The 115,343-nt window shown below is 30.3% G+C and carries 109 protein-coding genes (1 of these 109 running past the window's edge); 23 read left to right on the top strand and 86 right to left on the bottom strand.

Features of this window, described 5'->3' with window-relative positions:
- Together G6N05_RS00540 and G6N05_RS00535 are read left to right on the top strand one after the other, a co-directional pair.
- Nucleotides 1-631, top strand: the 3' portion of a protein-coding gene (locus G6N05_RS00540) for an ABC transporter permease (protein ID WP_166124615.1). The gene continues 611 nt to the left of window position 1, outside the view; 631 of the gene's 1,242 nt are visible here — the last part of the coding sequence; its start codon lies beyond the left edge, outside the window; it ends in the stop codon at nucleotides 629-631.
- 64 nt (nucleotides 632-695) lie between these two features.
- On the top strand, nucleotides 696-1,058 hold the full coding sequence (locus G6N05_RS00535) for a hypothetical protein (protein WP_166124614.1): 363 nt from the start codon (nucleotides 696-698) through the stop codon (nucleotides 1,056-1,058).
- Nucleotides 1,059-1,111: 53 nt separating this feature from the next.
- On the opposite strand, the gene prmC is transcribed toward G6N05_RS00535, so the two are convergent.
- Both prmC and G6N05_RS00525 read right to left on the bottom strand, forming a co-directional pair.
- The gene (gene prmC / locus G6N05_RS00530) at nucleotides 1,112-2,008 is read right to left on the bottom strand and encodes a peptide chain release factor N(5)-glutamine methyltransferase (protein WP_166124613.1); all 897 of its coding nucleotides are present in this window, start codon (nucleotides 2,006-2,008) and stop codon (nucleotides 1,112-1,114) included.
- A gap of 72 nt (nucleotides 2,009-2,080) precedes the next feature.
- Nucleotides 2,081-2,593, bottom strand: coding sequence for a GNAT family N-acetyltransferase (locus G6N05_RS00525; protein WP_166124612.1), 513 nt, complete (start codon nucleotides 2,591-2,593; stop codon nucleotides 2,081-2,083).
- Nucleotides 2,594-2,630: 37 nt separating this feature from the next.
- Between G6N05_RS00525 and ribD the strand changes: the two genes are divergently transcribed.
- From ribD to G6N05_RS00510, 3 genes are read left to right on the top strand one after another with little or no spacing between them, the layout of a single operon-like run.
- Nucleotides 2,631-3,674: a bifunctional diaminohydroxyphosphoribosylaminopyrimidine deaminase/5-amino-6-(5-phosphoribosylamino)uracil reductase RibD gene (gene ribD / locus G6N05_RS00520; RefSeq protein WP_166124611.1), complete on the top strand. Its 1,044-nt coding sequence runs from the start codon at nucleotides 2,631-2,633 to the stop codon at nucleotides 3,672-3,674.
- Nucleotides 3,667-4,269: an HAD family hydrolase gene (locus tag G6N05_RS00515; protein WP_166124610.1), complete on the top strand. Its 603-nt coding sequence runs from the start codon at nucleotides 3,667-3,669 to the stop codon at nucleotides 4,267-4,269. Before ribD ends, G6N05_RS00515 begins: the two co-directional genes overlap by 8 nt.
- Nucleotides 4,270-4,272: 3 nt before the next feature.
- Nucleotides 4,273-4,896, top strand: a complete 624-nt coding sequence (locus G6N05_RS00510; protein WP_166124609.1) for an IMPACT family protein — start codon at nucleotides 4,273-4,275, stop codon at nucleotides 4,894-4,896.
- 5 nt (nucleotides 4,897-4,901) lie between these two features.
- Here G6N05_RS00510 and G6N05_RS00505 read toward each other — a convergent pair whose 3' ends face one another.
- Together G6N05_RS00505 and G6N05_RS00500 are read right to left on the bottom strand one after the other, a co-directional pair.
- Complete coding sequence (locus G6N05_RS00505; RefSeq protein ID WP_166124608.1) at nucleotides 4,902-5,657, bottom strand: methyltransferase domain-containing protein; 756 nt, start codon at nucleotides 5,655-5,657, stop codon at nucleotides 4,902-4,904.
- Between the two features lies 1 nt (nucleotide 5,658).
- Entirely contained in the window at nucleotides 5,659-6,063 is a 405-nt protein-coding gene (locus G6N05_RS00500) for an acyl-CoA thioesterase (protein ID WP_166124607.1), read from the bottom strand.
- Nucleotides 6,064-6,290: 227 nt separating this feature from the next.
- On the opposite strand from G6N05_RS00500, the gene dnaA reads away from it, so the two are divergent.
- Nucleotides 6,291-7,721 carry a chromosomal replication initiator protein DnaA gene (gene dnaA / locus G6N05_RS00495; RefSeq protein ID WP_166124606.1) on the top strand — a complete coding sequence of 477 codons (1,431 nt, stop codon included), beginning with the start codon at nucleotides 6,291-6,293 and terminating at the stop codon, nucleotides 7,719-7,721.
- A gap of 2 nt (nucleotides 7,722-7,723) precedes the next feature.
- Nucleotides 7,724-8,182 carry a low molecular weight protein-tyrosine-phosphatase gene (locus G6N05_RS00490; RefSeq protein ID WP_166124605.1) on the top strand — a complete coding sequence of 153 codons (459 nt, stop codon included), beginning with the start codon at nucleotides 7,724-7,726 and terminating at the stop codon, nucleotides 8,180-8,182.
- A gap of 148 nt (nucleotides 8,183-8,330) precedes the next feature.
- Here G6N05_RS00490 and G6N05_RS00485 read toward each other — a convergent pair whose 3' ends face one another.
- On the bottom strand, nucleotides 8,331-8,900 hold the full coding sequence (locus G6N05_RS00485) for a transposase (RefSeq protein WP_166124604.1): 570 nt from the start codon (nucleotides 8,898-8,900) through the stop codon (nucleotides 8,331-8,333).
- 309 nt (nucleotides 8,901-9,209) lie between these two features.
- On the opposite strand from G6N05_RS00485, the gene G6N05_RS00480 reads away from it, so the two are divergent.
- Nucleotides 9,210-9,947, top strand: coding sequence for an SAM-dependent methyltransferase (locus G6N05_RS00480; RefSeq protein WP_166124603.1), 738 nt, complete (start codon nucleotides 9,210-9,212; stop codon nucleotides 9,945-9,947).
- On the opposite strand, the gene G6N05_RS00475 is transcribed toward G6N05_RS00480, so the two are convergent.
- The 32 genes from G6N05_RS00475 to G6N05_RS00325 all read right to left on the bottom strand — a co-directional run bounded on the left by G6N05_RS00475 (nucleotide 9,944) and on the right by G6N05_RS00325 (nucleotide 44,351).
- On the bottom strand, nucleotides 9,944-10,582 hold the full coding sequence (locus tag G6N05_RS00475; RefSeq protein WP_166124602.1) for a transglycosylase family protein: 639 nt from the start codon (nucleotides 10,580-10,582) through the stop codon (nucleotides 9,944-9,946). The two genes, G6N05_RS00480 and G6N05_RS00475, sit on opposite strands and share 4 nt — an antisense overlap.
- A 290-nt stretch (nucleotides 10,583-10,872) precedes the next feature.
- Nucleotides 10,873-12,255 carry an exopolysaccharide biosynthesis polyprenyl glycosylphosphotransferase gene (locus G6N05_RS00470; RefSeq protein WP_166124601.1) on the bottom strand — a complete coding sequence of 461 codons (1,383 nt, stop codon included), beginning with the start codon at nucleotides 12,253-12,255 and terminating at the stop codon, nucleotides 10,873-10,875.
- Between the two features lie 61 nt (nucleotides 12,256-12,316).
- Entirely contained in the window at nucleotides 12,317-13,327 is a 1,011-nt protein-coding gene (locus G6N05_RS00465) for a glycosyltransferase family 4 protein (protein WP_166124600.1), read from the bottom strand.
- Nucleotides 13,296-14,666: an O-antigen ligase family protein gene (locus G6N05_RS00460; RefSeq protein ID WP_166124599.1), complete on the bottom strand. Its 1,371-nt coding sequence runs from the start codon at nucleotides 14,664-14,666 to the stop codon at nucleotides 13,296-13,298. The genes G6N05_RS00465 and G6N05_RS00460 overlap by 32 nt, the downstream gene beginning before the upstream one ends.
- Nucleotides 14,667-15,725, bottom strand: a complete 1,059-nt coding sequence (locus tag G6N05_RS00455) for a glycosyltransferase (protein ID WP_166124598.1) — start codon at nucleotides 15,723-15,725, stop codon at nucleotides 14,667-14,669.
- Nucleotides 15,722-16,843, bottom strand: a complete 1,122-nt coding sequence (locus tag G6N05_RS00450; protein WP_166124597.1) for a glycosyltransferase — start codon at nucleotides 16,841-16,843, stop codon at nucleotides 15,722-15,724. Before G6N05_RS00450 ends, G6N05_RS00455 begins: the two co-directional genes overlap by 4 nt.
- A 161-nt stretch (nucleotides 16,844-17,004) precedes the next feature.
- Nucleotides 17,005-17,130 carry a hypothetical protein gene (locus tag G6N05_RS15675; RefSeq protein WP_262887778.1) on the bottom strand — a complete coding sequence of 42 codons (126 nt, stop codon included), beginning with the start codon at nucleotides 17,128-17,130 and terminating at the stop codon, nucleotides 17,005-17,007.
- Nucleotides 17,131-17,207: 77 nt separating this feature from the next.
- Nucleotides 17,208-18,200: a glycosyltransferase family 2 protein gene (locus G6N05_RS00445; protein WP_166124596.1), complete on the bottom strand. Its 993-nt coding sequence runs from the start codon at nucleotides 18,198-18,200 to the stop codon at nucleotides 17,208-17,210.
- A 1-nt stretch (nucleotide 18,201) separates the two neighbouring features.
- Entirely contained in the window at nucleotides 18,202-19,743 is a 1,542-nt protein-coding gene (locus G6N05_RS00440; protein WP_166124595.1) for a glycosyltransferase family 2 protein, read from the bottom strand.
- A 101-nt stretch (nucleotides 19,744-19,844) separates the two neighbouring features.
- Complete coding sequence (locus G6N05_RS00435; protein WP_166124594.1) at nucleotides 19,845-20,996, bottom strand: glycosyltransferase family 4 protein; 1,152 nt, start codon at nucleotides 20,994-20,996, stop codon at nucleotides 19,845-19,847.
- Between the two features lie 4 nt (nucleotides 20,997-21,000).
- Nucleotides 21,001-21,555: a serine O-acetyltransferase gene (locus G6N05_RS00430; RefSeq protein ID WP_166124593.1), complete on the bottom strand. Its 555-nt coding sequence runs from the start codon at nucleotides 21,553-21,555 to the stop codon at nucleotides 21,001-21,003.
- Nucleotides 21,548-22,942, bottom strand: coding sequence for a glycosyltransferase family protein (locus G6N05_RS00425; protein ID WP_166124592.1), 1,395 nt, complete (start codon nucleotides 22,940-22,942; stop codon nucleotides 21,548-21,550). The genes G6N05_RS00430 and G6N05_RS00425 overlap by 8 nt, the downstream gene beginning before the upstream one ends.
- The gene (locus G6N05_RS00420) at nucleotides 22,942-23,841 is read right to left on the bottom strand and encodes a hypothetical protein (RefSeq protein WP_166124591.1); all 900 of its coding nucleotides are present in this window, start codon (nucleotides 23,839-23,841) and stop codon (nucleotides 22,942-22,944) included. The genes G6N05_RS00425 and G6N05_RS00420 overlap by 1 nt, the downstream gene beginning before the upstream one ends.
- Nucleotide 23,842: 1 nt before the next feature.
- Complete coding sequence (locus tag G6N05_RS00415) at nucleotides 23,843-24,724, bottom strand: hypothetical protein (RefSeq protein ID WP_166124590.1); 882 nt, start codon at nucleotides 24,722-24,724, stop codon at nucleotides 23,843-23,845.
- The gene (locus tag G6N05_RS00410) at nucleotides 24,725-25,570 is read right to left on the bottom strand and encodes a hypothetical protein (RefSeq protein WP_166124589.1); all 846 of its coding nucleotides are present in this window, start codon (nucleotides 25,568-25,570) and stop codon (nucleotides 24,725-24,727) included.
- 38 nt (nucleotides 25,571-25,608) lie between these two features.
- Entirely contained in the window at nucleotides 25,609-27,042 is a 1,434-nt protein-coding gene (locus G6N05_RS00405; protein WP_166124588.1) for an MBOAT family O-acyltransferase, read from the bottom strand.
- Nucleotides 27,043-27,068: 26 nt separating this feature from the next.
- Nucleotides 27,069-28,778: an asparagine synthase (glutamine-hydrolyzing) gene (gene asnB, locus G6N05_RS00400; protein WP_166124587.1), complete on the bottom strand. Its 1,710-nt coding sequence runs from the start codon at nucleotides 28,776-28,778 to the stop codon at nucleotides 27,069-27,071.
- Nucleotides 28,778-29,479 carry an acylneuraminate cytidylyltransferase family protein gene (locus G6N05_RS00395; RefSeq protein WP_166124586.1) on the bottom strand — a complete coding sequence of 234 codons (702 nt, stop codon included), beginning with the start codon at nucleotides 29,477-29,479 and terminating at the stop codon, nucleotides 28,778-28,780. The genes asnB and G6N05_RS00395 overlap by 1 nt, the downstream gene beginning before the upstream one ends.
- Nucleotides 29,479-30,642 carry a UDP-N-acetylglucosamine 2-epimerase gene (gene neuC / locus G6N05_RS00390; protein WP_166124585.1) on the bottom strand — a complete coding sequence of 388 codons (1,164 nt, stop codon included), beginning with the start codon at nucleotides 30,640-30,642 and terminating at the stop codon, nucleotides 29,479-29,481. The genes G6N05_RS00395 and neuC overlap by 1 nt, the downstream gene beginning before the upstream one ends.
- The gene (locus G6N05_RS00385) at nucleotides 30,635-31,654 is read right to left on the bottom strand and encodes an N-acetylneuraminate synthase family protein (protein WP_166124584.1); all 1,020 of its coding nucleotides are present in this window, start codon (nucleotides 31,652-31,654) and stop codon (nucleotides 30,635-30,637) included. Before G6N05_RS00385 ends, neuC begins: the two co-directional genes overlap by 8 nt.
- Nucleotides 31,647-32,558 carry a glycosyltransferase family 2 protein gene (locus tag G6N05_RS00380; RefSeq protein WP_166124583.1) on the bottom strand — a complete coding sequence of 304 codons (912 nt, stop codon included), beginning with the start codon at nucleotides 32,556-32,558 and terminating at the stop codon, nucleotides 31,647-31,649. Before G6N05_RS00380 ends, G6N05_RS00385 begins: the two co-directional genes overlap by 8 nt.
- Entirely contained in the window at nucleotides 32,551-33,798 is a 1,248-nt protein-coding gene (locus tag G6N05_RS00375) for a glycosyltransferase family 4 protein (RefSeq protein ID WP_166124582.1), read from the bottom strand. Before G6N05_RS00375 ends, G6N05_RS00380 begins: the two co-directional genes overlap by 8 nt.
- Complete coding sequence (gene wecB, locus G6N05_RS00370; RefSeq protein WP_166124581.1) at nucleotides 33,795-34,904, bottom strand: non-hydrolyzing UDP-N-acetylglucosamine 2-epimerase; 1,110 nt, start codon at nucleotides 34,902-34,904, stop codon at nucleotides 33,795-33,797. Before wecB (G6N05_RS00370) ends, G6N05_RS00375 begins: the two co-directional genes overlap by 4 nt.
- Nucleotides 34,905-34,989: 85 nt before the next feature.
- Nucleotides 34,990-35,916 carry a glycosyltransferase family 2 protein gene (locus tag G6N05_RS00365; protein WP_166124580.1) on the bottom strand — a complete coding sequence of 309 codons (927 nt, stop codon included), beginning with the start codon at nucleotides 35,914-35,916 and terminating at the stop codon, nucleotides 34,990-34,992.
- Entirely contained in the window at nucleotides 35,917-36,765 is an 849-nt protein-coding gene (locus G6N05_RS00360) for a glycosyltransferase (protein WP_225875107.1), read from the bottom strand. It abuts the gene before it with no gap.
- A complete protein-coding gene (locus G6N05_RS00355; protein ID WP_166124579.1) occupies nucleotides 36,752-37,870 on the bottom strand; it encodes a glycosyltransferase WbsX family protein in 1,119 nt (372 codons plus the stop codon). The genes G6N05_RS00360 and G6N05_RS00355 overlap by 14 nt, the downstream gene beginning before the upstream one ends.
- Nucleotides 37,857-38,963: a glycosyltransferase WbsX family protein gene (locus G6N05_RS00350; protein WP_166124578.1), complete on the bottom strand. Its 1,107-nt coding sequence runs from the start codon at nucleotides 38,961-38,963 to the stop codon at nucleotides 37,857-37,859. Before G6N05_RS00350 ends, G6N05_RS00355 begins: the two co-directional genes overlap by 14 nt.
- A gap of 23 nt (nucleotides 38,964-38,986) precedes the next feature.
- A complete protein-coding gene (locus G6N05_RS00345; protein ID WP_166124577.1) occupies nucleotides 38,987-39,595 on the bottom strand; it encodes an acyltransferase in 609 nt (202 codons plus the stop codon).
- An 11-nt stretch (nucleotides 39,596-39,606) separates the two neighbouring features.
- The gene (locus G6N05_RS00340; RefSeq protein ID WP_166124576.1) at nucleotides 39,607-40,743 is read right to left on the bottom strand and encodes an acyltransferase family protein; all 1,137 of its coding nucleotides are present in this window, start codon (nucleotides 40,741-40,743) and stop codon (nucleotides 39,607-39,609) included.
- 18 nt (nucleotides 40,744-40,761) lie between these two features.
- Entirely contained in the window at nucleotides 40,762-42,078 is a 1,317-nt protein-coding gene (locus G6N05_RS00335) for a glycosyltransferase (protein ID WP_166124575.1), read from the bottom strand.
- On the bottom strand, nucleotides 42,066-43,316 hold the full coding sequence (locus G6N05_RS00330) for an ABC transporter ATP-binding protein (RefSeq protein WP_166124574.1): 1,251 nt from the start codon (nucleotides 43,314-43,316) through the stop codon (nucleotides 42,066-42,068). Before G6N05_RS00330 ends, G6N05_RS00335 begins: the two co-directional genes overlap by 13 nt.
- Before the next feature lie 177 nt (nucleotides 43,317-43,493).
- Nucleotides 43,494-44,351, bottom strand: coding sequence for an ABC transporter permease (locus G6N05_RS00325; protein ID WP_166124573.1), 858 nt, complete (start codon nucleotides 44,349-44,351; stop codon nucleotides 43,494-43,496).
- 301 nt (nucleotides 44,352-44,652) lie between these two features.
- On the opposite strand from G6N05_RS00325, the gene G6N05_RS00320 reads away from it, so the two are divergent.
- Nucleotides 44,653-45,387 (top strand): tyrosine-protein phosphatase, encoded by a 735-nt coding sequence (locus G6N05_RS00320; RefSeq protein WP_166124572.1) that lies wholly within the window; start codon nucleotides 44,653-44,655, stop codon nucleotides 45,385-45,387.
- A 174-nt stretch (nucleotides 45,388-45,561) separates the two neighbouring features.
- On the opposite strand, the gene G6N05_RS00315 is transcribed toward G6N05_RS00320, so the two are convergent.
- The 26 genes from G6N05_RS00315 to G6N05_RS00190 all read right to left on the bottom strand — a co-directional run bounded on the left by G6N05_RS00315 (nucleotide 45,562) and on the right by G6N05_RS00190 (nucleotide 74,800).
- Nucleotides 45,562-47,928 carry a GumC family protein gene (locus G6N05_RS00315; RefSeq protein WP_166124571.1) on the bottom strand — a complete coding sequence of 789 codons (2,367 nt, stop codon included), beginning with the start codon at nucleotides 47,926-47,928 and terminating at the stop codon, nucleotides 45,562-45,564.
- A gap of 3 nt (nucleotides 47,929-47,931) precedes the next feature.
- Complete coding sequence (locus G6N05_RS00310; protein ID WP_166124570.1) at nucleotides 47,932-48,693, bottom strand: polysaccharide biosynthesis/export family protein; 762 nt, start codon at nucleotides 48,691-48,693, stop codon at nucleotides 47,932-47,934.
- A 53-nt stretch (nucleotides 48,694-48,746) separates the two neighbouring features.
- Nucleotides 48,747-50,690: a polysaccharide biosynthesis protein gene (locus G6N05_RS00305; protein ID WP_317167472.1), complete on the bottom strand. Its 1,944-nt coding sequence runs from the start codon at nucleotides 50,688-50,690 to the stop codon at nucleotides 48,747-48,749.
- 54 nt (nucleotides 50,691-50,744) lie between these two features.
- Nucleotides 50,745-51,872, bottom strand: coding sequence for a DegT/DnrJ/EryC1/StrS family aminotransferase (locus G6N05_RS00300; RefSeq protein ID WP_166124569.1), 1,128 nt, complete (start codon nucleotides 51,870-51,872; stop codon nucleotides 50,745-50,747).
- Nucleotides 51,872-52,516, bottom strand: a complete 645-nt coding sequence (locus tag G6N05_RS00295; protein WP_166124568.1) for an acetyltransferase — start codon at nucleotides 52,514-52,516, stop codon at nucleotides 51,872-51,874. Before G6N05_RS00295 ends, G6N05_RS00300 begins: the two co-directional genes overlap by 1 nt.
- Nucleotides 52,517-52,535: 19 nt before the next feature.
- The gene (locus G6N05_RS00290; RefSeq protein ID WP_166124567.1) at nucleotides 52,536-53,141 is read right to left on the bottom strand and encodes a sugar transferase; all 606 of its coding nucleotides are present in this window, start codon (nucleotides 53,139-53,141) and stop codon (nucleotides 52,536-52,538) included.
- Between the two features lie 57 nt (nucleotides 53,142-53,198).
- Nucleotides 53,199-54,413, bottom strand: a complete 1,215-nt coding sequence (locus G6N05_RS00285; RefSeq protein ID WP_166124566.1) for a glycosyltransferase family 4 protein — start codon at nucleotides 54,411-54,413, stop codon at nucleotides 53,199-53,201.
- A gap of 140 nt (nucleotides 54,414-54,553) precedes the next feature.
- Complete coding sequence (gene wecB, locus G6N05_RS00280; RefSeq protein WP_166124565.1) at nucleotides 54,554-55,690, bottom strand: non-hydrolyzing UDP-N-acetylglucosamine 2-epimerase; 1,137 nt, start codon at nucleotides 55,688-55,690, stop codon at nucleotides 54,554-54,556.
- 318 nt (nucleotides 55,691-56,008) lie between these two features.
- Entirely contained in the window at nucleotides 56,009-56,392 is a 384-nt protein-coding gene (locus G6N05_RS00275) for a GxxExxY protein (RefSeq protein WP_166125408.1), read from the bottom strand.
- A 111-nt stretch (nucleotides 56,393-56,503) separates the two neighbouring features.
- Complete coding sequence (locus G6N05_RS00270) at nucleotides 56,504-57,622, bottom strand: polysaccharide biosynthesis C-terminal domain-containing protein (protein ID WP_166124564.1); 1,119 nt, start codon at nucleotides 57,620-57,622, stop codon at nucleotides 56,504-56,506.
- A complete protein-coding gene (locus tag G6N05_RS00265; protein WP_166124563.1) occupies nucleotides 57,622-58,665 on the bottom strand; it encodes a polysaccharide biosynthesis protein in 1,044 nt (347 codons plus the stop codon). Before G6N05_RS00265 ends, G6N05_RS00270 begins: the two co-directional genes overlap by 1 nt.
- The gene (locus G6N05_RS00260; RefSeq protein WP_166124562.1) at nucleotides 58,655-59,779 is read right to left on the bottom strand and encodes a glycosyltransferase; all 1,125 of its coding nucleotides are present in this window, start codon (nucleotides 59,777-59,779) and stop codon (nucleotides 58,655-58,657) included. Before G6N05_RS00260 ends, G6N05_RS00265 begins: the two co-directional genes overlap by 11 nt.
- Nucleotides 59,776-61,041, bottom strand: coding sequence for an O-antigen polysaccharide polymerase Wzy (gene wzy, locus G6N05_RS00255; protein ID WP_166124561.1), 1,266 nt, complete (start codon nucleotides 61,039-61,041; stop codon nucleotides 59,776-59,778). Before wzy ends, G6N05_RS00260 begins: the two co-directional genes overlap by 4 nt.
- Nucleotides 61,042-62,178, bottom strand: coding sequence for a glycosyltransferase family 4 protein (locus tag G6N05_RS00250; RefSeq protein ID WP_166124559.1), 1,137 nt, complete (start codon nucleotides 62,176-62,178; stop codon nucleotides 61,042-61,044).
- Nucleotides 62,178-63,392: a glycosyltransferase family 4 protein gene (locus G6N05_RS00245; RefSeq protein WP_166124557.1), complete on the bottom strand. Its 1,215-nt coding sequence runs from the start codon at nucleotides 63,390-63,392 to the stop codon at nucleotides 62,178-62,180. The genes G6N05_RS00250 and G6N05_RS00245 overlap by 1 nt, the downstream gene beginning before the upstream one ends.
- Nucleotides 63,382-63,900, bottom strand: a complete 519-nt coding sequence (locus G6N05_RS00240; protein WP_166124555.1) for a DapH/DapD/GlmU-related protein — start codon at nucleotides 63,898-63,900, stop codon at nucleotides 63,382-63,384. The genes G6N05_RS00245 and G6N05_RS00240 overlap by 11 nt, the downstream gene beginning before the upstream one ends.
- Entirely contained in the window at nucleotides 63,901-64,635 is a 735-nt protein-coding gene (locus G6N05_RS00235) for an FkbM family methyltransferase (protein WP_166124553.1), read from the bottom strand.
- Nucleotides 64,619-65,902 carry an O-antigen translocase gene (locus G6N05_RS00230; protein ID WP_166124551.1) on the bottom strand — a complete coding sequence of 428 codons (1,284 nt, stop codon included), beginning with the start codon at nucleotides 65,900-65,902 and terminating at the stop codon, nucleotides 64,619-64,621. The genes G6N05_RS00235 and G6N05_RS00230 overlap by 17 nt, the downstream gene beginning before the upstream one ends.
- A gap of 29 nt (nucleotides 65,903-65,931) precedes the next feature.
- Nucleotides 65,932-67,254 carry a nucleotide sugar dehydrogenase gene (locus G6N05_RS00225; RefSeq protein ID WP_225875106.1) on the bottom strand — a complete coding sequence of 441 codons (1,323 nt, stop codon included), beginning with the start codon at nucleotides 67,252-67,254 and terminating at the stop codon, nucleotides 65,932-65,934.
- Nucleotides 67,242-67,616 (bottom strand): four helix bundle protein, encoded by a 375-nt coding sequence (locus G6N05_RS00220; RefSeq protein WP_166124549.1) that lies wholly within the window; start codon nucleotides 67,614-67,616, stop codon nucleotides 67,242-67,244. The genes G6N05_RS00225 and G6N05_RS00220 overlap by 13 nt, the downstream gene beginning before the upstream one ends.
- Nucleotides 67,617-67,889: 273 nt before the next feature.
- Nucleotides 67,890-69,278: a UDP-glucose 6-dehydrogenase gene (locus tag G6N05_RS00215; protein WP_166124547.1), complete on the bottom strand. Its 1,389-nt coding sequence runs from the start codon at nucleotides 69,276-69,278 to the stop codon at nucleotides 67,890-67,892.
- 1 nt (nucleotide 69,279) lies between these two features.
- On the bottom strand, nucleotides 69,280-70,272 hold the full coding sequence (locus G6N05_RS00210) for an SDR family oxidoreductase (RefSeq protein ID WP_166124545.1): 993 nt from the start codon (nucleotides 70,270-70,272) through the stop codon (nucleotides 69,280-69,282).
- A gap of 5 nt (nucleotides 70,273-70,277) precedes the next feature.
- Nucleotides 70,278-72,755 carry an exopolysaccharide transport family protein gene (locus G6N05_RS00205; RefSeq protein ID WP_166124543.1) on the bottom strand — a complete coding sequence of 826 codons (2,478 nt, stop codon included), beginning with the start codon at nucleotides 72,753-72,755 and terminating at the stop codon, nucleotides 70,278-70,280.
- Between the two features lie 9 nt (nucleotides 72,756-72,764).
- Nucleotides 72,765-73,562, bottom strand: coding sequence for a polysaccharide biosynthesis/export family protein (locus G6N05_RS00200; RefSeq protein ID WP_166124541.1), 798 nt, complete (start codon nucleotides 73,560-73,562; stop codon nucleotides 72,765-72,767).
- Nucleotides 73,563-73,614: 52 nt separating this feature from the next.
- Nucleotides 73,615-74,235, bottom strand: a complete 621-nt coding sequence (recR, locus tag G6N05_RS00195; RefSeq protein WP_166124539.1) for a recombination mediator RecR — start codon at nucleotides 74,233-74,235, stop codon at nucleotides 73,615-73,617.
- A 73-nt stretch (nucleotides 74,236-74,308) separates the two neighbouring features.
- Nucleotides 74,309-74,800, bottom strand: a complete 492-nt coding sequence (locus tag G6N05_RS00190; protein WP_166124537.1) for a hypothetical protein — start codon at nucleotides 74,798-74,800, stop codon at nucleotides 74,309-74,311.
- Nucleotides 74,801-74,881: 81 nt separating this feature from the next.
- Here G6N05_RS00190 and G6N05_RS00185 point away from each other — a divergent pair, with 81 nt between their 5' ends.
- Nucleotides 74,882-76,378 carry a sodium:solute symporter gene (locus G6N05_RS00185; protein WP_166124535.1) on the top strand — a complete coding sequence of 499 codons (1,497 nt, stop codon included), beginning with the start codon at nucleotides 74,882-74,884 and terminating at the stop codon, nucleotides 76,376-76,378.
- A gap of 29 nt (nucleotides 76,379-76,407) precedes the next feature.
- A complete protein-coding gene (locus G6N05_RS00180; protein ID WP_166124533.1) occupies nucleotides 76,408-76,938 on the top strand; it encodes a GNAT family N-acetyltransferase in 531 nt (176 codons plus the stop codon).
- A 2-nt stretch (nucleotides 76,939-76,940) separates the two neighbouring features.
- On the opposite strand, the gene G6N05_RS00175 is transcribed toward G6N05_RS00180, so the two are convergent.
- Complete coding sequence (locus G6N05_RS00175; RefSeq protein ID WP_166124531.1) at nucleotides 76,941-77,297, bottom strand: CoA-binding protein; 357 nt, start codon at nucleotides 77,295-77,297, stop codon at nucleotides 76,941-76,943.
- 110 nt (nucleotides 77,298-77,407) lie between these two features.
- On the opposite strand from G6N05_RS00175, the gene G6N05_RS00170 reads away from it, so the two are divergent.
- Together G6N05_RS00170 and G6N05_RS00165 are read left to right on the top strand one after the other, a co-directional pair.
- Entirely contained in the window at nucleotides 77,408-78,049 is a 642-nt protein-coding gene (locus tag G6N05_RS00170; RefSeq protein WP_166124529.1) for a MarC family NAAT transporter, read from the top strand.
- A gap of 92 nt (nucleotides 78,050-78,141) precedes the next feature.
- Nucleotides 78,142-79,581 (top strand): SDR family oxidoreductase, encoded by a 1,440-nt coding sequence (locus tag G6N05_RS00165; RefSeq protein ID WP_166124527.1) that lies wholly within the window; start codon nucleotides 78,142-78,144, stop codon nucleotides 79,579-79,581.
- A gap of 50 nt (nucleotides 79,582-79,631) precedes the next feature.
- On the opposite strand, the gene ctlX is transcribed toward G6N05_RS00165, so the two are convergent.
- The gene (gene ctlX / locus G6N05_RS00160) at nucleotides 79,632-80,570 is read right to left on the bottom strand and encodes a citrulline utilization hydrolase CtlX (RefSeq protein ID WP_166124525.1); all 939 of its coding nucleotides are present in this window, start codon (nucleotides 80,568-80,570) and stop codon (nucleotides 79,632-79,634) included.
- A gap of 59 nt (nucleotides 80,571-80,629) precedes the next feature.
- Nucleotides 80,630-81,583, bottom strand: coding sequence for an arginase (locus G6N05_RS00155; RefSeq protein WP_166124523.1), 954 nt, complete (start codon nucleotides 81,581-81,583; stop codon nucleotides 80,630-80,632).
- A 183-nt stretch (nucleotides 81,584-81,766) separates the two neighbouring features.
- On the opposite strand from G6N05_RS00155, the gene G6N05_RS00150 reads away from it, so the two are divergent.
- A complete protein-coding gene (locus tag G6N05_RS00150; RefSeq protein ID WP_166124521.1) occupies nucleotides 81,767-82,135 on the top strand; it encodes a hypothetical protein in 369 nt (122 codons plus the stop codon).
- A 50-nt stretch (nucleotides 82,136-82,185) separates the two neighbouring features.
- On the opposite strand, the gene G6N05_RS00145 is transcribed toward G6N05_RS00150, so the two are convergent.
- The 11 genes from G6N05_RS00145 to porU form a co-directional block, all read right to left on the bottom strand.
- Nucleotides 82,186-83,244: a mannose-1-phosphate guanylyltransferase gene (locus G6N05_RS00145; protein WP_166124519.1), complete on the bottom strand. Its 1,059-nt coding sequence runs from the start codon at nucleotides 83,242-83,244 to the stop codon at nucleotides 82,186-82,188.
- Nucleotides 83,237-83,734, bottom strand: coding sequence for a hypothetical protein (locus G6N05_RS00140; RefSeq protein WP_166124517.1), 498 nt, complete (start codon nucleotides 83,732-83,734; stop codon nucleotides 83,237-83,239). The genes G6N05_RS00145 and G6N05_RS00140 overlap by 8 nt, the downstream gene beginning before the upstream one ends.
- A gap of 1 nt (nucleotide 83,735) precedes the next feature.
- On the bottom strand, nucleotides 83,736-84,338 hold the full coding sequence (locus tag G6N05_RS00135) for a SprT-like domain-containing protein (protein WP_166124515.1): 603 nt from the start codon (nucleotides 84,336-84,338) through the stop codon (nucleotides 83,736-83,738).
- Between the two features lie 3 nt (nucleotides 84,339-84,341).
- Complete coding sequence (locus G6N05_RS00130) at nucleotides 84,342-85,175, bottom strand: BRO family protein (RefSeq protein WP_166124513.1); 834 nt, start codon at nucleotides 85,173-85,175, stop codon at nucleotides 84,342-84,344.
- 40 nt (nucleotides 85,176-85,215) lie between these two features.
- Nucleotides 85,216-85,899, bottom strand: coding sequence for an SDR family NAD(P)-dependent oxidoreductase (locus G6N05_RS00125; RefSeq protein WP_166124511.1), 684 nt, complete (start codon nucleotides 85,897-85,899; stop codon nucleotides 85,216-85,218).
- On the bottom strand, nucleotides 85,889-86,881 hold the full coding sequence (locus G6N05_RS00120) for a M28 family metallopeptidase (protein WP_166124509.1): 993 nt from the start codon (nucleotides 86,879-86,881) through the stop codon (nucleotides 85,889-85,891). Before G6N05_RS00120 ends, G6N05_RS00125 begins: the two co-directional genes overlap by 11 nt.
- A gap of 82 nt (nucleotides 86,882-86,963) precedes the next feature.
- Nucleotides 86,964-88,580 (bottom strand): pyruvate dehydrogenase complex dihydrolipoamide acetyltransferase, encoded by a 1,617-nt coding sequence (locus G6N05_RS00115; protein ID WP_166124507.1) that lies wholly within the window; start codon nucleotides 88,578-88,580, stop codon nucleotides 86,964-86,966.
- Nucleotides 88,581-88,582: 2 nt separating this feature from the next.
- Complete coding sequence (gene pdhA / locus G6N05_RS00110; RefSeq protein WP_166124505.1) at nucleotides 88,583-89,584, bottom strand: pyruvate dehydrogenase (acetyl-transferring) E1 component subunit alpha; 1,002 nt, start codon at nucleotides 89,582-89,584, stop codon at nucleotides 88,583-88,585.
- Nucleotides 89,585-89,704: 120 nt separating this feature from the next.
- A complete protein-coding gene (gene cdd, locus G6N05_RS00105) occupies nucleotides 89,705-90,187 on the bottom strand; it encodes a cytidine deaminase (RefSeq protein ID WP_166124503.1) in 483 nt (160 codons plus the stop codon).
- 89 nt (nucleotides 90,188-90,276) lie between these two features.
- Nucleotides 90,277-91,479, bottom strand: coding sequence for a type IX secretion system outer membrane channel protein PorV (porV, locus tag G6N05_RS00100; protein ID WP_166124501.1), 1,203 nt, complete (start codon nucleotides 91,477-91,479; stop codon nucleotides 90,277-90,279).
- Nucleotides 91,480-91,571: 92 nt separating this feature from the next.
- Nucleotides 91,572-95,435 carry a type IX secretion system sortase PorU gene (gene porU, locus G6N05_RS00095; protein WP_166124499.1) on the bottom strand — a complete coding sequence of 1,288 codons (3,864 nt, stop codon included), beginning with the start codon at nucleotides 95,433-95,435 and terminating at the stop codon, nucleotides 91,572-91,574.
- A gap of 190 nt (nucleotides 95,436-95,625) precedes the next feature.
- On the opposite strand from porU, the gene gldJ reads away from it, so the two are divergent.
- Both gldJ and G6N05_RS00085 read left to right on the top strand, forming a co-directional pair.
- Nucleotides 95,626-97,356 (top strand): gliding motility lipoprotein GldJ, encoded by a 1,731-nt coding sequence (gldJ, locus tag G6N05_RS00090; RefSeq protein WP_166124497.1) that lies wholly within the window; start codon nucleotides 95,626-95,628, stop codon nucleotides 97,354-97,356.
- A 64-nt stretch (nucleotides 97,357-97,420) separates the two neighbouring features.
- Nucleotides 97,421-98,704: a UDP-N-acetylmuramoyl-tripeptide--D-alanyl-D-alanine ligase gene (locus tag G6N05_RS00085; protein WP_166124495.1), complete on the top strand. Its 1,284-nt coding sequence runs from the start codon at nucleotides 97,421-97,423 to the stop codon at nucleotides 98,702-98,704.
- A 56-nt stretch (nucleotides 98,705-98,760) separates the two neighbouring features.
- Here the strand turns inward: G6N05_RS00085 and G6N05_RS00080 are convergent, their stop codons facing one another.
- The 3 genes from G6N05_RS00080 to G6N05_RS00070 form a co-directional block, all read right to left on the bottom strand.
- Nucleotides 98,761-101,046 carry a T9SS type A sorting domain-containing protein gene (locus G6N05_RS00080; protein ID WP_166124493.1) on the bottom strand — a complete coding sequence of 762 codons (2,286 nt, stop codon included), beginning with the start codon at nucleotides 101,044-101,046 and terminating at the stop codon, nucleotides 98,761-98,763.
- 13 nt (nucleotides 101,047-101,059) lie between these two features.
- Nucleotides 101,060-101,446, bottom strand: coding sequence for a hypothetical protein (locus G6N05_RS00075; RefSeq protein ID WP_166124491.1), 387 nt, complete (start codon nucleotides 101,444-101,446; stop codon nucleotides 101,060-101,062).
- A 220-nt stretch (nucleotides 101,447-101,666) separates the two neighbouring features.
- Entirely contained in the window at nucleotides 101,667-102,806 is a 1,140-nt protein-coding gene (locus tag G6N05_RS00070; protein WP_166124489.1) for an acyl-CoA dehydrogenase family protein, read from the bottom strand.
- 96 nt (nucleotides 102,807-102,902) lie between these two features.
- Between G6N05_RS00070 and G6N05_RS00065 the strand changes: the two genes are divergently transcribed.
- A complete protein-coding gene (locus G6N05_RS00065) occupies nucleotides 102,903-103,976 on the top strand; it encodes an anhydro-N-acetylmuramic acid kinase (RefSeq protein WP_166124487.1) in 1,074 nt (357 codons plus the stop codon).
- Here the strand turns inward: G6N05_RS00065 and G6N05_RS00060 are convergent.
- Together G6N05_RS00060 and G6N05_RS00055 are read right to left on the bottom strand one after the other, a co-directional pair.
- A complete protein-coding gene (locus tag G6N05_RS00060; RefSeq protein ID WP_166124485.1) occupies nucleotides 103,966-104,802 on the bottom strand; it encodes an alpha/beta hydrolase in 837 nt (278 codons plus the stop codon). The two genes, G6N05_RS00065 and G6N05_RS00060, sit on opposite strands and share 11 nt — an antisense overlap.
- Before the next feature lie 50 nt (nucleotides 104,803-104,852).
- Nucleotides 104,853-105,446 (bottom strand): TetR/AcrR family transcriptional regulator, encoded by a 594-nt coding sequence (locus G6N05_RS00055; protein ID WP_166124483.1) that lies wholly within the window; start codon nucleotides 105,444-105,446, stop codon nucleotides 104,853-104,855.
- 194 nt (nucleotides 105,447-105,640) lie between these two features.
- Here G6N05_RS00055 and G6N05_RS00050 point away from each other — a divergent pair, with 194 nt between their 5' ends.
- From G6N05_RS00050 to pepT, 4 genes are all read left to right on the top strand, one after another.
- On the top strand, nucleotides 105,641-106,867 hold the full coding sequence (locus G6N05_RS00050; RefSeq protein WP_166124481.1) for a Glu/Leu/Phe/Val dehydrogenase dimerization domain-containing protein: 1,227 nt from the start codon (nucleotides 105,641-105,643) through the stop codon (nucleotides 106,865-106,867).
- 114 nt (nucleotides 106,868-106,981) lie between these two features.
- On the top strand, nucleotides 106,982-107,974 hold the full coding sequence (locus G6N05_RS00045) for an energy transducer TonB (RefSeq protein WP_225875105.1): 993 nt from the start codon (nucleotides 106,982-106,984) through the stop codon (nucleotides 107,972-107,974).
- 22 nt (nucleotides 107,975-107,996) lie between these two features.
- On the top strand, nucleotides 107,997-108,332 hold the full coding sequence (locus tag G6N05_RS00040) for a hypothetical protein (protein WP_166124479.1): 336 nt from the start codon (nucleotides 107,997-107,999) through the stop codon (nucleotides 108,330-108,332).
- Between the two features lie 83 nt (nucleotides 108,333-108,415).
- Complete coding sequence (gene pepT / locus G6N05_RS00035; protein ID WP_166124477.1) at nucleotides 108,416-109,663, top strand: peptidase T; 1,248 nt, start codon at nucleotides 108,416-108,418, stop codon at nucleotides 109,661-109,663.
- Between the two features lie 73 nt (nucleotides 109,664-109,736).
- Here the strand turns inward: pepT and yajC are convergent, their stop codons facing one another.
- The 4 genes from yajC to G6N05_RS00015 form a co-directional block, all read right to left on the bottom strand.
- The gene (yajC, locus tag G6N05_RS00030) at nucleotides 109,737-110,009 is read right to left on the bottom strand and encodes a preprotein translocase subunit YajC (RefSeq protein ID WP_166124475.1); all 273 of its coding nucleotides are present in this window, start codon (nucleotides 110,007-110,009) and stop codon (nucleotides 109,737-109,739) included.
- A 4-nt stretch (nucleotides 110,010-110,013) separates the two neighbouring features.
- Entirely contained in the window at nucleotides 110,014-110,457 is a 444-nt protein-coding gene (locus tag G6N05_RS00025) for a DUF1573 domain-containing protein (protein WP_166124473.1), read from the bottom strand.
- Nucleotides 110,458-110,468: 11 nt separating this feature from the next.
- Nucleotides 110,469-111,410, bottom strand: a complete 942-nt coding sequence (gene nusB / locus G6N05_RS00020) for a transcription antitermination factor NusB (protein WP_225875104.1) — start codon at nucleotides 111,408-111,410, stop codon at nucleotides 110,469-110,471.
- A gap of 81 nt (nucleotides 111,411-111,491) precedes the next feature.
- Entirely contained in the window at nucleotides 111,492-112,598 is a 1,107-nt protein-coding gene (locus tag G6N05_RS00015; protein ID WP_166124471.1) for a Glu/Leu/Phe/Val family dehydrogenase, read from the bottom strand.
- A 175-nt stretch (nucleotides 112,599-112,773) separates the two neighbouring features.
- Here G6N05_RS00015 and G6N05_RS00010 point away from each other — a divergent pair, with 175 nt between their 5' ends.
- Both G6N05_RS00010 and G6N05_RS00005 read left to right on the top strand, forming a co-directional pair.
- Nucleotides 112,774-114,537 (top strand): ABC transporter ATP-binding protein, encoded by a 1,764-nt coding sequence (locus G6N05_RS00010; RefSeq protein WP_166124469.1) that lies wholly within the window; start codon nucleotides 112,774-112,776, stop codon nucleotides 114,535-114,537.
- Nucleotides 114,538-114,607: 70 nt separating this feature from the next.
- The gene (locus G6N05_RS00005; protein ID WP_166124467.1) at nucleotides 114,608-114,997 is read left to right on the top strand and encodes a PUR family DNA/RNA-binding protein; all 390 of its coding nucleotides are present in this window, start codon (nucleotides 114,608-114,610) and stop codon (nucleotides 114,995-114,997) included.
- The last annotated feature ends 346 nt before the right edge of the window (nucleotides 114,998-115,343 follow it).

Here is a 115,343-nt window from a genome sequence, read left to right as displayed (position 1 = left end):
ATTTGGAAACAACCAAGATTTACGGGTTATCATTCCAATTCAAATTGCGCGTTCAATTTTTTCGCAACCCAATATCAATTACGATATTGATGTAAAAGTTAGCAACAAACAATTATTAGATGAAGCGGTTGATAATGCTACTTTAGCTATGCGAAGAATAAGAAAATTAAATCCGATAGAAAAAGAAAATTTCGGAATTAGTCGTAGTGACGATTTAATTCAAAGATTAGGAGAAAATATTGCCGTAATTAACATTGCAGCTATTGCTATTGGTGCGATTACCATTTTTGGTTCTACAATTGCTTTGATGAACATTATGCTAGTTTCCGTTTCAGAAAGAACGCGTGAAATTGGTATACGAAAAGCACTTGGTGCAAAAAGAGGTACAATTGCTTGGCAGTTTTTTACCGAAACATTTATCATTAGTCAAATTGGAGGAATTATAGGAATCATTTTAGGTTTATTACTCGGTTCTTTAATTGCATCCTTAGCTAAATTTGATTTCGTAACACCTTGGCTAGCTATTTTTATTGCTTTTGGTACAACTTTCGTTGTAACTATTATTTCTGGACTATATCCAGCAATAAAAGCTTCGAAATTGGATCCTGTTGAGGCGTTACGTTATGAGTAAAAAATTTCAAAATTCAAAATTCGTTGTTACAAGTTCATTATTCATCATTAAAAATCATTAAATCTTGGAAAAATTAAATCAAAACGAAATTTATTCCGTTCTATCGCAAACCCTACCTAAACAAAATGACTTTTTCGAAACAGATTATGCTGAGGAATTACAAGAATTATTAGATTTTGGAATTGACACTAAGAGTACTTTAGAAAATTTAATAGTTAAACATAAAGAAAGTCTTTTAGAAATAGATTCAGAAGAATTGGAAGAATCTGAAATTAACTCCTACAAAGAAGAATTTGGCGAAGAATTTGTAAACGAAAGAATCAAAAATAAATTTTGGTTTTCCTATTCAGCTTTGCTTCGACTAGCTTTAGAATTAGAATTTGATGAAAAATACATCGAATATTCTATCAAACGTGATGGATTATAATTTAAAAATATTTTGAATTAAATTTTACAATCTTTCAATTTCCCCCTTTGGGGTTAGGGGGCTTCACAACAAATCATTCTGTCATTACCCACAAAATCTTTACGCAATTCGATATTCTTGAAACCTAAGTTTTCTAATAATTCAACGGTTTCTTTTCCTAAATATTGATTAATTTCAAAGAATAGTTTTCTTTTTGGAGTTAAACCTGTTAAAGCTAGTTCTGCTATTTTTCTGTAAAACAATAACGCATCTGTATCTTCCACAAACAAAGCCAAATGCGGTTCGTAATCCAACACATTCTTTTTAATTTCTTGTTTTTCTAAATTTCGAACATAAGGTGGATTAGAAACAATGACATCATATTTTTCAACAAGTGAGTCTGTTTCTAAAATATTTTTCAGCATAAAATTCACTTCTACTTCATTATCAAAAGCATTCTTTTTAGCCATTTCTAATGCTTTTTCTGAAACATCGATCGCAGAAACTATCGCATTCGGAATTTCTTTTTTAAGTGAAATCGGAATACAACCAGAACCTGTTCCAATATCTAGAATACTTAAATTGTTAGATTGTTGGATTGTTAGATTTTCAGTTTTTGACTTTTGACTTTTGACTTTTGACTTTTGACTTTCTATAATCCACTCCACTAATTCTTCTGTTTCTGGACGAGGAATTAAAGTGTTTTCATTGACTTCAAAACGATAGCCATAAAACCAAGTTTCACCAGTAATATATTGGATTGGTTTTTCGGTTTTTAATTCCGAAATGATAGTATTCCATTTCACTAAATCCGCTTCAGAAACTTCAAAATCTGGATTTAAGGAAACATCAATTCTTTTTAAATCATGTAAATATTCGGTTAAAATGAAAAAGAAACTTTCTATTTCCGAGTCTTCCTGAATGTTTTGTAATTCAGAGAAAAAATATTTTTTTAAATTTTTAATTTGCATATCATTAAGTTTTTAGACACAGATTATCACCATCTAATCCGTGAAAATTTGTGACAATCTGTGTTAAATCTTTTACAAATCCTTTATCATAAAGACATCACAAGCATTATGTCCGGTTGAACCCATTGGCGCATCAATATAAGTAAAACCTGATTTTATATACAATTTTTGAGCGTCTTTCATAAAAGGCAAAGTTTCAATATAACATTTATCGTAACCTACTTGTTTGGCAAATTCTAAACATTTCTCCATTAATTCTTGAGCAATTCCTTTTCCTCGCGCTTCTTTTGCTAAATACATTTTTTGCAATTCGCATATTTTAAATTTGGAGTCAATTAGATTTCCAATACCACAACCACCTAAAATAATTGACTCATCATTTTGTTGTAGAGACAAGTCGCGACTTATCTCTACAACAAAATAAATTTCATTTTCAGCTTGATAGACTTCAAATAAGGTGTTTAAATGTGGATCGGCATAAGCGGTTCCGACTTTTGGCGCGTCTAATTCTTCAAATATATTTCGGATAACAGAAGCAATTTTCAAGTTATCTTTAGGTTCAATTTTTCGTATTGTGTAGTTCATTTGCAAATATAAAATGTAAAAGTACTAAATTTGTAAGATGGACAAGCATGAAATTTACATGAAACGTTGTTTGCAATTGGCTAAAAATGGTTTGGGAACTACCTATCCGAATCCGTTAGTAGGAAGTGTGATTGTACACAATGGAAAAATAATTGGTGAAGGTTGGCACAAAAAAGCGGGCGAACCTCATGCAGAAGTGAACGCTATAAACGCTGTTAAAAACAAAGATTTACTTTCTGAAAGTACTATTTATGTAAATTTAGAACCCTGTAGTCATTTTGGAAAAACGCCACCATGTGCCAATTTAATTATTGAACATAAAATCCCGAAAGTTGTTATTGGTTGCATCGATAGTTTTTCGGAAGTCGCTGGAAAAGGTATTGAGAAATTAACTAATGCTGGTTGCAAAGTCATTTTGAATGTTTTAGAAAAGGAATGTTTAGAAATCAATAAACGTTTTTTTACTTTTCACAACAAAAAAAGACCTTATATTATCTTAAAATGGGCAGAAACAGCTGATGGATTTATTGCACCTTTAGTCAATGAATCAAAAACTTCAATTGCTATTTCTAATCCATATTCTAGACAATTAGTGCATAAATATCGTACGGAAGAACAAGCTATTTTGGTGGGTACGAATACGGTTTTAAAGGACAATCCTAATTTAGATGCCAGAGATTGGTTTGGAAACCACCCTACTCGAATTATTATAGATAAAACGAATAAAATTCCGGCTGATTATAATGTGAAAAACAAAAAAAATCCTACAATAATTTTTACAGAAGAAGAAAATTATGTAAATTCGGAAAATTGTATTTATGAATTTAGTATATTTGATACCCTTTTAATTTCGAATATTTTAACAAGTTTATATGATAAAAATATTCAATCCGTTATTATAGAAGGTGGTACATTTACTTTACAACAGTTTATTGATAGCAATTTGTGGGATGAAGCAAAAATCTTTATTTCAGAAAATAATAGTATTGAAGGCGTAAAAAAACCTGATTTTAATTTTAAACCAATTCAAGAAGTTAAAATCAAAAATAACCAATTAAAAATATACACAAATTATGATTGAAGCCATTATTTTTGATTTAGGAGATGTGTTTTTAAACTTGAATCATCAAGCAAGTGTTGATGCATTTAAAAAATTGGGATTAAACGAATGGAATGACGATTTAAAAGCTAAAACCATTTTATTTGAGACAGGAAAAATGGACGAGCTTCACTTTATGAAGGCCATTCAGAAATATTTACCCAATCATGAATTATCTGAAATTAGAGACGCTTGGAATGCCATAATTGGAGATTTTCCATTAGAAAGATTAGAGTTTTTAGAAAAACTACAAAACAAGTATGATATCTTTTTATTGAGTAATACCAATCCAACACATATTGACAAATTTGAACATCGTGTTGGATTAACTTTTGCCCGAGAATTTTATGCTCATTTTAATAAAATTTATTTTTCGTACGAAACGAAAGTGAGAAAACCAGAAGAAGCAGTTTTTAATTTAATTATTCAGCAAAACAATTTAAAACCAGCCAAAACACTTTTTGTTGACGACACTTTAGAACATATTGAAGCTGCTAAATCATTAGGCATAAATACATGGCAAATAATAGTTGGACAAGAAGATGTGACCAATTTATTTGATAAAAAAATATTATAAAAATTGCAAGATTCCGAAATTAAAGACACCTACAATACCATTGATTACGCTGTTGAAAACATTTTATTCAAAGAAAAAAACAGCAAATTTATAGGTTACGCTTTTCCAATTACTTCTGAAAATGAAGTTAAAACTCAAATAGAAAATCTAAAAAAAGACCATTTTTCCGCACGCCATTGGTGTTATGCGTATCAAATTGGCACGGAAAATATTAAGTTTAGAGCTAATGACGATGGCGAACCTAGTAATTCTGCCGGAATGCCTATTTACGGACAAATTCAGTCGTTTGACATTACGAATGTATTAATTGTGGTTGTTCGATATTTTGGTGGTGTAAAACTAGGTGTTGGCGGCTTAATTTCGGCATATAAAACTACAGCGCAGCTTACTTTAGAAGAAGCCGATATTGTTGAAAAAACTATTGACAAACATTTTAAAATTACTTTCGATTACAAAAACATGAATAAAGTCATGCGAATTATAAAAGAAAAAAATATTGATATTGTGAATCAGAAAATGGAATTGAATTGCGAAATTGAAATCGCCACTAGAAAAAAAAATGCCAAACAAATATTTGACATTTTTTCTACTTTATTTGAAATTGAGATTAAAGAAGTTGAAGAGTAAACTTATTACTTCTTACAAATACAATAACACGATAACCCGTAAATTCTAATTCCGAATTTTTGCAACAACTGCGTAAAACCAAAATCGAGTTGCAACACTGAAGTAATTATCTTGGATTTAAATGTACTTCCTGTCCAATTATCAATAGATGCTTTTTTATTTTTATTGAAAATACTTTCCAACCATCTTACAAATAATAACGACGTAAAATAATAGCCTTTATCTTGAATTTGGAAATGATGTTGCTTTAAAACTTGTTGCAATTGGTTTAAATTATATCTTCTGTAATGTCCAAGTAATACATCGTGATTAGAAAAAACCGATTGAAATGCTGGAACGGCAAACAAGAAATAATTGTTTTTTTGAGTTAGATGATTTAAAATTACGTCTTCATTTTCTAAATGTTCTAAAACATCCATACATAAAAACAATGTATTTTCTTCAGAAGAAAAATTCGCTAAATAATCCGTTAAGTTTTGCACATACTGAATAGGATTTTCTCCATAATTCGTTTTTAATTGCGAAATGATTTCTGGAGAATAAGCGGTATCAATGGTAAAATATTCTTCGGCAAGATTTTGTTTATAAATTTCATTAATTATAAAAGCATCACCACCGCCAATATCAACAATTCGTTTTACAGGAAACTTAATTTTAGAAGATTTTAATAATTGAAACATTACATCCCTTCGTGAAATTTCCCACGGATGTCTTTTATAATTTTCTTTATCAAATAAGCGATCAAATTCGGTTAAATCCATCTTATAATAATTGATTTATTTTTTCAGTTACATACGAAGGAGGAACCATCGGTCTACCCGATTTCATATCCACAAAAACCAACATCGAATAACCAGTTGTTAACAAGTGATTTTCGGCATTATAAATCTCATAATCAAATTCTATCTTAACAGAAGTCTGACTTTTTAAGATCGTTTTTACGCGTAATAAATCGTCATAACGAGCTGGTTTTTTATAGTTCATTTGCAATGAAACTACGGGAAGCATAACGCCGTTTTCTTCCATCCATTTATAGGAAATTCCTAAATTTCTTAACCACTCTACTCTACCCATTTCAAAGTACTGAGCATAATTACCGTGGTACACCACGCCCATTTGATCTGTTTCTGCATACCTAACTCGTACCGTAAATTCGTATTCTTTCATTATATTATTTTATATTTAAAATCCTAAAAATTTTATGTTAAGAAATCATTAAACAACTCTTAATTCTGTTTACAACAATAATTTTTAATTTACAATAGCAATTCATTTTTTTTTACAGAAAATTGTTCACATATTTGCCTTCCTAATATGAAACACTTATCAACATAAAAATTGATTAGTTTTTATTCTGAATTAGACTACAAAAAACTATAAAAAAATTAAAAACTATGACTAAAGCAGCAAAATCTGTTTGGAATAATTGTCTGTCTTTTATAAAGGACAACATTCAGGAACAAGCCTACAAAACTTGGTTTGAACCGATTGTGGCAATTAGCCTATCAGAAGACAATGCTTTACATATTCAAGTACCTAGTAAATTTTTCTACGAGTGGCTTGAAGAGCACTATGTCATAATTTTAAAAACAGCTTTAACTAAAGAACTTGGAAACCAAGCAAAGCTAGTGTATAAAATTAAAATGGAAAACACTTATGGAAATAAACTTCCATTTACAGAGCAAATTCCTAGTACACACCGTAGTTCTGTTAAAACTCAAGAAATTGATGTACCAGTTGTTAACAAAAATCCGGAATTAAAAAATCCGTTTATTATTCCTGGTATCAGAAATGTAAAAATCGAATCGCAATTAAATGCCAATTATAGCTTTGATAACTTTTTAGAAGGTGATTCTAACAGATTATCTAGAAGTGCTGGTATGGCAGTTGCAAATAAACCAGGCGGAACGTCTTTTAACCCTTTATTAATTTTTGGAGGTGTTGGATTAGGTAAAACGCATTTGGCCCACGCAATTGGTGTAGAAATTAAAGATAAATATCCAGAAAAAACTGTTTTATATATTTCTGCTGAAATTTTCACGCAACAATATATCGAATCAGTAAAGAAAAACACTAGAAATGATTTCATTCACTTCTATCAATTAATTGATGTTTTAATTATTGATGATGTGCAATTTTTATCTGGTAAAGCCGGAACACAAGATGTATTTTTCCACATTTTCAATTACTTACACCAAAACGGAAAGCAAGTTATCTTAACTTCAGATAAAGCGCCTGTTGACATGCAAGATATTGAACAACGTTTATTATCTCGTTTCAAATGGGGATTATCTGCAGAATTACACCAACCAGATTATGAAACAAGAATTTCTATCTTAAGAAATATTTTGTACAGAGATGGTGTAGAAATGCCAGAAGAAATTTTAGAATACGTTGCCAAACATATTAAATCGAATGTTAGAGAATTAGAAGGTGCTATTATTTCATTAATTGCACAATCTTCTTTCAACAAACGTGAAGTAAATTTAGAATTAGCCAAACAAGTGGTAGAAAAGTTTGTAAAAAATATCAAACGCGAAATTTCTATCGACTATATTCAAAAAGTGGTTTCAGATTATTTCCAATTAGACACGGAAACTTTAAAATCTAAAACCAGAAAACGTCATATTGTTCAAGCGCGTCAATTAGCGATGTACTTCTCTAAAAAATTCACTAAAGCCTCTCTAGCTAATATTGGTGCACAAATTGGAGATAGAGATCACGCTACGGTTTTACACGCTGTAAAAACGGTTGATAACTTGGTATCTACAGACAAACAATTTAAAAAGTTTGTAGAAGACATTAACAAAAAGCTAAGTATTTAAACATGTCTGTTAAAGTTTTAATGGTTTGTTTAGGCAATATTTGTCGCTCGCCATTAGCTGAAGGTATTTTACAAGCTAAACTTCCAAATAATTACATTGTTGATAGTGCTGGAACAGCAAATTATCATGTGGGTACAGCTCCAGACAAACGTTCTGTGGTAACTGCTAAGAAATTTGGTGTGGATATAAGTCAACAAAAATGCCGACAAATTAGCACTTCAGATTTTGAAACTTTTGATCATATTTATGTAATGGATACTTCTAATTACAAAAATGTATTGGCAATTGCACCAAATGAAGAAGCTAAACGTAAAGTAAAAGTAATTTTAAACGAATTACATCCCAATAAAAATTTAGAAGTTCCAGATCCTTATTATGGCGACATACAAGGCTTTGAACACGTTTACAAATTGTTAGACGAAGTTTGCGAAGTAATTGCAGAAAAAATTACAAAATCCTAAACCAGTCCCTTTCTTTTTAAGAAAAGGAATTTATTTTGAATCTGTAAAACAACAAAATTTCTTCAAAATAATTTCTACAATTACACAACAAACACTAAAATCATTCTAGCAATGTTGACTGTTAAACAAAAAAGCAAATCACAAACAGTTAGCTTTTTGTATATTCACAATTCTTAATCCTATCTTGAAACCATTTTTGCGGATTCATATCTATATAGTTAGAAATCGAATGATATGCTATATCATTTCTAATTATATGATCGTGAAAAGAGCGATGCCAGCTAAAATCTTCAAAACCTGATTCGCGAATTTGTTTAGAAGTAGTTGTTTTCAAAGCACCCATCAAACTTGATAATGATTTAATTTTTATCAAATTCAAATCCACAAGCGAACTATCAATTGCAAGAATCAAATGAAAATGATTAGGCATGATAACATAATTATGAATTTCCACATAAGGATATTGAATCATTAACCATTCAATTTGATTTTTAACAATTTTACCAAATGGATTTAATTCCATCAAATACAGTACGGACAGGTCGCGACCTGTCCTCAATTCTTCATCAAAATCATTAAAACCATCAATATCATCTACAGGTTTACAAATCACATTCCCAAAACAACATAAATTATCCTTCACACAATTCGTAATAAAATACAATTTATTACTAGAATAATCGAATCCATTCATTCGATTTCTTTTTCGATTTTTCATGGCAAATACTATTTTAATGGCTTTAACAAATCAAAAATAACAAAATATTCCAATTTATCAAATCGTACGGACAGGTCGCGACCTGTCCCATATCAAATTATCCCAAACCTAAAAAAAATAACTCCCCCGTACGGACAGGTCGCGACCTGTCCCATATCAAATTATCCCAAACCTAAAAAAAATAACACCCTCGTACGGACAGGTCGCGACCTGTCCCTATAATATCCATAAAATATCCAAAATCCCCAATCCAAAATAAATCATATAATCTCTTTATTTTTGTATTTTTGCAATTCAAAATCAATTTATATGTCAATTAATTCAAAACTTGGTAAATTATATTTAATTCCTTGTACTTTATCTAATCCAGGTGAAGTTACTGTAAATCCAGAAGATGTTTTACCACAAACCATCAAAAGATGTGTAGAATTGATTGATCATTATATTGTTGAAAACGAAAAAACAGCTCGTAAAGCCATAAAAGCAATTTTACCTGAAAAATCTCAACCCAGTTTACAACTTTCTTTATTAAATAAACATACAGAAGTTAGTGAACATTACGAAATGATTAAGCCGCTATTAAACGGAATTAACGTAGGTTTAATGAGCGAAGCCGGTTGTCCTGGTATAGCAGATCCTGGAGCAGTTATTGTAAAATTAGCACATGAAAAAGGGATTCAAGTAGTACCATTAGTGGGACCAAGTTCAATCTTATTAGCCTTAATGGCGAGTGGAATGAACGGACAAAGTTTTGCATTTACAGGTTATTTACCAATCGATAAAAATGAAAAGAAAAGTGCATTGCGTAACCTTGAAAAATGGTCACAAGAGAAAAATCAGGCACAAATTTTCATGGAAACACCTTATAGAAACAATAAATTTTTAGAAGATATTTTAGGAACGCTTCATCCACAAACTAATTTATGTGTGGCTTGTGATATTACGTTGCCAACAGAATTCATTAAAACAAAAACGGTAAACGACTGGAAAAAACAAAAGGTCGATTTACACAATCGACCTTGTATTTTTGTTATCCAAAAAAATTAAAGTAGTACTTTCGCAAATCTATTAGGATTAATGTTTGAAGTATCGTAACCATTAAATTTTCTAATGTAAGATTTTAAAGAGGTTCCAAAACCATCTTTAAATCCGTTTTTACCATTACTTCTAAGATACGTTTTTACAGAACTTGCTCCAGCTAAATGTGCTGCAGCTAATAAACCTGATTCTGTAATTTTGATTCCGTTTATTACTCTACCTGAGTAATTTCTAATTTCTTTTCTTAATTCCCACTTATTGATGCTTAATAAAGCTTCAATTGCTTCTTCTTGTAAAGCTGGGTTTTTAAGGAAATTTTTAAAGTCGTAAACACCAACATTTCTCAATGTACTTCTTCCGAATTGGTATTTACCCATATAACCGTAAGCATTGACTAAATCATACAATCCTGCAGATTCTCTTACTGCTAATGCTTGTTTGAATCCGGTGAAAGTTTTTCCTGTAAAAGGAATATTGTGACTTAACTTTACCGATTCGTCTTTTGAAGGAACTCGATAATCATAAACTTCTGTGTCTTCAATATGAAACCCGTCTACTGATTCATCTTTAAATGCTTTAAAACCAGAACTAATTATGGCAATAAAAGCAATTGCAACTCCAAAATAAAAAATGTCTTTTCTCATGTAAATTTATTTCTCAATTGGGCAAAAAACAAGTTTTTAACAACGTGTCTGATTGACATAAATCAGACAACACCAATTGAATTAACTGGCGCAAAGATACAACTTTTTTTATTATTTTTCTGAAAATCAACTTGTTAACATTTTTTTAAGAACTTGCAATACGATATAAACAGCTATAATCACATTGAGTCACAAGTGATTAAGTTTAAAAAATTGTTAATAAAATTTTAAGAATTTTGTATGAAAAATAGAAAAATGAGAGCTATAATAGAAAGAAAATGTTTACAATTTTATTGGCCTTTCATGTATAAAATGGTTCCGAAAGTTTTTACGGCAATATTAATATCTAAGAAAATATTTCTATGTTTGATGTAGTATAAATCGTATTCCAATTTCATTAAACTATCTTCCAAAGTTTCCCCATAAGGATAGTTAATTTGAGCCCAACCAGTTAATCCAGGTTTTACAATATGTCTTGTGTGATATAGAGGAATTTCATTTGCAATTTGATCTACAAAAACTTTACGTTCTGGTCTTGGTCCAATAATTGACATTTCGCCTTTTAAAACATTAATAAATTGTGGAAATTCGTCAATTCTAGTTTTACGTAATAATTTTCCGAAAGGTGTAATTCTACTATCATTTAAAGTTGCAAAAACAGCACCATTCTTTTCGGCGTTCACGATCATGGTACGTAATTTAAAAATTTTGAATGGCACTTCTTTTCTACCAATACGTTCTTGATGAAATAAAAGTGGGCCTTTATTCCAAATTAAATTAAAAAAGAAAATAAATGGTATAATAGCTACTAAAACAGTTAATCCAATAATGGAAACTACAATATCTATACATCTAACTAATAATAAATACAGTTGGTTTTGTTTTTTTGAAAAAGGAAAAAATTTATATAACGATTTATCTTTTAAGTGTAGAGGAATTCTACTGGTTAAATCTTCATAAACATCTTCATATTGAGTAATAGGAATACCATTTTCCGAAATTTCAAGCAACTTATTATACACTTCAATAGAGGTTTTTTTAGAATATTTAGCCACAACAATTTCAGAAATAAAGTGAGTGGCTAAAAAACCATTAATTTCTATTAAATTCAATTGAAATTCTGAAAGTAAACTATTTTGATTATTAAAATCAACATCAATAAATTTAACTATTCGAATATGTGGATCATTGATAATAAGCTCTTTGGATAATTTATTAAAATCTTTACTTCGACAAACCAAAACTATAGGTTTATAAAAACGCTTTGAAGCTAATAAATAGATATAAAGCAATCTCCAAATAGTTAATGCTAATAAAACAACAAGAAAAAGCAAAAATAGCTCTATTCTTTTTTTAGGAAAAGATGGAGTTACTATAGGAGTAAAAATAAAAAATAAAGTTGTAAAAAAGGAAGTCAACAACAAACCTTTAGTAATCTTATTAGCAAAACTGACTATTACCAGATTATACATTTCAAAAACGGTACCCAACAAAGTCAAATATAAACCTAAAACCGCAATCCAATAATAGTTTTCACATAATTCTGCAAAATATCTTAAATCTGTGAAAGTATTTATTAAAAACAAAAACATGACAACAAAAAATATATCAAATATGCGCAAAAGAATTTTACGTTCAGATATTTCGAAATGTTTTTTATAAGGTTTTGTCATTACTCAACTTTGAAAACGAAATATACTCAAAAATGCTCAAAAAGCAAACATTTTTTCGGTATTATCTCAATAATTTAGTCCATTGATTTTCAACTACTTCCCAATCCATTTTTGAAATCATGCTTTTAGCATTACTTATAATTTCAATAGTTTGAGATGGAAAATTGATAATATTTTCAATTTGCTCAATCATTTCTGATGTAATATTGTCATTTACTAAATAGCCGTTTCTTTGATGAGAAATCAAAAAAGGTAAACCTCCAACATTTGTGGAAACAACAGGCAAACCTAATGCCATAGCTTCTAAAACACTCACTGGTGTGTTATCAAAATGTGTGGTATTTATAAAAATATCTTGTGTTTTTGCTAAATCAGTCCATTCTGTTTTTGATAATTTACCTGTGAAAGTAACTTTTAAATTCAATTGATTGGCATAATTTTTTGTAATTTCCAAACTACCATCTTTATCTGGACCAACCATTGTTAAAGTTGCTGAAGGATATTTTTTCTGAATTAATTGTAATACATCAACAGCCATTTTTGGATTATAGATTTCAGCAAAAGCACGAACCCAAAGTAAATTAGGAGCAAAACTTTGTCTTTCTTTAAAGGAATAATCTGATAAATTTATTGAATTCGGAATACAAATCACATTAGAAAATCCGAATTTTTCAAAATGAAATTTTAAATATTCAGATGGCGAAACATTTGTAAAAGAATTACTAAATATCATTTTACACAATTTGGGGTTAGAAGCTAATCTATTTGGCAAATCACCACCGTGTAAAATCGGAATGTATTTAATGTGTAATATTCTGGCTAATTGACTACCAAAAAAAGCAAACCAAAACGCAGAGGTGCTATAGGTGTCAATTAAAATATAATCCGAATTTCTATGATTAAGAATTCCGAAAAGCATATCTAAAATTCTTAAAAAACTATTTTTTTTTGAAGAATAAGAAACAACTTCAAAACCAGATTTAGTTAAGTTCTCACCTAAAGTTTCAACTGTAGTTTTATTTATACCATGTTTGGAAAGTTTATTGCCTAGGTACAGAATCTTCTTCTTCATCCTCTTCTTTGTTTGGTATATATACATTTAATAAACACAAAGCGTACAAAACTCCAGGCGCAACAATACGTGTAGCGGCATGATTAATGGTTAATCCCCAAAATATTAAAAATGGAAAAAAATAAACATGATGGTATTGTCTAAATCTAAAGTATTTTAAAATAGGTACAAAAACCAATAACAATAAAATAACAAGCCCCAAAGAGCCGTGTTCTGCTAAAAGCCGCGTAGGTTCACTATGGGCTTGCACACCTGTCAATCCTTCTTCACCTCTCAACATTCCACCAATACCTGGGCCTACACCAAAAACAGGGTTTTCTTCAAAGAACTTCAAATCTGTTTCCATAATATCTTCTCTTCCTGACATTCGAGATTCCTTCATTCTCCCTGCAGCATCCTGATTATTATACCTTTTATCAATTAAACCTCCCGTTTGATAAGAACTATAAAACCAAGCACCAATAGCTAAAACAACTAATAAGGAGAAAACACCTAAAAATTTAGACCGAGCTTGACTATTGAGTAATTTAAAAACCATATAACAAAACACCAAAACCATAGCTAAAGCGGTTAACATTCCACCTCTTGAAAAGGTAATTAATCCTCTGTAAGCAAAAACAAAAACTAAAAACAAGCAGAGATAAGAAAAAATTTTTTCTTTAGAATTAAAAAAAAACTGAATAAAAAAGATAAACATTCCCAGTCCTAATATCACAGACATTTGATTAGGACCAAATCCTCCAGAAGTAGCAAAATTTGATTTAGTACTCTCAAATACTTCTGCACTATTAGATGGTGTAAAAACAATAATTAATGAAAGTATACTAATTAGTGGTCCTGAAGCAACAAACAAACATTCATTCAATTTACTTAGAGAAATGGGCTTATTATAAGCATATAATGATGCCACAACTAAACTAAACGGCCCTAATAAGTTAAACATGATTTTTTTACGAACATCAATTTCAAAAAAGAAAGTGTTTACGGTTAATACAATTCCTGGAATAAAAAGAAGTAGTATCAAAAAATAGGGCCAAGCTTTTAAATTAATCCGAATAAAACCAAAGCTTAAAACACAAAAATAGATAACCGAATATTTCCCTAAATCATATAAAGCTCCATCAGACCGCATCCGAAACAAAACTTCCAAACCTACTACATATAGCATCAAAGTAAGTGCTTGAAAATCTCTATCATTATTTTTAATGAGCCAATAAGTTCCCACACCTAAAAAAACAGCAAAATAAATAAATACAAATGAACCCATAAAATGCACAAGTAAGCCCAATAAAACATGAAAGGCTAGATAAGTAATTTTATTTGTTTTAGAAAAATTCAATTAAATTAGATTTAAGTATTTATTTATTATTGCCTCCTTAGAATAATTTGCCTCAATATCCTTTTGAAACTGAGTTGCAAAATTAGAACAAATTTCAGGATTATGAGCAAGATACATCAAATGGTTTGATAAATTATCCGAATCTAAAGGATCAAATAATATTCCGTTTGAATAATGATTTACTAAATTCTTACAATAACCAACATTAGTAGAAACTACTGTTAATTTTGACTGAGCATATTCTAATAAAGTTACTGGAAAACCTTCATAAGTGGAAGACAAAACGCCAACTGTAGCTTGACTCAAAATAAATTTCACATCTTGACAAGCATTATAAATAAATATTGAATTTTCTAATCCATTCTCTTTAATAATAGCTTTCAAATTATTAGAATAGGCATCATTAAAATCTTTTCCTATTAAATGTAAAGTCCAATTTTTTTTATAAACTTCACTAGAAATAAAGGCAGTAAGCAATGTAACATGATTTTTTGGATTTTTTAAATTGGCCAAACACACAATGCGTTTATTAATTTCACCTTTTAAAATTGTTTTCTCTTGAGTTGGTTTTAAATCTGAAAAATTAGGAATAAAAAAAACTTGATTACAGTTTAAGTTTTTTAATGACCATATTTTCAAGTCTTCATTTACAGTTAAAATTTTAGAAAAAAAGTAAGAGCAAATTTTCAATACATTTTTTTGCTTGTTATCTTCTGCTCTATTTCCATAATGGTCATGCCAAATTAATTTTATCTTCGGGTTAAATAGTTTAACTAAAACAGCAAAAAAGTATGAACTTCCATGGGCATGAACAATTTCAATCTGATTTTTTTTGATATAATCCGACATCAAACCAATAGCTTTAAGATCGAATTTACTTTTTCTTCCTAAAAAAGCATACGTGTCAATGTGATTAATTTCTTGTTTTAAAACACCTTCTTTACGAGTAGCTACAATGCCTGAAAAGGCAACTTTTCCAGTTAAGGCATTCGTGAAATTTACTGCCATGCGTTCAGCACCACCAGCCTCTAAACTATCTATTAATTGTACAATTCTCATGAGACAGCAAGAAGTTTTATAATTTCATTTTCGAAATATTCTGTGGTATAATGTTGCGACCAATTTCTAGCTTCAATACACATATTTAAATACTGCGTTTCATTATGTATCAAATCATAAACCAATTGCGTATCAGCTTCAAGATTCAAACTCAATAATTTACCTCTTTTTTCAGAGTTAATCATATAATTTACACATGAAACATTAGTAGTTAGTGGCAAACTACCCCAAAACATAGCTTCAGCAACAACTTTGGGCCAACCTTCAGATTTAGAAGCCAAAATTAAAAAGTGACTTTCTTTATATGCTTGCTCTATATGTTCTTTGTTTTGATTTCCTTTTAAAAAAATAAAATTTTTCAATCCATTTGATTCGATATGTTTTTCTAATTCATTTCTCAAAACACCGTCACCAAACAAACTTAACTGCACATCTAATCCCAAATTTTTCAATTTATCTACCAATTGAATACCATATAAAGGTTGTTTTCCAATAGATAAAGTTCCAACAAAAACAAAGTTAATTTTCTGTTTTAAACTTCTCGGAAGAATACTTTCTTTTTTAATTTCAGAATAAGTAGCTGTAAAAAAGGATTTTATATTTTTAGAACTTCCTGCCCATTCACCATATACTAGAACTTGCATGTTTTTGGTTAGAGTAGTATTGTTTAAAATCCATTTCTGTATTTTATAACTAAAAGGTTGTTTCGCATTCGGATCCCAATTACCAGCATATTTAGCAGTTTTTGGAGTATTTGGAAATAAAATTTGAACCAAACAACCTAACAATCCCATATTTCCAGGACAACGTAAATGTATGTGATCAGCTCTTTTCATGGCCAAAAAAATAGTCCATACAATAAACGGTAATTTAAAAAGTGTTCGAAGTAAATTTAAAAAACTAGTAGTATTAAAATTTGGAACTTCTTTAAATTTAATATTTTTATGATGATAGTCTAAATGGATGTTATCCAATTTAGACTTTTCAATTGGAGCAACAACAGTAACTTCGTTGACATATTTTAGCCAAATATTCATTTCTCTAACATATGGTGCATACCCATAATACTTGGAATTTTCTTTAATATGCTGCACATGTGTGATGATAACGAAATTCATTCTGAAGTTTTATGGGATAAAAATAACATAATATCTCTTGCTTTCCAATTAAATAATTTTTTATAGGTAATAACTTCATTTAATTCTAAACCTACACACCTATAAAACTAGTTTTCAAAAAATTTTGTAGCTACTCAACTTGAAAATAATACAATATCAAATTAAAAAACTAAAGTATCAAACACACCAAATCCCCCATTCTCCAAATCACCCATTCCCCAAATCTCCCATTCCCCCATTCTCCCAATCACCCATTCCCCCATTCCCCCATTCTCCCAATCACCCATTCTCCAAATCTCCCATTCTCCCAATCACCAAATCACCCATTCCCCAAATCACCCACTCACAACCCAAAACCCAAAACTCACATAGGTTTATTAAAAATAATGGAAAACCATCCAACGGTTCTTCCTAAACTTTCAGTAAAAGCTTCTTTGCGTTTTTTGGTAGTTAGAATATTTGCAATTCTTATGAAAGTAAGTAAAATAGTAATCGTATGCCATTTCACACAATGTATCATTTTAGGGTTTGGGTTTTTGGTACGCCAAACATACCAACCATTTCTAACAACCATTTTTCCGTAACTGAACTGATTTGGACGACCAGCTGCATCATGATGGTGTTCTAATTTTGCATTGGTATTAAAATATAATTGTCCGAGTTTAGAAATTCGTATGGTGAATTCTGCATCTTCATACAAACCATAACCTTCAAAATACGTTGAAAATTTATGAGTATCAAGAACTTCTTTCTTAAACGAAGAAACACCACCCATTAATTGTTCTACTTTATAAATTTTACCAGAAAATGGCAGATAACTAAGACTTCTACCATGAGAAAACAATGGTGAAAAACCAGGTAAAACATCTGAATCTAAACCTAACTTTTTTCTTAAAATAAATCTTTTATCTTCAGTTCTATGAAAGCCATCAAAGGTAAAACAGTTTTTACTTCTCTTATAGTCAATTGCATTTTCTTCCCAATGAACTTCATTGGTAATACAACCTCCAACGCCAAATGCATCAGGAAATAGTTTATAGGCATTTATAATTTCAGAAAAATAGTTTTCATCTAAAAGAGTATCGTCATCTAAAAAACAAATGATTTCTGAAGCCGCATTTACTTTAGAAATACCAAAATTTCTTTGTTTGGTTAATCCTCTATTAGAATCATCTACTAAGAAATAATCTAAATTTTCATAATTTGCAGTTTCAAAATACGCTTTAGTTTCATGATTTAAAGAACCATCAACAATAACAATCTGATTTGGATATAGGGATTGATTAACTATAGAATTCATAAGAGTTTCTATAGCATTTCTTCTATTATAGGTACAAATTATTAAACTAAAATTCATTTTATTCTTGCATTAATTTTTGAGCCCAAAACACACTTCTATTCCATTTTGAAATAGCAGTTTTATGATTTTTTATTGGTTTTTTTAAATTTTTGAAATTATAATTTTTGAAAAAATACATGAATTTGTAGGCAAACAATTGTTCTTCAGAATCGTAAGTTAACTTATAAACCATGACGGTTGGAGATGGCTTAGGTTCAATTAAATCATTGTCCCATTTTCTAGTAACTTTTGTTCTGAAACCACCCATTGGAGCTTTTAAATGTATAATTTCTGGAGCTGGAAAATAGATAATATCATTTCCATTATTTCTAATTTGCATTCCAAAATCGGCATCTTCTCCAAAACCAAATTCATATTTCGAATCAAATTTTAAGTTTTTGATGGCATTTGCATTTACAAAACTGGCACCCGAACCAAAGCTTACCCATTGAAAGCTAGTTTTAAAAGACTTTTTCTCCTGTCGTAACAAGCAAGATAGTGAAAAAACTTGTTGCTTATATTTTTTGGCATTTTCTAGGCATTTTTCTAGAAAATCACTTTTAATTTCAATATCATCATCTGCAAAGAAAACCCAATCTGAAGCAATTTCTTTTAGTGCCAAGTTTCTTGCATTACAAGCGCCTAACTGATAAATTAGTTGGTGTTTAATTTGAAACGGCCAACGCTCATTGACTAAATAATCTAATTCACTAGCAGCATCTTTTATCGGATTTTGCTCAATAATAATAACGTTTTTTGGTAAAATAGATTGTTCAGATAAATTTTTTAAGAAATTATACAGAGGTTCTTTTCTACCAATTGTTGGAATTAATACATCAATATCTTTTGAATACTTTACATCATTAGTTGTTAATAAGTGGAAATCTTTAATCTTAACTTTTTCGGTATTAATTTTAGAATAAAATAAAGATTTAAATAAAGCGAATATTGGAAACTTTCCTTTTTTAAAAACTAAACAAACCAACAATACCAATAACCAAATTTTTTTATAATGTTCGCTAACAAACTTAAATAATTTCGTGAAATTTATTTTATGATTAAAGGTAAAATCTTTATTACTATCTCTTAAAAGATTTGGATCTGAATAACAAAAAACACCAAGTGGCATGGCTATTTTTGCAACTGAATTTAAGAAATAATCAAAATCTTTAACGGGTTTAATGGTGTTTTTAACAGCAGAAAAAACATCCGAATGAGCAATACCAATACCGCTACTCATTTGCCATGTGGCAAATTTTACTTCTTTAGAAAAATTTATAAATATAGATTGTTCTACAAAACCTATATTTTTAGAAATGTAATTCTCATCTGAATTGGAGTAGGAAATAATTTCACTATTCGAGTTACAAATGGTACCTATTTGCTCATAATTTATAAATGAAACTAATTCTGTGTGACACCATAAAATGAATTCGGAAGGATATAATTCAGCAAGTTTATAAATGGTTTCTGAAATATTCAAGTCTTTAAAAACAACTAAAGATTCTTTGTCTTTAGAAATATTTAATACCGTATTATAATTATGAAAAACTTGAATCATTTATTTTAACCGCTTGAATTGAATATCCAAATATAACATTATCTGTATAAATACAGTTGTATAATTTCTATTTTATTTAGTCGAAAAAGTTAGTGTATTTCTTACTTCTCAATTACTTTTTTGTAGAAATTAAGATTCTGATTAGCAATGAGATTGATCTCAAAATGCGATGTAATTCTCAATTTAGCATTGTGTTCCATTTTTTCTCTTAAAGAAGGTTCTGCTAATAATTGCAAAATTCTATCCGCATATTCTTGATGATTGGATGGGTGCGCTACAAATCCAGAAACGCCATTTTCTACTATTTCATTTCCCCAACCAATATTGGAAGCTACGATAGCTTTTTCCATGGCCATCGCTTCTAACCAAGAAACAGGCAATGCTTCAGCATAAGTTGGAAAAACACAAACTGTCGCTTTTTCAATTTGTTTTTTGACTTCAGAATAGGCAACTGGACCAAAATAAGTGACTTTTTTTAAAGCACTTGGTGTAAATAATTCCTGCATCATTTGCCAAGTAGAAGATTTTCCAGAAATAATATCAGAAGCATCTTTACCAACTAAAACCAATTGTGCATTTGGATTTTTTTGATGAATGATATTGAAAACGTGAGGCAATTCTAACAAACCTTTTTTGCGAATTAAGGTTCCAAAATATAAAATCACATTAATGTTTTTCGTTGTAATGTCATCATTTTTTTGAAATAAACTCATATCAATTCCATTATGAATGATTGTGAATTTATTATTTTGTTTAAAAATTTCATTCGTCATTTTAGCGGTATACGCACTCACTGAAACATGACCATCAGCATTTTGCAACGCACGTTTTTCGTGAAATTTATTAATCCATTTTACTGGACGCTTATCTAAATGACAAAAATAAGTATCACTACCATTTAACTTAATAACAAGCGGGCATTTTTTTGGTTTAATAAATGACGTAATTCCTGTCCAATCGGTAGCTTCTATAATTTCAATTTTATTATTATCGTATAGAGAATTGATTATTTTTTCAAGTTTTTTTCTAGTCAAATACCACGAAAGTCCTTTAATTTTTATGTTTTCTATTTGATGAACTTCAACAGCTTTATCAAAAAAAACGGCATCTTGTTTTTGTTCATATACCAATATAACAACTTCGTGACCCAAAGCAGTAAGTGCATGAGCCAAATTTTTTATACTCGTACCTAAACCTCCAGAATTACCTGTTTTATCGTGTGGATATTCTGGTGTAAGAAAGCCAATTTTCATAAGTTTAATATCTGTTGTGAATATAATTTTCAGATAAGTCTTTATCAATAACTGTAATAGCTGAACTAACTACAGTTGTATGTGAAGATATAGATTTTGTAACCACTGAATTAGCTCCAATAGTAACATTATTTCCAATTTCTATATTTCCAAAAACACCGGCATTTGGACCAATAAAAACATTATCTCTAATAATTGGTGTGCCGACGTTTCCAGAATTTGAAATCCCTAAAGTTACACCTTGAGAAATATTACAATTGTTTCCAATAATTACATCACCGTGAACAACGATTCCTCCAAAATGTCCAATATAAAATCCCGTACCAATAGAAGTTCTATAAGAAATATCCATTCCGTATTTAAATTTCAAACGACGAAGCCACAGAAAATAAAAGTAAAATAATAGTTTATTTCTTTTTCTGTATTTCTGACACAATCTAAAAATCGTCATGAATTTTAATCCTGGATTTGGAAAAAACAAAAAAACAGAAAGCATTTTAGAAAAAGTGACTTTATCTATTCCGTGTCTTTTAAAATCTGATACAATTAATTTATTCATTGTTGAGAATGGTGTTAATTTCTTTCCAAATTCTATACGATGCTTTATTTGCTGGTTGCATATTTATTTTTTCAAACCATTTCTTAGCACCTTCAATTGAAGAATTTGTTTCTAGAGCAAGTTCAATTCTTTCTTCAATTTCGGATTTTTCATTTATCCAAATTACGTCATTTTTAGAAAACATTGATCTAAAATGAACAAATTTATAGATTTTATCTACAGACCAATCTTCTTGTTTTTTATTTGGAACATCATAATTGATATACAAACAAGGTTTTTCAAATACAGTATAATCAAAAACCATAGATGAACCTAAATTTATAACCATTTCTGAATATCTAATTGTATTTACTAAAATAGTGTTATCTTCTTTTAATGGTAAAACAGTATTCCATTCCTCTCCCATCTTGGCCCATTTAGGATCAATAGGAACAACTATATCTTTAAATTTTTCTAAAATCTCATTGTATCTATTCAAAAAATCAACAGGACTTCTTCTAAAAATAATTCCGATATTATTTCCTTTTGCATTCAAATTAGCAACAGCTTGTGTTACATCTTCTAAATATCTTTCATCATCTGGACAAGTGGTGATATCATCACCCGAATAACAAATATATTTTTTATTTGTATCTAAACCATTTTCTGCAAAAAAAGCATCACGAGATACATAATTTTCCTCGTCAAAATGAAATTCAAATTGTGGTGTACCCGTTATTTTTACTTGTTCCTCTTTTATATTCGGATAATATTTTAGTAATTCATTTTTCATAAAATCACTCCAAACAAAATAAAAATCTGTTTCCACAACCATTGTCGCTTTTGGCAAATTATCCCAAGAAAAAATAAAAGTCGCCGTTGGAATGTTTAATTCTTTGGCTGCTAACAAAGGCGCCAAGGCACTTAAATGTCTTTGATTGGTGCAAAATACAAATTCTGGTTTATGTAAAATCAATTGTTCTTTACACGTTTTAAAATAAGCTGTAGTTAGTTCCAGTTTGTTTAAATAATTTCTTAAAAAAGAGATTCCTTTTCTATTCGTACAAAGTTGAATTAAAACAGAAACTAGAAAATTTTTAACCTTGTTTTTTATGCCATTCGTATTTGGTTTGAATCTGTAAGAATCATAAACGGTGTCATTTTCATCTTTTTTACTTAATAATAAAGTAGATTGAATTATAGCATTCTTTAAAACATCTGATGCTAAATGTACTTTCGCGTTTGTTATTTTAACTTCAGAAAAATCAAAATCTGTTAAATTAAATGGCGTATTATTCCAAAATGTAACATCAAATTTTTCTTCTCCAATTTTATGAAAATTTGAAAAAGCAAAATTTCGGAGTCCAATGCCATCAGGTAATAAGATAAAAATCTTTTTATTATTCATTAAAATTTTTGATTTACTTTTTTAAGATTAAAAAATTGCATAAGTATTACGTTTGTATATATTTTCGCACCCTCATCATTCAAATGACCACAAGAAGCAAAATAGTTATCATCAGTAATTACGTTTTCAAAATTATGAATTTCTGGATAGAGTTGTTGTACTTTATCAAAATAATTCAAACCTTTTGTATTGGCACACATTGGTGTCATTACTACCGTTAATTTGATATTGTTCTGTTTACAAATTTGTTTAATCTCTTCATAAAACTTATTTCGAATCACTTTTAAAGAAGAAATATCATTTTTCATATTTCCTTTTTTCTTAGATATTAAAGGATAATATCCTTTGTTATGTAATGCATTTGTTGGCTTTTTTGCAGCTACATCATATAATTCTCTAAAGCCTATTTTATTGTCAAACTTAATATACCTGTAAAAGGGTAAGTAGTACATTTGATAAAAATCAGATTCATTTTTATAATGTTCTTTTATAATTTCATTTTGATGAATATAAGGCATAAAACGGGCGGTTGTACCTTCGTCCCTTTTCTCGTTACAAATACTTAAATCAGCTTCTAAAACTAAATTTTTGATTTCATATTTATTTGCAATCATTAATTTCAGCAACAAAGAAGTTTCAAACAAATGCGCACCACTTATACCATAATTGAAAGCTTTATAACCTTTGTCTTCAAATATTTTAGTCACAAAATGATTGTTTGCACGAGATGTCCCCATAAAAACAACATCATACTTTTTATTTGTGGTATGAATCACATTTTCTACTTTATTTCTTTCAGATGAGTTAGAAACAACTATAGTATAAATCACATCTAACAACAAAGAAGCCGCAAAAAGTATAACAAGAAATAGTATAGTTTGTTTAAAAAAACGTTTCATTTTATAATTTTTTGGAATTTTTTAAAGAAGCGAGTATTTGGTTGGTGAAAATGGTAGCACCAGTAACATTCATGTGTCCACAAGATGAGAAATACTTATCATCTGTAACTACATCTTCAAAATTATGAATTTCAGGATACATTTTTTTCAATTCTTTAAAGTAATTTCTATTTAAAGTGCTTTTACACATTGGAGTTGTAATTACAATTAAATTGATTTTATGCATTAGACACAAATCCTTTATTTTTTTATAATTTTTATTTGCCTTTGGTTTGTATTTAGACAAATCATATGTCATGTTTTTACCTACATTGGTTAAGGGATAAAAACCTCCATTTTGTAGACTATTTGATTTTCTTTTAAGTATTGAAAAAAAAACTTCTCTAACTCCAATTTTAGTTTCATAAGCAACATATCTGTAAAATGGAATATAATAAAGTGGATTGAAATTTTCAGATGTGTGATAGTAATTTGATATTATTGAATTTCTAAAATAAGGCATAAATAAAGCTCTAGTTCCATCTGAATAACTTTCTGAATTAACATTCAAATCAACTTCTAACAATACATTTTTGATGCTCCATTTCTTTTCAAGCATTAGTTGTAAAAGCAAAGCAGATTCTTCCAAGCTGGAGCCACTCATTCCATAATTAAAGGCTTTGATACGATCTTTGGTAAATTCACTTGTAACGAGATGATTATTGGCTCTTGAAGAACCTAAAATTACAACATCAAAATTACCAGTATTCCCGTTAATGATAGCTTGTACTTTGTTTCTCTCTTTAGAAGTTGCATATACTTTTGTATATATAAAATCTAACAAACTCGCGCTTAAAATAAGCAGAAGTACTATTTTTAGAATATGTTTTACAAATTTTTGCATTTATAATTTTAGTTTTTCAATCAAAATAGTTGTAAAAGCAATAGCTCCTTGATGATTTAAATGGTTATTGTTTTCAAAATATTTGTTATCTACCAATTCATTTGAAAAATTTTTAAGACCAGGTATTTTAGTTTCCAATTTTTGAACAAAACTAAAATCATTGTTTAATATTCTGAATGGCGCAGTAAAAAAAATGATTTCTTTTTTATTTTTTAAACTATAATTTACCATCGAATCATAATACTTATTTTTTTGTAGTATCGTTTCTGGTAAAGTATAATTTCCTCCTGAAAAATGCCCGTACAAAGGCGAATATCCTTTATTTTCAAGAATTGGAGTTTTCTTTCTTATAAGATTTGAAAAAATTTCTCTTATTCCAATTTTTTGAGAAGTGATACTATATCTATAAAAAGGAAGATATTTATTTCTCCAAAAATTAATATTATCATTAAACTGACAATGATTAGAAATCAGTTCATTTTCATGAATAAAAGGTAAAATTTCGTAACTCAGAACATTTGAAAAACCATTTTCAATATTAAAAATATAATCAACTTGAATAAATGCTTTTTTATACTTAATCTTATACTCGTCTAAAAGTTGAAGAATCAAATAAATATCTGACATTTTTGACGCTTGAAAACCTAAATTCATTGCGTTTTTTCCTGTTTTATTTTTAATTACTTCAGGAGATATTCCATTTTCTACTCGAGAGGAACCTAAAAAAACATAATCAATCGATTCATTTCCTAACGCTCTTATGTTTTGAAATTTAGTTCTAGGCAAAGCTTTTTCAAAAACATTGGTATAAAAATAATCTAACACATAAGCGCTTATGGCAAGCATAAGTACTATTTTTAGAATGTAGTAAAAGAATATTTTCATTAGAATTGAAAGTAAATAAATTCTTTATAATCAGAAAAAACACCTAAAGCCAAAATAGCCATGATACAAAACAATAGTTTTACATTTTCGTATTTACCAGAAATCGGTTCCGTTTTGTATTTATGAAACCATTCAAAAACAACAAAAACACCAATTAATACTAATAATTCTGGAGCATATCGTTCATTTCCTAAATATTGAATATTAAAATTTAAGTTGGTAAACATTTTTTTGATATACAATAAAGCATCTGAAATAGATTTCGCTCTAAAAAATATCCAAGCAAATGTGGTGATTGAAAACGTAAATAAAATATTTAAAATCGTTTGTAAACCGGTAACATTCCATTTAAAATTAATGTCTTCCATATTGCTTCTGTTTTTATCTAACAACAACAAGGGTAAAAAATAAATAGCATTAATTAATCCCCAAGCAATAAAAGTCCAATTGGCGCCATGCCAAAATCCGCTGACTAAAAAGATGATAAAAGTGTTACGCACTTGCATCCATTTCCCACCTTTGCTTCCACCTAATGGAATGTATAAATAATCTCTAAACCAAGACGATAACGAAATGTGCCAACGACGCCAAAATTCAGCAATATCTCTTGAGAAATAAGGGAAATTGAAGTTTTTTAATAAATCGATTCCAAATAATTTGGAAGTTCCTAATGCAATATCAGAATACCCTGAAAAATCACCATAAATTTGAAAAGCAAAATAAATCGCTCCTAAAATTAAGGACAAGGTATTCATATCTTCTTGATGGTTGAACACTTCATTAGCATACATGGCACAAGAATCAGCAATCACCACTTTTTTAACTAATCCCCAAATGATTTGATGGATTCCTTCTTTTGCTTTTTGAAAATTGAATTCTCTTTTTACCTTAACTTGAGGTAATAAATGCGTGGCACGTTCAATTGGACCAGCAACTAACAAAGGGAAATAACTTACGAAAAGGGAATAATCGATAAAATTAGTTTCGGCTTTAATTCTTTTGTAATAAATATCAATTACGTAGGATAAACCGTGGAAAGTATAGAAAGATATACCAACTGGTAAAATTACTTTTATTAATAATGGGTTGACTTGAAAACCAAAACCGTTAATTAATTCTGTAAAAGAAGTAGCAAAGAAATTATAATATTTAAAAATTCCTAAAAACCCAAGATTAATAATTATACTTAACCAAAACCAAAATTTTCTTTTAGAATCGGTTTCGTTTTTTTCTATCATTATACCAGTGAAATAATCTAAAAATGTGGAGAACACTAATAAAAAAAGAAATTTCCAATCCCAACAAGCATAAAAATAATAACTAGCAATAATTAGCAAACTATTTTGCCACGATTTATTTTTATTAAAAACAAACCAATATAGTATAAAGACAATTGGCAAAAAAGCCGCGAAGTGTAAGGAGTTAAAAAACATAAATGATAAAAAATATTTGTATTGAATTACCTCAAATAAGAGAGGTTAATCCATTGCCAAAGATAGAAACTATTTTCTTGATTTCCTTTTTTATATTCCTCCCAAATTTTCTGAACTTGGTTTTTATTTACAAAATCAAAATTAGAAAACTCAGAAATCCTCTCCTGAACATAAGTTTCTAGTTCATTTGCCATCCATTCTCTTTGTGGGGTTTGCAAAGCTCTTTTGGGAGCCAGAGCAATTTTATTTCCGAGAAGTTGTTGGCTAATTTGACGCAACATCCATTTCGTATTTCCGTTATCAAATTTTACACTATCGGGTTGAGCAAAAGCCAATTCGACTAATCTATAATCTAAAAAGGGCTCACGAAGTTCAGTACCATGCTGCATACTAATTCTATCATTAAACCTTAAAGCTCTCGGAATCTTGGTATAAAAAATATCTCTGTATTGTAAATTTTGTAATTTAGATGAAAAAGGTGTTGGAAAAACTTCTTTACTCGCTAATAAATTAAAATCAGCATCTAAAACTTCTGGTTTTACTGGGCTAGATTTAGTTCCTTGAATTAGAGAGTTGGAATTATTATGATAATAATCATAGCCTGCCCAAGCTTCATCCATTCCTTGTCCGTCTAATAAAACTTTAATTCCTTTTTCTCTTGCGCTTTTAAACAACTGACTATATGCTAATGTTGGAAAACCACCAAAAGGTTCATCTTGATAATAACATGATTCTTCTATTAATTGAGGAATTTTATTTACCTCTAATAAAACTTTATTTAAGTGATAGGGTTTATCTTTTAGTAAATCGTTTACCCATGGCAATTCATCGTAATTAGTATCATTACAATAAAAAGTAAAAGCTTCAATTTTTTGTTTCGATGGTAAGTTTTTATGAATCAACGCAATTAATGTTGAAGAATCTAAACCGCCGCTTACATTCATTCCTAAAGGAACATCAGCGCGAAAACGCAATTGAATAGCATCATCTAATAAAGCAGAATATTCTTCTTTTAATGTATTGGCATTCATTTGAGGAATAGTATGTATCCTATCTTCAAAATTGTACCATTTTTTGGGCTGAAAATCATATTTATTTACAGGTGAAAGTTCTGCAAAATGGCCTGGAGAAAGTTGATAAATGTTTTTCCAAAAGGTTTCATCTGGTAATCCATAAGTTCCATTTACAAGATAACCTGACCAAACTTTATCATTTTTTAGTTTAGGAACCTCAGCAGCAAATAGTGTTTTAATTTCGCTGGCAAAAACAAACTGTTCCTCATTTTTATAAAAGTAAAAGGGTTTTACCCCAAATCTATCACGAGCAATGAATAATTTTTGTTCTATTTTATCCCAAATGGCGATAGAAAACATTCCGTTTAGTTTATCTAAAAATGAATTTCCCCAATGAATATAAGCTGAAAGTAAAACTTCCGTATCAGATTGTGTCTTAAAAACAAAATGATTTTGAAGTGCTGCCTTTATTTCAATATAATTATAAATTTCACCATTAAAAACCACAACATATCTACCACAATGGCTGTGCATAGGTTGGTTGGCCTCTTCAGATAAATCAATAATACTTAAACGATTATGTCCTAAACTACAAGTAGCATCATGCCAATCTTGTTGAGCGTCTGGTCCACGATGCGCTTGTGCTTGAAGCATTTTATGCAACGTGTTTTTTCTTTCATCAAGAGATTTTGAAAGTGAAATAATTCCTACAATTCCGCACATTATAATTTATCTTTAAGAAAATGTAACTTTTTTTCGGCGATTTCCCAATCTTTTAAAGTATCAATATTGACATAAAAATCGGGATTACTTTCTATGAAACTTAATTTTTCTCCATAAAAACTACCTTTTTTAATAATTTCTGTTTTTGTAATGTAAACAGAACCATCTCTAAAATAACTTTTTGGTAAATCTTGTCTGCGGGAAATAATTGTTTTTTCGCCAGTTGAAATTTGTAAAAATCCGGAACTATTTGGTTCAAAAATCCAATGTGGATTATATTCGTGAGGAACAGGCAAAACACTAACTAACGCATCAGCATCTTCAGCTATAAATTTTTGAATAGCTGCATCTATAAAACCTTTTTCTCTAAATGGCGAAGTCGGTTGAAGTAGACAAACAGCATCATAAAATTCGCCTTTACTTTCCATAAATTCTAAGGCATGTTGCACTACAGAAATACTAGTTGCTGTGTCGTTTGCTAATTCATATGGTCTAACAAAAGGCACTTCTATTTGTTCTTTTTTGGCAACTTCAATAATTTCAGCATCGTCGGAAGAAAGAATCGATTTGTGTAACAATTTGGATTGATTAGCAGCATGGGCAGTATAGGACAAAAGAGAAATGTCTCCTAGTAATTTTATATTTTTACCAGGAACACCTTTGGAACCGCCACGCGCTGTAATGAGGCCTAAAATCTTCATTAATACATTATTGTTTTATGAAATTGTAAGGGAAGTGTTTCTAATAAATTAGCAATTTGTTTTCCAGCATCTCCTCCACCGTAAACATCAGAAACAAACTTAGATTCATTTTGAACTCGTTCTGCTATGGCATTTTTTATATTTTCAACTTCGTATATGGTGTCTACTACATTTTCTCCTCTATCTCTTCTATTTTGACGAGAACCGATATTTACTACAGGAACACCTAAATAAGCACATTCTCTTATTCCAACACTAGAATTTCCAATTAAACAATCGGCATGATTTAATAAATGTAAAAAATCTTTACCTTCCATATTTTTAAAGAAATGGACATTTGGTAATTGATGTGTTTCTCGGTAAGCTCTTATTCCTGTTGAAGTTCCGTCTGCTCCAGCATCTACATTTGGCCAAAACCATAAAGTTGGCTTATCTAATTCGTAAACTGCTTGTAAAGTTGCTTCTATATGTTTTCTTGAATCTTGATATTCGTTGGTTACTGGATGTTGCATCACCACTAAATAGCCATTATCTAAATTAGGCTTCGCACCCACACCACCATATTTTTCATATGGATCAAAGGGTAATGATTTACTATTTTCTTTAACTTGTTTCGCTAAATCAATAGATGGACAACCTGTATTAAATACAAATTCTGGATTTTCTCCTAATTTGATGACTCTTTCTTTAGCATTTTCTGAAGCTACAAAATGATAATCTGCTAATTTTGTAATAGAATGACGTACTTTTTCATCAATATTTCCTGTTACTTCACCTCCTTGAATATGCGCTAGTGGAATATTCATATAGGAAGCTGCAATGGCCGTTGCCATAGTTTCAAATCTGTCTGCTACGGTTACTACAACATCAGGACTCAAATTATCAAAAACAGTAGACAATTCAAGAATTCCAATTCCTGTTGTTTTGGCAGCAGCTGTTAAATTTTCACCTTCTAAAACATTAAAAACTTTCGCAGAAATATGAAATCCATCTTTTTCAATATAATTGATGGCAGAACCATATCTGTCTAATAATGCCGAAGCCGCAATAATTAATTGCAATTCTAAATTTGGATGATTTTTTATCGCTTCTAAAACCGTTTTGACTCTACTATATGATGGTCTGGCTGTAATTACAACGGCAATTTTTCTTTTACTAGTCATTTGTTAAGTCATTTTCATTAATGAAATCCCATTGTTTCATATCTTCTTTTAACTTCATTCCTATAATATCTTGAAATTTCAAAGCATCAATTCCGTAACCTTTTGGCTTTTTCGCCTCTAAATCTTCAAAAGTGATACTATGTCCTTTTGGTAAATTTTTATTTATGGCTAACGATTTTTCGAAAATAGATTTTAATTCGGAAAATTGTTCGTTATTATTTTTATTAATTGGGTTTTGAATAGCTTTATAAGTAGCATTTACATCTTCAACCAATTGTGAAACTTCATTTATAGTTAATGAAGATTTTGTATCTGGACCAAACATTCTTTTGTCAAAGACCACATGAAATTCTAAAATTTCAGCACCTAAGGCAACAGCCGCAATATTTGTAGCAATTTTGGCAGAATGATCTGAAAAACCAACTTTAACTTGGTATCTTTCTTTTAATTCCTTTATCACATTAAACCCAAATTGCTCCGGTTGAGTTGGGTACGATGTGGTGCATTGTAATATGGAAAAATCAACATTTCTATCTTTTAGAAAAGAAACCGTTTTATCTAATTCTGAAAAACTACTCATACCAGAAGAAATGATAACAGGTTTCTTCGTCTTTGCAATTTTTTCTAGTAACAATAAGTTATTTACTTCTCCAGAACCAATTTTATAACATTTTACACCAATTTCTTCCAGCCAATCTACTGCAAGATTACTAAATGGTGAACAAATGAAATCTAAACCTACTTCATCACAATGTGTTTTAATTGCTGCCCATTGTTCCAACGTAAATTCCATACGTTTCCAATAATCATAGCGTGTTTTGTCTTCATAAGAAAACTTCACACGAAAAGGTTCGTATGAACTACTTTCGGCTTCAGCAAGATGCAATTGAAATTTAATAGCATTAACACCAGTACCCGCTACAGCATCGATATAAGAATGTAAGATTCCTAAACTTCCTTCGTGTGCTTGTCCTATTTCAGTAATTAAATAGGGTAATTTTATATTATTCATTTTCTGGTTTCCAATAAATTTTAGCCTCAGGCAAGTTAGTAAATTCTTTAAACTCTTGAATAGTTAGTCTGTTACTATTTTTTATAAAATTTGGAATGTTTTTCACAACATCAAAAAGTGCTTGTACAATTGCTAAAGTTGCTTTAAAATCTCCTTTAAAAGTCTTGTTTTTTATTTGAGTAAAAAGCGTATAAGCCATACTTTTAGGAATAACTTTTAATGGATAAAACAAAAAGTATAAATACCAACCTGATCGAAGTGATTTTCTTGCTCTAGATTGATACTCTTTTCCTTTTTTCCTTGCTTTAACATCTACTCTGTGTTGGATAAAAATTTCTGGATGATAGGTAATTTCCAAACCCGCTTTAAAAACTTGAAAAGAGGCAAAATTTTCTTCACCATAAAATTCAAACCATTCGGGATAACTTGGAATTTTGTTCCAAGATTCTAAATTCCAAATATGTCCGCAACCCACAAAACCATTAACCCTACTGATTTGTTCTTTAGTTGCTGTGTAGTTTTCAGGCAAAGTTTTTCCCCAAAAAATTCTTGCAGCAATTAAGGCACATTTTGGATTTGAAATAAAATGCTTTTCTGCAATTTCAAAAACATCATTTGAAAGTAAGGTGGCATCATCATCTAAACTTAAAACATACTTTGATGTAGTTTCATTTAGCATATAGTTTCTACAATAAATATAACCTTTAGAAGTTTTATTTCTTAAAAATTTCACTTTAGGAAATTGTTCTAAAACCATTTTATCCGTTCCGTCTGTAGAGCCATCATCGTACACAACACATTCCACAGCATCATTTGAAAGAATTTCAGTTAAACTATTTAATGTAATTACTAAGTCTTCCACTCTGTTTTTTGTAGAAATATGTATGGCGAATTTTTTATTCATGTATAATTTTATCAATAATTTTTTTAAGATGATTTACTCCAAGATAATCTAAAAGTTCTGGTTTATTAAGTAACATTTCATTTGGATTGGCTTTCCATTCGAAATATAATTTTTCAATTAATTTTGAAATAAGAGTTACATTATCAATTTCAGACCAATAGTCATAATCGCTTCCTAAAAGTCTTCTTGTTTCGCTATTTTCCGGACCTAGAACTAACATTTTTTTATTTGCTGCTACGCAGTGTGGAAATTTCCCTGGCAAAAAGGGACTGATATCCGATTTTGCTTCTAATATGATATTAATGGATACAGAATATTGAAGTTGGTAAACTGTATTGAAAGGTAGACTTTTATTTATCGAGATTAAATTGCCTTCCTTATTTTTGTGTTTCTCAAATACATCTGAATGATTTTCTGAAATACTACCAATCAAAATTAATTGAGTAGTGTTTTTAGCTTCTGGATTAGCTTCTAAAAATTTAAAAAATCCTTCAATTAAACCAACTGGATTTCTTTCTCCAAATAATGAACCTGCATGTAATAATGAAAATTTATTTGGATCAAAAAAATCAGGTAACTGTACCTTTTTATTCTCAATTTCAACTAATTGATGTGGAATTACAACTCCAGTTTTTAGAAAATTAGGGGCAAATTTCCCCATCCATTCTTTTAACAAAAGACTTGGAAATCCTGAATATGCCGCTTTATTAGCAAAATCAAATAGAAGTTGTTCTTTATACTTATAACTTGGAACTAAAAAATCGTATGGTTTTGGATAAAAATGAAAAGGAAACGGATCATGTACGTATGCCAACCATTTACTGTGCCATTTTTTAATATTCAATAATGCTTTATGAGGTCTGAAACTTGCAGCTTTACTTAAAGTTATGACTAAATCTGGGTTAAAGGCATCTTTTTTTAAGGCTTTTGTAAAATCATGAACATCACTTAAGAAAGCAGGTGAAAAACCTATTTTTCTTTCTATAAAAGGTGTCGTAACTATATTAAATTTTTTAGTTAAAAATCGTAAAAAGCCACCAAAAACATAAACCAAATTTAATTTATCTACATTTATTTTCACACATTCTGCACCTTCAATTAAAATGGTTTTTCTAGAATGATGATACACTTTAACACTATAACCTGCTTTTACCAAATTTATGATAAGCGCTACATTGCATTTAGAGCCACTGCTATCTTCTTGATTTATGGAATCAACAACTACTAAAATATTTTTCATTGATTTAGATGCTTTAATGTTTCTGCAATTTTTTCACAGGTTAAACCATCTCCGTAAGGATTATTTTTATTTGAAAAACCTTTAAAATGATCTAATAAATCAGTTGCTTTTTCAACAATTTTTTGTTTATCTGTTCCAACTAAAAAAGAGAAACCATCAGCTACACCTTCTTGTCTTTCGGTTTCATTTCTGGTTACCAATACAGGTTTTCCTAAAGTGGGTGCTTCTTCTTGAATACCTCCAGAATCGGAAATAATTAGAAAACTATTTTGCATCAACCATATAAAAAAAGGGTAATCAGCTGGAGGCAATAAAAATATATTTTCTCGTTGCGACAATTTATTGTTTACGGGTTCTAAAACATTTGGATTTAAATGTACTGGATACACAATTTGAACATCCTCTCTATAACTTAACTCAAGAAGCGCATCGCATAAATTTTCAAAACCTGCTCCAAAATTCTCTCTACGATGACCTGTTACTAATACTAATTTTTTAGACGCGTCAATTTTATTAGAGAATGCTTCAACTTCCTTGTTAGTATACTTATTGCTAATTTTATTTTTCGCCCATAAAAGTGCGTCAATAACGGTGTTTCCAACATTGAAAACAGAAGTATTTGCTACTTTTTCTTCTAACAAATTATTTAAAGATTCTGTTGTTGGCGCAAAATGATAATCGGCTAATCTTCCAGTAATTTGACGGTTCATTTCTTCTGGAAATGGAGATTTTTTATTGTAAGTTCTTAAACCTGCTTCAATATGAGCAATTTTAATTTTCAAATGAAAAGCCGCTAATGCTACTATTGAAGAAGTTGTTGTGTCGCCATGAACACAAATTAAATCTGGCTTAGCCTCTAAAAAAACAGTGTTAATTCCTGATAAAATGCGTGCACTCAGTTCGTTTAATGTTTGACTTTTTTCCATTAAATCCAAGTCATAATCAGGTGTAATTTCAAAGAAATCTAAAACCTGATCTAACATTTCTCTATGTTGAGCTGTCACACAAACTTTAACATCAAAAAAAGCATCTTTCTTTAATTGATGATAAAGCGGCGCCATTTTTATAGCTTCAGGACGAGTTCCGAAACAAAGTAATATTTTCATTTGTTTGATTTGTTTGTTTTTTTAATTGTCAAATGGAACATCCAATATAAATAAACTATTTATTTCAAATCGCAAGCGGGATGTTTCATGAAACTAACTTTTTCTTAATGCGGTAAAGATATAATCTTAAAGGTAAAAAAACATAAAATAATTTCCATTTAATTCGATTTACAAAAGATAACTTGGCAGTATTTAATATGGATTCAAATAAATCAAATTCTTTATAATCTAGTGATATTTGAATAAAATAGTGCAATAAACTATTTGTAAGTAATCCTTTTTCTTTTAAATTCTGAATGACTAATAAAATAGCTTCTTTATTTGAAGCCTTACGAATAGGATTATTGTTGTAAAATTCTCCAGTATTAGAATTGGGATGTTTTCTTCCAAAAAACAAACATTTTTCAATGGAAATTCCTTGAACTCCTGAAGAAAGTATTCTTGAATATAATTCCCATTCTTCAGCATACATTAAATGTTCCACAAACCTGTTTTTATCAAAACATTCTCTTTTCCACATTACTGCACAAGAGTTAAACGGAAGCTTATGTTTTAATAAAGCTGCAACATCTTTTGTTCCAATTGTAAATGAGTTATATTCTTTTGAATAGTCAAATTTATAATCAAAATCTCCTGTAAAAACAGTCCTATCATAACGACAAAATGCATACTTATTTTTCAATAGTTCATTTGTACACAATTCTAAATTTTGAGGATGCACTATATCATCATCATCAAAAAAAATAACATAATCGCCTTTAGCTAAATCCAATCCGTAATTTCGACATCCTGGCAAACCTTTTTGATAAGAATCATTACGTTTTACAAACTGAAAACGAGTATCTTTTTCAATTATTGGAGTAATAACTTCTTGAGTATTATCAGTTCCGCCATCGTCAATTATGATACATTCCCAATCTTCAAACGTTTGATTTTGTATAGAAACTAAGGTTTCTTTAATATAATGTGCTCTATTATAAGTAGCCATTATGATTGTTACTATTGGTTTCATTTATCTGAAAAGTGATTTTATAAAACGAAATGGTTTTAAAATTTTTTGTCCCAATTGATAATCAATTGTTTTAAGAATTTTGGATTTATTTTTTTCTTGACCTTTTGATACTTCTAATAATTTTTCAGTAAAATTTTCGAAATCTGTAATATAAATATCCTTATGTTTTATATAAATATATTTTTGTAAATCGTACTTAATTATATTTGCCTTACTAGTTGTTGAATCATTTCTTTTTCTGTAACTATACAAAACTTCTGGAATGACATAACACTTTCCTCCATTTTTCAAAAGTCGAATAAAAAATTCCCAGTCTTCAAATCCTTTTCTCATACTTTCATCATAACCACCACAATTTTGCCATTCCTCTTTTTTAAATAACGAGGTTCCTAAAGCATCATTGTAATACATGAAATTTGAGATTGTTCCGCCTTTAGGTTTATAAATTTCTATAGAACCATTTGTATGCAGTAAATTTGCTTCACAAGTAACCAATTTGACATCCTTATTTTCTAAAAAAACTGGAATTGCTTTTTCACAAAATGTGGGTTCAAAAAAATCATCACTATCTAAAACTAAAATATAATTTCCTTTAGCTTCTTTAATTCCAACATTTCTTGCTGTACTTTGACCTTTATTTTCTTGAGTAATTAGTTTTGTGATTTTGTGCTCTAACTTTTTAAGAACATCTTTAGTTTCTGTATTCGAACCATCATCAACCACAATAACTTCTATGTTATTATAGGTTTGATTTAATGCAGAATTTACAGCTTGCTCAATGTATTTTGCATCGTTATAGCAAGGAATAATTATGGAAACCATTTTTTCTTCAAAATTAGATACACTCATCTTTCACCTCTTTTACCGCATTTAACCACTTATGTCCGAATTTTAAATCGGGTTCTAAATGATTTCCTTCCGCCCATTCGTTCCATGATTTAATTATCACAAATTTAGGCGTATTTACTTGCTTTTTTAATTCTGAAACCGTTTTATTTAAATGAGTTTTCCACAATTCTGGAGTTGCATTTTTAAAAATCATTGATTTTTTACCACTTCTTGCCGAATTATCCCAATTTGGAAAAACACAAGCAATATATTTATCATGATTGAACTGAACATTTAATTTTTCAATGGCAATTTTATAATCTAAAACAAAAGGAAATCTGTTAACCAACGTCCATTTTAATTTTTGAAATATTTTTCTTTCTATTTTTCCAAGTAAAGTTCCTGAACGGTAAACAAAAGATTGCTCGTAACGCATGGTATTAAAAACGTCTACTCCCACTTGTCCAAATAGTTCTGGCTTTGAAATGACAACTTGAGAATTTCCATGAGTAGCAACAAAATAAATCCCGTCAAAACCATTTGAAATAGCTAGTTCATTAAATAATTTCAGAAAACTATCTAAATCTGGAATATCGTCCAATTTATAGATATGAAACATGGGCATATTATTTACTTTAATATACCTTTTGTCTTTAAAAAAAGGCAATAAATAATTGAAATATTTTCTATAATCTGCTTCGCCTAAATATTTTTGTTCGATTAATACATCAGGATTATCTAAACCATGCCAAATACCTTTCCAAGTTTCGTTTGCCCAGCAAAAGCAAAAAGGAATTTCTACTTTTGGGTTTTGCAACATTTGTTCGGCGGGTTTTTCTAACAAGAATTTATCATCGCCAAACCAATACTGATAATATACAAATCCGTCAATACCATAATCTAAAGCTAATTTTGATTGTGCTTCTTGAGTTTCTGGTACACGCAAATCGTAAAAACCTAAATCTGATGGTAAAATAGGCTGATAATGATTTTTAAATAAAGGTTTGGCTTTTGTAACATTTGTCCATTCTGTAAACCCTTTTCCCCACCATTCGTCATTTTCAGGAATCGGATGAAATTGTGGCAAATAATAAGCTAAAAATTCTATTTTATTATCTGCTTTCATTTTCCAATAAAACTTTTTTTGTCATCTCTAAATACTGTGTACCCCATTTTTGACAAGGTTCCAAATGATTTCCTTCAGCCCATTCATTCCATGCATTAATAAATAAAAATTTCTCTTTATTTTCTGACCATGGATAATTTGTCTTTATGTGTGATAACCATTCTCCATAATGTTTTGGAGATTCATTTGTAAAAATAAATGCGTTTGTTTTTCTTCTTGAACTATTATCCCACATGGGTACTAAACAAGGGGAAATATTTGATTTAAATTGATTTTGCTTTTGCAACTTAACAAATGTTTGATAATCAAAATGCCTGTCTTTAATATCTGTTTTTATCTTCTCTTTTATAAATAAACGCTTCAATTTTGTAATAATTCTATTAAAAATACTTTTTGGTTCAGATATGGGTGAAGGAAAATTAGGTTGAAATTCAACTGCAAAATCAAATCCTAAACTTTCAGGCTCTACACGTAATCCCCAACTTTGCATATATCCCAAATGAATTTCGCCAACACCCTTTTCTCTTGCAATTTTACGCCAAGTTTCAATTGTTTTTTTAATATCAGGAAACAAGGTTGGTCTGTAAACTAAAAAAATAGGTTTACCATCTTGTTTTATATAACGTTCATCTTTAAAAAACGTTTCGCATAAATAAGACATATGATTCGCATCATCTGCATCAGAATAATCTTGTTTTAAAAGCACCTCTTTTTCTAAACCATCCCAAGCTCGTGTCCAGTTTTCATTTGCCCAACACAACATAAATGGAAAATCTTCTTTGGTATTTTTTAATTTTCTTTCAAGCGGCTCATATAAAATTTTTTTACCATTAAACCAGTAATGATAATAGCAAAATCCGTAAATTCCATGCTCTTTGGCTAAATTCTCCTGTGCTAACCTTGCCTCTTCTAATCTAAGATCGTAAAATCCTAAATCGGCAGGTAAATGTGGCTGATAATGACCTTCAAATCTTGGCATAGCTTTGGTTACATTAGTCCATTCGGTAAATCCTTTCCCCCACCAAGTGTCATTTTCTGGAATGGGGTGAAATTGTGGTAAATGAATGGCTATAGGTTTTATTTTTTCCATCATATATTTAAAAAGACATTCTTAGTTTACTTTTTTTCTTTTATTACTCGAGCTGGGATACCAGCTACAATTGAATTTGCAGGAACATCTTTAGTTACAACTGCATTTGACGCGATAATACTATTCTCACCTATGGTAACATTTGCCAAAATACATACTCCTTCACCTATCCAAACATTTTTTTGAATAATTACAGGACCTTTACTTGTTAATTTTCTTTCGACTGGTGGAATATTTGACAACAATGCATCAAAACCTCCATGATCATGATCAGAAATAAAAATCCTACTTCCAAACAAACAGTTATCATTAATAACTATTTTATCAATACAACCTATATGTATATCTGTATTAAAAACAACATTATTTCCAATAATAATTTCGGGATTAAAATTTTGATTTTGGTAATTATCCCAAGCTTCTATTCTAAATCTATCCAAAGCAAAAAAATTATCCCCAAATGAAATATACTGAGGATTTTTAATACTATAATCTTTTCCTATAACAAAACTTTTACCTGAACTCTTAAAAGATTTTAATAGTACATCAAGCTGTTGTTGCTCTTTCTTCCTTTGCAAATCTTGAATTTGCAAAAAGAGATAATTTATAATTTTATTTTTGAGTTTTTTAATCATTATTATTACTGTTATTTTGCTTCATCACCGCTAATAATCTTGGTGAAGATATTCTTCTTTTTAATAAAATAACTTTCAAAATATTTATATGAAATACTTGAAATAATTATTGTGGTAGCTACAGCTGCAAACATTTGAATAAATATATTTGAAATATTATAGTTATATAAAATTTTTAACGTTAACACAATTGCAATTGGATGAAACATATATATACCATAGGATATTTTACCTAAATAATGAAACACCTTATTTTCTAAATTTACGATTGTATTTTCATTTGCAGCTAAATTTATAATTATTATACCAAATAATACGGCATAAAACTCAAAATTCACAAATGGAACCTCTATTCCTTTCAGAATAAATACTGCTAAAATTAAAAAGATTATTACTTGAAAATACTTAGAAAAAAGTAATTTTAATATTTTGTTTTTTTCAAACAAAAAAACAGCAAATAAACCGCCAATTGCCATACAATCAATACTAAAACTATTAAAAATCTCTCTTGTTTTTTCTAAAGCATCATTCCAAAAAATATAATTCTCTAAAAGATTAAAAAGGAATATTTTAATTATTAAATAGCCAACAATTATTGAAATTAATAATTGTTTTTTGTTTTTGACATTTTTGATTAAAATGGGCCAAATCAGATAAAACTGCTCTTCAACTCCAACTGACCAGCTTTGACTAGCGTATGGAACAGGAGGGAAAATTATTAAAGCAATATTGGGCAAAAACAAAGTGAAAAATAATAATTTAAGCGAAAGATCATTCCAGACCATTCCAGACCACTCGCCTAAATTGAAAAAAGAAATTTTTGATAAAACAAAAAAGCTTAACAAAATAATCAAATAATATAAAGGCCATATTCTTAAAATACGTCGCATATAAAATGATTTTATAGAAATTGTTTTAGTAAGTTTTTCTTCAACTAATAAAAGATAAGTGATTAAAAAACCACTTAAAACAAAAAATAAAACTACACCTAAAGGGCCAATTTGTTGAACTGTAGGGTTTTCCCAATGGTTGTTAAAACCAAATATTTTCTTAATCTGTTCTAAATGGTGAATGATTACAACAAATGCAGCTATAAACCGGATTCCATTTAGATTTGGAAAATATATTTTATTTGAATTTTCAATCATTATTTTTTTTCCTAAATTCTAATTTAGCATGTCTCTTCTCAAAATTGTTCCTACAGCTTCTAACGAAGAAAACTGTTCCACTTGTTTTACAGCATTTTCAGAGTATTCTTTGTATGCTTCAGGAGTTAATTCTAATATTGATTTAATTCCATTTGCTAAATCGGCACTGTCTTTCAATATGGCTTTATATCCATTGAATTCAGTAATTACCATATTATTCACAACTCCCATATCAAACCCAACAACTGGTGTTCCACAAGCCAATGCTTCAGAAACCATCATTGGACCTGAATCTTCAATTGAAGAATTTACAAACAAATCTGAAGCTTGGTATAATAAAGATAGTAATCTATAATCATTTATATATTCTATATATTCTTTTTCAAAAGGTATTTCATCAAATTGCAGGTTATTTAAACGAGAAACTAATAAAACTTTTATTTTTGATTTTTGCTCTTGATTTAAAGATTGATGTAAGATATGAAGTGATTCTATTAAATATTCAAAGCCTTTTCTTTTATTATTTGAGTTCTGACAACCCATTAGTATATAAAAAGTTGAATCTGATAAACCAAATATTTGCTTTGCAAAACTTCTACTTTTATTATTAAATAGTTTCACATCAATCAAACTATTAATATTAAGTATTACATTCTGATTTTTATATATTTTAGATTCTTTTGCTTGATTTAAAGTCCAACCAGAACCGGAAATGATTTTAAATTTTCCTATCTCCGCATTTTTAAGTTTAGTTTCAAAATTTATTTTGGGTAAATCTTTTCCAAATTCACTTAAAATAGCTGGACATTTATTGGAACATCCTTCAATATAACCTTTACAATCCCAAGCAAAATGGCAACCTCCAGTAAAATGATTCATATCAACTGTAATATTATAAACTTGAGATTTAGTTAATTGTTGTAAATTAAGTAAATCTGTAGAATTCATAAAACTATCAATCATTCCAGAATAAATAAAATCTGGAGTAAAACCAATTAAATCAACAATTCTTTCCGCTGAAACATTTACAGAAGTTTCATCAACACTAATAAAATCATAATTTAAATCGAATTTTATCTTAGGTGTAGACTCTTGTTTTTTTAACTTTTGTTTTATTTTTAATATTAAAAGTTCAAGAATGCTTTTTCTTTTAAAGGGTTTTGGAATATCAGAATAAGCAATAATAAAATCATCAGGTTTTGTTTTATTTTTAACCAACATTTTGACTTGGAAACCATCAGAAACAAAATATTTTGCCAATCTGTAAATGGCTTCATAGGCACCGTTGACATCTCCTGATGAAAGTAATAGTATTTTTTTCTTTACTTGCTCCATTGAATTGGCATTTTGAAGATTCCGTTTTCACTATCACCGTACTTAAACTCGTCCTGAGCAATATTGACAATACTTAAATTGGTTTTTTCTGCAGGAAAATCTAAAACTTTTACTTTTGGAATATCTAAAGCTAAACCTATTTTGTAGAAATTTGCTATCAAAGTATCACCTGGTAATTGAACAACCCATTCCGTAGTTCCAGTAAAGTCTAAATCTTTTCTGTTGACAAAAACTACATTTTCAAATTTATCTAAAATAGAAAAATTTAATCTTGCGCCTTTATTTAACAATGTGTTTTTTAAAGTAATATGAATACAAATTTCTTGATCAGAAAAATATTCTAAAACTTCTTTTCCTTCTTTATCTTTTAATGCAACTTTTAAAATTTGTGCTTCTTTACTTTCATCTAATTCATAACTAATTCCTGATTGTTTTTCATTAGAAGAATAGTTTAAAAGGTAGGAATCTAAAGTACTATCAATATTTCCATCATGAATTAATTGACCATGATGTAATAAAAGCCCTTTGTTACATAATTTTTTTACTGCGTCTAAATTATGACTCACAAACAAAACCGTTCTTCCTTCACCTTTACTCACATCGTTCATTTTACCTATACATTTCTTCTGGAAATCGGCATCACCAACGGCTAAAACTTCATCAACAATTAAAATTTCAGATTCTAAGTGAGCTGCTACTGCAAAAGCTAATCGCACATACATACCTGAAGAATAACGTTTTACAGGCGTATCAATATAGCGTTCAACTCCTGAAAAAGCAATAATTTCGTCTAATTTTCTAGCAATTTCATGTTTACGCATTCCTAAAATAGCACCGTTTAAAAAAATATTTTCTCTACCCGTTAATTCTGGATGAAAGCCTGTACCCACTTCTAGCAAGGAAGCAATTCGTCCTTTTGTAAATATTTTACCAGTTGTAGGTTGTGTAACTTGACTTAAGATTTTTAATAAAGTGGATTTCCCTGCTCCATTTCTTCCAATAATTCCAACAGAATCACCTTGGTTGATTTCAAAATTTATATCTTGTAATGACCAAACATAATCACTTTCACCTTTACTACTTCTGTCATTAGCTTCTCCAATTTTTAAAAACGGATCTTCCGCTCCACGCATTTTATACCACCATCTTTTCATATCGTCTTTAACGGTACCTGTTCCCACAAGTCCCAAACGATACTGCTTAGATATATTTCCCGCTTTTATAACTACTTTACTCATTACTTATTCAAAATTCAACATTCGTTAATCAAAATTCAACATTTGATGCTTTTTTTAAACATATAGACACAAAAGTTCTATAATCCCCCATCTCCTCGTCATCCATTCTCCTCGTCATCCATTCTCCTTGTCAACCATTCTCCTCGTCTCCCAGCTTCCTACTTCTAACTCCTCACTCTACACAGTGTCCATAAACGTCTTCTGTGTTTTATTAAAAACTAAAATCCCAAAAAACAATATCACTATTGAAAATAAAGAAGGATATAGAAGTGAATATACATCAAATTTGCCTATCCCCATGTACGCATAACGCATATATTCAAACAAACCTACAAGAGGATTCCAATCCAAAACCCATCTGAAATTTTCAGGAACGGAGGAACTTGGATAAATAACGGGTGTGGCGTACATGAATAATTGTATTCCAAATCCAATTAATTGATTTAAATCTTTATATTTTGTAGTCATAGACGACAATATTAGTCCAATTCCCATAGAAATAAGTGCCATTAATAAAATTACAAATGGCGTTAATAAGATCCAGTTATTTGGTAAAATTTCTTTATTTAAAGTATAATATCCGACGAAACAAATAAACAGCAAAAACTGTACGCCAAACTTCATTAAATTAGAAATAACTATGGTTAAAGGCATAATTAATCTTGGAAAATAAACTTTTCCAAAAATTCCAGCATTGGCATTAAACACTCCAGAAACAGAAGTCAAACAATTGGCAAAGTAATTCCATAAAGTAATACCCGCCATATAAAAAATTATTTTTGGCGCACCATCAGTTGACAATTGGGCAACATTACCAAAAATTACCGTAAAAGTTATAGTCGTTAATAATGGCTGAATAAAAAACCATAAAGGTCCTAAAATAGTTTGCTTATAAACCGTAACAAAATCTCTTTTTACAAACAAAACCAATAAATCTCTATAATGCCATAATTCCTTAAAGTTAACATCAAAAAGAGAATGTTGAGATTCGATTACAGTATCCCATTCGGAAGTATTTGTATGCTTTTTTTTCATTTATTTTTATTTATTTTATCAAAATGCATCATGATTTTTAAAAATCATTTTGCAAAGTAAAAGTGTAGTAATATAAGTCATTTTTTGCAAATAATCAAACACGTAAACCAATCACCAAAATTAGACTATTTTAAAGAAGTTCCAAATAAAAAAATTAAAAGAAATAGCATCAAAAAAGCAAGATAAATAACAACTTCATAATTCGTAAATCAAAATTTTCAAATCCAAATTCTCAAATCCAAATTCTCAAATCCCATAACGAAAATCAAAAAACAAAAACTATCTTTGTAAAAAAATATTTATGTTTTCCTTTTTAAAATCGAAGCCTACATTATCAGCTTTAATTCCAAATAATTATGTGGATATACATTCTCATGTTTTACCAGGAATTGATGATGGTGCCAAAAACCTTAAAGACAGTCAGTTTTTAATGGAATCGATGATTGGTTTTGGGTTTAAAAAATGTATTACTTCGCCACATACAATGGCAAATGTGTACAACAACACGATTGAAACCATAAATAGCGCTAAAGAAAGAGTTGAAAATGAATTACCTGAATTAGCAAAAAAATTAGATTTAAGAGCGGCTTCAGAATATTTTATAGATGAAAATTTTATAGAAAATTTTAAATCAAATCCCTTACTGACAATTAAAGACAATTATGTTTTGGTAGAAATGTCTTTTTTAAACCCACCAATTCAACTTCACGAATACTTATTTGAATTACAACTAGCAGGCTACCAACCTGTTTTAGCGCATCCGGAAAGATATAGCTTTTATCATAATAATTTCAAAGATTTTGAAAAACTAAAAAAAACAGGCTTAAAATTTCAAATGAATTTGTTATCAAGTGTAGGTTATTACGGTCCTGATGCAACCAAAGCTTCAGACAACCTATTAAAAGCTGGCTTTATTGATTTTGTAGGTTCAGATATTCACCACAAACAACACATAGATTCTTTCGCAAGGAAAGTTGCTATTAAAGAAACAAAAGCATTTGAAACTGCGATAGAAAACAATCAGTTTTTCTTGTAAGTACGGTAAAATAGAATCACCCATTAGTATATCCCGAAGAAATCTAAATCAGAATAAATCAAGAATAAAATTAAACAACTAAAAATCTTATACGAATACGCTATGTTTAATGTATAGATAAAGCATAGATAGTGTATGAAAAGTACCTTGTTAATATGCTTGAAACAGTAGTTATTATTTAGTAAACAACTTCTTCCACCAAGGTTTGACTTCAACCTCAACACCATATCCATACCCGTAGCCATAACCATATCCATATCCTTTTTGAGAATCGGTATCATTAATAAGAATAGACATGTTTGGTAATTTCGATTCGTTGTATAATTGTTGTGGTAATTTCAGCATACGCTTGTCAAGGTAATTCGCTCGAGTTACATATACAAAAGCATCCGCCAAGTGGCCAATTATAAGTGTATCCGTAACTAAACTAACAGGAGCGGTATCTACAATAATATAATCGAATTTAGTTCTAAGTTCTTCAAACAACTTCCCTACTTTCTTATCCATTAATAATTCCGCAGGATTTGGAGGAATAATTCCAGCAGGAAGCACATAAAAATTAGAATAATTATCAATCTTTACAATTAATTCATCAATAGAATTATATTTATTTGACGATAAATAATTGGTAAATCCAACATTTGGAACTTGTAAGTAATTATCAATTTTAGGGTTTCTAATATCCAATCCAACCAACAAAACTCTCTTATCAGACAACGCAATTGTAGAAGCTAAATTTACAGAAACAAAGGTTTTTCCTTCTTTTGGAAAAGTCGACGTTACAAAAATTGTTTTCGCAATTCCATCTGGCACATCTTTTAATAAAAACTCTAAATTAGTTCTAATGATACGAATGGCTTCAGCCGTATTGGTTCTACTATTTAATTGAATAATTTCATTCGGATTATCTGCTTTTGGCACATCACCAATGAAAGGAATCGTAGTATTTCGTTCAATATCTAATCTTGATTTGACTTTATTATCGAAGAAATTAATTAAGTAAATAATACCGAATGGAATTAGTCCACCTAAAACCAATGCAATTAAATAAATCACCGTTCTATTTGGAGAAACTGGACTATTTGATGAATTCGCATCGTCAATAACTTTAGCATTTGGTTCGGTAACTGCTAATGAAATGGCTGTTTCTTCTCTTTTTTCTAACAAATATAAATACAAAGCTTCTTTAACTTGTTGTTGTCTGGCAATAATTCTAAATTCTTTTTCTTGCGTTGGAATTTGTGAAATTCTACCTTCAACAATAGCATTTTGTCGCGCTAAATCGTTCTTTTTAATTTGTAACGATGTTTTCAATTGTTGTAAACTAGCACTAACCGTATAACGAAGCGATTCTATTTTTTTATCAACTGCCAAAACAACTGCATTTTTTTCACCAGCTGTTTTTAGCAATCTGTTTCTTTCTAAAACTAAATTATTGTATTGATTGATAACTTCAGAAGCATCTACATCAGCTGTTAGAATATTAGCCGGAATCAAGTTTTCCACTTTGTTCGCTTTTAAATAATCAATCATCGTATTGACTACTTTCAATTGCGTTTCCGTTTCAATTTCACGCTTTTCAAATTCGCTAGCATTTTCTAAAAACAGTCCAGCTTCAGAAGTAATATCTGTTACTCTGTTTGTTTTCTTAAAACTTTCTGCGTCTTTTTCTACACCTTCTAATTCACCATAAATTAAACGCAAACGTTGTTCAATAAATTTAGAAGTGTTTTCAGCAATGAAGTTTTTATCTTCTATAGCATCTTGATTATAGTTTTTCACTAAAGCATTTAAGAAATCTTTGGCTCTAAAGTGAATTGGATCTACGAAATTCAACTCAATCACACTCGTGTTTTTACTTAATGTCATGACTTTAAGTCGACCTCTGTAATTATCCGCTAAACCTTCAATTGGCAAAACTTCTACACGAATAGAAAAATCTTTTAATGCATCTTTTGTATTTACTTTATCTTTAACAACAGTGAAATTCCCAGTTAAATATTTTATTGATTCTCCGTATTTAAATGTTCCGAAAAGTTTCGAACCAATAAAAACTTCAAATGAATTTGAGGTTTGAGAAACAATTCTAAACTGATGAAATTCGTTATAAAAATTAGAATTCTGGTTGTAGAATAAAATTTTAATTGGACAATTATTATAAATTTCTCCGTCTTTTATTCTTCCTTCATTGATGTAAATAATATTGAAACCAAGTTCGTTAAGCGTCTTCTTAATTAACTTTCTGGATTTTATAACTTCAATTTCATTATCCACATTACTTTTCGCTCCTTTCAGCATTCCTAAATCGGAAAAAGCAGAAAGTTCAGATGCTAAACCGCCTTTTCTATCATCTTTTACTAAAATAGTAGAAGTGGCATTGTACATTGGAACCGCGTATCTTAAATATACAAATGCCAAAAATAAAGATACAATTACGCCAAATACAAACCATTTCCAGTGGATTAAATATTTTTCTAATTGTTCTCTAATGTTGATGTTTTGATCTAAATCTTCATCAAAATTTTGACTATATTTTTGCATATTTTATTTTAAGGTTAATGCCAAGATGGTAACAACTAATGAAAGTGCCGAAATACCAATTGTTAAGTTGGGACCAACTGCAGAAGAATTCAATTTTGTTTTATTTGGCTCAACGTAAATTACATCATTTTGAGATAAATAATAATTTTTTGAGTTGATAAAATCGGTCTTGGTAATGTCAATTTTTTCGTAAGTTTTCACTCCGTTTTTTTCTCTAATTAATAGTATGCTATTTCTTTTTCCGTATATAGTTAAATCGCCAGCTAAAGCCAAAGCTTCTACTAAAGTAACTCTTTCTCCAGAAATAGAAAACACACCCGGTTTAGCTACTTCTCCTAAAACTGAAACTTTAAAGTTTAACAATCTCACATTTACAATTGGATCTGAAATGTGTCCATTTTTTAAAAGAGCTTTTATTTTATTTGTAGTTTCAATACGTGTTAAGCCACCAACTTTAATCGTTCCCAACATTGGAAATTCTATGTTTCCATCTTGATCAACGATGTAGGCTTGATTTCTTTCTTGCGCGATTATATTTTCTGAATTACCTTGATAAGCAACCGTTTTTAAATTATATGGTGAAGCTGCTTCCGCATTTTCAGAAGAAACAATTATTAATAATTGATCATCAGGTTGTAAAGTTGTTTCAAATTTCACATTCGAATCTAAGTTACCTGTACTATTTAAATACACCATTTTAGAAGGTGATGTACATGAAACTAATGTTATGAAAACTACTAAGAGACAGTATAATTGCTTATTCATTAGGTACTTTTTTTACAAAGATAATTTTTTTACTGATAAATGTTATTTTTCGACTAATTATCGAACTTTTCAAATTTAGAATTTAAACTAACGAACTCAGGTACAATCTGTTTCATTTTAATTACCAATGCATCTGAATTATTTTCTTTTGACAAATCAATCAATTCTAGAATATCTTCATTTAGAGAAATATAATTTTCCGAACTATCTTTTGCAATCATAATTTTTTGATGATACGTTGGTAAAGTTGTTGAAGCGTCTGTCAATAATTCTTCATATAATTTCTCTCCAGGTCTTAAGCCTACAACTTTAATTTTAATTTCCACTTCAGGAATAAAACCTGCAAGTTTTATCATTTTATGGGCTAAGTCTATAATTTTTACGGGGTCACCCATATCAAAAATAAAGATTTCACTTCCATTCCCCATTGTTCCTGCTTCCAATACCAATTGGCAAGCTTCTGGAATGGTCATAAAATATCTTATTATATCCGGATGCGTAATTGTAATTGGACCGCCTGCATTAATTTGCTTAGTAAACAAGGGTACAACCGAGCCATTAGAACCTAAAACATTTCCAAAACGAGTGGTAATAAATTTGGTAGATGATTCGCCCATTTGATCTAAATAAATAGACAAGGACTGCACGTATTTTTCCGCAATACGTTTACTTGCTCCCATAATATTACTAGGATTAACGGCTTTATCTGTAGAAATTAATACGAAACGTTCTACTTTATATTTTACCGCTAAATCTGCTAAATTTTTTGTACCTAATACATTTGTAAAAATGGCTTGATTTGGATTTTTTTCCATTAACGGCACATGTTTGTATGCTGCTGCATGAAATACAAATTCTGGGTTGTATTCTTGAAAAACAACATCTAACTGCTCTTTATTTCGCACATCTGCAATTACTGGAATTATTTCTAAATATACTTGATTTAACTCTAGTGACAACTGATGTAAAGGCGTTTCAGCTTGATCTAATAAAATTATTTTTGAAGGAGAAAAATAAATAATTTGCCTTACTATTTCACTTCCAATAGAACCTGCAGCACCAGTAATTAGCACTACTTTATTAGAAACTTTATTAGAAATATTTATGGTATCTAAAACAATTTCATCCCTATTCAATAAATCTTGAATTTCAAAAGATTTAATTTTTTTAGAAATATTTTTTTGTGAATTCCAATCTGCAATTACAGGAACAGTTAATAACTTAATATTGTTTTCTAAACATTCATCAACCAAAACTAATTGCTCACTTTTAGAAAAGACGTTATTTGAGATAATAAGCACTTTTGCATTTAAATCGGAAAGAATTGTTTTAATATTTTTATTGTGGTAATAAATTGGCAATCCTAAAATCTGTTTGGTAACATTTTTTTTAGAATTATCAGCAAAACCAACCAATTTATATCTTTTTGGGTATTCTGCATTTATGGCATTAGCTAACGAAATGGCATTCGAATCTGTACCATAAATAACAATATTCTCCAAATTATTCTGATTTCCAGCATCAAGATAAACTTGATACACCACTTTTACCACAATTCTAAAAAACAATAAAAAGATGAAGGAAAACAAAAATGTAAGCAACAAAGCGGGCATTAAAAATATTTTAGCGCCTGCTTTATAAAAATGAATATAATTTAAAGCTGATAATGCTAAAAACGAACTAAATGTTGATTTAAATAAGTTGTATCCATCATTTAAAGTAGAATGTCTTATAATTCCTGCATAGGTTTTAAACACAAAAAAGAAAAAAGACTGTGTGGCTAAAATGATTATCGTTCTACTTGTTAAATCAAGTGTATAGTAATATTTGAACGTTAATAGAGAAATTAAAAAATACGTTACAACATTAGCGAAAATGACAATAAAAATATCAATAGAAAAAATAATCCATCTTGGTAAATAACCAAAATGCAGCATCTTATCTTTTAAGAATACTTCTGAAAATATAGATTTATTAGATGTTTTATTGTTTTTCACTGTTAAAATTTGGGTTACAAATGTAATAAAAACCAATCAAACATTGTGATTTTATTAAGTAAAGAAATCATCAATTACATTTGAAATTCTTGCTCTGTCTGAATCGGTTAAATTAGAACCTGAAGGCAAACACAAACCCTTTTCAAATAAGCTTTCTGAAACTTTTTCACCATAATAAGGTGCATTCTCAAAAACGGGTTGTAAATGCATGGGTTTCCATAACGGTCTTGTTTCGATATTCTCGGCTTCGAAAGCTAATCTTAAAGCTTCTCTTTGCTCGAAAGATTTTAATAAAATGGCAGATAACCAATGATTCGAATAAAAATCAGAATTAGGTTCAGTTAATATTACTACATCATTAATCTTGGAAAAAATCTCGCTATAAAATTGATGATTCGCTCTTCTAAGATTAACATGTTTATCTAAAATTTCCATTTGTCCACGACCAATTCCAGCACAAATATTACTCATTCGGTAATTATAACCAATTTCTGAATGTTGGTAATGTGGTGCATTGTCTCTGGCTTGAGTAGATAAAAAAACCGCTTTGTCTTTTAATTCTTTCGTATGTGTTACCATTGCTCCACCACCAGAAGTGGTAATAATTTTATTTCCATTGAAAGACAAGACTGATATATCTCCAAAAGTACCACATTTTTGATTTTTGTACGAACTTCCTAAAGCTTCTGCGCTATCTTCTAAAATTGGAATTTCGTATTGATTGGCAATGGCTCTTATTTCATCCATTTTCGCTGGCATTCCGTATAAATGAACTGGTATAATAGCTTTTGGTTTTTTACCTTTTGAAATCCTATCTTTTATAGCTTCTTCTAAAGCAATTGGGCACATATTCCAAGTATCCATTTCGCTATCAATAAAAACGGGAGTCGCTCCTAAATAGGCAATTGGATTGGCTGAAGCCGAAAAAGTCATCGATTGACAAATCACTTCATCTCCAGGTTTTACATCTAACAAAATTAAACCTAAATGCAAAGCGGCAGTTCCAGAACTTAAAGCACCAACAAAAACATTTTGATTTAAATATTTTTCTAAATCAATTTCAAAATTATTCACATTCGGACCTAAAGGCGCAACCCAATTGGTATCAAACGCTTCATTAACATATTTTTGTTCGGTTCCACCCATATGTGGCGACGATAACCATATTTTTTCTTGTTGCATTACGAATGAAATTTTATAGGTTTAGCAGGAATTCCCACAGCTGTACAATTTTCTGGAAGAGATTTTGAAACCACTGCTCCTGCTCCAATTGTAGTGTTTTTTCCAACCGAAACTTGATTGATTATTTTCGCTCCAGTTCCAACATAAACGGCTTCTTCTAAAACAACTTCACCTGAAACATTTACTCCTGGCATTAACGAAACGAAATCTTCTAAAACAGTATCATGACCAATTGTACAAGCTAAATTTAGCGTTACATAATCTTTAATTGAAATGTTACACGTAATTATATTTCCTGCGCAAATGACAGTTCCTTTTCCAATTGAAACTTCGTCATTACCAATTAATACTGAAGGATGGATTAAGGTTTCAAAACTGATATTTTGATTTTCGACTAAACCCACAACATTCTTTTTATAAACTGGATTACCCAATGCTAATGCCACAGAAATCTCTTCAGAAACAGTATTCAAATCTGAAACTTTTCCTAAAACAGGAAAACCATTTATTAAAATCCCTTCTTCTTTTCCATCATCGTAATACCCGATGAAAGTATATTTTGGTGAAACAACATTGATTTGATCGATAAGCATTTTCACTTCTCTACCAAAACCGCCTGCTCCTATTATTGCAATTTTTTTCATATTTGGGGGGTTAATATGGTTAATATTGTCCTTGAAATGGTTCTATTGTGGCAGCGTCTTCTGCTGAAATCCCTTCGCTGATTAGTACTTTTTTAACCGTCAAGAAAAGGATTTTCAAATCTAACCAAAAAGAAACATTATTGACATAAAAAACGTCTAATTCAAATTTTTTATCCCAAGAAATAGCATTTCTTCCATTTACTTGAGCCCAGCCTGTAATTCCAGGTTTTACGTTATGCCTTTGGTTTTGAAACTCGTTATACAAATGTACGTAATCTGTTAGCAAAGGTCGTGGACCAATAATACTCATATCGCCTTTAATAACATTTATTAGTTGCGGAATCTCATCTAAAGATGTTTTTCGTACAAAACTTCCAACAGTAGTTAATCTTTCCGAATCGTGTAATAATTTTCCTGAAGCATCTTTTTTATCATTCATAGTTTTGAATTTGATAATTGAGAATACTTGGCATTTTTTTCCAGGACGACGTTGAATAAAAAACGGTTTTCCTTGATTCGCAAAAAACAACAAAACAGTAACCAATAGAAACACCGGCAATAAGATGATGAATCCTATTACGGCAAGTATAAAATCTAAAATTGGTTTTACTGTTTTTGAATACATATTACTTTTTACTTGGCTCTTTTAACTTTTTACTTTTTACTTGGCTCTTTTTACTTTTTACTTGGCTCTTTTTACTTGGCTCTTAACAACTTCATAACTATGTTTTGGCGTCACATGATTTACAAAATAGTGATACCCATTTTCTCCCATTTGTTTACAAAGTTGCGGATTTGAACGCAATAAATCAATTTTTTCTTTGATTAGATTCGGTTCGTTTGATGGAGCCCAAACCCCGGCTTTCACTTCATCTTGAATGATTGTTCCGTAATCTGTATTTACATCAATTGCTGCTAAAACAGGAATTTTTGCATTGAAATAACTTAACGATTTAGATGGAATATTCGGAATGGTGAAATTTTCGTGGAGAGAAATTAAACCACAATCGGCCACCGAAATAATATTTTGATAATCATCACGTGGTAATGAATTCTTAATTACAACGTTTTGAATGTTCTTCTCATTAATTAATTTTTCGATTTTCGCTTTCTCCGTTCCTTGTCCGACTATGAAAAATAACACTTTATCTTCTGGTTGAAACAATTCGGCTACAGCCAAAATATTTTCTAACTTTTGAGGCAAACCAATATTTCCACCGAAAATTATAACGAAGTTATCATCAAAATTATATTTTTTTCTTAAAGCAACTTTATCATCAGAAAACTGTGGAATTTCTTTTTGCCAATTCGGTAATAAATGTAATTTTTCGGTTTTTACTGTCGGATTATGTTTAATTACATAATCGATATTTCCTTGTGACATACAACCAATTTCATCAGCCACTTCGTATAATAAATGTTCTTTTTTTCGGAAGAAATTGTATAGCATTCCGCCTTTCTTCATCATACCTAAATCGACAGCATTTTGAGGAAAAATATCTCTTAAAATTAAATACAGTTTCGATTGATATTTCTTTTTTAACCAACTTGCTACATCAATCAAACTAATTGGTGGTGTTGGCATTATGATTAAATCTAAAGAATCCGACTTAAAATATTTTTTGATGGCTTTTTTATATTGATACGGCAAAAGCACATTTGCTATTCCTTTTTGAATTGGGTTTACGTTTAATAACGGAAGTGTTTTTACTCGGATAACATGAATTCCTTCTTCCTCATTTAAACCGACTTCATTTTCATTTACTGTTGGTGCCACCACAAAAACTTCATGACCTTGATCACGAAATTCTTCCATTAAATCGGTATATAAATTACTCGAATTTGGAATTTTCGGATAAGCCAGAGCTAAGAAAAGAATTTTACTGTTTGGTTTCACGAAATGTTTTTTATTTCACGCAGATTGAAAGGATTTATGGATTCTTTACTTTGTGCGTAATTTTGAATTTGAATTAATTTTACTCTAAAATGAAGAATTTATAATGATTTTACTTCATACTCAAAGCTGAACACTGCTAACTATTTTTTACTCCAAACCACTCGATTCACATAATCGGTATAACTCAAGATAATTCGAACCATTTTTACAGAAACATTTGGCATAGAATAATCGGCTACTGGGCGGAAATTTCTTTCTGCACCTGTTTTTTGCGTTTGTAATTGTACTAAACCTTGCATGATTCTTTCTGGCGAAAGTCCGACCATCATTACTGATGCTTCTTCCATAGCTTCTGGTCGTTCGTGTGCTTGACGAATATTTAAGGCTGGAAAATTCAATATTGAAGATTCTTCCGAAATCGTTCCGCTGTCTGATAAAACAGCAAAAGCATTCATTTGTAAGGCGTTGTAATCGTTGAAACCCATTGGTTTTAAAAACTGAACTTCTTCACGAACTTTTACATTTTCACTTTCAATTTTATTTCGAGTTCGAGGATGTGTACTTACAATAATAGGAAATTTATAGTGTGCTGCAATTTGATTCAAACTTTCAATTAAACCATTAAAATTATCAGGATTATTGATGTTTTCCTCACGATGTGAAGACACCAAAAAATATTTCCCTTTTTCTAATTTTAGAGTAGACAGAATTTCTGATGCTTGAATATTTGGTAAATAATGATTCAGAACTTCAAACATTGGCGAACCCGTTTTGATAATTCTATCCGCAGGTAAGCCTTCACGAAGTAAATATTCGCGGGCAATATCGCTATAAGTCAAATTTACATCGGAAATATGATCTACAATTTTACGATTCGTTTCTTCAGGAACTCTTTGATCAAAACAACGGTTTCCAGCTTCCATATGGAAAATAGGAATTTGACGTTTTTTAGCAGGAATCGCACACAAACAACTGTTCGTATCACCTAAAACTAAAAACGCATCTGGTTGAATTTCTTCTAAAAGCGGATCAATCTTAATTAGAATTTGTCCAACAGTTTCTGTTGCGGTTTTTCCAGCAGCATTTAAGAAATAATCGGGTTTACGAATACCTAAATCGTCAAAAAATATTTGATTTAATTCGTAATCGTAATTTTGACCTGTATGAACAAGTATATGTTCAATAGCTTCAGAATCATCTAATGCTGACATCACACGTGACAAACGAATAATTTCTGGACGAGTTCCTACTACAGTTATAAGTTTTAGTTTTTTCATTTTTATTATATTTCACGCAGATTAAAAGGATTTATGGATTCTTTACATTGTGCGTAATATTGTTTTTATTTTTATTTCACGCAGATTGAAAGGATTTATGGATTCTTCACTTTGTGCGTAATATTGTTTTTATTTTTATTTCACGCAGATTGAAAGGATTTATGGATTCTTCACTTTGTGCGGAATATTATTTTTATTTCACGCCGATTGAAAGGATTTATGAATTCTTTACTTTGTGAGTAATATTGTTTTTATTTTTATTTCACGCCGATTGAAAGGATTCATGGATTCTTTACTTTATCCGTAATTTATATTTTATTATTCAAAAAAATTATTTACTATTCTTTTGGTGTTCAAATTTATATTATCAGTATTGAAATTCACTAATATACCAATAGGAATTTCTGATAATTTTAAATAGGTTACAACTTGTTTATAATGAACTTTTGATATTTCCTCAACAGACTTAAGTTCAATTAACACGCTGTCTTCAACTAAAATATCAATTCTAAAAGCGACATCCAAAAGAACATCATCATAGTGAACCGCTAACTCAACTTGATTTTTAACTTTTAATCCAGCTTTACTTAATTCATAAAGCAACGCTGCTTCATAAACAGATTCAAATAATCCTGGTCCTAAATTATTATAAACATTAAAAATGCAACCTCTAATTTTATATGTGATATCGTTTTCTTCCATATTTTTCATTTTACACGTGGCTTATATAAATTTTGTCTTTACTAAATCTTAAAAATTACGCACAATAAAAAAAATCCTTTTTATCCTTTCAATCCGCGTGAAAATTAAATTTTAAACTTCTTCAAAATACGTATCTGCATCATTTGGATTGAAGAATTCGTTTATCCAAAAATTGGTATACAAAATATCATCACCAATATTTTTAATGTTATGTGTGTACCAAATTGGCATATCCACATAAGCAGGTTCGTCTCCATTTAATTCAAAATTTAAAACTTCATCCGTTCCAATTTTTCTCAATTGAATTAAAGCTTTTCCTTTGATCACTGCAAAACGTTCAATTTTTCTGGTGTGATAATGATTCCCTCTAGTTATTCCTGGTTTAGTTGTGGAAAAAGAAACTTGTCCGCCAACTTCTAATCGAATAATTTCAACAAAACTTCCTCTATCATCTGTATGTTGCATCAATTTTACTGGATAATGAGTGGCAATATCCATATAACATCTAAAAGTGTTGAATAAATTTAATTCGAAAACTGATGGTAAAGTCGGAATGCTTCCTTTATCTTGATATTCTGATTTATACTGTTGCAATATTGCTAAAATTTCAGAAACTTTCTTTTCAGAAGTATGTTGAATTTCTAGTTTTGATTGATGATTTTTTGTTCTAATTTGTGCGATAATTTCTTGAACCAATTCGCCAACGTAAATCAATTTTAAATCGCCATCCACATCAATTTTTGGTGTTTCATTATGAGAAACTTGATGACAAAATGTGGCGACAACCGAATTATAAAAAGGTTTTCCGAAAGGTCCGAAAACGTTTGGAATAATTAAACCTGTGAAAATTCCATGATTTTTCTCAGCCCAATTCGCAATTAATTCTCTACCTTCTTTTTTTGATTTTCCGTATAAATTATCACGTTCTTCCTGACTTGAAGAGGAAAGTAAAACATGCGGTTTTGAGTTTGTTCGTTCTAAAGCATTAACTAATTTCTGAACTAAATTTACATTAGTTTCATAAATTACATCTTGACTTTCATGACGATTCATAGCTGCTAAATGCACAATGACATCGCACTGAGAAACAAAATGATCTAATTCCTTATCATTCTCAAAAAAGTCACGTTTAAATTCTACACGTAAAAACTCATCAGGAAATAAACCTAATGTATAGTATAAATGTTTGCCAACGAAACCGTCTTGACCTGTAATACCAACTTTAATCATTATAAATCAAAATATTTATTGATTTCTTCTCCGTAGATATCTTTTCTGATTAAAGGCAATTTCAACAATAACTGTTTCATTTCCTCAACGTCCAAAATATCTGTATTATGAGAATGATATTCATCTAATTCGGTTAGTTTTATATCACCTTCTGAAAAATATTGTTCGTAATTTAAATCTCTGTTATCTGCTGGAATTCTGAAATAATTACCACAATCTTCCGCTTTCACCATATCTTCCCGATTGACTAAAGTTTCGAATAATTTTTCACCATGACGTGTACCAATAATTTTTATTTCTGTGTTAGAATTGTATAGTGAATTTAAAGCTTTTGCTAAAACTTCAATGGTACAAGCTGGAGATTTTTGCACGAATAAATCGCCTTGATTACCGTTTTCAAAAGCATACAGAACCAAATCTACCGCGTCTTCTAACGTCATCATAAAACGCGTCATATTTGGGTCGGTAATAGTAATTGGTTTACTAGCTTTAATTTGATCTATAAATAAAGGAATTACCGAACCACGAGAAGCCATTACATTTCCGTAACGAGTTCCACAAAAAATAGTTTTGCTATCGTCTAAGTTACGAGATTTGGCTACCATCACTTTTTCCATCATCGCTTTAGACATTCCCATCGCGTTGATTGGATAAGCGGCTTTATCAGTACTTAAAACTACTACTTTTTTGACTTCATATTTTTCAGCAATAGTTAGCACATTATCCGTTCCGATAATATTCGTTTTCACTGCTTCCATTGGAAAAAATTCACAAGAAGGCACTTGTTTTAATGCAGCTGCGTGAAAAATATAATCGACACCTTTTATGGCAGCATCAATACTATGCACATCACGAACATCACCAAGGTAAAATTTGACTTTATTGTTGTTGACTTTCTTTCGTAAATCATCTTGCTTTTTTTCATCACGACTTAAAATTCGGATTTCTTTAAAATGGTCGGTATGTAAAAACTGACTTAAAACAGCATTCCCAAAAGAACCTGTTCCGCCAGTGATTAATAATATTTTGTCTTTAATTTGCATCTTTTGATGTGATTATTTGTAAATATTTTTGAGCTCTAACTTTCGCCGTATCAAAGGTTTTAAGTTGTTCTAAGCCATTTTCAATAAGTTGTTTTTGTAAAGATTTATTCGAAGCTAAATCTACAATTTTATTAGCAATATCTTCCGCATCTGTCGCGTCAAAACAAGAAGCAGCGTTTCCGCAAATTCCTGTTGCAAACGACAAATCTGATGTTAATATTGGTTTTTGCATGAACATAGCTTCACAATACGATGCTGAAAAACATTCTAACAATGTGGGTAAAAATAAGAAATCGCATTGAGAATATAAGTTTGGACATTGTTTAATTGTCACTTTTCCTAAAAATTCTATATTATCATTTAAAGTATCTGATTCCAAAATTCCGAATTCGTTTTTATCAATGGTTAGAAAAAACTTGAATTGGAACTCAGGAAAATTCTCTTTTAAAACTGGAATTACTTTTTTAATTATTGCTAAGTTTTTATGTGGATAATTGGCAGATATAGTCAGTAATTTAATGGTTTCTTCCGATTCATTAATCACTATTTTTTTATCCCAAAGCGATTCGTTTTCAAAAATTTGATTGTAATAATTAGTAACCGTGAACACTTTTTGCGTTACTTTTTCTTGTAGAATTTTAGTTACATCAGCACTTTCTGTAATTAAACCTTCATTATTATTTCTAAAATCAAACATATGGAAAAACTCCATTGCTTTTAATTTTAACTTTTGAAAAAATGAAATCTGATTAAAATACGGAGAATCTTTATAAATATAATCTGGTTTAGCAAAACCGCAAATATGTTTGGCTTTTGGTTGCCAGTATGTGGGTCCGAAAATCGAAAAAACTACTTCTGGATTGTATTTATCTTCAATATCTGACAGAAATTTATCGTTACCATTTAAGGCTTTTAACGCAGATGGTTGTATCGAATAATGAAAAAATTTAAAGTTATCTGGAAATTCAGATTGGTTGATTTGATATTTTAAAAAATCGGATAAAACCACAATAAATTGGTGTTCCACATTATTTTTAATTTCATATAAAAACGAATGTGCGACTTGCAAACCTCCACCAACTTTTAAATTGGAACAATTAATTAGGATTGTCATTTTACTGGAATTGGTTTTTTAATAAAATATAAAATCATGATAGGCAGGTAATTTAAAAATGGAAATAAAATTAAAGAAATCATTCCATCTCTCCAAACTTGAAAAAGAACCATATTAAAAAGCAATAATAATAAGAAACCTTTGTGTTTAGCAGGTAAATTAGAATACGAATTATATAAAAAGGAATAAAAACGGCCAACCAATAACGAAATTAAAAATACGCCAATATATCTGAAATTGGCATAGGCTTCTCCACTTATTAATGAAATTTGTCCCATTTCACCAAAATCTCTACCAGTAATTGAAATGTCATGTTGCCATTGATTTAAAATGGGTTTTTCTGGCCATAAACTTCTAGGTACAAAAAAGAAAAAAATAGGTTCATAGGTTTTTCCATAAAATATTTTATCTTTTATATCAATGGCGCCAATCATTCCAGCACTTTGTTCAATAAATGACATATCACCAGATTCTCCTTCTGTAAATTCATCAAAAGAATCTTGTATCACTTCAGAAAAATTAATCTTTCCTGTTTCTTGATAAGCTTTTCCAACTTCTTTTAATGGAAAACTAAATAAGATAAAAACAAAACCTAAAATGTAATATTTAAAAGGCGGCATTTTTAGATTTATCGTTTTCAAATAATACATCAACACGAACAAAAGTGCTAAAATTACTCGAAATCTGTTTTCTCCTTGTAAAGAATAAAAGACAATTAATAGTCCAAAATAAATCAGATAATATTTTTTGAATCCTTTTTCGTATAACAAAACTATAGCTGAAATAATACCTAATCCAGTCATCATATTAGAAAATGTGGAATAATCTGCAGCTTCAACATCTCTATCAGCAATGGAACGATACGTTGCAATTCCTATTAAACCTACAATAAAAATGGCAATTAAATAATAATTAATTCGTTTGGGTTTGGCGTCTTTTATGTTGCTATATTTTTTTAATAATTGGTTTCCGTTCTTTTTAAACTTACTCACAAATAAATTGAAACCGATAAAGAAAGCCACTAATGAAATGTCTGCAATAAAAATGGCTTTATCAATTTCTTCTAAAGTTATATAAGTAGCATACCATTTATTTGAAATGATTTTTGTTCCAAAAAAGAAGATTTGAATTCCTTTAAATGTGACGAAGAAAACATGAATAAACAAATAGATTAAGCACGAATTTAGCATATTCAATTGCTTCTCTTTAACTAAATAGATTGAAAGAAGAAGTACAATAAATAGGTCTAAATAGATACTCATTTATATTTTTTGAAGTTGTTGAATGAAGTTAAATGCAACGTTTTCTATATCAAAATTTGTTTTTACATTTTCATACGAAAATATACCATTTTTTTGTTCCACAAAATTTTTGATACTATGAAACGCTTTTTCAAATGTATCAAAATTTATTCCATTCATAATCACGCCATTATTTCCAATTACAATTTCGTTGCAATTTCCTGCAAATTTGGTTGTTAAGATGGGTAATTTCGCAAAACTTGCTTCAATTAAAGTTAATGGATTTGGATCATTTTTGGTTAAAAGCAGAAAAACATCTGACGCAAATAATAATTCTCTGACCATTTCTTTAGATTGATTTCCTAGAAAATGAATAGTAGAATCTGATTGAGTTTTCTGAATTAATTCGTTTTTAAGAGCACCTTCGCCAACTAAAACCAAATGATAGTTTTCCTTATTTGAAAGTTTCTTCCAAAATTCCACAATTTCATTTATACCTTTTCTGTCTTCAATTTGAGCTACTTGAATGATTATTTTTGAATCAAATGGAATATTAAATTTTGATTTTATAGTATTTGAATGGACTTCATTCCAAGTATCAGGTTTTGTAAAAAAATCACCATCAACTGTGTTAGGTAAAATTACAATGGGTTTCTTGTTTAATCCTAATAATTCGAAAAGATAGCTTTTACTTCTTTCGTTGGGCACGGCGAAACCATCAAATTTATTTTGAATGAATTTTCTAATCATTGGAATAATTCCGCTTTTATGTAACATACTTCCATCATGTCCTTCGCTCCAAAATAGTTTCTTATACTTTTTATTGAAAAAAGAATTGAAAAGTAAACTAAATACAACCGTTGGCATATTCCAAGAACCTGCGTATAAAATATAATCTGGTTGAAATGCTGCAGTTTTTTTTATAACAGAAGGATTAAAATGTAAATGCAAACCTTTGATGTTTTTATGAAAACCATTTAGAATTTCATAATCGAATTGTTGTTCTTGTAAATTAATTTTCCAATGTCTATCTGGTTCACTTTTCGCACAATACAAAACCTTTAAATTGCCGCCAATTTTTCGCAACTGCGCTTGTAAAACATTAAAAAATGCAATACGATACGGTGTTGGAATATTTGTGACAATTAGTATTTTCATTAAGAAAGAGATTGAATATGCGTTACAAAATCGTTTCTGAATTTCTCCCAAGAATATACTTTCGCTTTTTCATAAGAGGCTTTTCCCATGGTTTGTGCGAAAGAAAAATCAGATTGCAATTTTTCTAAACTTTCTTTTATAGCTTGAATATCTCTAATTGGTGTTACAAAACCGTCAACTTCATTTTCAATAATATCAATTGCTGCAGTGTTTTCAGTAGCGATTACAGGAATTCCAGTTGCCATGGCTTCTAAAATCACTTGTCCGAAACCTTCTAAAATGGATGGTAAAACAAAACAATGCGCTTTATGTAATTCATCTTGAAGTTTTTCGTGTGGCACATCAATTACAACATGAATTGGGAAATTATAATTCTGAATTAGTGTTTCATCATAAATTCCTCTGGTAACAATGGTCAATTCCACGTTAATCATTTCGGCTAACGCATCTAACAAATAGGTAATTCCTTTTCGTTGATTTAAACTTCCGATAAAAATTACTTTAAAATTTTCTGATTGTTTTCTTTCCGAAAAAGTAAATTTACTAGTATCCACTCCGTATGGAATGACTTTAATTTTATCTTCAGAAATTCCTTTAAAAGTCAATGATTTTTTAGTTAATGAACTCGCACAAAGAAAATGAGTTGCCAATTTTACTTCTCTAGATAATACTTCTAATTCTAAATTTGACAAGGAAAATTCGTATTCTTGATTCAACGTTTTTGTTGCTTTTGGATTCAATTGCATTTCTTCAAGAAACAATTCTTTTACAAAATCGGCCTGTGGATGAAATTGAAATAAAATTTTTGGTTCCACCGAATTATTCAAAAAAGCGTGGTAAGCACAAGTGTTTACTGCAATAATTGGCACATTATTTTTTTGACTTAATGCTTTAGCTTTTTCGCCTAATACATACCCTTTTTTTAAATCGAATTTAATGTTTTTTGTAAAAGAAAATAAGATTTGATAAAACATTGCTCGTTTAGAAATTATCACCTTATTTGATGGCAAACCTGTTTTATATCTTTTATGTAAACTTGAAGTCAATCCGAAAAAATTAGCAAACGATAAAAACCATTTTTTATCTAATGGAAAATAAGCTTCCGTGACTAATGCAAATAATAAATCAGATTCTGCCAATGCTAACGCAACCTGATAATCATCACGTTTACCGGCATGAACTACTATATATTTTTTATTGGAATTATTCTGCATCTAGGTATCTTTTACCAATTTCTTTTGCTGGAACACCACCTACAATTACATGTTCATTTACATCTTTATTTACAACAGCACCAGCAGCAATTACAGCATGATCTTTTATTTCGACATGGCATAATACTATAGCATTTGCACCTATCCATACATGGTCTCCAATTATAGCTTTTTTTTGTTCTATTTTATCATAAAAATGTGGATGTGTAGAGATTTTATTTAAAGGATGTTCGTCTAAGCCAATTTTTACATCTGGAGCTAGGGAACAATATTCACCAATAATAGCATTATTTATATTCACGTTATAACCATAAGTAAAAACTCCAATTTTAGCATTTTCAGTAATGATTGAGTGCCCAGAAAAAACACAACCTTTAGCTATTTTTGCTTTTCTTGAAACATTACAAGAAAATGTTATTCTAACACCTTTCGCATTCCAAAATAAATAAGAAAGTACTCTTTCAAAAAAAAGCAATAAATCGGACACTATGGATTTTATTAATTTCATTTATTTTCTTTTAGCAACAATGTTTGAACCATATTGCTCTAAAATTTGATATCCTAAAAATTCAATTCTTGCTTTTAAAGCTTCAACTGAAATCAATTTATTTTCAATTATAATAGGATGCAATTCAATAATCAATAATGGAATAGCATTAAAAACAGCATTATCTTCACTTAGTACAAAATATTCGGCACCTTCAATATCAGAAACTAAAACAAATTCTGAAAAATTATATTTTTTAATCAATAAAGATAACGAAGTCATTTGATTAGATTCCGAAGTTGTTTTTGAAATTTTCCCCATGGTATTATCTTCACCAGGAATGAATTCGTAACCTGAAGCACCAATAATTTCATTAAAACAATTCGCATTTGTTATGTTATTAATTTTGAAATTATTTTCAATGATAGGAATAAATCGCTTATCCGCTTCAAAAGAATACAAAGTAGCTTTAGGATTGGCTTTGGCTAAAGTGGAAGAAACGACACCAATACTTGCACTTAATTCTACTATTGTTCCATCGTAATCTTTTAAATATTTAGAAATAAAACGTACTTCAGCACTTTCGTAGGTTTTAAAATATAAAGATGCCGCGATTCTTTTTCTAATTACAGGATTTGAAATATCAATTCTTAAATTATGAAAAGGAATTTTATTTGAGAATAAAATAGAAATTAGTTTTCCAGAAAAATCGTTAACTAGAATTTTAGCAACTAATAATTTAATTTTTAGAATCATCAATTATCGTTTTGTATGTTAAAAACAAAGTTAGACAATAAAGAATTGAATATATAGGATATGCTAAAATAATCATTTTTAATTCTGGGAAATTTGTAATAAAATAGTAGTTTGAAACAACGTAAATAAGAGTGAAAATGATTTCAAAAAATATCATAATCTTAGTTTTAGCTCGACTCAATAAAACCATCGACAATAACATTTTTGCGATTAAAAAAACATCGCCAAAAACTTGAAAAACTAGTATTTCATTTATTGGTAAAAACTTATTTGATAACACTAAAGGAATTATAAAACTCTTTAATAGTAATAAAAGTAAACCTGCAATAATTGTAACAGAACCAAAAACTTTAAGAGCAAAATTTAATTCACTTTTAACTTCTTGTGAATTTGTAACGCTACTAATTTTCGGAAAAAAATAAACGCCAATAGCGCTCGAAATTAGTAGTAAATACATACTTGAGATTCTGTTGGTTCCTTCCCAAATTCCGGCAGAATCAATTCCTAATTTATCAATAATTAGGTTTCTTACTAGGATTTGTGCAAAAGGAAAACAGAAGGCACTCACAATAACATATAAAGAAAAGTGAGATAGTTTTTTTACGATGGTTTTATCAACATGAAAAGCTATAGTTTCTCTCCATTGTACAGATTTGCTATAAAACAAACTTACAAAAAAGATGATTGTTTGCGTTAAAACATAAGCCAAAAGTGCGCCATCAATCCTATAGAAATAGACCAAAAAAACGGTTAGTAAAACACTAATTATACTAGCAAAAATATTTATAATTACATATTTTTTAAAATACTGCAATCCTGAAATTACGGATAAAATAAAATTATTAATTGCAATAAAAGGCGTTCCAATGGCGATAAAATAAAGCAACCATTTGTATTTTAAATCGTTAAAAACGAAAAGAGTCAATTGATTTTGGAAAAGAAAAAATCCAATTAAAACCACAACTGAAAACAGTAAATTGATGGTAAAAGAAGTATCAATTACTTTTTTAAGTTGTGGTTTATCGTCTTTGAATTCACCGGTTAGTTTTACAATTCCTGTTCCTGTTGCTGCAGTAGAAACTTGTATTAAAATTGTAATAAAATTAGTTAACTGACCTAGCATGGCTACACCGGCTGGACCAGTAAAAACAGCCAAAACTTTTGCAGAAATAAAGGTTGCTACAATTTTTATAAAGGTAGAAATTGAAGTAAATGAAGAAACTTTTATCAACTGTGAATTGAGCAGGAATTTAATTTTTGCTTTCAATAGATTTGGGATGTATTAAAATTAAAAATCTATAATCTTCCGTCAACTTCAGCTGTAAGGAAACCTTTTACATCATAAACAACATTATTACTTTTTGTTAATGAACTGATATCAAGATCGTTAAAAACGTCATGAGAAACGCCTAAAATTACGGCATCAAATTGAGATACTGGTAACGTTTTAGTTGTAACAATTCCGTATTCATGAAGTACTTCTTCAGGTTTTGCCCAAGGATCGTAAATGGTGATATTTATTCCGTATTCTTTTAAAGCGTGAACGATATCTACAATTTTTGTGTTTCGTACATCTGGACAATTTTCTTTGAAAGTAACTCCTAAAAGCAATAATTCTGCTTTATGCAAAACGATTTCTTTTTTAATCATTAGTTTCACAACTTCAGACGCAACATATTCGCCCATACTATCATTCATACGACGACCCGCTAAAATAATTTCTGGATGATAACCCGCTTCCATTGCTTTTTGAGCCAAATAATAAGGATCAACACCAATACAATGTCCGCCTACTAAACCAGGTTTAAAAGGAAGGAAATTCCATTTTGTACCAGCAGCTTCTAACACATCTTGTGTATTAATATCTAGAATATTGAATATTTTTGCTAATTCATTTACGAATGCAATATTAATATCACGTTGTGAATTTTCTATAACTTTTGCTGCTTCCGCAACTTTAATTGTTGGAGCTAAATGCGTTCCGGCAGTAATTACACTATTGTATAAAGCATCAACTTTTTTTCCAATTTCTGGAGTGGAACCTGCGGTAACTTTTAGAATTTTATCTACAGTATGTTCTTTATCTCCTGGATTGATTCTTTCTGGAGAATAACCTGCAAAAAAATCAACATTAAATTTAAATCCTGATAATTTTTCTAAAACGGGTACACATTCTTCTTCTGTTACACCTGGATAAACAGTTGATTCGTAAATCACAATATCTCCTTTTTTTAAGACTTTCGCAACAGTTTCACTCGCTTTATAAAGTGGAGTTAAATCGGGTTTATTGTGTTTATCAACTGGAGTTGGAACCGTCACGATATAATAATTACAATCGGCTATGTCTTCTAATTTATTTGAACAATGTAAATAATTAGTCGTCAATTGTGAATTATGCTTTTTTAAAACCGATTTCAATAAATCTTCTTCAACTTCTAACGTTAAATCGATTCCGTTGTTTAATTCGGAAATTCTTTGTTCATTAATATCAAAACCAATTACAGGATACTTCGTGGCAAATAATCTTGCTAACGGAAGTCCAACATATCCTAAACCAAGTATGGCAAGGCGAATTGGTGATTGGGTGATTTGATGATTTGGCGACATTAAATACTCCATTTTTCGGGTTCAACAATCATTTTTACTAACATTCCTAATACCATATCGTATTGTTTATAAATCTCATTATAGAATTCATTATCTACATATTCACATTCTAATGCAAAATCTAACCAAACTTGAGTTTCGGCAGCTTCTGCTTCACAATCAGATAATTTAGACACAAAATTCTTTGGATATCTTCTTTTTCTAAATGCTTCTGCTAAATTAGCGCAAACGGAGCGAGAACTTCTTCGAACTTGATCTGTCAATGAATATTTTTCTTCAACAGGAAAACTTTTCGAAACTTTATAAATTTTCATACTTAACTCAAAAGCCAATTGAAAAACTCTTAAATCTTTATGCGTACTAATTTTTGCCATTCTTTTATCAATTTTTCAATCTCAAAATCTCTTTTTCAAAGTCTCCTCTTCCCAAAGTCTCCACTTCTCAAAATCTCCCTTTCTCAAAATCTCCACTTCTCAAACTCTCCACTTCTCAAACTCTCCCCTTCTCAAACTCTCCCCTTCTCAAAGTCTCCCCTTCTCAAAGTCTCCCCTTCACAAAGTCTCCCCTTCACAAAATCTCCCTTTCTCAAAATCTCCCCTTCTCAAACTCTCCTCTTCTCAAAGTCTCCCCTTCTCAAAGTCTCAAATCTAACTCCCAATTGCTTGGTAAATAAATCCAATTTTTTCTAATTCAGCTTTGTTCAATAAGTTTCTACCATCAAAAACGAATGCTGGTTTTAACATATTGTCATATATTTTTTGCCAATCGTAAGTTTTAAACTCATCCCATTCTGTTAAAACGGCAATAGCATGTGCATTTTCACAAGCTTTGTAGCCATTATCTTCAATAGAAATATATTTTTTATTCTCAGCATCAGAGCGAGTTTCTAAATAATTTAAATCGAAATGAATTTGATCTGCTTCTACTTTCGGATCGAAAACAGCAATATTTGCTTGCTCGCTAATTAAATCATTGGCAACATAAATCGCGGCTGATTCACGAGTATCATTAGTGTCTTTTTTGAAAGCCCAACCTAAGAAAGCAATTTTTTTACCTGAAACGGTATTATATAAAGTACTTATAATATTTTTTGAGAAACGACGTTTTTGGTGGTCGTTCATAATAATTACTTGTTCCCAATAGTCGGCCACTTCGTTTAATCCGTAAGATTTTGCGATGTATACTAAATTTAAAATATCTTTTTGGAAACAAGAACCTCCAAAACCAACAGATGATTTTAAGAATTTTGAACCAATTCTACTATCTAAACCAATTGCTTTTGCCACTTCATTTACATCAGCACCTGTTTTTTCGCACAATTCGCTCATCGCATTGATTGAAGAAACACGCTGAGCTAAGAAAGCGTTTGCCGTTAATTTTGATAATTCTGAAGACCAAACATTAGTGGTTAAAATATTATCTCTGTTTACCCAATTGGCATACACCTCAACTAATTTATTGATGGCTACTTGTCCTTCTGGAGTAGTGTCGCCACCAATAAGCACTCTATCTGGAGCAAATAAATCTTCAATTGCTGTTCCTTCTGCTAAGAATTCTGGGTTAGATAAGATTTGAAAATTTACACCGTTTCCTGTATGATCTAAAATATCTTTAATTGCTTGAGCTGTTCTAACTGGTAAAGTAGATTTTTCAATAACAATCTTATCTGTTTTAGCTACACGAGCAATTTGTCTGGCACATAATTCGATATATTTCAAATCAGCAGCCATACCTTTTCCAACACCATATGTTTTTGTTGGTGTATTTACAGAAATGAAAATCGCATCAGCTTCGTCAATTGCTTTATCTACTTCAGTTGAAAAGAATAAATTTCTTCCTCTCGCTTCACCAACAACTGCGTCTAAACCTGGTTCATAAATAGGTAATAAACTTAAATCTTCATTATTCCAAGCGTTTATTCTATCTTGATTTAAATCGACAACTGTAACTTTAATATGTGGACATTTTTGAGCAATTACTGCCATTGTAGGTCCACCTACATATCCTGCGCCTATGCAACAAATATTTTTAATCATTTTATTCTTTTTTTAAATTTTTCCAATACCAATCAATTGATTCTTTCAATCCATCTTTAATAGAATATTTCGGATTATAGCCTAATAATTCTTTCGCTTTATCAATACTTGCTAAAGAATGAGGAATGTCTCCTCCTCTATTTGGGCCGTAAATACAAGAAACATTTTCAATCTCAGAATCGTATGGTAGTAGAAATTCTTTTATATATTTTATTAATTCGTTTAAAGTTGTTCTTTCTCCAAAAGCGGTATTATAAACTTGGTTTATCGCTTCTGAATTTTGAGCCTGCAAAGCTAATTCATTCATTTGAATTACATTGTCTATATAGGTAAAATCTCTAGAATAATTCCCATCACCATTAATTATTGGACTTTCGTGATTTATAAATAATGAAATAAATTTCGGGATTACAGCCGCATAAGCTCCATTTGGCGTTTGATGACGTCCGAAAACATTAAAATATCTTAATCCGATAGTTTCTATTCCGTATGTTTTACTAAAAACATCGGCGTATAATTCGTTTACATATTTAGTGATTGCATATGGCGACAAAGGCTTCCCAATAACATCTTCCACTTTAGGTAATGCTTCAGAATCACCATAAGTTGACGAACTTGCGGCATAAACAAAACGTTTTATATTCGCTTCTTTGGATGCTTGTAACATATTTAAAAAACCCGAAACATTGACTTCATTTGAAGTAATTGGATCATTAATAGAACGAGGCACACTTCCTAAAGCCGCTTGATGCAAAACATAATCTGCTTTTTCAACTGCTTTTTTACAAGTTTCAAAATCTCTAATATCACCTTCAATTAAAGTAAAATTTGGATTATTTAAAAACCCATCAATATTATGCTTAAATCCTGTTGAAAAATTATCCAAACAAACAATTTGGTTATTATTTTTCAAAAAGTACTCGCACAAGTTAGAGCCTATAAATCCGGCTCCACCAGTAATAACTATTTTTTTATTTTGAATTGAATTTTGCATTTAGATTATGAATTTTTCTTTTTAGAGAAATTAAGCATATCTAAAAATTTTTCTTTTCTTGTTTTTGGCTTTTTTTCTTCTTCATAATACGCTCCATAACCATAACCGTATGCTCCATAACCATACCCGTAACCATACCCGTAACCATATTTGGCTTTATTTTGGAAACCATTGAAAATAATACTCACATTTTTCAACTCACCACGTACGTGTTTTTCATTAACTACTGAAAGCATTCCGCGTTTTGTATAAGCTTGTCTGACCACATATAAAGTAGCATCAGCAAAATGAGATAATTCTAATGCGTCTGAAACCAGACCAACTGGAGGTGTATCTAAAATAATGTAATCATATTTTGTTTTTAAATCGTCGATTAATTCTCCCATGGCATCACTCATTAATAATTCTGAAGGATTTGGAGGAATTGGTCCAGAGGTAATAATATCTAAATTTGGAATGTGCGATTTATATACGATTTCATCGACTGTTTTTTGCCCAACTAAATAATTTACTACTCCTAAATTATTATCTACTTTGAAATCTCCAAAGATTTTAGGTTTTCTTAAATCTAAACCTACAATTACCGTTTTCTTTTCGCTTAACGCAAAAACAGTTGCTAAATTTATAGAACAAAATGATTTACCTTCTCCAGAAATTGACGAAGTTAGCATTAAGATTTTAGTTCCTTCAACATTATGTTTCTTGGACAAAAACTGTAGTGAGGATCGAATTGCCCTAAAAGATTCTGCTAATGGTGATTTTGGTTTTTCGAATACTGATAAGTTATTTTCGGTATTTTTCTTACCAATAACTCCGATAATAGGAATTTTTGTTAATTGTAAAATTTCTTGAGTTGTATTGATATTTGTGTCAGATAACGCAATAATTAAAACATATAAAAACGGCAAAAAGAAACCAACAATTATGGCTAAAACATAATTTATAGAACGTTTTGGACCTCTGAAACCACCACCAACATCTTTTGCAGAATCGATAAATTCGATATCAGAAACACTTGCTGCTTTTACAATATCAGCTTCACTTCTTTTTTCTAAAAATGTACTATAAATTTTTTCCTTTAAATCGTACTTTCTAGAAATATTAATATAATCTTGCTCTTTTTCAGGTAATTGACTTATTGACCCTTCTGCTTTGTTTATTTTTCCGTTGATAATTCTTAAGTCAACAGATAAAGCATTTTTTGAACTTTCAATATTATTTAAAAGTACTTTTTTTATCGATTCCATTTGAGAATCTAATTCTTTATATAAATTTTGATTCTTAACCGTAAATGTTTTTTCTGCTCTTTCAATAGACAACTGAATTAATCTTGAAACATTTGAAATTACATTAGGATCTTCAATTCCAGCAACTGCAGGTGCTGGTAATTTAGAATAATCTGTATTTTTTTCTAAATAGCTTTTAAGAAAATTATAAAAGGCTAATTTTCGTTTAACATTATCTTGCTCCAAATCTAAACTTGAAATTTCATCTGAAAGTTTAACGCCACCGCCTTCTAATTCATAGACATTTGTGCTTTTTCTAAAATTCTTTAAATCGGATTCTGTATTTTTAAGCTGTCCTTCAATTACATTTAGAGTACTATCAATAAATCGGATTGTGTTTACTGCAAAAAGGTTTTTACTTTGTAATTCGTTTTCTCTTAATATATCGACTGTAGAATTTAAATACTCCACTAAACGCGCTTTATTAGAACCTTGCATATCCAATATAATAACAGAAAGTGCTTTCACATCTGTATTTACACCTATTCCTCTATAAGCGCCTACAGCTCCATTAAAATCAATAAATTGAATAAAAATATCTTCATTAAGATTTAGAGGTTTTGAAGAATCTAAAGTAATTTGCCCATTAAAAAAAGGAAGATTAATTTCTTGGTTAAATTTAAATTTACTTAAAAATTTTTTGCCAGGTGTTTTTACAACGCTTGTTGAATAATCACTATAATGGTACAACATGACTTCTTTAGCTTCACCAAAATCAACTTCAAATTCAAACTCTGTATTTGAAACTGGTTTAATTCTAATATGCGTATTGGCTAATTGACCTCTTTGTTTATTTATTACTGCCTTAAATGGAATGGATCCATAAGCATCTGAATAAAAATAATCTCCTTTTCTTAAGTAATTAATATAATATTGTAATTTATCAACAACTTTTTCATTGTGCGTTCTAGAGCGTAAGGTTGTGATTACTGTCTGTACCTTATCTGAAGTTCCACCCCAATTGAAAGTTAAACTAGTATTATTAGAAAACATAGGATTACTATCATCTTTTACAACAATTGAAGCATCCATTCCGAAAATACTTTCTTTTCTAATATTTACATGATATGCCCAATACATTGCAATTGACATAGAAAGCAAAAATATTTTCCAATGTCCAAGCAATTTTACTAAAAATGCTTTTACATCAAAACTTGCTCCTTCACTTATTAATTTTATATCTTTAGTATCGAACATAGTATGCTTTTATAAACTTTTTACTAATAAGTAAGTTGTTGTTATTATTCCAAACAAAGAAATTACGGTTGTTAAGGTTTGTAAACCATTTAACCCTAATCCTGTGCTTTTTTGTTTTAATGGCTTCACGTAAATATAATCGTTCGGCTTTAAATAAAAATATGGTGAATTTATCACTTTAGCATCTGTTAAATCTAATGTTTCAGACTGATAACCAGTAGGAATTTTTCTCATTACTACAACATCTTTCTTATTTCCAGTAATTGGGATATCTCCAGAATTTGCAATAGCTTCTAAAATATTTAATTTATCCTGATATACTGTTTTAGTACCAGTACTTCCAATTTCCCCATTAATTGTGTATCTAATTCCTGCTAATTTTACATTAACAAAAAGATTTGAAGCAGGAGTAAAATATTCTTCTAATAACTTTTTTTCTAACAACTTACCAACTTCATCTACTGTTTGACCTTGTACATTAACCAAACCAATTACAGGAATTCTAATATTTCCAAAACCATCAATTTGATATCCGTCAAAGTATAATTGATCTTGATTAACTATTCCTGATGTATTATTTCCAGTTTTACTAAAAACCTCAACATCTTTATTATTATTCGATTTTATTTCTACAGAAAGAATATCGTCAACCTGAAGTCGATAAGGCTTGTAAGCATCTGCATTAATCTCAATATCAGCCACTCTATCTTTATTTTTCTCTAAATAAAGCGTGTCTTTAAAAGGTACACAAGAGGTTAATAATAGTGAAATGGTAATTATATTTAATATTCGTTTAAAAAACTTCATAGCATTATTTTAGATTTTACAAATATACTTTTTCCTTGTTAATTTAAAAGAATTACATTGATTTAATTGAGGATTCGAAAGGAATTCTGTGTAATAAGCTCCTTCCTAGTGTCACTTCATCTGCATATTCCAATTCATCACCTACGGAAATACCTCTAGCAATAGCGGAAACACTAATATTAAACTCTTTTATTTGCTTAAATATGTAAAAATTTGTGGTATCACCTTCCATTGTAGAACTTAATGCAAAAATAATTTCAGAAACCTTTTGTGCCTTCACTTTTTCTACTAATGTGTTTATATTTAATTGACTTGGAGAAACACCTTCAATTGGCGAAATTTTCCCACCTAAAACGTGATAAATTCCTTTATACATTCTAGTGTTTTCAATCGCCATAACGTCTCTAACATCTTCCACCACACAAACAATTGAATGATCACGAGTGGCATTATTACAAATTTCGCAAATAGCATTATCTGAAATATTATGACAACTTTGACAATAAATTATTTCGTTTCGCATTTTAGTTAATGCTTCCGTTAGCAATAGAGTTTGCTCACTTGGTTGTTTTAATAAATGCAAAACTAAACGCATAGCAGTTCGTTTACCAATTCCTGGTAACATTGCCACTTCATTAACCGCGTTTTCTAATAATTTTGATGAGAATTCCATTTTGCAAATATATTAAAAAGTAAAAACCTATTCACATTTCTGCAAATAGGTTTATTACTAATTCTATTTCGTTTTATTCGTTAACTTTAGCAGAAATAATGGCTCTTTTAGCTTCTTTACCAAATTTTTCTTTTACTGATGGTTCGTACATTGATGTTACAACAATACATTTGTTTTCATCTGAATGCTTTACTAATACTTCCATAAAAATTTCTTTATCATTTTCTACAGTAATATTACCCGAATAAAAAAAAACTTTTTTACCCGCATTATCAAATTCTCCTGTTTTTAAATTTTTAATACCTTCTGAAGGATCTTTTTTCATTTCAGCAATTAGTTCTGAATACTTTTTTGGGACAATCATACCAATTAAAGCCGCTTTTGGTTCATTTGAAAAATAGGCATTTCCTTCGTTTTCAGGATAAATAGATTTATTGAAATCCATATCAATTACAACTTCTGGAGCAATTTCTTCACTACCTTCTCCATCTTGAGCAACAGTAGTAAGCGACACCATAAATAATGCTAAAAAGTAAAACAACTTCTTTGTAAGTATATTTTTCATCCTTAAATAAATTAATTTTTTCAAATGTAAACAAATATGCTTTGAATTTGCATTATTCTGCTATTTTTGTAAAAAAAACTTATGCAGCCAATTACTATACTTTTATTTTTCTTATCGTACTTTATTGTTTTGTTCGGAATTTCGTATTTCATGAATAAAAAATCTGGAAGCAGTAACGATACTTTTTTTAAAGCGAATAGTAAATCACCTTGGTATTTGGTAGCATTTGGAATGATTGGAACCGCGCTTTCAGGTGTAACTTTTATTTCCGTACCTGGCGCAGTTGAAGCCAATCAATTTGCTTATTTTCAATTTATTCTAGGAAATGCAATTGGTTTTGTAATTGTCGCAACCGTATTATTGCCTTTATATTACAGACTAAACTTGACTTCAATTTACACCTATATTGAACAACGATTAGGTTATTTTAGTTATAAAACCGCTTCTTTTATTTTCTTATTGAGTAGAACAATTGGTTCAGCTTTCCGTTTATATTTGGTGGTTTTAGTTTTGCAACACTTTGTTTTCGATAAGTTTGGAATTCCTTTTTCTGCAACGGTTTTAATTAGCTTAGGATTAATTTTTGCTTACACTTATAAAGGTGGATTAAAAACCATTATTATCACCGATACTTTACAAACCGTATTTTTAGTTAGTTCGGTTTTCTTCACGATTTATTTTGTTTGTGATAGTTTAGATTTTGGTTTAAGTGAAGCGATTACACAAATTGACAACTCAAAATATTCTAAAATTTTCTTTTTTGAAGATTTCATTGGTTCGGGACAACATTTTGTAAAACAAATTTTAGGTGGGATTTTCGTAACTATTGCTATGGTTGGTTTAGACCAAGATTTGATGCAGAAAAATTTGAGCTGTAAAAACATCAAAGAAGCGCAGAAAAACATGTTTACTTTTACAGGAATTTTTGTGGTAATCAATTTATTTTTCTTGAGTGTTGGTGCCCTTTTATATTTATATGCAGCAAAAAACAACATTCCAGTTCCTATGTTAGATGGAGCTGTTAGAACCGATTTATTATTTCCTGAAATTGCTTTCAATCATTTTGCTTTAGTTCCAGCGGTTGTTTTTTTATTAGGATTAACAGCGGCAACTTTCGCAACAACTGATTCGGCTTTAACTGCTTTAACGACATCTTTTTGTATTGATTTCTTAGGAATGGAGAAAAAGGAAGAAACGAAAAACACGGTTAAAACAAGACATTTAGTTCACATTGGTTTTTCTTTGGCCATATTCGTCGTGATTCTGATATTTAATTCGTTAACCAATCAATCAGTTGTAAAACTGATTTTCAAAGTTGCGTCGTATACTTACGGACCTTTATTAGGATTATTTGCTTTTGGAATTTTGGTTAAACATCGTTCCGTAAAAGATAAATTGGTTCCTTTTATTTGTCTGCTATCACCAGCAATTACCTATTTAATTAGTATGAATTCTGGAATTGATGCAGAAGCTCCAAAACTAATTCCATACGCTTTTGCGGAAGAATTAATTATCGTAAACGGATTGATAACTTTTATAGGATTGTTTTTAATCAGTAAAAAAGAACAAACAATTTAAATTTTTTATCTAAATAAACTTCTCACAAGTTGAAAGTACAAATATTACAAATTGATAAACTTCAAACTGAAAGACTAATTCTTATCCCGTTTACAACACAAATTTGCAAAAATCTGATTCATAACAATTTTACGGATTTGCAAACTATCGGTTTAAAAAAAGGAAAAAGCTGGCCTGATGAGGATGTTTTAGAAACGTTACCAAAAATACTTACTAATTTATCTTTAGTTGAAGCACCAACAGGTTTTGAATCGTGGATGATTATCAAAAAGGACACCTTAGAAATAATTGGAGACCTTGGATTTAAAGGGTTTAATTACGAAAAAGAAAATATTGATATTGGTTATGGCGTTATAAAAGAAGAAAGAGGAAATGGCTATGCAGAAGAAGCCACAAAAACACTTATAAAATGGGCTTTTACCCAAGATATCGTTAAAGAAATAACGGCTCGCTGCTTGATTGACAATACAAGTTCTATCAAACTACTAAAAAAACTAAATTTCGAGATAACTAAAAATGACAATGAAATGATGCATTGGTCATTACAAAAAGATCAATAAATTTAATACTGATTCGTAGCTAACAAAACCAACGTACAAGCGACTTCAAAATCAATGTTATTTTTCTTTAAAATTTCGTAAAATTCTGGATTTTCAGTTCCTGGATTGAAAACGACACGTCTTGGTTTTAACGAAATAATATAATCATAATATTCCTGTTGGTTTTTCGGATTAAGATATAAGGTAACCGTATCAATTCCGCTAAAAGGAACTTTTGTCGTTTCAATTTTCACATCTAAAGCCATACCTTCTTTTGTTCCAATAGCTACAACTTGATGACTTTTATCAATTAAACTATGAATCGCTTTATAAGCATATCTTTCTTTGTTGGTGGTTGCGCCTAATACTAAAGTTTTCATATTGCAAGATTTTATTTTTATCTAAATTACTAAATGTTTTTTAATTTACATTTAAATAATTCTATTTTAAATTCTATCTTTGGTTAACAAGATATATTTGCAAAAAAACTATGGACATTTTTATTTATTTATTTGTTGCTTTATTTTCCGTTTTAAATCCAATTGGAACTGTTCCAATATTTGTAGGATTAACGCAAGGCTACACTTCTTCTGAACGCTCAAAAACTTCACTTGTTACTTCTATCAATGTCTTTATTATTTTAATAATATCTTTTTTTGTGGGTCAATACGTTTTATCCTTTTTCGGAATAACGATTACTGCGTTACGAATTGCGGGTGGAATTATCATTGCGAGTTCAGGTTTCTCCTTATTAAATGGAAATTTCAGCAAGAATAAAGGGATCAATAAAAAAGTACAAAAAGAAGCTGAAGCCCGTCAACATATTGCCTTAACACCTTTAGCTATGCCAATGTTAGCTGGTCCGGGTTCCATATCGCTATTAATTGCTTATTATCAAGAGTTAAGCGAATCAGGCGATGCAATTACATCAACGGAAATCTTATTTTCTTGTTTAGCTATTTTAGCAGTCGCAGCATTAATTTATATCGTTTTAAGAAGTGCACACTATTTAGCTAAGATTTTAGGTTCATCAGGAATCGTGGCAATTTCAAGAATCATTGGTTTCTTAACAATTGCAATTGGTATTCAATACATTATTAGTGCTACTTTAAGTATAATTAGAGGAATTTAATCGCACAATTTCAACACAACCTTTTTCAATTTTAACTTTTGTTTTACCCTAATAAAGTTTAAAATATCGTATCTTCATAGAAATAATTCTATATGAAGATTTTACTAACTGGTGCCAATGGTTATGTTTCTAGACGATTATTACCTGAACTTTTACTTTTAGGTCATGATGTAGTATGCGCGGTTAGAGACAAAAACCGATTAGGAATTGACGACGAAATGTTGCAAAAAATTTCCATTTGGGAAGTTGATTTCACAAAACCTTATGAAGAAACAGCTATCTTAAACGGTGTAGATATCGCCTATTATATGATTCACTCTATGTCGACATCAATCGGAGACTTCGATGAATTAGAAAAAACTTCAGCTAAAAATTTCAATAAATATTTAGATAATTCCACTATCAAACAAGTGATTTATTTGAGCGGAATTGTGAATAATAATTCCCTTTCAAAACATTTACAATCTCGTTTAAATGTAGAACAAATTTTATTTTCTGGAAGGTATAATTTAACGGTTTTACGAGCTGGAATTATTGTAGGTTCTGGAAGTTCTTCTTTTGAAATTATTAGAGATTTATGTGAGAAATTACCAATTATGATCGCACCAAAATGGGTTTTAACTCGAACACATCCTATTGCGATTAGAGATGTTTTAAAATATTTAATAGGCGTTATTGAAAACCCGAAAACGTATAATAAATCTTTTGATGTTGCCGGACCAAACATTCTGACCTACAAACAATTGATGGAACAATATGCAGAAGTTAGAAACTTGAATTTAAAAGTTTATAATTTTCCATTAATGACTCCGAGATTGTCCTCATATTGGTTATTTTTTGTGACCTCAACTTCTTATTATTTAGCGGTGAATTTAATCAACAGTTTGAAAGTAGAAGTGATTGCAAAAGATTCAGAAATAAAAAAAATCATTCCGTTTGAAGGGACAACCTACAAAGAAGCGATACGATTAGCGTTTGATAAAATTGAACAAAATTCTGTAATTTCGAGTTGGAAAGACAGTTTAACTAGCAGTCGATTGAATCAACCTCTTTCTAATTATATACAAATTCCAAAATATGGTTGCTTTAAAGATAAAAAGAGAATCAAAATTACCAATACAGAACAAACTTTAGAAAACATTTGGTCTATTGGAGGCCATCGAGGTTGGTATTATGCGACTTGGATTTGGAACATTAGAGGAATTTTAGATAAAGCTTTTGGCGGAATTGGTATTCGTAGAGGAAGAACACATCCAACTCAATTAGACAATGGTGATGCTTTAGATTTTTGGCGTGTATTATTAGCTGATAAAGAAAATAAACGTTTGTTATTATTTGCAGAAATGAAAGTTCCAGGCGAAGCTTGGCTAGAATTTAGAATTGACAAAACCAACACCTTACATCAAACGGCAACTTTCAGACCACATGGTATTTGGGGCAGATTATATTGGTATGCGATGTTACCTTTTCATTATTTTATTTTCGATGGGATGATAAAAAACATAAACAAGTTTAAAACCACATCTAAATAAAAAATCCCGATTTCTTACTTGAAATCGGGGTTTTCTTATCTATTAATTGGTTATTCTACTTTCGGTAAGAAAACTTCAGCCATCATACAACGAGCGCTTCCGCCTCCACAAGCTTCAATAGTATCTAAATTGACGTGTAAAATTTCGCAGTGTTTTTCAATTTTATCAATTTGAGTTTTTGTTAAACTTTTAAAAGCAGCATCACTCATGATTAAGTAACGTTTATCTTCCTTACCTCGAACTTGTAACATGTTTCCAGCGAAGTTGTTTACTTGTTCTTCCGTGATTAAAATAATTTCTTTTCCGTCTGCTTTTAGGTTTTCCAAAACCATTTTGCGTTCTTTTTTATCGTCAATACTATCTGCGCAAATTATAGCAAAAGTTTCTGCAACACTCATCATTACATTAGTATGATATATCGCTTTTCTTTCACCATTTACAGTTTGGAATGCTTCGAAAATAATTGGCGACATGTCAAAATCTTCACAAAACTCAATGAATAATTCTTCATCAGCTCTTGGAGAAAGTGCGCAATAGGCTTTATTGAATTCTCTATCTAAAATTAAACTTCCAGTCCCTTCTAAATACACATTATCTTCTTCTGCAGAAGTATAATCCATAATTTCAGTGATTTCAAAACCTTTATCTTCCAAAACATCTAAGATATCTTCACGACGTTCTAATCTTCTGTTTTCGGCAAACATTGGATATAAAGCAACATCACCAGTCTCGTGAAATGAAATCCAATTGTTTGGAAAAATACTATCTGGAGTATCTGGTTCTTTTTTATCCTGAATCACAACTACGTTTACACCAACGCTTTTTAGTTTTTCAACATAAGCATCAAATTCTTGAATCGCTTTAAAGTTTACTGTTTCTGGATTCCCATGTTCTAAAACTTTTTGGTAATAGTTGTTCACAGCTGTTTGTTCGTTCATGCGAAATGACACAGGACGAATCATTAATACGGTGTTGGTAGTTTGTCTCATTTTTTTATTTGTTAAGAATCAGAAAATTCATATTTAAAAGCGTATTTTTTTAATTAAAATTAATCATTTAAAGTATTAATTACAGACTCGACTAAATTCATCGTTACTTCTGCCATTTTATTGACTTTCTCATCTAAACAAGGATTAACCTCAACAAATTCGATACAAACTGTCTTTTCATTTTTGGCTAATAACGTTAAGATTTCATTGGCTTCTTCAGGACGTAAACCGTTTTTAACTGGAGTTCCTGTTCCATGAGAAGTCAAATCTGGATCCATTGAATCTACATCAAAAGAAACATAGATGCTATCACAATCGGCTAATTTCGTTTCAATTTCGTTCATTATAGTAGACACTCCTTTTGCTCGAACTTCAGCAACAGGATAATTTTTCATTTGGAGACGCTCCATTATTTTATTTTCCTGATCTTCGGTATCTCTAACAGCAATATATACAACATCTTCCGCTAATGCTTTAGGAGCAATTCCACCTACCTGCTTTAATTTTTCCCAATATTGAATTGTATCTTCAGATAATTCATTCAATTTACAAGGCAAATTATCTTCATTAAGAACAGTAGCTAAAGGCATTCCGTGAATATTTCCAGAAGGAGTAGTATAAGGTGTGTGAATATCAGCATGCGCATCAATCCAAACAATTCCGATTCTTTTAGTTGGGAAAGCAGATTTAATTCCTGCTAAAGTTCCACCTGCTGAACCGTGATCGGCAGCTAAAACCAGTGGGAATTTATGATTTAAAAGTAAGGTTGACACTTTGTCATTTAACGAATTATAAACATCCAATAATCCGTCAATTCGTTTTGCGAATTTGTATTCTGTCGGACGGTCTAATAAGTAATTTACCTCTTTAATTTCTTCTATTGGATACTTAACAAAAAATGATTTTTGATTTTTCCTAGCGGCTGTAAAAATGGCATCTGGCCCAAGAGAAGCTCCCCGTGTTCCGGCTGTGATTTCAGACCGATTTATTAAAAGTACAATATCTTTGCTCATAAATTTATAATGTTGCTTATTTTACAAATATAGAAAATTGAAAACGATTGAGAAAGTTTGAAAGTTGCTTTTACATTAATTATTCAATTGTTAGCAAATTATTAATTTTTATTACCTAAAAATTTTATGTTGCATATTGATTACTAATATTTTATCTTTGAGAAAACTAAAAATTAATTTACTATGGGATTATCAAATTTTTTTAGCTCTTTGTTTGGAAAAGCTAAACAAACTGCAGAAAGTGCAAGTGAAAATATTTCTGAATTTGCAGATTCTGCAATGGATAAGGCTACAGAAGTTGTGGCTGATGTAAAAGAAAAAGTAGAAGAAGTTGCTGAAACAGCTTCTGCAAAATTAGAAGAAATGGGTGTGCCAGAACAAGTTTCGCAATTGGTAGATTCTGCAAAAGATAAAATTACTGAAGTAACAAATTGGGCGGAAGAAAAAGCTGAAGTTGCTAAAGAAAAAATTGCTGAAGTTGTGGAAACAGTAGAGGCTAAAGTAGAAGACTTAAAAGGAAACAAAGAAGAAACTCCTACTGAAGAAGCATAAAAAATACAAAAATAAATTAAAAAGGCTCCGAAATTTCGGAGCCTTTTTATTTATAGATTTAGTTTACCTACAATTTTCTTAATGTCTTGTTCTTTAGATTTCGGATAAATAAAAAGTACATTTTCCTTATCTACAATAATATAATCTCTCAAACCATCAATAACTACTAGTTTTTTACCTTCTGTTCTGATGATGTTATGAGTGGCGTTTTCTAAATAAACAGTAGCATTAACAATGGCATTATTTGCTTCGTCTTTGTCTAATTTATCGTATAATGAACCCCAAGTTCCTAAATCATTCCAATCAAAAGTAGCTGATAAAACAAACACATTTTGTGCTTTTTCCAAAATCGCATAATCAATTGAAATATTTTCTGCTAACGGATAATTTTCAGTAATAAAAGTTTTTTCATCAGTTGTATTGTAGGCATCATATCCTTTTAAGAAATGTTCGTACATTTCTGGTTGAAACTTTTCAAAAGCTGTAACTATTGATTTCACACTCCAAATAAAAATCCCTGCATTCCATAAGAAATTTCTACTCTGAATGAATTTTTGAGCGGTTTTATAATCTGGTTTTTCTCTAAACTGAACTACTTTTTTAATCAATCGAGAATCTAATTTATCGTATTCAATATAACCATAACCCGTGTTTGGAAAAGTAGGCAAAATACCTAAAGTCATTAACGTATCTTGGGTTTCACAATAATTAAATGATTGTTTTAAATTGGCAGCAAATTGCATTTCATCTTCAATCCAATGGTCACTTGGCGCCACTAAAATTAAAGCATCTGGGTTTAGTTTTTTTATTTTTAATGAAGCGTACAAAATACATGGTGCTGTATTTCGCATGGCTGGTTCCAAAATAACTTGTTCTTGTGTGACAGAAGGAAGTTGTTCTAAAACAATATCGTTATAACTTTCGTTAGTAAGAATTAAAATATTTTCTTTTGGAATAATTTGAGATAAACGACTAAATGTTTTCTGAATTAGCGTTTCACCCGTTCCTAACATATCATGAAATTGTTTCGGATATTCAGCTGTACTTACTGGCCAAAACCTAGAACCTACTCCACCTGCCATTAATATGGCGTAATAATTTTTATTCATCTATTCTATCTTTGTCTTCTTCTATTAATTCTTCATCTCTTAATTTATAAAAAGAGCCTTTTATTGTTTTATATTTTCCTGTGATATCAATTATTTTATCATCAGATAAATTTCTAATCTTAATCCCAGTTTCAAAACTATTGTCTTCGGAATGGTAATTTTTATATATTGTATAACTGAAATTATTAATTTGAAAAAAAATAGATTCTAATTCCATTCCAGCATTTTGTTTTCCGCCACCTCTTAAATAATGTCCGTAAGTAAATTTACTCCAACTTTCTATATTTTTCTCAGGATATTCTAATTCAATTTTTTCTTTTGTTCCAAAACGATATACAATATATTCGTTTTCTTTATCTTTAGCTAAAACTAATTTTTTACCGTTTTTAGTATTAAATGAAAAAATTAATTCTTCATTTTCTAAAATATAATTTTGAGCATTACTTAAAAGGCTATTGAAAATAAATACTATTAAAAGATATTTTTTCATTTTAATTTGAAATCACTTCTACTTCTGCATTGGGTTGAAACAAGAACATTCTACCTGAACTTACTTCTAAACATTCGTATCGTTTGACACGTAATGCAATCTTTTTAAATACTTTCCCGTTTTTAATTCGGAACGTACTCCCGTATGGAATTTCAAAGATATAATTATTCTCTGTATTTCTCTCATCAAATTGTTTTAAAGCTAAGGACAAAGTCGCATCCGTATCAGAACTCGCTTTTGGATTTCTGAAATGCCTTGCCATTAAAGGTAAAATTTGATGTGGAAAAATTTCTGGACGAATAAAAGGAATCATTAAATGCTGAAATGTAATTTTCCATTCCGTACCGTGTGGTAAAATATTTCTACCATATTTTTCAAAAGCTACCAAATGTGCGATTTCATGAATTAACGTCATTAAAAATCGGTATTTATTCAAATTAGCATTTACCGTAATTTGATGAAAACCATCAGGATATCTACGATAATCGCCATGACGTGTATTTCGTTCATTGACAATTTTCAAGTGCACCTGATTTTGTTTAATCAGTTCGAAAACTGGTTCCACAGCGTGTTCTGGTAAATATTTTTGTAATACGTCTGACATTAATTATTTATTGTTATTCTTTAATCCTAATATTGATTTGGCATTACTTTCCGTTATCACTTTTTTTCCAGTTTTTGCTTCTAATTCTTTTCTAGCAACATTAGCTACATTTCCACCTTGTTCAGCTACTATTTTATTTTCTTCAAAAGTCTCTGGATTTACTGCTTGCGAAATATCTTTTGCTGATGCTTCTGCCAACATATTTAAAATCAACTCGGTATTTGTCATGTTGTCCCGAAGATTCTCCTTCTTTAAACCTTTTAAAATTTTATATTCTTTTGTCGTTTTATCTGACCAAGCTTTTGAAATTATATCGGTTAAAATGGCAAATTGTTGCCCTTCTTTTACACCTCTGTTTTTCCATTCATCCGTTAATTCTTTTCGGATTTCAATACTTTTTAAGCGTTGATTTATCCAGCTTTCAGAATAACCTAATTGCAAATATTGCTCCAAAGCCCTATCAATTGTAAGTTCTGGATCTTGCATTTCATCTAATCTCTCTGCTGCGATTTGTGCTAACCAAAGTTTAAATGGTTCTGCTTTTGGCGACGGAACAGATTGTATTAAACGAAATAATTGTTCCACATGAGCAACATCCGTTTTGTAAAATTTACCATCTGAGGATTGCATTTTCAGTTGTCCGATATTTTCGGACAACTGACTTCCTTCTTTTTCTAATTTCTTTTTTAAGTCGCCCCAATATTTCCTTGGACGGTCACTTCCCGTTAGAATTTCTATTACATCAATAATAGAAATAAACCATTTTTCTTGTTCAGCATCCCAAACAGTTCTTACTTTTTTGTCTTCAAATAATTGAATGGCGTTTAATTTAGTCATAGGTGTATAGTTTAATTTGAATTACAATTTACAAAAAACCTTAAGGCGTTGTAGAACTCACCTGCAACACTTTTCCGTTATAATATTTGTTTCCAGTTAAGGCGAAATTATAAATATAATCGGCCATTTCTTTTGCTGAAAGTGGTGCTTCATAACCAGGAAAAGCTTCTTGCAACATTTCTGTATTTACGGATCCAAGTGCTAAAACATTGAACGCAATTCCGTTTTCTTTATATTCTTCTGCTAGTAATTCCGACAATGTAATTACTGCTCCTTTGCTTGAACTGTAGGCTGAAAGTCCTGCGAATTTCATACTTCCTTGGATGCCGCCCATAGAACTTATGGTTACAACATGACTTCCTTTCTCCATAAACGGAATACAGATTTTGGTTAATTCGGCAACAGCAAAAACATTTACTTTATAGATATTTTGAAATTCTTGTGTGGTAATTTCAGTAAAATTTTTATGCAATAAACTTCCTGCATTATGGATTAACACGTCTACTTTTTTCAAAGTTTTCGAAATGAATTCATTCACTTGTTGCAACTGATTTTCGTCTGAAATATCAATTGGCAAACAGGTAATATTTTCGTGTTCGATTAAAATTTGTGGTGTTTTACGAGAAATTGCTAAAACGTTGTAACCTGCATTTGCGAACTGCAAGGCCATTTCATAGCCAATTCCACGAGAAGTTCCTGTAATGATTATATTTTTATTTTGCATTTAATTTGATTTCTTTAGTTGGTGCATTCATCATTTTTTCTAAAACTGGAATTGTTTTATTTACGACAGTAGTAATATGTGCTGTATTCATCAATTCGAATTCGTCATCTGGTTGGTGATAAAAGTCGAAATTTTCAAAATCGAAAGTGGAAACCGTTTGAGCTGGCACATTAAATTCGTCATAAAAAGGAAAATTATCTGACGCTCTAAATAACATATATTTCGTTTCAGCTGGTATATAACCCACTAATTTATCTCCAGAATATTCGTTCATTTTGGCAGCCATATTACTTTTTCCAAAACCGGTAATATACATTAGCATATCTCTATTTTGCATAGGAACGCCAACCATTTCGTAATTGAACATGAAATATAAATTCATATTTTGTTGTTTCAATTTTGCTGCTAAATGTTTAGAACCTAGTAATCCTTTTTCTTCAGCAGAAAAGAACACAAACAACAAACTTCTTTTGTTAGATTTTGCTTTCGCGAAGTATTTCGCAACTTCTGAAACTGATGTAGTTCCTGCAGCGTTATCGTTGGCTCCATTAGCAATATCGTCTCCATTTACGGCAGAAATTTTACCAATATGATCATAATGTGCACCAATAATTACAAATTCGTTTTTTAAAACTGGATCCGTTCCTTCAATATAGCCTACAATATTATATGATGTTTTTTCAAAATTCGAAAGTGTATCACGATAGGTTTTGAAATAGGGTTTGATACCGTTTTCTTTTAACAGATTTTCAAGGTAAATGGATGCTTTTTCGATGCCTTTACTTCCAGAATCTCTTCCTTCCAATTCATCTGAAGTTAAATATTTTAATGTTTTAGAAACATTAGCTTCTTGAGCAAAAGCAATTACTTCTTTAGACTTATTTTCTTGCACTTCTGAAATCACATCAGGAGTTGGAATCATTTTAGCGGGTCCGCAAGATGCAATTAGTAATCCAAAAGCAATTAGTGAAATTTTGTTCATATTTTTAAATTTTAGTAAAAATAAAAAAATCCCGTCAAGTATTTACAAGACGGGATTTTTATTTATGTATTTTATGAAAATTTTATGCTAACATTGTAACTGGATTTTCAATAAATTGTTTTAATGTTTGTAAAAATTGAGCTCCAGTTGCGCCATCAATTGTTCTGTGATCGCAAGCTAAAGAAAGCATCATCGTATTTCCTACGACAATTTGTCCGTCTTTCACTACTGGTTTTTCAACAATTGCTCCAACAGATAAAATTGCAGAGTTAGGTTGATTTATGATTGAATTAAATTCTGTAATTCCAAACATACCTAAGTTAGAAATCGTAAACGTACTACCTTCCATTTCTGTAGGTAATAATTTTTTAGATTTCGCTCTACCTGCTAAATCACGAACTCCAGCACCAATTTGAGACAAACTCATTTGGTCTGTAAAGTTTAAAACAGGAACTACTAATCCGTCTTCCACAGCTACAGCTACACCAATATTCACGTGATGATTGATAAGAATTGACTCTTCTCTCCATTGTGAATTAATTTTTGGATGCTTTTTTAATGCCATTGCCGATGCTTTAATCACCATATCATTAAATGAAACTTTTGTATCTGGAACTGTATTAATTACAACTCTAGATTTCATTGCTTCATCCATAGCCACCTCAATTACTAAATTGTAATGTGGTGCTGTAAATAATGATTCTGCTAATCGTTTCGCTATAATTTTTCGCATTTGCGAATTCTTAATTTCTTCTGTAAATTTTTCTCCGTTTGGAACAAATACTTTTGCTGCAGCTGGAGTTTCTTTTGCTTCAACAACTGTTTGAGCCGGAGCGCTAGCTGTTGATGGAGTAAAGTTTTCTACATCTGATTTTGTAATTCTTCCGTTTTCACCAGAACCTTTCACTTGAGATAAGTTGATTCCTTTATCAGAAGCTATTTTTTTAGCTAATGGCGAGGCGAAAATTCTATCATTTGAGTTAGAAGCTGGAAGTTGGGTGTTTGAAGTTGTTTCAGTTTGCGTAGATGATTTAACTTCTTCAGCTTTTGGAGCTTCAGCGTTTCCACCAACTGAATAATTTGTAGCAATTGCAGAAACATCAGTACCTGCTGGACCTAAGATTGCTAAAATGGTATCAACTGGAGCTGTTCCTCCTTCTTCAACACCAATATATAATAAAGTACCTGCATTGAAAGATTCGAATTCCATTGTAGCTTTATCCGTTTCGATTTCTGCTAAAATATCTCCTTCTTTTACAGTATCACCTACTTTTTTCAACCAAGTTGCAACTGTTCCTGTTGTCATTGTATCAGACAAACGAGGCATAGTTACTACTTTTACACCTGCTGGAATTTCAGCTTTAGTAGTTGTTGCAGCTGGAGCTTCAGCTTTCACTTCTGTAACTGGAGCAGCTTCTTCTTTTGGAGCGCCGCCAGATAATAATGCAGAAATATCTTCTCCTGCTTTACCAACAATTGCTAATAAAGAATCAACTGGTGCCGATTCTCCTTCTTGAATTCCGATGTGTAATAAAACCCCATCATAGAAAGATTCAAATTCCATTGTAGCTTTATCTGTTTCGATTTCAGCTAAAATTTCACCTGTTTTAATTGTATCACCCACTTTTTTCAACCAAGTTGCTACCACTCCTTCAGTCATGGTATCACTTAAACGGGGCATTGTAATTACTGTTGCCATAATTATAGTCTGTGAGGAATAAATGGATAATTTTCTTGATCGTAAACTACATCATATAATTGTTGTGCTTCTGGGAAAGGAGATTCTTCAGCGAATTTTTCACATTCAGCTACTAAATCATTTACTCTTTGATCCATAGCTTCGATTTCCGCTTCAGTAGCGTAATTGTTTTCTTTGATGATATCTAAAACTTGAGTAATTGGATCGATTTTTTTGTATTCTTCCACCTCATCTTTAGTTCTATAATGCTGTGCATCTGACATAGAGTGACCTCTATATCTGTATGTTTTCATTTCTAAGAAAGTTGGTCCGTCTCCACGACGTGCTCTTTCCATTGCTTCATGCATAGCTTCAGCAACTTTTACTGGATTCATTCCGTCAACTGGTCCAGAAGGCATTTCATACCCTAAACCTAATTTCCAAATATCTGTATGATTGGCAGTTCTTTCAACAGAAGTTCCCATCGCATATCCATTGTTTTCACAAATAAACACTACTGGTAATTTCCATAACATTGCCATATTGAAAGCTTCGTGTAAGGAACCTTGACGTGCAGCACCATCTCCAAAATAAGTTAAAGTAACTCCACCAGTTTCAAAATATTTATCAGCGAAAGCCATACCAGCACCAACAGGAATTTGCGCTCCAACGATACCATGACCTCCATAAAAACCGTGTTCTTTAGCAAAAATATGCATAGATCCACCCATACCTTTTGAAGTACCAGTAACCTTACCTAACAATTCTGCCATTACTGCTTTTGGATCCACACCCATACCAATTGGTTGTACGTGATTTCTGTAAGCTGTAATCATTTTATCTTTTCCGCCTAACTCCATAGCATGTAATGCACCTGCTAAAACAGCTTCTTGTCCATTATATAAATGAAGAAATCCTCTTACTTTTTGTTGTATATATAACGCAGCTAATTTGTCTTCAAACTTTCTCCAAAACTGCATTTCTTCATACCATTTTAGATATACTTCTTTTGTAATTGGTTTCATATGTGTTTTTTTATTTTTTTTCGAACCACAAAAATACTACAACGTATTTTATTCTAAAAATTAATTGCGGTTTAAATTTAGAATTTAATCAATTTAATGTAAATTTTGCGAACGAATTTGTTATAGATTACTTTTATCGAACATGAAAGGTAATAAATTTTTCAAAGAATCTGATTTATACACTTCACCTTTTGCTCCCATAAAATATATTTCGATTGGTAAGTCTTGTTTAATTTCGTACTCAGCAATTGATTGTCGACAAGAACCACATGGAGGAATTGGATTTTCTGAATCTCTATCTGAAGGTGTTGCAGTAATAAAAAGTTTCACAATTTTATTATTTGGATAATTTGCACCTGCATAGAAAATTACAACTCTTTCAGCACAAAGTCCGGAAGGATAAGCTGCATTTTCTTGATTAGAACCCTGTAAAACCATTCCATTATCCAAAACTATTGCAGCTCCTACTTGAAATTTAGAATAAGGAGCATAAGCTTTCTTTCTAATTTCAATAGCTTGATTCATATATTCTTTTTCTGATTGCGATAATTCATCGAAAGATTCGAAAACTGATAATTTAGTTTCTATTTGGATTTCCTTCATACTTTTGCTCTATATTATTAAATTTTTTAGGAAAAAAAATCCAAATTCAAAAAAAATTGAATTTGGATTAAAGTTTATTTTTATATCTATTAATTATCTTCGTATTCGTCACCGAAGTTAAATGTTAGAGAAAAACGTAATGTATTTTCTAATGGGTTTCTCACTTTCGAAGCAGAGAACAAATATGAAACATCAATTTTTACGATGTTATATTTGAAACCAGCACCTAAAGTCATATACTTTCTCGCACCTTTTTCTACACTTTCATTAAAGTAACCTCCTCTAAAAGCAAATGAATCTTGATACCAATATTCTGCTCCTAAAGCCCAAGTAAACTCTTTCATTTCTTCAGAAAAACCATCTGGTGCATCTCCAAATGATTGAAAAATTCCGCTTGTCCAACTAATTTGTCTATAGTTTTGATTATTAATTGCATTTTGCTCATCTTGAGTAACATCATCTGGATCTGTAAAATCACCATCATTATTACTATCAATTGCTGCATCTGGAATTTGTGGTGTTGGCACTAATAATTTAGTAACTTCTCCAATAAGACTCACTTTGTTATAATCATCGAAAATAAAATCGAAACTACCACCCAATCTCATATTTGCAGGAAGAAAATTTTCATTTAACTGATCATTATCGTAAGAAATTTTCGGACCTAAATTTTGAAAATTGAAACCTGCTCTCCATCTTCCGTTGAAGCTATCATAGGCTTCTTCTTCAGATTGATATAAACCTGAAATATCAACAGCAAATGTAGAAGCTGGTTTAGCATCAGAAGTTTGATTAGCAATTTTTAGATTAGAACGAATGTAACGTCCTGCCACACCCATTGCGAATTCTGGGCTAAGTTTTAATGAATACGAAACATCTAAAGCAAATTCATTTGGACTTGTAATTACAGGAACTTCATCTGGACTACCAGTTTCTCTTAACTCAATATCTCCGAAACCGAAGTAACGTAAACTTCCTGCGAAAGCACTACGCTCATTAAATCTATTAAAATAAGTAATTTGACCTAATGAAATGTCGTTAGCAATACTTGTTAAATAAGGCGTATAACTCATTGAAAACCCTTGTTTTTGCTTAGAAAAAGCATATTTTGAAGGATTGTATTGTTGTGAATAAGCATCCGCTGAAGTAGCAACTCCCATATCTGCCATACCCGCGGAACGTGCATCGGCAGCAATTAGTAAAAATGGAACTCCAGTTGTAATTACTCTGTCTTGCGCATTTGAAAGCTGAGCAATTAAAACAATTGATAAAAATTTAAATAGATTCTTCATCTGTTGGTTTTGGTTATTAATAGTTATTTCAGATGTAATTTTGCTTCAATATTTTTTAATTTTTATAGTAAGCCGACAAATATACATTTTTTTTATAGGATAACAAGTTTTTCTATTTTTTCTGATGTTTTACCTGTTACGGATGATTTAACAGTTAATCTATAAACATAAACACCTTTTCCAATTCTATCTCCAAAATCATCTTTCCCATCCCATTTTACATCTCTAGAATTAAACCCTTCATTTACAATTGTTTGATTAATAGTTTTTACCAATTTACCAGTAATTGTCAATATTTGCACTTGCACATCTAAAGATTCAAATGGTCTATTATGATTGAACCAAAACTCCGTATAACTTACAAATGGATTTGGATAATTTAACACGTGTTCCAGTTCCAATTCGCCATCTCCAATTACAATAAACTGAATTTCAGCGGTTATTAAATTATTGTAAACATCCCAAGCTTTAAACAAAATCGTATGCAAACCTGGAGCTAAATCTCTATAAGGATAAGTGACTTTTCCTTTTTTATAATTATCCGTTTCTGTTTCGTAATAATCATTTAAAATATAAGGATTATTTTCGTTTCCGTCTAAAATTGCCACAATATCGTGACCAATACCACTAGCTGTATTTATACCATTTTCATCCTCCAAAAAGGCTAAGAAAATTGGTGATTTGTTTGTAATTCCTCCATTTACAAAATTAGTATCATTCATATACAATTTTAGTTTTGGTGGTGTGGTATCTGATGGAGCAGCTATATTAACTCCACCTACTTTAATCTGACTATTATATCCGGTTTGATCTTGTAAAATTGGATTACTGCTTTTCGCATAAAAACTTACTCTTGCATTACCAACAGGGATTTGAATATCTTGTGGCACGATGAAACTAAATTCGAATTTACCGTTAACAACTGAAGCATTTCCTCTGTAAATCACTTCACCTAAAGTGGCAAAATTTAATTTTGGTTGATTATATGGCGGTAACGAAGCGTTATCATTATCTAAAGTTAATCTGTTCAAATTTTTATCATAAACTTGAACGGCTAAATCACCATTATAATTTCCTATCAACGCATTGTTTTCATCCAAAACTTCACCTGTTAAAATGGCTAATGACAAAGCTTGTAAAGAAAGTGTTGTAGTGTTAATATCTTGACCATTTACTTTAGTAAGAACAACCTTTGGTCTTGGAATGGCTAATTTTAAAGCTGGATCACCAATATAAAACACCACTCTTTTATTAGAACCTCCAACATCCAATTTAGAACGACGTAAGCTTTCTGCAATGGATAAATAAGAATTATTTTCCATAGTAAACAAATTAGCATAAATTTCTTCGTTTAATTGAATTCCTAACGACTGTCCAATTTGTCTTGTTGTTGCTAAAAGCGCAATTGCACCACCAGCCTTATTCCAATACATATATTCACCACCTGTTGGACGATTTGGATCGTCAAAACGCGTAAACTCGCATGTTATAGTAATAAACAAAGGGTATTTATATCTATTATTAAGTACTTGAGCATCTGCTTTTTCAAAAATACGTTCCACCGCAAAACTTTCTTCATTACCGTGACCGTAATAATTTAAAACTAAAGCTCCCAGCTCAATTGCATCTATAAACGCTTTCTTAGCTAAAGGATATCTTGGTCCACCCGCGCTTACTTGCTGCGAGTAAGCGTCTGTGAAAATTTTATTGGTATTAAAGAATGGATTAGCAATTGTAACTTGATCTGCTAAATTATTTAAATCTCTTTGCAAGAACCAATCTCCAGATAAAAACGGATTAGGATCATCTGCATAATACACTAAATTATTACGCCATCTTTTATATGATTTTTCATCATGATATTCTTTAACTTTGTTTACCATTTCCGCAGCTTGAACATTAGAAGAAACCAACATTCTACCAACCGCAAGATCCATATGATCTATTGAAGAATTCATATCACCTTCATTATTGTCCATTAGTGTAAAAAAATCATCGGACATAAATGATGAAAACAAAGAGAAATTACTACTATTATTAGAACTCAAAGATTGCGAAACATAAAATCCGTGAAAAATAGGCACTATGTTATTATTATTAGTAATTCTATTTTTAAAATCATAAGAAGCGTCACCAAATAAATTTAAATATTTCACTCTATTTAAAGTACTTGACGCATTATCATAAACATATTTTACAAAATTCCGAATAGCAGCAACATCTTGTTTTCCGCCACCAAATTCTTTATAAATAGAGGAAAGTGTTACAACTTTCACATTCATATTTGAATTATTTCGGTGAAAATTAGCCAAACTTTCCGCTTGAGCAACTAAAGTTGATGGAGTAACAATTAAATAATCTATATCCTGAAAAACACCCTGATTATTATTAAAAATTGTCCCTTTTAAATTCTGATTTGCAACATTTGTATCAGCATCTTTTAATGGAGAATACGTGTCTGAATAATCAACAACTACAAATTTTTTCTCTTGTCCTAAAGGTAATTTGAAAGAAATACTTGTTTGTGTGTTATCTAATTTGGTTGCATTATACATATCTGTTACATCCCAAACCGATTTGATATTTGTTGCATTAGTAATTGTAAATTGACCAACACCAACATTCGTTTTTATTAATTCATTCGAAAACAAAAACTGTTTACCATACCCTTTTAATTCAGCATTATATTTTAAAATGATATAATCCAAATATCCTTTAGATGAAGGCACACCATTGTTGTTATACTCTAAATTAATGTTTACTGAATTACTTGTTGGTGTAAAAGTTGTATTTAATATATTCTCAAAACCTAAAGCAGAACCAGAAGCCGCATTAATAGGTACGTTTCCAATTTCAATATTATTGGCTTTCACTTTAAAAGAAGTTGTAACAAATGAAACTGCCGCAAAATCTGCTGAAAAATCAACTGCAGAACCAGTAACATAATTAGGCAGAGTGAAATTAAAACTTTGATTTTCTACAACATTAAAACTTTCACCAAACCATCTTCTTCCAATTTTACCAGCATTTACCAAATCAACTTCATGAAATTGATAACCATCGTAATTTGACATCAATAAAGTTGCTGCAACAGCAGGCTCCGTATAAGGTTGCATTCTTTTTCCTGAAGAACTCGACGACGTTACATAATAATACGATTTATCTGTAAATTGATTTACATGAGTTAAACTTTCTTCATTCCAAGTATCTACACCTTCGGCATAAAATAAAATATAATCACCATCATTAAAAACACCATCATCTTCACCAATAAATTGAACAGCATTTTCTTCCAAATCAATTGGATATGGAATACTATTTAACAAAGGTAACATCCTACCTCCGTTTCCGTAAATCTTAATATTCCTTGGATCTACGCCGACATTTACCCCTAAACTTTGTAAAAAACCTTTACTAATTTTATAAACACCTGATTTTTCAACATAAAATCTATGCCAATTACCATTCGCTAATACAGAATTCTGAATAGCATTTACAGTATTTATTGATTTATTTGAATTTGAAATTGTATATTCTAGTGTAAAAGACTTAACCCTTTTAAAGCTTGAGCCTTCCTTGACAATAGGATTAAAACTAAAAGATAAATAAGGTTTATCTCTTGCAAAAGATGAAAATGTTTTAAAATCTAATTTTGAATTAATTTTAGATGGATTCAAAACACCTAATAAAGAGACATCAATAGTTTCATAAACTACATTAGTAAGCGATGCGCCACCTTCAGAAACTAATCCTTCAACATGAATACTATTAGAGTATTTAATAGTTTTCTTAGACTCATCAAACTCAAAATTCTCCGCTTCAAATTGCGGTAAATTATATTTTATTTCACCTATTACAAATGTGGAATTATTTGTCCAAACAAGTGAAAAATCCTTCGAATTTTGAGCAAAGCTCATAAACGAAGCAAACAACAGTATAAATAAATTCTTTTTCATTATCATAGTAACGCAAAATAAAATAAAATATTGTTAATATTAAAAATTTATATAAATTTATACAATATTTAACACGTTTATCCGTTAGTATTACATCAAGTTTATATAATGTTTAATTTTTTTTATTTTTTTGTTGCATATTAATGGTTTATTACTATCTTGCGGCACTTAAATTATTACCTACAAAAGTATGAAAGTTACTAAAATTATGACTTTAAAATTGTTATTAGCATTGTCTTTAACAATAGGTTTTACCAGCTGTAGCAAAAAAGGAAGCACTAAAGGTGGTTCTAGCGCAACTGGATGGCAAATCAACGACAAAAAAGGTGGTTTCCAGTATAACACAAAATTCAAAAAGCAAGAAACTCCTCCTGGAATGACTTCTATTGAAGGTGGTACGTTTACAATGGGAAAAGTTGAAGACGACGTTATGCACGATTGGAACAACAGTCCAACTAAGCAACACGTTCAATCTTTCTTTATGGACGAAACTGAGGTTACAAACATGATGTATGCAGAATATTTATTCTGGGTAAAATCTGTTTATCCTCCGACAGAAGATAATTACAAGCATATTTACAACGGAACTATTCCAGATACTTTAGTATGGAGAAATCGTTTAGGTTATAACGAAACGATGACTAACAACTATTTAAGACACCCAGCTTATGCTAACTATCCAGTAGTTGGAGTTAACTGGATTCAGGCAACTGAATTTTGTGAATGGAGAACAAACCGTGTTAACGAAAATATTCTTGAAAAAGAAGGTTACCTTAAAAAAGGTAATAAAATTAGTTCTGACGTAACAGCTGAATCTAATTTCGATACAGAATCTTACATTAACTCACCATCAAAAACTTTTGCTGGTAATGAAGAAATTGTATTAAAAAAACCAATGGGAGCTAAAAGTAGCGGAAGAAGACCTGCTAAAGATGGTGCTGCTGCTGAAGGTTCATCAGAAGCTAAAAACGTATACGCTCAAAGAAGTTCTGGTTTAATCTTACCAGAATACAGATTACCAACTGAAGCAGAATGGGAATATGCTGCGTTAGCTTTAGTAGGAAACAGAGAATACAATATTTACAAAGGTCAAAAGAAATACCCATGGAAAGGTCAATATACTCGTTCAGGTAAAAGACAATTAAGAGGAGATCAATTGGCTAACTTTAAACAAGGTAAAGGAGATTACGGTGGAATCGCAGGATGGTCTGATGACGGTGCTGATATTACAAACTACGTAAAAGCTTACCCTCCAAACGATTTCGGTTTATACGATATGGGTGGAAATGTAGCTGAATGGGTACAAGACGTTTACAGACCTATTATTGATGATGAAGGAAATGACTTCAACTACTTTAGAGGTAACGTATATACAAAAAACAAAATTGGTGAAGACGGAACTGTAGAAATGGTTACTGTTGACAACATTAAATATGACACTTTACCTAACGGAAAAGTAATGGCTAGAAACTTCCCAGGATCTATTGCTCAAGTTCCAGTTGATGATAATGAAACATATTTAAGACAAAACTTCTCTACTTCTGATAACAAAAATTACAGAGATGGTGATAGACAATCTACAAGATACTTTGACTTTGGTTCTTCTGAAGAAGAAAAAGATAAAGCAGATGATCCAAACAAAAGAATGTACAAATCTCCATTACATAAAATTTCTGTAGATAGTGCTGGAAACCAAGTTAAGCAATTTGACAAGGCTGACAACAGAACTACTTTAGTTGATGATAATGTAAGAGTATACAAAGGTGGATCATGGAGAGATAGAGCTTACTGGTTAGATCCAGCTTCAAGAAGATATTTCCCACAAGATATGGCAACTGACTACATTGGATTTAGATGTGCAATGTCTAAAGTTGGACCAAAATCTAACAAGAAAACTCCAAGAGGAAACGTAAAAGGATAATAATTCTTCAAAATTTTTTAAAAAAGCCCTTTAATTTTAAAGGGCTTTTTTTTATTTTAGCAGTATGGAAATAAAAGAAATCTACAATAACTTTTTGCAAACCACTGGTATTGCAACTGACAACAGAAAAATCAACACAGACAACTTATTTGTTGCCCTTAAAGGCGACAACTTTAACGGAAATAAGTTTGCTTTAAGTGCTTTAGAAAATGGCGCTAAATTTGCAATTATTGATGAATCAGAATACAAAATAGATGATAGATTTATTCTGGTAAAAGATTCATTAACTGCCTTGCAACAATTAGCAAACTACCATAGAAATCAATTAAAAATTATTATAATTGGTTTAACTGGAAGTAACGGAAAAACAACAACCAAAGAATTAATCAACGCTGTTTTATCTCAAAAACTTAACACCAAAGCTACAATTGGAAACTTAAACAACCATATTGGAGTTCCTTTAACGCTACTTTCTTTTGACTCTTCTACAGAAATAGGTATTGTAGAAATGGGCGCCAATCATCAAAAAGAAATTGAAATGCTTTGCGGAATTTGCCAACCTGATTTCGGTTACATTACTAATTTCGGAAAAGCACATTTAGAAGGATTCGGTGGAACTGAAGGTGTTATAAAAGGGAAAAGTGAATTGTACGAATATTTATCTTCGCACCACAAAACAGTTTTTGTAAATTCAGATGATGCCATTCAAAATAAAAAAACAACAAACATCAACAGAATTACTTTTGGTATAAACAATACTGCTAATTTTGTTAACATTACAAAAATAGAAACCAATCCGATGTTGAAAATTGAATTTGAAGACACGACAATTCAATCGCACTTAATTGGATTATATAATGCCAATAATATTAATGCAGCCATCACAATTGGAAAACATTTTGGCATAACAAATGATAAGATTAAATTTGGTTTAGAAAATTATATTCCTAATAACAATCGATCTCAATTATTAGAAAAGGATACGAACAAAATAATTTTGGATGCTTATAATGCGAATCCTAGCAGCATGAACGCAGCTTTAACTAACTTCTTTCAGTTAGAAGAAAAATACAAAGTAGCTATTTTAGGAGATATGTTTGAATTAGGAATTGAAAGTTCAGACGAACACAAAAAACTGATTGAATTTTGTTTCAATCAAGAGGATATCAACTTCCATTTTATTGGAAAGGATTTTTTCGCACATAAAAATTCAAATACAAATATGAATTTTTATGAAACTTTTGAAACTTTCCAATCTGCATTTCCAAATCAAAAAATAGAAAATAGTTTCTTACTTATAAAGGGCTCACGTGGCATGAGTTTAGAAAGAACTTTAGATTTATTATAAAAAAAGAGCAACCGGTATTCGGTTGCTCTTTTTTATAATATTGAAAATCAATAAAATTATTTTACTATGATTTTCTTGATTGTATTGTTTTTAAACTTCAACAAGTATATTCCTTTAGCATAACCTGAAAAATCTAATAATGTTATCGGCTCTTTAATTGATATTTCTTTTATCTGTTTACCCGTAGTATCAAATAATACTGCTTTTGAATCTATAAGTTCTGATTGTGTTACGTTAACTGTAATAATATCCGTACTTGGATTTGGATAAACACTAATTGTTCCAATACTATTTACATATTCATCTGCTGAAAGAAAAACATTATACAAATCACTTTCCCAAACACCTCTTCCATAAAAAGAAACTCTAATTACACTATTACTTGTCCCATCAAAATAACCAAACAAATCAGTAATCCTTGCAATAACCGGCAATCCTGTAGAAAAACTTGCCCAATCAGTCATTGTGTTATTTCTGTAATACACACCAAATGGAGTTGTTAAATAAAAACTTTCATCTGATTTATATGGATCATGAATTAAATTGAGAATATTACTACTTGAGAGCGTTCCTGAAATATCTGACCAGTTAATAGCCTTATTAATAGAACGATACACTCTATTCCCACAGGTTAAATAAACAATATTAGTATTGTTTTTATTAACAACTATTGTACTGTAAACATCTGTTTCAGAAGGTGCCGTAGAAACTTGCGCAAAAGCACTTCCATTTGAAGTATAATGAACTTGACCATTATCAAGAACAACATATATTTCATTTAAATTTGTTGGAGAGACTGCAACACTTTTTATTGTTCCTGTAAATATTTTTACAGTAGTCCAAGTAGGAGAAGCGGTAAGAAGATTAATGGTTTTTTTAAGTTCAACTCCTTGACTTACTAATCCAAAACTAGTATTCTGATCTGTAAAAACATAATTATCATTATTACTAGGAGATGTGATTCCATATGAAGACTCAGGATCATTTAGAACAAGATCTTTTTTTGTTGCATCTTCGTGGTAATATGCAATATTTGGATTAGAGTAATCAAATGTCACTTTAGATCCCCAATCTCCTCCACGATTACAAAACCATGCATTGTTATTTAAATAAATTTCCCCATTATCTTGTGTACCTACAGTAACAATATTTCGAGATAATTTACTATGCCCCATATGATAAATTTCAGTTGCACTTAAACCGTTAGAACTCTGTACCCAATTATTTCCTCCATCTGTACTTGAAAAAATACCTCCATCATTAATATTATATAACTTAGTATTATCGTAAGGAGAACTTATTATTTGATGCATATCTGTATGACAATTCTCATACCAGTTAGTCAGTTTCGACCATGTAACTCCTGCATCCGTACTTTTCCAAACTACATGACCTACTGCATATACTATATTTGCATTAATTCTATCTGCAAAAATATCCCAGTTATAGTTACCTTGTCCGTTTTCAGTTGGTTCATAACCATTTAGGTTGGGTTGGTTATTTCCTTTTCTTAATGTAAAAGTTACTCCTGAGTCTGTAGATTGATATATAATTCCTCCTTTTGATGTTGTCGCAGAATCATTATTACTTCCCACAAAACCAACATATACAACAGAACTATTAGAAGCCGAAGTAGTGATTCTTCCTCCATTTCCAGGAACAGGATTTACAGATGCAATTTGCGACCATGTTTCTCCATCATTAGTACTTCTCCAAAATTGGTTATCGTTAACAGCATAAATTATTGTTGTTGAACCTGGTTTATATTCCATATCTTTAAAGGCACCTCCACTTTTTTTAACAGTCCAAGTAGCACCAGCATCAGTGCTTTTCCATATTCCATCAGTTGTTGCAGCTAATATGGTATTATTATTATTTGGGGAAACAAGAATTTCAAGCGCCATACGATTACTAATTCCTGAATTTGAAATAGACCATGTCACCCCTCCATTACTACTTTTATAAACACCATATTCATCAGAATAATAATTAGCATCTCCTGTAGATAAATAAAGTATATTATCATTAGTAGGATCTACACAAATTGCAGAACAACTTCCTTGTGGAATCTGAAAATCTGTAGATGTCTTAATCCAACTTGAACCAGCATCACTACTTATCCATAAACCACCAGAAGCACTAACTGCATATATTTTTTGATTGTCTGTGGGATGAAATTTTATTTGACTAACTCTACCAATTCCGTTTATTTGTCCAGAGATGTCTGTTGGAAATAAAACTGGTCCTTTAATTGTCCAGTTTCCACTTGTATTTTGAGCAAACGCAAATTTTGTAAAAAAAATTATTGATAATAGAAGTACTTTTCTTAGATGTAGTAACATTTTTTTTTAATTTTTAATTTCTAGCTTTTTTTTCTTTTTCCCAAATTTCTAATTTCTCATCTTGAGTTAAAAGTGTTCCATCGCTTTTTACATAAGCTAAGTTTTTTTTCTGCCATAAAAGAAATTTCTTATATTCAAAACTGTAAAGTATCGCTTCTTTTTCTTTATTTTCCCTTATTTTAGAGTTCTTTGCAGCAAAAATCTCTCCTTCTCCAACAGGTTTTTCTTTATTTTTCCAATATTCATTAAAAGTAGATACGGCTTCGAAATAATTCACATTTGGATCGTTCATCATTTTTATCCACTCTGGAGTGTCATCTTTAGCGTCTTGAGCTTTTACATTTTGCAAGAAACCAAAGAAAAGTATAAGAATTTTAAAAAGAATATTTTTTGTTTTCATTATATATACAATTAAATTTATAAAACTACTAATTAACAACAAACTAGCTGTCGAACAAATATATAATTTATTTTAATTATTTGTGATGGATTAAACAATTTTTCTGCAATTTTGAATACTAGAATACTAAACAAAAAAACAACATAAGTAGTAAAAAAAATGAGACACAAAAAAGCCCGACTTAAAAATCGGGCCTTTATATATTTATAATTGAAATAAATTATTTTACTAATCCTCTTGAAATAACAATTCTTTGAATTTCAGATGTTCCTTCATAAATTTGAGTAATTTTAGAATCACGCATCATTCTTTCCACATGGTATTCACTTACATAACCGTTTCCACCATGAATTTGAACCGCTTCATTAGCTACTTCTAAAGCAATTTCAGAAGCATATAATTTAGCCATTGCACCAGAATGTGCAATATCTTCACCTAAATCTTTTTCAGCCGCAGCTTTGTGAATCAACAATCTTGCAGCCGTAGTTTTTACATGCATGTCAGCTAATTTAAAAGCAATCGCTTGATGTTGAAAAATTGGTTTTCCAAAAGCTACACGTTCTTGAGCATATTTCAAAGCCAATTCATAAGCACCTTGAGCAATACCTAAAGCTTGAGAAGCAATTCCAATTCTTCCTCCATTTAAAGTTGACATCGCAAATGAAAATCCGAAACCATCTGCACCAATTCTGTTTTCTTTAGGAACTTTTACATTATTGAATAATAAAGTATGCGTATCAGAACCTCTAATTCCCATTTTCTTTTCTTTCGGTCCAATATCAAAACCTTCCATTCCTTTTTCCATAATAAGAACGTTAATTCCTTTATGACCTTTAGAAGCGTCAGTTTGAGCAATTACTAAATAAGTAGAAGCTGTTCCTCCATTTGTAATCCAGTTTTTTGTTCCGTTTACTAAATAATGGTCACCCATATCAATAGCAGTAGTTCTTTGCGAAGTAGCATCAGAACCTGCTTCTGGTTCAGATAAACAGAATGCTCCAATTACATCACCTTTAGCTAACGGAGTTAAATATTTAATTTTTTGTTCTTCTGAACCATATTTTTCTAAACCTGCACAAACCAATGAGTTATTTACAGACATGATAACAGCGGCAGAAGCATCAACTTTAGCAATTTCTTCCATTGCTAAAACATAAGAAATACTATCTAAACCAGCTCCACCATATTTAGGATCAACCATCATTCCTAAGAAACCAAGTTCTCCCATTTTCTTAACTTGTTCAGTCGGAAACTTTGAATGTTCATCTCTTTCTATAACACCAGGTAACAATTCTGTAACAGCGAAATCTCTTGCCGCTTGTTGAATCATTAATTGCTCTTCGTTTAATTTAAAATCCATTATTTTACTATAGGTTAATTGAATATATCTGAAAAATTTCGTTCAAATGTAGTTATTTTATATGAAATTTTCAATAAGAAATTGTATTTTTAACCCATGTTTAAGCAGAGCTATAATGTTATCGGAGTAATGTCGGGCACTTCATTAGATGGAGTGGATTTGGCACATATAAAATTTGAAATAAATAATAATAAATGGTCGTACAAAATTTACGAATGCGACACCATTTCTTATTCAACTGAAATCATTTCTAAACTAAAAAACGGAATTAATTTCAACACAACTGAACTTTCAGATTTAAATATTGAATACACCAATTTACTTGGAAACATTATTTCTGACTTCATTACCAAAAATAACATTTCAAATATTGATGCAGTTTGTTCACACGGACATACGATTTTACATCAACCTCAAAATGGATTCACGCTTCAAATTGGAAATTTACCTGAAATTGCAAAAATCATTCAACAAAAAGTGGTGTGCGATTTCCGAGTTCAAGATGTGAAATTTGGAGGTCAAGGCGCGCCTTTAGTGCCGATTGGGGATGAAATTTTATTTTCAGAATTTGATTATTGTTTGAATTTAGGCGGATTTTCAAATATTTCATTCGAAGAAAACAATCAAAGAATTGCGTTTGACATTTCACCTGTCAATACCGTTTTAAATTTTTATGCGAATACTTTCGGATTAGAATATGACGATAAAGGTAAAATTTCTGCTTCAGGAAAATTGAATTCGGAATTATTATACGAATTGAATCAACTAGAATTTTACAACAAATCGTTTCCGAAATCGTTAGGTTTCGAATTCGTAAAAGAAACCGTTTTACCAATTTTAGAAAGTTATACCATTTCAACCGAAGACAAAATGCGAACTTTTACAGAACATATTGCGTTTCAAATTGGGAAAATTCTAAAATCAAAATCAGGAAAATTATTAGTTTCTGGCGGCGGTGTGTATAACGATTTTTTAATTGGCAGAATGAAAGCACATTTACCAACTATTGAAATCATCATTCCAGATGAAAAAACCATAAAATTTAAAGAAGCTTTAATTTTTGCTTTATTGGGTGTTCTAAAACTACGAAACGAAATTAATGTTTTAGCAAGTGTAACTGGTGCGAAATATAATCATAGTTCAGGTGAAATTTTTGAATTTAGTTCTTAATAAAATCAGTTACATTTTTAATTAAATCCTTGCTTTTTAAATCGTGTCCTAAACCTTCTGTCAAAATTAATTGACTGTTTGTCCAATGTTTATTTAATCGGATAGAATAGTTATAATTCGTAGCTAAATCATTTTTATCATGAACGATTAAAGCTGGAATGGAAATACTTTCTGCAAATCTAGCACTCGAAAAATAACTTGGTGCTTTTCCTAATTGTGTTTGAAATTCATCAATAATTAAATTTAGAGATTTCATTGTTAATCCTAAAGTTTCTTTATAAAAATCGAAGAAATCAGAAGCTTCACCTGGCGCACCCATAATTACTACTTTTTCAATCGTATGTTCTTTATATTGATCTAAAAAATAGGTCGTGGCAAATCCTCCAATAGAATGACTAATTATAGATGAAATTTCTGAATTTAATTTTAAAAATGCATGAATCACTTTCGCATATAAAACCACATGAATCGATTTTCCTGATGACAAACCGTGTGCGGGCGCATCTAAGGCATAAACGGTGAAATCATTTTTAAGTAAATGTTCTATGTAATTTTTCCAACGAAAAGAATGACTCGACCAACCGTGAACTAGCAATATTTTTTTACTACCACTACCCCATTTATAGGTTTGAATTTTATAACCTTCCAAATCCAAAACTTCCGACATTCCTTTTTGTAGAAATTCCAATTGATGCGGTTTTACTTTTCGAGCAAACGGATTACAAAAAAGTAGAAAACCATCCTTTTTTAGCTTTTTTGGGTACACAAATGACAATAAATTGAAATAAAAACCCATTGATTTTTGCATTATTTTCTTAAAATTCATCTTTATTTATATTTTAAGATACCAATTGGTATCAAATTATTTAAATTTTTTTATAGTAATATATCGGAAACTATCCAGTTTTTTAAATGATTGACTACAATCTCAATATCGGAGTTGGAATTTTGTAATTTACTCATCATCACGCCTCCTTCAAGGGTTGAAATCATTATAGTTGCCACTAATTTTTCATTAACTAAAGCCCCGACTTGTTTATGTGTTTTTCCATTGATAATAATTCTTTCAACAGAATCACGAAAAACAGTTAAAGCTTGTTGTGCTTTTTGTTTCAATTCTAAGTTAGTATCGTCTACTTCAACAGCAACATTAAGCAAGGGACAACCGCCAATAATTAGTGGATTTGTAATGTAACTTTGAAACAAATTCAATACACAAAACAGCTTATCTCTTGTGTTATTTTGAGCCTTAATTTTCTCATTTAGCGCCACAAAAATAGCTTGCATCATTTTCTGAAAAGCTTCAATTTCTAAACATTCTTTACTCTCAAAATGCCTATAAATCGCACCCTTGGTTAAGCCCGTAGCATCAGTAATATCACTCAAAGACGTAGATTTATACCCTTTTGTATTAAAAAGGTTTGTCGCTTCTTTTAGCACTTTTGCTTTAGTTATTTCTGAGGATCGCATATGCAAAGATACCAATCGGTATCAAAATAACAAAAAAAAAGTAAAATTTCTTTTTACATTGTTTGAAAAAGCTAAATTTGCATATCAAAATTAACTTGACTTATTATGAAATCGCAACAATAAAATGTTTGTTTGCAAACTCAAATAAAAATAAGCGATACCATATATACCTTAAAAAAATAAACATATCATATATGAAAGATTTACTACATAAATTCGAAAATAAAGAACCAGAAATCGTTTTCAATTGGAAAGATCCAGAAACCGAAGCAGAAGGATGGACAGTTATTAATTCTTTACGTGGTGGTGCCGCTGGTGGTGGAACACGTATGAGAATAGGTTTAGATCAAAATGAAGTACTTTCTTTAGCGAAAACTATGGAAGTGAAATTTTCAGTATCTGGTCCTGCAATTGGTGGAGCTAAATCTGGAATTAATTTTGACCCAGCAGATCCTCGTAAAAAAGGAGTTTTAGAACGTTGGTACAAAGCCGTTTCTCCATTATTGAAAAATTATTATGGAACAGGTGGTGATTTAAATGTAGATGAAATTCACGAAGTAATTCCAATGACGGAAGAATGTGGTGTTTGGCATCCACAAGAAGGTGTTTTTAACGGACACTTCAAACCAACTGAAGCGGATAAAATTAATAGAATTGGACAATTACGTCAAGGAGTAATTAAAGTGATTGAAAACGGAGAATTCACTCCAGATTTATCTAAAAAATACACAGTAGCCGATATGATTACAGGTTACGGTGTTGCTGAAGCAGTGAAACATTTCTACGGAATTTATGGCGGAAGCGTTGTGGGCAAAAAAGCCATCGTACAAGGTTTTGGTAATGTAGGTTCAGCTGCAGCCTTTTATTTAGCTAAAATGGGTGCGAAAGTAGTTGGAATTATCGATAGAGATGGTGGTGTAATTAACGAAAACGGATTTACATTCGAAGAAATTACAGAATTATTCAGAAATAAAGATGGAAACAAATTGGTTTCTGACCAAATGATTCCTTTTACTGAGATCAATGATAAAATTTGGAAAATGGGTGCGCAAATTTTTGCTCCATGTGCCGCTTCAAGAATTGTTTCTAAAGACAATGTTGAGAATATGATCGCTTCTGGTTTAGAAGTTATTTCTTGTGGTGCGAATGTTCCATTTGCCGATAAAGAAATTTTCTACGGACCAATTATGGAAGAAACGGACAACAAAGTAAGTTTGATTCCAGATTTCATTTCTAACTGTGGAATGGCGAGAGTTTTCGCTTACTTCATGGAGAAAAAAGTTCAAATGACTGATGATGCTATCTTTAATGATGCTTCAGAAATTATTGGAAAAGCGATTCAAAAAACATTTGATGCCAATTCAAGTAAAACAAATATCAGTGCAAGAGCTTATGAAATTGCATTGAAACAATTGGTGTAAACACACACTACTATTTTTCTTAAAAAAAACTACGTTGGAACAATTTTTGACGTAGTTTTTTTGTTTCAACAATTTTTATTACATTTATTCGTTATTATAACATAAATTTATTGAATGAGAAAATCTATAAAAATATTAAAATACATTAATGATCACGGCTCAATGTTGCTACTTATATTTGCGATTTTAGCTATAATTTTATATTTTCTTGTTCGATATCTAAAAAAACAAGATTTCTCTGATTCTAGAAAATCACTTATCATAACTATTTATTCTTTTGGAAGTATTTTACTTCTATTGTTTTTCCTTCGTTTTTGGCCTCCTTATGGCAAAACCGAAATGCTTATTGCTCAAGGCGGTGGCGGAGGTGGAGTTGAACTTAATTTCGGAAATACCGATCGAGGCAAAGGTGATGATTATTTGAGCGAAACTTTAGAAGTCAATATGAAAGAAGTCGCTGCTCAACCTGTTGAATCTACTCCTGATGAAATTTTAACACAAGATAATGTTGGTGCAGATGTTCCTACTCCAGTTAAAACAAACGTTAAACCAAAAGATAAAAAACCTACTGTAACCAAGCCAGTGGAAACTCCAAAAATTCCAGTTAAGAAAACTAATAGTGCCTTATCAAATATGATTAAAGGTAATAAAAAAGGTGGTGACGGGAATAGTGGCACAAGTGGAAACCAAGGTTCAGCTAATGGAAGTACTAATTCTAACGGATACTACGGAAATGGTGGTTCTGGAGGTGGAACGGGTGGCGGAAACGGAACTGGAAACGGAACAGGTTCTGGAGCCGGAAGCGGTTCTGGATCAGGTGGTGGAAATGGAAGTGGTAATGGAAAAGGAAATCACAGTTTAGCTGGAAGACGCTTCGTATCCCAGCCACAAATTGATAATGACTGTAATCAAGCAGGTCGTGTAACAATTGAAGTTACAGTTGACCGTTCTGGGAATGTTATTTCTGCAGTAAACAGTAAAGGTTCAACTGCTGATGCTTGCTTAATTAATTTAGCAAGAAAATATGCTAAACAAACTAAATGGTCTGCTAGCGAAACTGCTGCTGAAAGACAAGTCGGCACAATCACTTATAACTTTTCATATTAAATTTAGTACCTAAATAAAAATTATGAAAAATATTTTAGTCCTTATTTTTATACTAAGTTCGATTTTTAGCTTTGCACAAAATTCTCAAGAAAACAAAAGCAATACTAAATTAACAGGACGTGGTGTACAATTTACACCAACAATTGACAACAATTGTAATTCAGTTGGAAAAGTAGTATTAGAAATAACTGTAGACAAATCTGGGAAAACTATTTCCGCTGTAAATTCAAAAGATTCAACGGCCGACAATTGTTTAATTGAACTAGCAATAAAATATGCCTTAAAAACGAAATGGAAACCAAGTGAAACAGCACCAGAAAAACAAGTTGGAACTATTACTTATAACTTTTCATATTAAATATTCGTAAATCTTACTTCGAACTTCGTAAATCATACTTCGTACTTTTTACTATATTTGCATCTCTTAAAAAACACTAAAAAATGCAACATATAATTGATCGTTTTATTGGATACGTAACTGTTGATACAGAATCAGATCCAGAATCAAACACTACACCAAGTACTGCTAAACAATGGGATTTAGCCAATAAATTAGTTGAAGAATTAAAACAAATTGGTTTAACAGACGCATCTATTGACGACAAATCATACGTGATGGCGACTTTACCGAGTAATTTAGATTACGAAGTACCAACTATCGGTTTTGTTTCTCACTTTGATACGACTCCAGATTTTACTGGAAAAGACGTAAAGCCACAAATTATAAAAAATTATGATGGTGGTGATATCATTTTAAATGCAGAAAAAAACATCATTCTTTCTCCTTCTTATTTTAAAGATTTGTTGTTGTACAAAGGTCAAACTTTAATTACAACTGATGGAACAACTTTATTAGGAGCTGACGACAAAGCGGGAATTACCGAAATTATGACTGCGATGGAATTTTTAGTTCAAAATCCTCAGATTAAACACGGAACATTAAAAGTTTGTTTTACACCTGATGAAGAAATTGGTCGTGGTGCCGATCATTTTGATGTAGAAAAATTTGGTGCAGATTGGGCTTATACAATGGATGGAAGTCAAATTGGAGAATTAGAATACGAAAATTTTAATGCCGCTGGTGTAAAAATCAGATTCAAAGGAAAAAGTGTACATCCTGGTTATGCGAAAGGAAAAATGATTAACTCTATGCTTTTAGCGAATAAGTTTATCAATAAATTACCAAAAGACGAAACTCCGGAAACGACTAAAAATTACGAAGGATTTTATCACGTGACGAATATTCAAGGAAGTATTGAAGACACTTTAGTACAATTGATTATTAGAGATCATAACCGTAAGAAATTCGAAAAACGTAAAGAATATATTGAAGAAGTTGTAGCGAAAATCAACAAAAAACATAAAAAACAATTTGGTGAAGATATTGCTGTTTTAGAAATAAAAGACCAATATTACAACATGCGCGAAAAGGTGGAACCTGTAATGCATATTGTAAAATTAGCAGAACAAGCGATGATAGAATTAAACATCAAGCCATTAATTAAACCTATTCGTGGAGGAACAGATGGTTCTCGTTTATCTTTTATGGGATTACCTTGTCCGAATATTTTTGCAGGTGGACATAACTTCCACGGAAAATACGAATATGTTCCTGTAGAAAGTATGCAAAAAGCTATTGAAGTAATTGTTAAGATTGCAGAATTAAATGCAATTCAGAATAAAAAATAAGAGAACTTCTTTAAAAATAAAAATCCCAAACTCACTACTGAATTTGGGATTTTTTATTACTTATAATTTAAAACTATTTCTTCTCATTTAATTTTAAACTCATTTCTGCAGAAATTGAACTTTTTTCAATTTTCAATTTACCAGACATGGTTTCCATTACGATTGTAGATTCCGCAATTTCAGAAACTTTACCATGAATTCCAGCAATAGTAATAATTTTATCGCCGGCTTTTAAATTCGATAAAAAAGTTTTCTCTAATTTGATTTTTTTGTTTTTTGGCATAATGATTAAGAAGTAAAACACTCCTAACATTAACACCAACTGAATAATTAAGGTTGGGTTCATTTATTTATTTTTTAGTTTTTATACTTGCTTTAATTTTAATATTTTCTACAATTTTTTCCGTGTTACAAGTAACCATAATGGTTTTAGTTACTTCACCTGATTTTCCGTTGGAATCGAATTTAACACTAATTGGCGCTGATTTACCTGGTTCAATTGCTTCTTTAGTAACTTCTGGAACTGTACAACCGCAAGAACCATGTGCGTCAACAATATATAAATTTTTATCGCCAACGTTTTTGATTAAAAAAGTAGTTTCTACAATTTCGCCTTGTTCAATTTCTCCAAAATCATGAATTTCTTTATCAAATTCAACTTTAGTTTTTGGCACTTTTGCGTTATCTTCTAAACTTGTTGTAGTTGTGATTTCCTCTGTTTTTTCAATTTCTTTTTTACAAGAAAAAGTCATTAACAATGAAGCAACTACGAAAATTCTAACTATTTTTTTCATCATAATTATTTTTACAATAATCCTCTACCAGATTTACTAAACTTTTCAGAAGCTTGAAAATCTTTCACCAAATTATCTAAAATTCCATTGATAAATATACTACTTTTTGGAGTAGAATATTCTTTAGCGATTTCTAAATATTCGTTTAAAGTTACTTTTACAGGAATAGAAGGGAATTTTAACAACTCACAAATGGCCATTTTAAGAATAATCGTATCTAATTCTGCAATACGTTCTTTATCCCAATTTGGTGTTTTGTTTTCAAATTCTTTAGCGAATTCTACTTCATTTAAAACTGTTTTTCTAAATAAATTTCTAACAAATTCTTTGTCGTCTAAATCTTTAAAAACTTGTGGTAATTCAATAGAATCTTCAAAACTTCTAATCGCTTTGATTTGTTTAGAAATTAAGGTGTTAATTACTGGAATATCATCTACCCAAGTGATTTTAAAATCTTCTAAATAATCGTATAATTTTTCGTTTGGCGCAATAATTTCATTAAAAACATCGTACATAAAGAAAATGTCTTTTTTGAATTCTGTTGTTTCGACAGCCATATATCTTTTATACAAATCAGATGCTTTAATAGCTTCTAATAGAAAGAGAATACAATCGTCGTTACGTTTCCAGTTGTCAATTTTTCTTTCTTCTAACTTATCATAAAAAGCCGCATGATTGGCTATAATTTTGAAAAAGCTATTATTTACAAACTTAAAATTAGGATTTTGTTCTTCTTTGGTAGCCAAATGTTTTTTAGAAGCAAGTTCTAAATAGGTTCTTTCTTTCAATTGTAATTCATCGAAAATAGAAAGCATTACTAAATACAAATCTTGAGAATTGTCTATACTTTGTAATAAAAATCTTTCTTCCTTATCTAATGAATCGGATTCGTGCTGATGCATCGCGTAAATGGTTTGCATCACTTTTACTCTATAATGTCTTCTGTTAAGCATGGCTAAGAACTTTAAAAAATTATCCCGAAACAATTTTTATAATTATTTCGGGACAAATTTACAATATTTTATTTTAAAGAATTATTTGTTTTGTAATTCTTTTTTTCTGTCATCAATTCTTTTTTGAGCAATATTTAATGCTGCTTGATGTGTTGTGATATTTTGAACATCCGATAATTTAAAAATATCCATTGCAGTGTTGTAAATATTTTCTGTTTTCTCCATTACCTGAGCAGATGTTAAACTTGCTAATTCTGAATATACATTAATTACTCCACCAGCATTAATTAAGAAATCAGGCGCATATAAAATACCTTTTTCTTTTAATAATTTACCGTGAATTACTTCATTTGCTAATTGATTATTAGCAGCTCCAGCAATAACTTTTGCTTGAATTTTACTAATAGTATCGTCATTGATAGTTGCTCCTAAAGCACAAGGTGCGTAAATATCTACATCTAAACTATATAAATCGTTTCCTGTAAAAATTTTAGCTCCGTATTTTGAACCAACTTCGTGTAATCTGTTTTCGTTGATATCAGAAATAGTTACGATAGCACCTTCGTTTGTTAAATGTTGCACTAACACTTCACCAACGTGACCAATACCTTGAACCAAAACTCTTTTTCCAGCTAAATTATCTACTCCAAATTTATGTTTTGCAGCGGCTTTCATACCCATAAAAACACCATAAGCAGTAATTGGAGAAGGATTTCCAGAACCACCTTTACTTTCAGAGATACCAGTAACATATTTTGTCACTTCTCTAACTGTATCCATGTCTTTCGTTTCCATTCCTACATCTTCAGCAGTAATATATTTTCCTGATAAAGAGTCTACGTATTCACCAAATTTTCTCATTAATTCAGGTGTTTTCTCTGTTTTGGCATCACCAATAATTACAGCTTTTCCACCACCTAAATTTAAACCTGAAATTGAAGATTTAAAAGACATCCCACGAGATAATCTTAATACATCATTTAAAGCTTCCCATTCGTTAGAATATTTCCACATTCTTGTTCCTCCTAATGCAGGTCCAAGAACTGTATTATGAATTCCGATTATTGCTTTTAAACCTGTATCTTTGTCATTACAGAACACAACTTGCTCGTGTCCATCGAAAGAAATTTGACCAAAAACAGGATCTACTTTGTGTAGTTCATTTGAATTTATAATATCTGTTGTCATGAGTATGTTTGATTTTTTATCAATAATAAGATACAAAAATATGTATAAATTATATATAATTCTTGTTTTTTATTTTATTTTTACGAATACAATAATTTAACATGTTACAAAATAAATGTTAAAAACCATAAATTAATTAACAAAAATCCAATTATTTTAAAATATATTACTTTAAATGAAAGAATTACAATATTTAAATAAATATTTCATAAAATACAAATACCGATTTCTATTTGGAATAATTATCACAATTGTTGCTCAAATATTTGCTTTATATACGCCAGAATTAGTCGGAAAATCAATTTCTTCCATTGAAGCATTTCTAAAATCAGGAAACAAAGACACTACTTTATTAAAAAAAGAGTTGTTTCAAAACATTGCTCTTATTTTCATTTGCACATTAATTGCTGGGTTTTTAACTTTCTTGATGCGTCAAACCTTAATTGTAATGTCTCGATTTGTAGAATTTGATTTAAAGAATGAAGTATTTAATCATTACCAAAATCTTTCTCAAAATTTTTATAAAAGAAACAGAACAGGAGATTTAATGAATCGAATTAGTGAAGATGTTGGAAAAGTGAGAATGTATGTTGGACCAGCCGTAATGTATACCATAAATACTGTGATTAGATTTGCTGCCATTATTATTAGTATGTCGGCAATCAATGTAAAATTGACCGTTTATTCTTTATTACCCTTACCTATTTTATCTTATAGTATTTTTGTATTAAGTAAACGTATCAATAAAAAAAGCACCGAATACCAACAAAACTTATCGACATTATCTTCTTTTACACAGGAATTTTTCTCTGGTATTAGAGTCATAAAAGCCTACGCATTAGAAAAAGACAGAAACAATCACTTCATCAAACTTTCTGAAATTAGTAAGCAAAAAAACTTATCACTAGCAAAAACACAAGCATTATTTGGACCATTAATGGTTTTATTAATAGGTTTAAGTTACTTAATTGTGATTTACGTCGGCGGTCAAATGTATGTTCGTGGCGAAATAAAAGACATTGGTGTAATTGCGAAATTCCTTTTATATATTGGAATGTTGGTTTGGCCAGTTGCTTCGTTTGGTTGGGTTTCTTCCTTGGTTCAAGAAGCAGAAGCCTCACAAAAACGAATTAACGAATTTTTATTAGAACAACCCGAAATTCAGAATGTCGGACATATTACAACCGAAATTGAAGGGAAAATAACTTTTGAAAATGTGTGTTATATTTATGACGACACCAATATTCAAGCTTTAGATAACATCAGTTTTACAATTAATAAAGGAGAAACAGTTGCAATAATGGGAAAAACAGGTTCTGGAAAATCAACCATATTATCTTTATTAACTCGAATTCACGATGTTACCGGAAATTCAAAAATTAAAATTGACGATCATAATTTAACCGAATACGATTTGTATCATTTACGAAATAGTATGAGTATTGTACCTCAAGATCCTTTTTTGTTTTCTGATTCTATAAAAAACAATATCAAATTCGGAAAAGAAGACGCAACTGATGAAGAAATCGTAACTGCAGCAAAAATGGCTGTAGTAGATGATAACATTCAATCGTTCACTAACAAATACGAAACCATTTTAGGAGAAAGAGGAATTACGTTATCCGGTGGACAAAAACAAAGAGTTTCCATTGCACGTGCCATCATAAAAGAAGCGCCAATTTTAATTCTAGACGATTGCTTAAGTGCAGTTGACACAGAAACAGAAGAAAAAATTGTAAATAACTTCAAAAGTATATTCAACAAGAAAACAACTATAATCGTAACACATCGTGCTTCTGCTGCAAAAAACGCAAACAAAATTATTGTGTTAGATTCGGGTAAAATAATTCAAGAAGGCCCTCATAATCAACTAGTAAATGAAGAAGGTTTTTATAAAAATTTATTCATTAAACAACTTTCTGAAAAAGAAAATGCCTAAAAAATTGTTTACTATTATTTTTTTTTAGATTTTTGAAACACCAAACCAACTAATAATTGAACGAAGGATTATGAATGACAAAGAATTATTAGAAAAAGACATTTTTTCTAAAGTATTAAGAGCAGGAAGAAGAACGTACTTCTTCGACGTTAGAGCAACAAAAGCTGACGATTACTACATTACCATTACAGAGAGTAAAAAGTTTACTGAAGAAGATGGTTCGTACCATTTCAAGAAACACAAAATTTATTTATACAAAGAAGATTTTGCTGCTTTCAATGAAATTTTAGGTGAAATGACAGAATATGTAATCAACCATAAAGGTGAAGAAGTAATTTCCGAAAGACATCAAAAAGACTTTAAAAAAGAATCTGATTATTCTGAAGCATTATATCAAGAAGAAGAAACTACTACAACTTCCTCAAACAGTTACACTGATATTAATTTCGACGATATTTAATATAAAAGCACTTTCAATTGAAAGTGCTTTTTTTTTCTATACTTCAATCTATAAGTAAATTCACTTAGTTATTATTCAACTAATCAATACTTGTTTCTTTCTTGGGCGTTCCCTCGTTTCATAAGTATTGTTTTAACAAGACGTTAAGTCTTACAACGAGGTCGTGTGTTCCGCTATATCTTTTATTTTGTTGCAAACGTTTGGTATCGAGATAGGTAAAACAGATTAGCAACAAAAAAAAAGGATGCCACTCCACCCACTAACGCATTGGTTTTCAGAAGATATTAACTGCTATAAACAAAAAAAAGTCCCATCGGGACTAGATATAAGTAAAAAAAAGGATGCC

Origin of the sequence: Flavobacterium bernardetii (assembly GCF_011305415.1) — a bacterium.
GTDB classification, from domain to species: Bacteria; Bacteroidota; Bacteroidia; order Flavobacteriales; family Flavobacteriaceae; genus Flavobacterium; species Flavobacterium bernardetii.
This window is presented reverse-complemented; position numbering and strand designations above follow the sequence as displayed.

What these genes read in the sequence shown, in the direction of transcription:
- prmC (WP_166124613.1), bottom strand. Translation starts at nt 2,008, where the DNA reads ATGCAAATTAAAAATTTAAAAAAATATTTTTTCTCTGAATTACAAAAC.
- G6N05_RS00525 (WP_166124612.1), bottom strand. Translation starts at nt 2,593, where the DNA reads ATGAACTACACAATACGAAAAATTGAACCTAAAGATAACTTGAAAATT.
- ribD (WP_166124611.1), top strand. Translation starts at nt 2,631, where the DNA reads ATGGACAAGCATGAAATTTACATGAAACGTTGTTTGCAATTGGCTAAA.
- G6N05_RS00515 (WP_166124610.1), top strand. Translation starts at nt 3,667, where the DNA reads ATGATTGAAGCCATTATTTTTGATTTAGGAGATGTGTTTTTAAACTTG.
- G6N05_RS00505 (WP_166124608.1), bottom strand. Translation starts at nt 5,657, where the DNA reads ATGGATTTAACCGAATTTGATCGCTTATTTGATAAAGAAAATTATAAA.
- G6N05_RS00500 (WP_166124607.1), bottom strand. Translation starts at nt 6,063, where the DNA reads ATGAAAGAATACGAATTTACGGTACGAGTTAGGTATGCAGAAACAGAT.
- dnaA (WP_166124606.1), top strand. Translation starts at nt 6,291, where the DNA reads ATGACTAAAGCAGCAAAATCTGTTTGGAATAATTGTCTGTCTTTTATA.
- G6N05_RS00490 (WP_166124605.1), top strand. Translation starts at nt 7,724, where the DNA reads ATGTCTGTTAAAGTTTTAATGGTTTGTTTAGGCAATATTTGTCGCTCG.
- G6N05_RS00485 (WP_166124604.1), bottom strand. Translation starts at nt 8,900, where the DNA reads ATGAAAAATCGAAAAAGAAATCGAATGAATGGATTCGATTATTCTAGT.
- G6N05_RS00480 (WP_166124603.1), top strand. Translation starts at nt 9,210, where the DNA reads ATGTCAATTAATTCAAAACTTGGTAAATTATATTTAATTCCTTGTACT.
- G6N05_RS00475 (WP_166124602.1), bottom strand. Translation starts at nt 10,582, where the DNA reads ATGAGAAAAGACATTTTTTATTTTGGAGTTGCAATTGCTTTTATTGCC.
- G6N05_RS00470 (WP_166124601.1), bottom strand. Translation starts at nt 12,255, where the DNA reads ATGACAAAACCTTATAAAAAACATTTCGAAATATCTGAACGTAAAATT.
- G6N05_RS00465 (WP_166124600.1), bottom strand. Translation starts at nt 13,327, where the DNA reads ATGAAGAAGAAGATTCTGTACCTAGGCAATAAACTTTCCAAACATGGT.
- G6N05_RS00455 (WP_166124598.1), bottom strand. Translation starts at nt 15,725, where the DNA reads ATGAGAATTGTACAATTAATAGATAGTTTAGAGGCTGGTGGTGCTGAA.
- G6N05_RS00450 (WP_166124597.1), bottom strand. Translation starts at nt 16,843, where the DNA reads ATGAATTTCGTTATCATCACACATGTGCAGCATATTAAAGAAAATTCC.
- G6N05_RS15675 (WP_262887778.1), bottom strand. Translation starts at nt 17,130, where the DNA reads ATGGGTGATTGGGAGAATGGGGGAATGGGGGAATGGGTGATTGGGAGA.
- G6N05_RS00445 (WP_166124596.1), bottom strand. Translation starts at nt 18,200, where the DNA reads ATGAATTTTAGTTTAATAATTTGTACCTATAATAGAAGAAATGCTATA.
- G6N05_RS00440 (WP_166124595.1), bottom strand. Translation starts at nt 19,743, where the DNA reads ATGATTCAAGTTTTTCATAATTATAATACGGTATTAAATATTTCTAAA.
- G6N05_RS00435 (WP_166124594.1), bottom strand. Translation starts at nt 20,996, where the DNA reads ATGAAAATTGGCTTTCTTACACCAGAATATCCACACGATAAAACAGGT.
- G6N05_RS00430 (WP_166124593.1), bottom strand. Translation starts at nt 21,555, where the DNA reads ATGAATAAATTAATTGTATCAGATTTTAAAAGACACGGAATAGATAAA.
- G6N05_RS00425 (WP_166124592.1), bottom strand. Translation starts at nt 22,942, where the DNA reads ATGAATAATAAAAAGATTTTTATCTTATTACCTGATGGCATTGGACTC.
- G6N05_RS00420 (WP_166124591.1), bottom strand. Translation starts at nt 23,841, where the DNA reads ATGAAACGTTTTTTTAAACAAACTATACTATTTCTTGTTATACTTTTT.
- G6N05_RS00415 (WP_166124590.1), bottom strand. Translation starts at nt 24,724, where the DNA reads ATGCAAAAATTTGTAAAACATATTCTAAAAATAGTACTTCTGCTTATT.
- G6N05_RS00410 (WP_166124589.1), bottom strand. Translation starts at nt 25,570, where the DNA reads ATGCTTGCCATAAGCGCTTATGTGTTAGATTATTTTTATACCAATGTT.
- G6N05_RS00405 (WP_166124588.1), bottom strand. Translation starts at nt 27,042, where the DNA reads ATGTTTTTTAACTCCTTACACTTCGCGGCTTTTTTGCCAATTGTCTTT.
- asnB (WP_166124587.1), bottom strand. Translation starts at nt 28,778, where the DNA reads ATGTGCGGAATTGTAGGAATTATTTCACTTTCAAAATCTCTTGATGAA.
- G6N05_RS00395 (WP_166124586.1), bottom strand. Translation starts at nt 29,479, where the DNA reads ATGAAGATTTTAGGCCTCATTACAGCGCGTGGCGGTTCCAAAGGTGTT.
- neuC (WP_166124585.1), bottom strand. Translation starts at nt 30,642, where the DNA reads ATGACTAGTAAAAGAAAAATTGCCGTTGTAATTACAGCCAGACCATCA.
- G6N05_RS00385 (WP_166124584.1), bottom strand. Translation starts at nt 31,654, where the DNA reads ATGAATAATATAAAATTACCCTATTTAATTACTGAAATAGGACAAGCA.
- G6N05_RS00380 (WP_166124583.1), bottom strand. Translation starts at nt 32,558, where the DNA reads ATGAATAAAAAATTCGCCATACATATTTCTACAAAAAACAGAGTGGAA.
- G6N05_RS00375 (WP_166124582.1), bottom strand. Translation starts at nt 33,798, where the DNA reads ATGAAAAATATTTTAGTAGTTGTTGATTCCATAAATCAAGAAGATAGC.
- wecB (WP_166124581.1), bottom strand. Translation starts at nt 34,904, where the DNA reads ATGAAAATATTACTTTGTTTCGGAACTCGTCCTGAAGCTATAAAAATG.
- G6N05_RS00365 (WP_166124580.1), bottom strand. Translation starts at nt 35,916, where the DNA reads ATGAAACCAATAGTAACAATCATAATGGCTACTTATAATAGAGCACAT.
- G6N05_RS00360 (WP_225875107.1), bottom strand. Translation starts at nt 36,765, where the DNA reads ATGAGTGTATCTAATTTTGAAGAAAAAATGGTTTCCATAATTATTCCT.
- G6N05_RS00355 (WP_166124579.1), bottom strand. Translation starts at nt 37,870, where the DNA reads ATGAAAGCAGATAATAAAATAGAATTTTTAGCTTATTATTTGCCACAA.
- G6N05_RS00350 (WP_166124578.1), bottom strand. Translation starts at nt 38,963, where the DNA reads ATGATGGAAAAAATAAAACCTATAGCCATTCATTTACCACAATTTCAC.
- G6N05_RS00345 (WP_166124577.1), bottom strand. Translation starts at nt 39,595, where the DNA reads ATGATTAAAAAACTCAAAAATAAAATTATAAATTATCTCTTTTTGCAA.
- G6N05_RS00340 (WP_166124576.1), bottom strand. Translation starts at nt 40,743, where the DNA reads ATGATTGAAAATTCAAATAAAATATATTTTCCAAATCTAAATGGAATC.
- G6N05_RS00335 (WP_166124575.1), bottom strand. Translation starts at nt 42,078, where the DNA reads ATGGAGCAAGTAAAGAAAAAAATACTATTACTTTCATCAGGAGATGTC.
- G6N05_RS00330 (WP_166124574.1), bottom strand. Translation starts at nt 43,316, where the DNA reads ATGAGTAAAGTAGTTATAAAAGCGGGAAATATATCTAAGCAGTATCGT.
- G6N05_RS00325 (WP_166124573.1), bottom strand. Translation starts at nt 44,351, where the DNA reads ATGAAAAAAAAGCATACAAATACTTCCGAATGGGATACTGTAATCGAA.
- G6N05_RS00320 (WP_166124572.1), top strand. Translation starts at nt 44,653, where the DNA reads ATGTTTTCCTTTTTAAAATCGAAGCCTACATTATCAGCTTTAATTCCA.
- G6N05_RS00315 (WP_166124571.1), bottom strand. Translation starts at nt 47,928, where the DNA reads ATGCAAAAATATAGTCAAAATTTTGATGAAGATTTAGATCAAAACATC.
- G6N05_RS00310 (WP_166124570.1), bottom strand. Translation starts at nt 48,693, where the DNA reads ATGAATAAGCAATTATACTGTCTCTTAGTAGTTTTCATAACATTAGTT.
- G6N05_RS00300 (WP_166124569.1), bottom strand. Translation starts at nt 51,872, where the DNA reads ATGCAACAAGAAAAAATATGGTTATCGTCGCCACATATGGGTGGAACC.
- G6N05_RS00295 (WP_166124568.1), bottom strand. Translation starts at nt 52,516, where the DNA reads ATGAAAAAAATTGCAATAATAGGAGCAGGCGGTTTTGGTAGAGAAGTG.
- G6N05_RS00290 (WP_166124567.1), bottom strand. Translation starts at nt 53,141, where the DNA reads ATGTATTCAAAAACAGTAAAACCAATTTTAGATTTTATACTTGCCGTA.
- wecB (WP_166124565.1), bottom strand. Translation starts at nt 55,690, where the DNA reads ATGAAAAAACTAAAACTTATAACTGTAGTAGGAACTCGTCCAGAAATT.
- G6N05_RS00275 (WP_166125408.1), bottom strand. Translation starts at nt 56,392, where the DNA reads ATGGAAGAAAACGATATCACATATAAAATTAGAGGTTGCATTTTTAAT.
- G6N05_RS00270 (WP_166124564.1), bottom strand. Translation starts at nt 57,622, where the DNA reads ATGATTAAAGTTGGTATTACAGGTCAAGACGGTTTCGTTGGCAAACAT.
- G6N05_RS00265 (WP_166124563.1), bottom strand. Translation starts at nt 58,665, where the DNA reads ATGCAAATTAAAGACAAAATATTATTAATCACTGGCGGAACAGGTTCT.
- G6N05_RS00260 (WP_166124562.1), bottom strand. Translation starts at nt 59,779, where the DNA reads ATGACAATCCTAATTAATTGTTCCAATTTAAAAGTTGGTGGAGGTTTG.
- wzy (WP_166124561.1), bottom strand. Translation starts at nt 61,041, where the DNA reads ATGAGTATCTATTTAGACCTATTTATTGTACTTCTTCTTTCAATCTAT.
- G6N05_RS00250 (WP_166124559.1), bottom strand. Translation starts at nt 62,178, where the DNA reads ATGAAAATACTAATTGTCACAAATATTCCAACACCGTATCGTATTGCA.
- G6N05_RS00245 (WP_166124557.1), bottom strand. Translation starts at nt 63,392, where the DNA reads ATGCAGAATAATTCCAATAAAAAATATATAGTAGTTCATGCCGGTAAA.
- G6N05_RS00240 (WP_166124555.1), bottom strand. Translation starts at nt 63,900, where the DNA reads ATGAAATTAATAAAATCCATAGTGTCCGATTTATTGCTTTTTTTTGAA.
- G6N05_RS00235 (WP_166124553.1), bottom strand. Translation starts at nt 64,635, where the DNA reads ATGATTCTAAAAATTAAATTATTAGTTGCTAAAATTCTAGTTAACGAT.
- G6N05_RS00225 (WP_225875106.1), bottom strand. Translation starts at nt 67,254, where the DNA reads ATGGAGTATTTAATGTCGCCAAATCATCAAATCACCCAATCACCAATT.
- G6N05_RS00220 (WP_166124549.1), bottom strand. Translation starts at nt 67,616, where the DNA reads ATGGCAAAAATTAGTACGCATAAAGATTTAAGAGTTTTTCAATTGGCT.
- G6N05_RS00215 (WP_166124547.1), bottom strand. Translation starts at nt 69,278, where the DNA reads ATGATTAAAAATATTTGTTGCATAGGCGCAGGATATGTAGGTGGACCT.
- G6N05_RS00210 (WP_166124545.1), bottom strand. Translation starts at nt 70,272, where the DNA reads ATGCAAAATTCAATTCAAAATAAAAAAATAGTTATTACTGGTGGAGCC.
- G6N05_RS00205 (WP_166124543.1), bottom strand. Translation starts at nt 72,755, where the DNA reads ATGTTCGATACTAAAGATATAAAATTAATAAGTGAAGGAGCAAGTTTT.
- G6N05_RS00200 (WP_166124541.1), bottom strand. Translation starts at nt 73,562, where the DNA reads ATGAAGTTTTTTAAACGAATATTAAATATAATTACCATTTCACTATTA.
- recR (WP_166124539.1), bottom strand. Translation starts at nt 74,235, where the DNA reads ATGGAATTCTCATCAAAATTATTAGAAAACGCGGTTAATGAAGTGGCA.
- G6N05_RS00190 (WP_166124537.1), bottom strand. Translation starts at nt 74,800, where the DNA reads ATGAAAAATATACTTACAAAGAAGTTGTTTTACTTTTTAGCATTATTT.
- G6N05_RS00185 (WP_166124535.1), top strand. Translation starts at nt 74,882, where the DNA reads ATGCAGCCAATTACTATACTTTTATTTTTCTTATCGTACTTTATTGTT.
- G6N05_RS00175 (WP_166124531.1), bottom strand. Translation starts at nt 77,297, where the DNA reads ATGAAAACTTTAGTATTAGGCGCAACCACCAACAAAGAAAGATATGCT.
- G6N05_RS00170 (WP_166124529.1), top strand. Translation starts at nt 77,408, where the DNA reads ATGGACATTTTTATTTATTTATTTGTTGCTTTATTTTCCGTTTTAAAT.
- G6N05_RS00165 (WP_166124527.1), top strand. Translation starts at nt 78,142, where the DNA reads ATGAAGATTTTACTAACTGGTGCCAATGGTTATGTTTCTAGACGATTA.
- ctlX (WP_166124525.1), bottom strand. Translation starts at nt 80,570, where the DNA reads ATGAGACAAACTACCAACACCGTATTAATGATTCGTCCTGTGTCATTT.
- G6N05_RS00155 (WP_166124523.1), bottom strand. Translation starts at nt 81,583, where the DNA reads ATGAGCAAAGATATTGTACTTTTAATAAATCGGTCTGAAATCACAGCC.
- G6N05_RS00150 (WP_166124521.1), top strand. Translation starts at nt 81,767, where the DNA reads ATGGGATTATCAAATTTTTTTAGCTCTTTGTTTGGAAAAGCTAAACAA.
- G6N05_RS00145 (WP_166124519.1), bottom strand. Translation starts at nt 83,244, where the DNA reads ATGAATAAAAATTATTACGCCATATTAATGGCAGGTGGAGTAGGTTCT.
- G6N05_RS00140 (WP_166124517.1), bottom strand. Translation starts at nt 83,734, where the DNA reads ATGAAAAAATATCTTTTAATAGTATTTATTTTCAATAGCCTTTTAAGT.
- G6N05_RS00135 (WP_166124515.1), bottom strand. Translation starts at nt 84,338, where the DNA reads ATGTCAGACGTATTACAAAAATATTTACCAGAACACGCTGTGGAACCA.
- G6N05_RS00130 (WP_166124513.1), bottom strand. Translation starts at nt 85,175, where the DNA reads ATGACTAAATTAAACGCCATTCAATTATTTGAAGACAAAAAAGTAAGA.
- G6N05_RS00125 (WP_166124511.1), bottom strand. Translation starts at nt 85,899, where the DNA reads ATGCAAAATAAAAATATAATCATTACAGGAACTTCTCGTGGAATTGGC.
- G6N05_RS00120 (WP_166124509.1), bottom strand. Translation starts at nt 86,881, where the DNA reads ATGAACAAAATTTCACTAATTGCTTTTGGATTACTAATTGCATCTTGC.
- G6N05_RS00115 (WP_166124507.1), bottom strand. Translation starts at nt 88,580, where the DNA reads ATGGCAACAGTAATTACAATGCCCCGTTTAAGTGATACCATGACTGAA.
- pdhA (WP_166124505.1), bottom strand. Translation starts at nt 89,584, where the DNA reads ATGAAACCAATTACAAAAGAAGTATATCTAAAATGGTATGAAGAAATG.
- cdd (WP_166124503.1), bottom strand. Translation starts at nt 90,187, where the DNA reads ATGAAGGAAATCCAAATAGAAACTAAATTATCAGTTTTCGAATCTTTC.
- porV (WP_166124501.1), bottom strand. Translation starts at nt 91,479, where the DNA reads ATGAAGAATCTATTTAAATTTTTATCAATTGTTTTAATTGCTCAGCTT.
- porU (WP_166124499.1), bottom strand. Translation starts at nt 95,435, where the DNA reads ATGAAAAAGAATTTATTTATACTGTTGTTTGCTTCGTTTATGAGCTTT.
- gldJ (WP_166124497.1), top strand. Translation starts at nt 95,626, where the DNA reads ATGAAAGTTACTAAAATTATGACTTTAAAATTGTTATTAGCATTGTCT.
- G6N05_RS00085 (WP_166124495.1), top strand. Translation starts at nt 97,421, where the DNA reads ATGGAAATAAAAGAAATCTACAATAACTTTTTGCAAACCACTGGTATT.
- G6N05_RS00080 (WP_166124493.1), bottom strand. Translation starts at nt 101,046, where the DNA reads ATGTTACTACATCTAAGAAAAGTACTTCTATTATCAATAATTTTTTTT.
- G6N05_RS00075 (WP_166124491.1), bottom strand. Translation starts at nt 101,446, where the DNA reads ATGAAAACAAAAAATATTCTTTTTAAAATTCTTATACTTTTCTTTGGT.
- G6N05_RS00070 (WP_166124489.1), bottom strand. Translation starts at nt 102,806, where the DNA reads ATGGATTTTAAATTAAACGAAGAGCAATTAATGATTCAACAAGCGGCA.
- G6N05_RS00065 (WP_166124487.1), top strand. Translation starts at nt 102,903, where the DNA reads ATGTTTAAGCAGAGCTATAATGTTATCGGAGTAATGTCGGGCACTTCA.
- G6N05_RS00060 (WP_166124485.1), bottom strand. Translation starts at nt 104,802, where the DNA reads ATGAATTTTAAGAAAATAATGCAAAAATCAATGGGTTTTTATTTCAAT.
- G6N05_RS00055 (WP_166124483.1), bottom strand. Translation starts at nt 105,446, where the DNA reads ATGCGATCCTCAGAAATAACTAAAGCAAAAGTGCTAAAAGAAGCGACA.
- G6N05_RS00050 (WP_166124481.1), top strand. Translation starts at nt 105,641, where the DNA reads ATGAAAGATTTACTACATAAATTCGAAAATAAAGAACCAGAAATCGTT.
- G6N05_RS00045 (WP_225875105.1), top strand. Translation starts at nt 106,982, where the DNA reads ATGAGAAAATCTATAAAAATATTAAAATACATTAATGATCACGGCTCA.
- G6N05_RS00040 (WP_166124479.1), top strand. Translation starts at nt 107,997, where the DNA reads ATGAAAAATATTTTAGTCCTTATTTTTATACTAAGTTCGATTTTTAGC.
- pepT (WP_166124477.1), top strand. Translation starts at nt 108,416, where the DNA reads ATGCAACATATAATTGATCGTTTTATTGGATACGTAACTGTTGATACA.
- yajC (WP_166124475.1), bottom strand. Translation starts at nt 110,009, where the DNA reads ATGAACCCAACCTTAATTATTCAGTTGGTGTTAATGTTAGGAGTGTTT.
- G6N05_RS00025 (WP_166124473.1), bottom strand. Translation starts at nt 110,457, where the DNA reads ATGAAAAAAATAGTTAGAATTTTCGTAGTTGCTTCATTGTTAATGACT.
- nusB (WP_225875104.1), bottom strand. Translation starts at nt 111,410, where the DNA reads ATGCTTAACAGAAGACATTATAGAGTAAAAGTGATGCAAACCATTTAC.
- G6N05_RS00015 (WP_166124471.1), bottom strand. Translation starts at nt 112,598, where the DNA reads ATGACAACAGATATTATAAATTCAAATGAACTACACAAAGTAGATCCT.
- G6N05_RS00010 (WP_166124469.1), top strand. Translation starts at nt 112,774, where the DNA reads ATGAAAGAATTACAATATTTAAATAAATATTTCATAAAATACAAATAC.
- G6N05_RS00005 (WP_166124467.1), top strand. Translation starts at nt 114,608, where the DNA reads ATGAATGACAAAGAATTATTAGAAAAAGACATTTTTTCTAAAGTATTA.